The following is a 112,602-nucleotide window of genomic DNA, read 5'->3' as shown; positions in this document are numbered from 1 at the left end:
GGCACTGCGGCAGCGTGGCGTCGAGCCAGTCGGCGAAGGCGGCACCATTGCCGACGCTGCCGAAGTAGCCGGACACCAGCATGCGCGCGCGTTGCGGCAGGCCGCGTTCGCTGGCGCCGAGCAGCAGATCGGCGAACCAGTCCGACGGCAGCACCTTGCCACGCAGCGTGGCGTAGAACGGCGCATTGCTCAGCAAGGTGGTCGGGATCTCGGCCACGCGCAGGCCGAGCGCGCGCAACGGCGGCACCGCCGCGCTATTGCCGGCGTGGCCATAGACGAGTTGCGACTGCACGGAAATGACGTCGACCGGCACCGGCCCGTCGGGGCGCTGGCGGCGGCCATGAATGAGATGACTTGCAGCGGAGCTGTCGGCGGAAGCGTTCATCGCCGTAGTGTAGCGTCGGCGCAAGGCCCCCAAGAGGCGCGTGCATGCGCCGTGTTGCGGGGGCTTTCAGCAACAACGGCCTCAGCTGCGACGCTCCGACGAGAAAGCGTCGCGGCTGAAGCCGCTCCTGCAACGGGGGCATGGTGCGGGGAGAAGCCCACGCACAGCCAGCATCGAAACTCCCAATTCTCCGCTGTGCTCAGCGCGCGAAACATTCCAATGTGGGAGGGGCTTCAACCCCGACGCGTTGGCGGTAAAGCGTCGGGGCTGAAGCCCCTCCCACAAAAAGCCTGGCAGCGGCCAGGAACGTTTGGAAAATCGCGAATCCCGGCTTTTCAACAGCCGCAGGCTGTCATCCCGAATCCCGAATCACGAATCCCATGCTTTTCAAGCAGCCGAATGGCTGATCATCCCGGCCTTACGACGTCATCCGGTCCCAGAACCCCTTCACCCCGTCGATGAAGGTCGCCGACTTGGGCGAATGCTTGCGCGCGTCCTCGCCGGTGAAGGTGGATTCGAACTGCTCCAGCAGCTTGCGCTGGTCGGCGGTGAGGTTGATCGGGGTCTCCACCACCACCCGGCAGTACAGGTCGCCTTCGCTGCGGCTGCGCACCGAGCGCACGCCCTTGCCGCGCAGACGGAACAGCTTGCCGGTCTGGGTCTCGGCCGGAATGCGGATCTCCGCCTCGCCGCCGAGGGTGGCCACGCGCACGGTGTCGCCCAACGCCGCCTGCGAGATGCGGATCGGCACCTCGCAGTGCAGGTCGTCGCCGTCGCGCTGGAAGATCGGGTGCTCGCGCACGCGCACTTCCACGTACAGATCGCCGGGCGGAGTGCCGGCCGGACCGGCCTCGCCCTCGCCCGACAGGCGGATGCGGTCGCCATTGTCGACGCCGGCGGGAATCTTCACCGACAGCACCTTGGTCTCTTCCACGCGCCCGGCGCCATGGCACACGCCGCACGGGTTCTGCACGATCTGGCCGCGGCCGGCGCACTGCGGGCAGGTCTGCTGCATGGCGAAGATGCCACGCTGGATGCGCACCTGGCCGCGCCCGTGGCAGGTGCCGCAGGTCTCGACCTTGCCGTCCTCCGAGCCGCTGCCGTGGCAGTGCTCGCATTCGCTCAGGGTCGGAATCTCGATGCGGCGCTCGATGCCGGCCACCGCTTCTTCCAGGTCCAGCTCCAGCACGTAGCCGATGTCGGCGCCACGCCGTGGCGCACGCCCGCCACCGCCGGCGCCGCCAAAGATGTTGCCGAAGATGTCGCCGAAGATATCGCCCATGTCCGGGCCGCCAGGGCCCCCGCCCATCCCGCCCATGCCGTGCTCGAACGCGGCGTGGCCGTGCGCGTCGTACATGCGCCGGCGATTGCCGTCGGACAGCACCTCATAGGCTTCCTTGCATTCCTTGAACGCGGCCTCGGCGGCTTGGTCGCCGGGATTGCGGTCCGGGTGGTACTTCATCGCGCAACGGCGATAGGCCTTCTTCAGCTCGTCGTCGCTGGCGGTGCGGGCCACACCCAGCACTTCGTAATAGTCGCGTTTGCTCATGGCTGGGAATCGGCGATGGGGAATGGGGAATGGTTCAAAACGGGCATCCTGTAGCGATCGGTCATAGCGGCGATGAAACCGGGAACCTTAAAACGGCGAAGGAGCGGAGCCTGAGCACCGCTCCTTCGAAAACCGATTCCTTAAGGCTGGATCACGCCTTCTTGTCGTCCTTGACCTCGGTGAACTCGGCGTCGACCACGTCGTCGGCGTGGGCCGAGGACGCATGCGCGCCGCTGGCGTTGCCGCCCGACTGCTGCTCGCCCGCCGCCGCGGCCGCGTACAGCGACTGACCGGCCTCTTCCAGCGCCTTGGTCTTGGCCTCGATCTGACCCTTGTCGTCGCCCTTCATCGCGGTTTCCAGGTCCGCCAGCGCCGACTCGACCTTGCCGATCACGTCGCCGCCGACCTTGCTGCCGTGCTCGGTGATCGCGCTGCGGGTGGCGTGGATCAGGCCGTCGGCCTGGTTGCGCGCCTGCACCAGCTCATGGAACTTCTTGTCTTCCTCGCGGTTGGCTTCCGCGTCGGCGACCATCCGCTGGATCTCGTCGTCCGACAGACCGGAGCCGGCCTTGATCTCGACCTTCTGTTCCTTGTTGGTCTTCTTGTCCTTGGCCGACACGTGCAGGATGCCGTTGGCGTCGATGTCGAAGGACACCTCCACCTGCGGCAGGCCGCGCGGCGCCGGCTCGATGCCGGACAGGTCGAACTTGGCCAGCGACTTGTTGTAGCGGGCCTGCTCGCGCTCGCCCTGCAGCACGTGCACGGTCACCGCCGACTGGTTGTCCTCGGCGGTGGAGAACACCTGCGAGGCCTTGGTCGGGATGGTGGTGTTCTTCTCGATGATCTTGGTGAACACGCCGCCCAGGGTCTCGATGCCCAGGCTCAGCGGGGTCACGTCGAGCAGCAGCACGTCCTTGACGTCGCCGGCCAGCACGCCGCCCTGGATCGCCGCACCCAGCGCCACGGCCTCGTCGGGGTTGACGTCCTTGCGCGGCTCCTTGCCGAAGAACTCGGCCACCGCCTGCTGCACCTTCGGCATGCGGGTCTGGCCACCGACCAGGATCACCTCGGTGATGTCGCTGGCGCGCAGGCCGGCGTCGTTCAGCGCGGTGCGGCACGGGTCGATGGTGCGCTTGACCAGGTCTTCCACCAGCGCCTCGAGCTTGGCCCGGGTCAGCTTGATGTTGAGGTGCTTCGGGCCCGACGCGTCGGCGGTGACGTACGGCAGGTTGACTTCGGTCTGCTGCGAGGACGACAGCTCGATCTTGGCGCGCTCGGCGGCGTCCTTCAGGCGCTGCAGCGCCAGCGGATCCTTGCGCAGGTCGATGCCCTGGTCCTTGTTGAACTCTTCCACCAGGTAGTCGATGACGCGCTTGTCGAAGTCTTCGCCGCCCAGGAAGGTGTCGCCGTTGGTGGCCAGCACTTCGAACTGCTTCTCGCCGTCGACGTTGGCGATCTCGATGATCGACACGTCGAAGGTGCCGCCGCCCAGGTCGTACACGGCGATCTTGCGGTCGCCGCCCTGGCCCTTGTCCAGGCCATAGGCCAGCGCAGCCGCAGTCGGCTCGTTGATGATGCGCTTGACGTCCAGGCCGGCGATGCGGCCGGCGTCCTTGGTCGCCTGGCGCTGGCTGTCGTTGAAGTACGCCGGCACGGTGATGACCGCCTCGGTGACGGTCTCGCCCAGGAACGCCTCGGCGGTCTTCTTCATCTTCTCCAGCACCTGCGCGGAGATTTCCTGCGAGGCCAGCTTGCGCCCGTCGGCGGTGGCCACCCAGGCGTCGCCGTTGTCGTGCTGGACGATGCTGTACGGCACCAGGCCGATGTCCTTCTGCACTTCGGCGTCGGTGAACTTGCGGCCGATCAGGCGCTTGACCGCGTAGAAGGTGTTCTTGGGGTTGGTGACGGCCTGGCGCTTGGCCGAGGCGCCCACCAGCACTTCGCCGTCCTTGGTGTAGGCGACGATCGAAGGCGTGGTGCGGTCACCCTCGGAATTCTCGATGACGCGGGCCTTGCCGCCGTCCATGATCGCCACGCACGAATTGGTCGTGCCCAGGTCGATGCCGATGATCTTGCCCATTGCAATGACTCCTGAAAGGTCGTGTAGCCGGCCAGTGCCGGGATCTGGTTCGGATATAGGGATGGCTGCAGGTCATTCAAGCCATCGCCGCAAATTAGCGTTCCACCGCCGCCGCGCCGGGTTCAGGCGCGGGCGGCCGGCGCGCTCAGTCGTGCTTGGCCACCACCACCAGGGCGGGCCGCAGCAGGCGGTCGTTGAGCAGGTAGCCCTTCTGGAACACCTGGATCACGTGCCCCGGGGCCACGCCCTCGGCCTCAGCCTGGCTGATCGCCTGGTGATGCTCGGGATTGAACGGCTCGCCGGTCGGGTCGAGCAGGGTCAGGCCGTTGTCGGCGGCGACCTTGAGCAACTGCTTGTAGGTCAGTTCCAGGCCGTCGCGCAGCGGGCTCGGCTCGCTGCCGGCGGCGGTCAGCCCCGCGTCCAGACTGTCGAACACCGGCAGCAGGTCGCCGAGCAGGCGCTCGTTGGCGAACTTGCGCGCCTGCTCCACGTCGCGGGCGATGCGCTTGCGCTGGTTCTCCAGGTCGGCCCGCTCGCGCAGGGCGTCGGCCTTGACCAGGGCCAGTTCGCTGCGCAGCGTCTCGATCTCCGCCTGCAGCGGATCGGTCGAGGGCTGCTGCGCCTCGGTCAGGTGTTCGGAATCGAATTCGGGGTGCTCTTGCGTCATGTCCGGGTCCCTGGCGGGGTACGTCCCGCCTTACCGGACCACCTATGTGGGCGGTGCGGGCGGATTCAAGTGAGGCCGGGATGATCGGCCATTCGGCTGCTGAAAAGCGGGGATTCGGGATTGGGGATTGGGGATTCGCCCGGGCGCGGCTGGATGGCCTGCTGGCGGATGAGGCGGCGGCGCTTCGACCAGCGCTACGTGCGTTCAGCGGTCGCCCGGCGGAGATGGGTCCAGGCGGGCGCCGAGGACGTCGGCGGCGGTCTGGACCAGGGGGATGACCCGGTCGTAGTCCATGCGCTTGGGGCCGATCACGCCCAGCACGCCCAGCACCTGGCCGCCGGCCATGTACGGGGCGGTCACCAGCGACACGCTTTCCAGCGGCACCATGCCGGTCTCTTCGCCGATGAAGATGCGCACGCCCGGCGCGCGGATGGTGCGTTCGAGCAGTTGCAGGAGTTCGCGCTTGCTGGCGAAGACCTCGAACAGTTCGCGCAGCCGCTCCAGGTCCGACAGGTCCTGCACGCCCATCAGCTTGGTCTGCCCGGCCAGCACCATGTCGTCGCCGGCCGGGGCCAGCGCCTGCTCGGCCAGCTCGACGCTGTGTGCCAGCAACTGCTCCATCTCGTCGCGCGCATGGCGCAGGTCGCGCAGCAGGCTGGCGCGGATGTCGGCCAGGGCGCGCCCGGCAAAATGCCGGTTCAGATAGTTGGCCACCCGCTCCAATTCGGCCGGCTCGTAGGCCTTGCGCGGTTCGATGACCCGGTTCTGCACCTCGTTGTCGGCGAACACCAGGATCGCCAGCACCCGCCGCGCGTCCAGCGGCACGAAGTCGATGTGCCGGAACGCGAACTGCTCGCGCTTGGGCGCGCTGACCACGCCGACGAAGTGGGTCATGGCCGACAGCAGTTCCGAGGCGCTGCCCAGCAACGCCTGGGTGCCGGCGGCATTGGCCATCTCCGCGCGCAGCCGTGCCACCTCGCCTTCGGCCGGCGGGCGCATCTGCACCAGGCTGTCGACGAACACCCGGTAGCCGGTGGCGGTGGGCACGCGCCCGGCCGAAGTGTGCGGCGAGCTGAGCAGCCCGGCGTCCTCCAGGTCGGCCAGGATGTTGCGGATCGTCGCCGGGCTCACGTCCAGCCCGGCGTGGCGGGCCAGGGTCTGCGAGCCGACCGGCTCGCCGTCGCGGATATAGCGCGAGATCAGCGTGCGCAGCAGCTGCCTGGCACGCGGATCGAGGCTGGAATGGACCGGGGAAGCGCGCATGGAATCAACCCGTGAGACTGGTCCTTAGATAATGTCTGCACGCCGGCTTGGCAAGTCATTGGCCCACCTACCCGCGCATGCTAGCGTTGCGCGGCTCCGGATGCAGACCCCATGCTCAGACATCTCTCGATCAAGGATTTCGCCGTCGTACGCGGCACCGAACTGGAATTCGGCCCCGGCATGACCGTGGTGTCCGGCGAAACCGGCGCCGGCAAGTCGCTGATGGTGGACGCGCTCGGCTTCCTGTCCGGGCTGCGCGCCGACAGCGGCGTGGTCCGCCACGGCGCCGACCGCGCCGAACTGTCGGCCGAGTTCGTGCCCCCCGCCCAGGCGCGCGCCTGGCTGCGCGAGAACGAACTCGACGACGACGAACACTGCCAGCTGCGGCGGGTGATCCGCGCCGACGGCGGCTCGCGCGCCTGGATCAACGGGCGCCCGGTGACCCTGTCGCAACTGGCGGAGCTGGCCGGCCACCTGGTCGAGATCCATGGCCAGCACGAACACCAGGCCCTGCTCTCGCGCGGTAGCCAGCTCGGCCTGCTCGACGCCTACGCCCGCAACGAGGCCGAGCGGGCCGCGGTGCGCGCCGCCGCCGCCCGCTGGCAGGGCCTGCTCAGCGAGCGCGAGACCCTGCTGGCGCAGGGCGACGTCAGCGACCGCATCGGTTTCCTGCAGCACCAGCTGGCCGAGCTGCAGCGCGAGGACCTGGACCCGGCGGCGATCGCCGCCCTGGACGCCAACCACCGCCGCCAGGCCCACGCCGCCGCGCTGATCGGCGCCTGCGAGGGCGCGGCGCAGCGCCTCAACGGCGACGAGGCGCCGGCGGTGCTGGACCTGCTGCAGCAGACCCGCCACGAACTCGGCAAGGTCGGCGAGTACGACCCGCGCCTGGCCGAAGTGCAGGCACTGATCGACAGCGCCGGCATCCAGCTGGAAGAAGCGCTGGCGCTGATCGACCGGGTCCGCGACGACCTAGATGCCGACCCGGCGCAGTTCGACGAGATGGAACGCAAGCTCGGCCGCCTGCACGACCTGGCGCGCAAGCACCGGATCGGGGTGGATGCGCTGGCCGGGCACCGCGACGCCCTGCTGGCCGAAGTGGAGAGCCTGCGCGGCGCCGGCGAGCGGCTGGACGTGCTCGACGCCGAGATCGCCCAGGCCACCCAAGCCTGGCGCGACGCCGCGGCCGCCCTGACCGCCACCCGCGACCGCGGCGCGCAGGCGCTGTCGCGCGACACCACCACCCTGATCGGCGAACTGGGCATGGGCGGCGGGCGCTTCCTGATCCAGCTCGAGCCGCACGACACCGAACGCCCGGACCCGGCCGGCGCCGAGCGGGTCGAGTTCCTGGTCGCCGCCAACGCCGGGCAGCCTCCGCGCGCCCTGCGCAAGGTCGCTTCCGGCGGCGAACTGTCGCGCATCTCGCTGGCGATCGAGGTCGCCGCGCTGGGCCTGGACGCGGTGCCGACCATGGTCTTCGACGAAGTGGACTCGGGCATCGGCGGCGCCGTCGCCGACATCGTCGGCAAGAAGCTGCGCGCGCTCGGCGAGCAGCGCCAGGTGCTGTGCGTGACCCACCTGCCGCAGGTCGCCGCGCAGGGCCACGCCCACTACCGGGTCAGCAAGGCGCCGGTCGAGGGCATGACCCAGAGCTCGGTGGAACTGCTGGCGCCGCGCCAGCGCGAGGAAGAACTGGCGCGGATGCTGGGCGGGGTCGAGGTCAGCAAGGAAGCCCGCGCCGCGGCCAAGCGCCTGCTGCTCAGCGCGGGCTGAGCGGCTGGCGATCGGGCAGCGCCTGGCAGTGCAGCCCCGCCCAGGCGCCACAGGTCACTGAAAGCATCAAAGGCCCCTCTCCCACCGGGAGAGGGGTTGGAGTGAGGGTTAGGCGCAGAGCCACCCGCTGACGTAATCCACGCGGCGCCCCCCGCACCCTCATCCGCCCCTGCGGGGCACCTTCTCCCGATGGGAGAAGGGAGAATCCTTAGCCCCTCTCCCACCGGGAGAGGGGTTGGGGTGAGGGTCCGGCGCGGAGCGACCCGCCGACGTGATCCACGCGGCGACACCCGCACCCTCATCCGCCCCTGCGGGGCACCTTCTCCCGACGGGAGAAGGGAGACGCCTTAGCCCCTCTCCCACCGGGAGAGGGGTTGGGGTGAGGGTTCGGCGCGGAGCGACCCGCCGACGTGATCCACGCGGCGACACCCGCACCCTCATCCGCCCCTGCGGGGCACCTTCTCCCGACGGGAGAAGGGAGACGCCTTAGCCCCTCTCCCACCGGGAGAGGGGTTGGGGTGAGGGTCCGGCGCGGAGCGACCCGCTGACGTGATCCACGCGGCAACACCCGTACCCTCATCCGCCCCTGCGGGGCACCTTCTCCCGAGGGGAGAAGGGAGAAGCACTAGCCCCTCTCCCACCGGGAGAGGGGTTGGGGTGAGGGTCCGGCGCGGAGCGACCCGCTGACGTGATCCACGCGGCGACACCCGCACCCTCATCCGCCCCTGCGGGGCACCTTCTCCCGAGGGGAGAAGGGAGAAGCACTAGCCCCCCTCCCACCGGGAGAGGGGTTGGGGTGAGGGTACGTGGCGAAGCCCTAGCGCGCTTGCGCCGAGGGGGACACAGGCCGGTAAGGCCGAGCCGGCCGCAGAACTCAGCCCTTCTTGCCGCTCGGCCGCTTGCTGCGCACGTACAGCACCAGGGAATGCTCTTCCAGTTCGTAGCCGTGATCGGCGGCGATCTTGCGCTGCAATTCCTCGATCTCCGCGCTTTCGAACTCGATGATCTTGCCAGTGTCCACGTCCACCATGTGGTCGTGGTGGCCGCCGCGGTCCAGCTCATACACCGCCTGGCCGCCCTCGAAGTTGTGCTTGAGCACCAGCCCGGCCGCCTCGAACTGCGTCAGCACCCGGTACACGGTGGCCAGACCGATCTCGTCGCCGTGGTCCAGCAACTGCCGATAGATCTCCTCGGCGGTCATGTGGTGCCGCGCCGACTTCTGCTCCAGCAGCTCGAGGATGCGCATCCGGGGGTGCGTGACCTTCAGGCCGACTTTGCGCAGATCGTGGGATTCCATGGCGTCTCCGTTCATAGCTGGTTTATCGCCAGCTGCCTGGGAATGGGTCGCGGCGGTCGCCGGGAGTGTATCATCGACGTGATTTCATTCAGCCCTGTCCCCGATGCGCAATCTCCTGCTGGTCGCCGCTGTTGCCCTGTCCACCGCTGGCTGCGGCATCATTTACAAGCAGCCCATCTACCAGGGCAATCTGATCAAGCCGTCGGCCGTCGAACAGCTGAAGGTCGGACAGAGCAAGCAGCAGGTCAGCGCGCTGCTGGGCAGCCCCTCGATCCCGGATCCGTTCCATGCGCAGCGCTGGGACTACACCTCCACCGAGCGTGTCGATCGCGTTGGCCGTACCGAGATCAAGAACTTCGTCGTGTTCTTCGACAACGACATGGTCACCCGCTGGGAAGGCGATTACTTCCCGGATCAGGACGAAGAGCTGGCCAAGAACAGTGTGCGTCAGTTCGGCCGCAACCTGGCCAAGGACAAGAAGAAGCAGCGCCGCGGCGAATGAGCCTGCGGCCGCGTCGCGCCCCGCCGCTCAGCGCGGCTTGGCGCGGCGTCGCCTGGCGTCCTTCGGGTCGATCAGCAATGGCCTGAGCAGTTCCACCCGGTCGCCATCCTGCAACAGCCGCGTCGGTGCGGCGACCTCGCCGTAGACCGCGCATGGCATGCCGGGCGTCGCTTCGGGCAAGGCAGCGGCGGCCAGCGCATCGGCGACGGTCGCGCCTTCCGGCAGATCCAGCCGCTGCGACACGAAGCGCTCCGGCCAGGCCAGCACCACCTCGACCTGCATGGCGGCTAGGCCTGTTCCCGGTCGGCCACGCGCACGAAGTCGTTGACCATGCGGTCGGCCAGGCTCTGGAAGCCCAGCGCCAGCGCCGGCCCCAGCAGGCGCGAGGCCGGTTCGAAGTCGAGCATCAGGCTGACCTTGCTGGCATGGTCGTTGAAGCCCTGGAAGGTCCACTGCCCCTGCAGGCGCTTGAACGGACCGTCGCGCAGCTGCATATCGATGCGATCCGGGCGCTGCAGGCTGTTCTCGGTGGTGAACCAAGTGCGGAACGAGCCCAGCCCCAGGTCCAGCCGCGCCACCAGGACACGGTCGTTCTGCTCGAGGATATGGGCCGCGTCGCACCAGGCGAACCGGCGCGGATAGGCGGCGACGTCGTTGACCAGATCGAACATGCGCGTTGCGGCGTGTTCGACCAGAGCGCTGCGGCGGATGATAGGCATTCGGGACGGGAAGTGGGACCAAGACGTTCGGGAGGCCCCGAATCGGAGACAATAGCAAGATGAGCAAGAAACCCGTCAAGGATAAAGCAAACGGCGCGACGGCCAACAAGACCATCGCCCTGAACAAGCGCGCGCGCCACGAATACCACCTGGAGGACCGCTACGAGGCGGGCCTGGCCCTGCAGGGCTGGGAGGTGAAATCGATCCGCGCCGGCCGCGCCAACATCGGCGAGAGCTATGCGTTCGTGCGCCAGGGCGAGCTGTTCCTGTTCGGCGCGCAGATCACTCCGTTGATCCAGGCCTCCACCCACGTGGTGGCCGACGACCGGCGCACACGCAAACTGCTGCTGCACCGGAACGAGATCGACAAGCTGATCGGCCGCGTCGAACGCGACGGCTACACCCTCGTACCCACCGCGATGTACTGGAGCAAGAACAAGATCAAGCTCGAGATCGCGCTGGCCAAGGGCAAGCAGGACCACGACAAGCGCAACGCGGCCAAGGACCGCGACTGGGCCCGCGACAAGCAGCGCATCATGCGCCGGCACAACAAGAATGCCTGAGGGGCGGGGATGATCAGCCATTCGGCTGCTGAAAAGCCTGGGATTCGGGATTGGGGATTCGCAACAGCGGATCTCCTGCCCTCCCCAGCTGCCCTGCACGCCTCGCCTTTCCCATGGGAGCGGCTTCAGCCGCGACACGGTGAAGCCGGGATTGGGGATTGGGGAGTCGCAACCGCAGCTCCCACTCCCACAAGCTCAGCCGCAAGTGCGACGCCACAACACCGTGGCACGGCAGCCGCAAGAGCGCACCGCGGTGCATGGATGCCCTTGTGGGAGCGGCTTCAGCCGCGACGCGGTGAAGTCGGAATCTCGACGTGATTCGGTCGCACCGGCCGCAGAAGACGCGCAGCCCGTTTCATGCCCTCATCCGGAAACATCGGCAGTCACACGTTGCGGCGAAAGCAGATTCCGACATGAAAGGCGATGCGCGCTCCGAACCTGTTTCGCCCCTCGATCCCTGCCCCCAAATCCCGGCCTCACCGCGTCGCTGCTGAAGCCGCTCCCACACGGGAGACCGCGCTGCCCCAGGGAACCGCCGTTTGCGAATCCCAAATCCCGAATCCCCGGCTTTTCAGCAGCCGAATGGCTGATCATCCCAGCCCAAGCGCCTCGCGGCTGAGACCGCACTAACGAAACGCCTACGTGACGCGGGGAGCCACTGTTGCGAATCCCCACTCCCAAATCCCCGACTCTTCAGCAGCCGAATGGCTGATCATCACCGCCCCACTCACGTCCCCCCAAGCATCCGCATCAGGCTCGGCAGCCCACTGCCCTGCATGTAGCGATCGCGCTGCAGGTCCAAGCACTGCGCCAGCACCAGTTGCTTGACCCGATCCGGCGCACCGATGAACTCGCGGCGCACCGACAGAAACGCGGCGATCAACCCGGACACATGCGCCGCGGCCATGCTGGTGCCGCTCATCTCCACCATCCAGGTACCGGGATCCTCGAGCGCATAGCCGTGGTGCGCCGACAGGATCTTTTCGCCCGGCGCGACCAGATCCGGCTTGTAGCGGCCATCGGCGGTCGGGCCGCGCGAGGAGAAATACGAAATGCCATAGCTGTGCGGGCTGCTCTTGTGCACCGAACCCACCGCCAGCGATTCCTCCAGGTTGGCCGGGTCGCCGATGCTCAGGTCCAGGTTCAGCGGGTAGGCCTCGCCATCGCCCTGCATCAGCCAGGCCAGACCGTCGTTGCCGGCCGCGATCACCACCACCACGCCCTGCCGCCACAGCCGGCGCAACTCGTTGCATAGCGGGGTGAAGCCGCAGCCGTAGCTCTCGGCGTCGAAGTAGCCACCCAGGCTCAGGTTGACACCGTGCACCACCAGCTCGCCGGCGCGCTCATTGAGCTCGGCGACCTGCTGCACGCCCTTGATGATCCACGAGTCGCGGCCGTTGCCGTCGTCGTCCAGCACCTTCAGCCCGTACAGCCGCGCCAGCGGCGCCATGCCGGCGAACTGCAGTGGCGCAGTGGGCGGCAAACCGGGCAGCGGCGCCTCGCACTGCCCGGCGATGATGCCGGCCACGTGGGTGCCATGGCCATTGCCGTCGAGCGCATCGAAGCCGGCCTCGCCCGGGCGCAACGCACGCGGGCGCCCGCGCTGGGTGCAGTCCCATTGGGCGAGCACGGTTGGCGGCTGCCCGGCGGTGTGGAAATGCGGATGCGCCGCGGCGATGCCGCTGTCCAGCACCGCCCAGCCGATCCCGGTGCCGAGCGCGCGGTAGGCCACCTGCGCCGCGTCCACCTGGATCGTGCTGCGCGACTGATAGATCAGCGCGCGCTTGCCCGCATCGCGCCACAGGCGCTTGAGGTTGAGGTCGCGATAGCGCTCGCGCAGGCTCTCGATCTCGAACCGGGTCAAGCGCGCCGAGACGTAGCGCTGCAGCGTGTCCTCCAGTTCGATCTGCGCATCCAGCGCCTCGCCGTGCAGGCCGGTGGAGGCCTCGGTGAGCGCGCGCAACGCGGCGATCAGCTCATGCTTGCGCTGCGCCGGATCGCCGGCCTCGGACAACCGCTCGAGTTCGATCAGCACCTCGTGGCGATAGTCCGGCGCACGCGCTTCCAACTGGTCGGACAGGTCCTTGATCAACACCGGGTGCGCGATCGGCTGATCGAAGCCCACGCCCACCGCACGCCGCACCTCGGCCCGCACGTCGGGGATGGACAGATAGCCGGCGGCCGAATGCGGGTTGTGCTGCCAATCCGGGTTGATCTTCGACCCGGCGATGTTGTGGAAGCGCCCGCCGGCATCGGCGATGTCGTCGCTGAGATCGTCGTCCAGCGCCACCGGGTCGCGCCGCTCGGCGACGTTGACCCAGCGCGCCACGCAGGGTGGGAACGGCAGCTTCGGCGTACCGGTCCACTCCTTGAACATGCTGCGCACCACCGGCAGCCCCAGCGGCGAGCCGAGCGTGAGCAGCAGCGACACCTCGCAGTCCTGCGGCTGCAGCTCGCGCAGCACGTCGTAGGCGATCAGCGACCCCTGGCTGTGCGCGACGATCACGAATGGGCCGCCGCCGGCGCGGATGCGCTGCAGCAGGCTGTCGCGCATCTGCTCGCGTCGCGTCGGCACGAAGAAGAAATCGTGCACGTCCTGCAGCAGCGCCGCGGAGATCAGCTTGAGCAGTGCGCGGTTGAACACGTCGATCACGCCCTGCGCATGCACCTCGGCCGTCCCCGCCGCCGATGGCGGCGCCGCCGTCTCCACCTCGTCCAGCACCTGGTGCAAGCGCGCGCGCTCGGCGTCGCTGCTGGCCAGGGTGTCGGCGAGCTGGCGCAGATCGGCCAGTTGCGGGGCCACGCCGAGTGCGCTGAGCACGCGCTGCTCAGCCTGGTTCAACACCGGGCCGCGGTCCTGATCCTGGCAATCGCCTGGCTCCGGCGACGGATAGCGTTCGCGATTGACCCAGTAGGCCATGCGCGTGCGCTCGCCCATCGCGCGGCCGAACAGCGCGCGATCCCACTGGCAGCGCAACACCTCGGCCGGTGGCTTGTTGCCGATGCCATGGATGTAGACGACGGTGCGCGCCTGCCCCTGCGCCAGCGAGCCTTCGCCGGTGGCCTTGGGCCGCAGCGCGGTGCGCGCTGGCGGCGTCGCGGCACGCGTCGCCGAGGCAGGCCTGCTGGCGCCGGGAGCCGCGGCGTTGGATCTGGACGGTGCTGCCGGCCTTGCCGATGCAGGTGCCTTCGTGGATGAAGCTGCCGATGTCGGCGTCGTCGTCTTCGCCGCCTTGGCAGCCCGCGTACCACCCGCTGGCGTCTTGCGCGCTGTTGCTGTCGGCTTGGCGGCAGATCCCGCCTGCGCCTTGACCGGCGCCTTGCCCGGGGTGGACGTCGAGGACGTGACGGGTGCCTTGGGCGTACGCCCGCTGCTGCGGCCACGCGGCTGTCTGCTTGCCATTGCGCTGCTCCATGCCTGGGGGAATGCCTGGGGGACGGCGGCGTGACAGGGCCGGCGTCGCAGTGAAGCCAGCTTAAGCGGGGCCTGTCTCAAGACTTGTGACTGCCCTCCCCGATCCCTACACTGTGCAGGTCAGCGTTTGACGTTGTCCCCGGGGGTGCACTGGTTTCGACGGGGGTTGCAAAATCGCTTGGCGCATGCCGAGGGGGCAGCTTTCCTCGTAAATCCAGCCGCAAACTTATAGTTGCCAACGACGACAACTACGCACTGGCCGCTTAAGGCCTAGCCCCGAAATCGCTTGTGTCCGTGCTCGCGACGTAGGGTCATTATCACGGAATCGCCGGTGGTGGCTGCCTGTCAGCCATTGGCTAAATCAAGCAGGCTGGTCCCGGGATGCGCTTCGCACATCGTGCTGTTCCGGGGCGAGATCCAACGATGAGCTAAGCATGTAGTGCCGGGGATGGAGTGCCTTCGGACGGCGGTTCGATTCCGCCCACCTCCACCATCCAAGCGTCCACGGACGTGCAAACGAAGCTGGAATCCCGATCGCATCGAGGCTTCCGGCTTTTTTTGTGCCTGATGGTGGCCACAACCACGTGTCGTATCCAACAGGATGTCGCCGCGCTTGCCCAGGCTGGCCAGCCACATGGCGCAGCCGCGTGCCATGATCGGAAGTCTTGGTCGCAAAGGCCCACCGACCTGTCTTGCCGACAGGCACCGCGACCGCTTCACCGGGGATGATCATGAAACGCATGCTGTTCGCGCCCATGCTGTGGATGGTGCTGGCCGGTACCGCGCACGCTGGCGAACCCGAGTTCGTGCAGGTGTCGCCAGGCGTGTGGATGGTGACGGTCAAGAATCACGCAGGCGTCTTCGCCAGCGCAGCCACCACCAAGCGCAAGGCACTTCTGGCCGCCAGCGCCTTTGCCGCCGCCAAGGACATGCAGGCGGTGCCAGTGGCGATGGAATCGATGGATGCCGGCGGACCAGGCCAGTGGCCGTATGTCGAGTATCAGTTCCGCCTGGTTCCGCACGGATCGAACGAAACCGTCGGACTGCAGCCGCGGGCCGACATGCAGATCGAGGTGAACGAGCGCGTTCCCTCGCTCCCCACGACCGGTACGCCTACGCCCGCACCTAGCGCACCGCCCGATCTGTACGCCGAGCTGCTCAAGCTGGACGACCTGCGGAAGAAAGGCCTGCTCACCGAGGCCGAGTTCCAGGCGCAGAAGACCAAGCTGTTGTCGCGCTAGCCGCATCGCAGACGGCACTCACGCATTGTTTCGCACTCAAAAAAGCACCGGCAGGCCATTGGGCCTGCCGGTGCTGGATGAAAAGTGGTCCAGCCGCGGATGCCTGCATCCTTGAAGCAGCCCCAGGCATCGCCCCGGCCGCACAGCTGGTAGGCGCATCATGCGTGGGCGACCGTTACGTCGGCGTCCTTGAGGCGTTGCGAAATGATGTCGGCGGCGTCGACGGCGTGCGACGAGAACCCCTTACCCATCCAGCGATCGCCACGATCGCGTTACGGCGATGAGGGCGATTGCGCATTGCGGTAACGAACAGACATGCCCGTCACCACCAGCCTGTACGGTGAGGAGCCCTCCACGCTTCGGACATCCGCCATGCCATTGACCCAGGAACAACTGCGCATCCTGCAGGACATCCATGCCACCACCCCGGTCAGCGAAGCCGAGGCGACCTGGGCGGTGCGCGAGGACTACGCGGCGCAGGGCGAGGACGGCGATCTGGCGCTCAGCCAGAAGGGGTTGAAGGCCATCGACGGCAGCGCAGCGTAACGCGCCTCCTGGCAGGCGCATCCTGCCGATCCCTTCGTGCTGGCGACGGTAGCGGTGCTGAGATAGCCCGTCAGGTCCGCGCTGCGTCCATCTGCACACAGCGCCGCTCCGACGCGACCACAGTACGGTTCGCCGGCTAGCGCTCCCGCGTCGCCCGTCCCCTCATCCGGCGCTGCGCGCCACCACCTCCCCCAGGGAGAGGATCAGGCGCGAGCGGCCTTGCATCAGCGCCGCCCTACATGCCGCCAGACAACGTTTGCCGCGTAGCGCAGGTTGATCGGCGCGACGCCGATCCCTCCGCCAATGCGACGTCGTCGTGATGCCGTGCGTGTCGGCAATCCCGCTGCGTCGCGGTCAGCTTCGGGATATCGACCACAAAAGAATCTCAGGCATGGAACTTGCTTCTGCCACCGCAACGCCTCTTCGCCAGCCTGATGTCGCCATGCTCGTTGCCCGCCCTCGCCAGCCCGCCTGCAATGACCGCGCGCCGCTCCGGAGCCCAGCCCCGTGAGCGCCGGTTTGACCCTGCGTCGGCACTTCCGGCTCGGCATCATCAAGACACTCGGTCCATCCACGGCCGGGGTGCTGCTGCTGTTCGCGGTCTATCAGATGGCGATCGGCGCGCCATGGACCGCGCTGGCCGGCGCCGCGCTGGCCGGCCTGGCCGCGCTGGCCACCTGGCTGGCGCTGCACCGCGGCGACGGCCGCATGGATCCGCTGCTGTCGCTGAGTTGGTTGCTGGGCAGCGCCCTGGCCTGCCATGCACTGCGCCACGCCGCGGTGCCGTGGCTGTACCTGGTGATGATGAGCAATTTCTTCGTGGTGACGCGCCATGTCGCGCTGGCCTGCAATGCCACGCTGATCGCGGTGCTGCTGGTGGTGACCCCGAGCGCCCTGGGTGCCGAGCACTTCTTCTCGATGATATCGGTGTCGTTGCTGATCACCGGGCTGGGCTACATGCTGGCGTTGCGGGTGGAAGGCGATCGCGTGCAGCTGGAACAACTGGCGTCGCACGATTCGCTGACCGGGCTGCCGAACCGCCGCATGCTCGAGCGCAGCCTGTCGCAACGGGTGGCCGATCCGCGTCGTGCGACTCGCCGGCATGGGCTGATCGTGCTCGACATCGATCACTTCAAGGAGGTCAACGACCTCTACGGCCATGCCGAGGGCGACCGGGTGCTGGCCGAGCTGGCCGCGCTGCTGCGCGCGCAGGTACGTGCGCCGGACGAGGTGTTCCGGTTCGGTGGCGAGGAGTTCGTGGTGGTGGCACGGCTGCAGTCCGCGACCGAGCTCTCCGCCTTCGCCAGGCGCCTGCACGATGCCACCCGCTCCGCGCTGCGCGGCCCCAACGGCACCATCACCGTGTCGCTGGGCGCAGCCATGCTGTGCGACGAGGTGCAATGGCACGACTGGTTCTCGCGCGCCGACACCGCGCTGTACCAGGCCAAGAACAACGGTCGCGACCGTTATGTGATCGCCGAGGACGTGGCGCAGGACTGAACGACCAGCACCCGCGGCGATCTGCCGCATGCCCGGCTGGTCTTCGGTCCGGTCGCCGTCACCAGGGCCGCTCCGATGGCGGGAAGCATCCTGTGGGCATCGACTGTGATGCCGGGCGAAGTGGTGTGCGTTCCGATGGCGCAATGCGTCGGGGCTGAAGTCCCTCCCACAGTGCACCCGCAGGGCTCGCCGCAAGCCATTGTGGGAGTCGCCTGTCATGCAGCCGCGCCGGGCTTCAGCGGGAACGCCCGGCGCGGCTGACGCCGGCTCCTGCAGACAAACCAGGGACGCGGCCGGATGGCGGCGAGAGCACATGACGAGCGGTGCCGACCAGGCGCCGCGGTGCGAACGGTCGGCCCGCACCACGGCAGCTGCAGCGCTCTGCTCAGCGCGCCTGCACCGCGGACGCCGCCACCGCGGTGGTCGCGACGTCCCGGCTGCCGGCCTCCGTGCCCGCGTCCTGCCCCCAACCACCAAGCGCCTTGTACACCCGCACCACGCCGATGTTCACCGCCGCTTCGGCGTCGGCCAGGGCCGCCTCGGCGGTCAGTTGCGTGCGCTGCGCATCGAGCAGGGTCAGGAAATCCTCCGAGCCTTCGCGATAGCGGATCTGCGCCAACGCCTCGGCACGCTGCGCCGCCTGCGTCTGTTCGGCCACGATCGCCAGCCGCGCTTGTTCGTGGGCATAGGCGGTCAAGGCGTTCTCGGTGTCCTCCAGTGCGCCGAGCACGGCTTTCTCGTAGTCGGTTGCAGCGCCGTCGGCCTGCGCTTCGCTCGCGCGCAGGCGTGCGCGCACACTGCCCAGGTCGAACGCCGCCCACTGGATCGACGGGGTCAGCGACCAGGCCTTGCTGCGGCCGTGCAGCAAGGCGCCGGCATCGCCGGACAGGAAGCCGACGAAACCGGACAGACTGATCCGCGGGAACAGGTCGGCGGTGGCCACGCCGACCCGCGCGGTCGCCGCCGCCAGACGGCGTTCGGCGATGCGCACGTCCGGACGCCGGCGCAGCAACTGCGTTGTGTCGCCCAGCGGCAAGGCCCGCGCATAGGCCGGGGTCGGCTGCGGCGCCAGCAGTGCATCGAGCGCGCCCGGCGGCTTGCCCAGCAGCACCGCCAGCCGGTGCCGCGCCTGTGCGGCATCGACTTCCAGCAGCGGGATGTCGGCCTCGATCGCCTTCAGCCGCGCGCGGCTGCTCTGCACGTCCAGTTCGCTGCCGGCGCCCAGTCGCCAACGGGTCTCGGTCAGCCGCTGGGTGTCGCGCAGGTTGTCCAGCGTGGTCCGCGCCAGCGCGATGCGCTTCTGCGTGCCGCGCAGGGCGAAGTAGTTGCGTGCCACCTCCGCGGCCACGGTGACCTGGGCGTCGGCCAGGCCCGCCTGTTCGGCTTCCAGGTTCGCACGCGCCGCTTCGCTGGCGCGGCGCTGGCGCCCGAACAGGTCCAGCTCCCAGCCGGCATCGAAGCCGAGCCGGTAGCTTTCGGTGAGCACGCGCGCGCCGCCGGCGTCCGCGTCCGGGGCCTTGCCGCGGGTGTAGTCGCCGCCGGCGGTGACATGCGGCACCTGGTCCAGGCGCTGCTCGGCGAAGACCGCGCGCGCCTCGTGCACGCGCGCCAGGGCGAGGCGCAGGTCCAGGTTGGCGACCAGGCCGTCGTGCACCAGCTGTTCCAGCACCGGGTCGTCGAACTGCGCCCACCAGGATGCGACCGGCGAGTCGGTCGCGAACACCGGCGACGCGGCGCCCTGCAGGGTGACCGGCGGCTGCGCCGGTGCGCGGTAGTCGGGGCCGACGCTGGCGCAGGCGCTGAGCAGCGCCAGCGCCAGTGCGCCGAAGACGGGACGGATCACCATGGCAGCACCTGTCCGACATGGGTGTAGCTGCCGGTCGGGCCGTCGGCGTCGAGCACCGCCATCATCACGCTGCTGCGCGCGCCGTCGGCCACTTCCAGCTCGCCCTCGCCCGCGTTCATGTCGGTCTTCACGTAGCCGGGGTGGATGGTGTTGACCTTGATCGGGGTTTCGCGCAGTTCATAGGCCAACTGGATGGTCCAGGCATTCACCGCGCTCTTGGACACGTTGTAGGCCGGCACCTTGAAGTCGTAGATCGGCGACCCGGGCTGGCTGTGCAGGGCGAGCGAACCGAGCACGCTGGAGACGTTGACGATGCGCGCGGCCGGCGCCTCGCGCAGCAGCGGCAGGAACCCCTGGGTGACCGCGATCAGGCCAAACAGGTTGGTGTCGAAGGTCTCGCGCCAGGTCTCCAGGCTCTGCTGCGACACGCTCAGGCGCGGGTCGTCGCGCAGGATGCCGGCGTTGTTGACCAGGATGTCCAGCCGCCCATGGCGTGCGCGCACCGTCTCCACTGCGGCGGCGATGCTGGCGGCGTCGGTGACGTCCAGGGTCAGCGGCTCCACCGGCAGGCCCTCGCCCTGCAGTTCCAGGGCCGCGGCGCTGGCGCGGGTCGCGTCGCGCCCGGCCAGCAGGGTGTGCACGCCGGCTTCGGCCAGCTGCCGCACGGTGTGCAAGCCGATGCCGCGGGTGGCGCCGGTGACCAAAGCGATCTTGTGTGCTGCGTTCATTGCGAAACTCCTGAGAAGGATGGGAAAAGGATCAGCCGTGCGCAGGCGCGTCGGCGTGGGCCGGCGCATGCGAGACCAGCGGCCGCCCGGCCAGCTTGCGCAGGGCGACATAGAACACGGGAGTGAGGAACAGACCGAACAGGGTCACGCCCAGCATGCCGGCGAACACGGTGATGCCGGTGGCAGAGCGCACTTCCGCGCCCGCGCCATGCGAGAACACCAGCGGCACCGTGCCGGCGATGAAGGCGATGGAGGTCATCACGATCGGGCGCAGGCGCAGGCGGCAGGCCTGCAGCGCCGATTCGACGATGCCCTTGCCCTGCAGTTCCAGTTCGCGGGCGAACTCGACGATCAGGATCGCGTTCTTGCACGCCAGGCCCATCAGCACCACCAGACCCACCTGCACGAACACGTTGTTGTCGCCGCCGCTCAGCCACACCCCGAACAACGCCGACAGCAGGGTCATCGGCACGATCAGGATCACCGCCAGCGGCAGCGTCCAGCTCTCGTACAGCGCCGCCAGCACCAGGAACGCCAGCAGCACCGCCAGCGGGAACACCACCAGCGCCGCATTGCCCTGAGTCGCCTGCTGGTAGCTCAGATCGGTCCACTCGATCTCCATGCCGTTGGGCAGCACCTGCTTGGCGATCTGGGTGATCTTGGCCATCGCCTCGGCCGAGGACAGCGAGCGCGCATCCGCTTCGCCGGCCAGGTCGGCGGCCGGATAGCCGTTGTAGCGCAGCACCGGGTCCGGACCGTAGGCCTGCTTGATCGTCACCATCGAGCCGATCGGCACCATTTCGCCGTTGGCATTGCGGGTGCGCAGCCGGGCGATGTCCTCCACGCTCTCGCGGAACGGCGCATCGGCCTGGGCGATCACCTGCCAGGTGCGGCCGAACTGGTTGAAGTCGTTGACGTAGGTCGAGCCCAGGTAGGTCTGCAAGGTATCGAACAGATCGGTCAGGGCCACGCCCTGGGCCTTGGCCTTGACCCGGTCGACCTCGGCGTCGAGCTGCGGCACGTTGGCCTGATAAGTGCCGATCGGGAAGCTCATGCCCGGGGTCTGCGCCACCGCGCCCTGCATGGTGCTGACCGCGTTCTGCAGCGCGCCGTAGCCGAGGTTGGCGCGGTCCTCGATGAACAACTGGTAGCCGTTGCCGTTGCCCAGGCCGAGGATCGGCGGCGGCATGAAGGCGAACGACATGCCCTCGCCCAGTTGCGAGATGCGCTGGTTGATCTCGGCATTGATTTCCAGCGCGCTGCGGTGGCGCTCGGCGAACGGCTTCAGCGGCAGGAACACCACGCCGGTGTTGGGCGTGTTGGTGAACTGCAGCGCGTTGAGGCCCGGGAACGAGATCGCATGGGCCACGCCATCTGTCTGCATGGCGATGGTGGCGACCTTGCGCAACATCGCGTCGGTGCGCTCGATCGAGGCGCCCTCTGGCAGCTTGACGCCGGCGATCAGGTACATCTTGTCCTGGGTCGGGATGAAGCCGCCCGGCACCGCCTTGAACATCAGCCCGGTGACCAGCAGCAGCGCCACGTACACCGCGAACACCGCGCCGCGGCGGCCGAGGATGCGCGACACCGCACCCTGGTAGCGGTCGGAACTGCGGTGGAAGAAGCGGTTGAACGGACGGAACAGCCAGCCGCCGAACAGCCGCTCCATGCCGCGCGACAGGCGGTCCTTGGGCGCGTCATGGCCTTGCAGCAGGCGCGCGGCCAGCGCCGGCGACAGGGTCAGCGAGTTGATCGCCGAGATCACCGTGGAGATGGCGATGGTCACCGCGAACTGCTTGTAGAACTGCCCGGTGACCCCGGACAGGAACGCCATCGGCACGAACACCGCACACAGCACCAGCGCGATCGCGATGATCGGGCCGGACACCTCGCGCATCGCCTGGTGGGCGGCCGCCAACGGGGTCAGCCCCTCCTCGATGTTGCGCTCCACGTTCTCCACCACCACGATCGCATCGTCGACCACGATGCCGATCGCCAGCACCAGCCCGAACAGGGTCAGCGTGTTGATCGAGAAGCCCAGCAGGTACAGCGCGGCGAAGGTGCCGACCACCGACACCGGCACCGCGATCAGCGGAATGATCGAGGCGCGCCAGGTCTGCAGGAACAGGATCACCACCAGCACCACCAGCAGCACCGCCTCCAGCAGGGTGTGGACCACCGCGCTGATCGAGTCGCGCACGAAGATGGTGGTGTCGTACACCGCTTCGTACTTCACGTCGTCCGGGAACTGCTTGGTCAGCTCGTCCATCTTGGCGATGACCTGGTCGCGGATCTGCAGCGCATTGGCGCCCGGCGCCTGGAAGATGCCGATGCCGACCGCGTTCTTGCCGTCCAGCTGCGCGCGCAGGGTGTAGTCGCCGGCGCCCAGCTGCAGGCGGGCGACGTCGGACAGGCGCACGGTCTGGCCGTCGGCGCCGACCTTGAGCACGATGTCGCCGAACTCCTGTTCGGTACGCAGGCGGCCCTGCGCGTTGATCAGGGTCAGGAACTTGCTCTCCGGCATCGGCTCGGCGCCGAGCTGGCCGGCGGAGACCTGCACGTTCTGCTCGCGCATCGCCGCGACCACGTCGCTGGCGGTGAGCCCGCGTGCGGCCACCCGCTCCGGGTCCAGCCACGCGCGCATCGCGTAGTCGCCGCCGCCGAACACCTGCGCGTCGCCCACGCCCTGGATCCGTGCCAGCGCGTCCTTGACGTGCAGGCGCGCGTAGTTGCGCAGATACAGGGTGTCGTACTTGCCCTTGGGCGAGGTCAGGTGCACCACCATCAGGAAGGTCGGCGACTGCTTCTGCGTGGTCACGCCCTGCCGGCGCACGTCCTCGGGCAGGCGCGCCTGCGCCTGCGCCACGCGGTTCTGCACCTTGACCGCGGCATCGTCCGGATCGGTGCCCGGGCGGAAGGTCACGGTCATCTGCAGCACGCCGTCGGAGCCGGCGACCGACTTGATGTACATCATGTTCTCCACGCCGTTGATCGCTTCCTCCAGCGGCGTGGCGACGGTCTCGGCGATGACCTTGGGATTGGCGCCCGGATACACCGTGCGCACCACCACCGAAGGCGGCACCACGTCCGGGTATTCGCCGATGGGCAGCAGCGGGATGGCGATCAGGCCCGCGGCGAAGATGACGATCGACAGCACGGCGGCGAAGATCGGCCGGTCGATGAAGAATCTGGAAAAGTCCATGGGTGGTGGTCCTGGAAACGGTTGAAACGGGGGGCCGGGCGCGGACGCAGGCATGCCGGTGGCGGCGCCGGGCCATGGCGGGCCCGACGGGTAAGGCCGGCACTATTCGGCCGGTGCTACGTCGGCGCCCGCGACTCAGTCGAGGGCGACGGCCTGACGCGGTGCGGCCGGGGACTTGGTCTGCAGCGCGATCGGCTTGGCCTGCACCGGCATGCCGGGCATGAACACCTTCTGCACGCCGTCGACGATGACCTTGTCGCCGGCGGACAGGCCGCTTTGCACGATGCGCAGGCCCTCGGCGCTGCGGCCGAGCTGCACGTCGCGCCGCTGCGCCTTGCCGTCCTTGTCGACCACGTAGACGTACTTGCGGTCCTGGTCGGTGAGCACCGCGCGGTCGTCGATCAGCACCGCGTCGAAGCGACCGCTGCCGAGCAGCCGCACCCGCGCGAACAGGCCGGGGGTGAAGCGGCGATCGGCGTTGTCCAGCAACGCGCGCACGTGGATGGTGCCGGTGCTGCGCACCAGCTGGTTGTCGAGGAAATCGACCTTGCCGGCATGCGGATAGCCGTCCTCGCCGACCAGGCCGACCTGCACCGGCAGGCTGCCGTCGCGCTCGCTCGGGCGCTGGCCGTCGCGCGCCATCTGCGCATAGCGCAGGAAGGTGCCTTCGTCGGCGTCGAAGTACACATGCACCTTGTCCAGCGACACCAGCGTGGTCAGCACGCTGGCGCTGTCGCCGGCGCTGACCAGGTTGCCGGCGGTGACCATCGCGCGGCCGGCGCGGCCGGCGATCGGCGCGCGCACCTGGGTCCATTCCAGGTTCAAGCGTGCGCTGTCCACCGCCGCCTGCGCGGCCAGCACGTCGGCCTGTGCCTGCTCGGCCGCGGCGCGCCGCTGTTCCCAGCTTTCGGTGGAGATGGCCTGCTGTTCGGACAGGGTCTTGGCGCGCGCGGCCTCGCTGGCGCTGAGCTTGGCCTGGGTGCGTGCGCGCGCCAGATCGGCCTCGGCGCGGGCCAGGTCGGCGCGGTAGCTGCGCGCGTCGATGGTGAACAGCACATCGCCCTTCTTCACCTCCTGCCCTTCGACGTAGTTGACCTTGTCGATGTAGCCGGACACGCGCGGGCGCAGGTCGACGTGCTCCACGGCCTCGACGCGGCCGCTGAACTCGTCCCACTGACTGATCTGCTTCTGCAGCGCGGGCGCCACGCCCACGCTCGGCGGCGGCGGCGCGCCCTGTTCGTTGGCCTTGCCTCCGCAGGCGGCGAGCGTGGCGACCAGCAGCGCCACCGCCAGCGGGCGCAAGGCGCCCGGCAGCAGGCGCGACGGCATCGGAATCGGATTCATGGAGAGACCTCGTGGGTGGAGAAGGAAAACGGCAAGGGGGTGAGCAAGGCGCTGCGCGGCTGGGCAAAGTGGCGGCGGTCGATCTCGACCAGGGCGCGGTCCGGCCGCTGCGCATCGGCAAGCAGGTGAACCACGGCGCGGCCGACGCCGAGGGTGGTGAACCACTCCGGGCAGTCGCCGATGGCGTCGTCGCTGCGGCACACCGGCGCGGACAGCGACAACAGGTGCACGTGCACGCCCAGCGGCTTGGCTTCCTCGTGCAGCACCTGGGCAAGCATGCGGATCGCTGCCGCCGCCACCGAACTGTCGCCATGCCCGGACCAGGCACGCAGCGCGCAGGGACTGCCCAACAGCACGTAGCGGGCGCCGCGCTCGTGCTGCGCCAGCAGCGGCAGCAGATGCCGGGCGGCAGCCAGGTGCGGCAGCAGGTCGGCATCCAGGCGCTTGCGCAGCGCGCCCAGCGGCCGCTCCAGCAGGCGCCCGGGGCGCAGCGGACTGCCCAGGGCGGCGACCACCGCGGCCAGCGGCCGCGGCCGCTGCGCGATCTCGGCGACCAGGGCCGCGGCAGCAGCGTCTGTGCCGACCGAACCGCTCAGCACGTCCAGCCCGGGTTCGTCGCGGTGGCGATCGCGCAGCGCGGCCAGGCGGGCGCGATCGCGCGCCACTGCCAGCACCGGGCTGCCCGCCTCCAGCAACGCCTGGACCACGCCCTGCCCGACCGTGCCGCTGCCGCCGAGGACCAGGACCTCGGGGACCAACGTCCCGCTCACGGGACTTTTCCTCCCGCCGACGGGACAATCGCGATGCGTCCCAGCCGATCGGTGCCGGACGCGCCCAGGCGCAGGCTGCTGCCGCCCTGCCGCCGCGGCGGCGGCGTGAACTCGCGAAACGCCCTCGGGTAAAGGGATTGCGCCGTCGCCACCGGCGCGGAACGGCGCCGCGGCTGGCGATCGGGGCAGGCGAAAAACTGGAACAGCGTGCGCATCGACATGGGCAAAGACCGTCGGTGATGGCGAATGCGGACAAATTAGGCGCCAAAGCCGCACTTGATTAGTCCGAATTAAGGGGAATAATCGTCCCGCTATCGGTCCAATCGTCTCCACCTCAAGGAACCGCCATGAGCCACGATCTGAACGACACCCTGATCTTCGTCAAGGTGGTCGAGCAAGGCAGCTTCATCGCCGCGGCCAATGCCCTCGGCCTGCCCAAGACCACCGTCAGCCGCAAGGTGCAGGACCTGGAGGCGCGGCTGGGCGCGCGCCTGCTGCACCGGACCACGCGCCGGCTCGGGCTGACCGAGGCCGGAGCGGTCTACCACGAGCATTGCCAGCGCATCGCCCGCGAACTGGAGGAAGCCGAGAGCGCGGTGGGCCAGTTGCAGGCCGGCCCGCGCGGCTGGCTGCGCTTCAGCGTGCCCTATTCGGCCGGCATCTCCTGGGTGGCGCCGATCCTGGGCGAATTCCACCGCCAGCACCCGGAAGTGCGCCTGGAGATGATCATGACCAGCGACAAGGTCGACCCGATCGCCGAAGGCGTGGACGTGGCCCTGCACATGGGCACGCTGCCGGATTCGACCATGGTCGCGCGCAAGCTCGCCACCTTCCGCACCCAGGTCTTCGCCAGCCCGTATTACATCGAGCGCCATGGCGAACCGCTGCATCCGGACGATCTGCAGCACCACCGCACGCTGGCGCTGAGCAACGGCCGCGGCGGCGGCAACCGGCTGTGCTGGCCGCTGCGCAACGGCAAGCAGAGCGGCGAATTCCTGGTCCAGCCGATCCTGCTGGCCAACGATTCGGCGGCGCTGATCGGCGGCCTGGTCTGCGGCGAAGGCCTGGTGCTGGCCAGCGACGCGACGATCAAGCCGCTGATCGAGGCCGGCAAGGCGCGGCGCGTGCTAGGCGGCTGGGTCGGGCCGGACCTGGACTTCAACGCGGTGTTCCCGGGCGGGCGCATGCTCTCGCCGAAGGTGCGCGCCTTCGTCGACTTCCTGGTCGACAAGCTCAACTTCGACGTCAGCTACATGATGGCGCAGTGCCCGGCCAAGCTGGCCACGCAGCAGGCCGAGGACGGCGCGGAGTTCACCCTGTGCAGCGGCGTGGCGATGAACACGCAGTCGCTGGCCAGCCTGCCGCGCGTCGCAGCCACACCGGCGCCGGTGCCGGCGGCGCCGCTGGAGACGGAAGCCGAGGACGAAGAGGACGCGGCACTGGTCTGAGCCGCGCCGCGCACAACGCGTCGCAGCAGCAGCGCAGAAACGCGAACGGGCCGCAGTGCGGCCCGTTCGTCGTTGCGGTCGGCGGATCGGTCAGCCGGCCGAGGCGCGCAGCGGCACCACGCGGATCTCCACGCGGCGGTTCTGCGCGCGACCGGCCTCGGTGCTGTTGTCGGCGATCGGGTACTTCTTGCCCGCGCCCAGGGTCTGGATGCGCTCGGGCTGCACGCCCTGCGCGGTCAGGTAGGCGGCCACCGAGGACGCGCGCTGTTCGGACAGACGCTGGTTGACCGCATCGCTGCCGATGCTGTCGGTGTGGCCGACCACCTCGATCATGGTCTGGTTGTATTCGCCCAGGGTCTGGGCCACGCCGTTGAGCGCCGAATAGAACTGCGGCTTGAGCGTGGACTGGTTGAAGTCGAAGGTGATGCCGTCGGGCAGATTGAGGGTGATGTTGTCGCCGTCGCGGCGCACGTCGATACCGGTGTTGGCGGTGCGCTCGCGCAGCGCGCGTTCCTGCCGATCCTGGTAGTTGCCGATCGCCGCGCCGCTGAGCGCGCCGATGCCGGCGCCGATCATCGCGTGCTGGCGGCGCTCGGTGGCGCTGCTGCCGCTGAGCAGGCCGGCGGCCACGCCGACCGCGGTGCCGATCAGCGCGCCGCGGCCGGTGCGGTTCTGCTGCTCGGTAGGATTGCCGTACTGGTCGCGCTGCACGTAGGAGCCGCCGGTGGCGCAAGCGGACAGCACCAGCGCACTGGCCAGGGCCACGGACACGCCGCGAAGGGTGGTCGTTTTCATCATGTTCTCTCCGAACCTGGTTTGACGTGGCGGCAGCATAAACAGGGCCACGCGAGGCGCGGATGAACGCAGCCCGGCGCGCGATGCGCCCGGTTCAGGAAGACGGCAGCAGGTCTTCGGCGTCGGCCGCGCGCAGCGGCTGCTCCCAATCGCCCATCAGCGCCAGGTACAGCAGCTTTTCGAACTCGGCACCGACCCGGCGCATCACCGCGTCCGGATCGGGAATCAGCCGCGCATCGCCGATCAGGCCGAAGTGCACGCGGTGGTTGTAGCTCATGATCGACACGCCGACGCCGATCGAGCCGGTCTGCGGCACCCAGAACATCATCTCGCGCACGCGGCTGCCGGCCAGGTACAGCGGCTGCTGCGGCCCCGGCACGTTGGTCGCCACGGTGGTGGCCTTGCGGCTGAACAGGTCCAGCGCCGCCGACTGCAGCGCCGCCGGCGCCATGCCCACCGCCGCGAGCAGGCCGAACACCACCATCGCCTGCCGCGACTGCTTGAGCTGCTGCATCGACTCGGCCACGCACTGCAGGCGCCGCACCGGATTGGCCTCGCCCACCGGCAGGTCCAGGAACACCAGGCCGAAGTGGTTGCCGAGCTTGCGCGCGTGCTCCAGCGGGCGCAGGTTGACCGGCACGGTGGCGCGCAGCGTCACCCCGTCCAGGCGTTCGCCGCGCTCGAGCATGTAGTCGCGCAGGGCGCCGGCCATGGTCGCCATCAGCACGTCGTTGACCGTGCAGTCGCAGGCGCGGCCCACCGCCTTGACCTCGTCCAGGTCCAGCGGCTCGGCCCAGGCCACGCGCTTGCTGACGCCGAGGCGGCCGCGCAGCAGCGTCGGCGGATCGTCGGCCAGCAGCAGCGCATTGACCAGTTCGCGGCCGATCAGCCCGCCTTCGCGCGCCAGCATCTGCGGCAGGTTCGGGTCCTGCGCCATCGCCCGGCCCTTGTCGAGCATGCGCCCGCCGAGCTTGAGGTAGCGGTCCACCGCGCCGACCCGGCGCACCACCTCCTTGCCGTCGTCCTTGAGCCAGGCGCGCCCGAGCTGCGCCGACGGCTCAGGGGTGCGCTGGGTATCGGTCAGCGACAGCAGCACCTGCACCAGCGCGATGCCGTCGGCGTAGCTGTGGTGGATGCGCGCCACCAGCGCCGAGCCGCCTTCGTAGCGCTCGATCAGGTGGAACTGCCACAGCGGCTTGGTCTTGTCCAAGGGCGTGGAGGCCATCTGCCCGGCGAAGCGCTCCAGCGCCTTCTTCTGCCCGCGCCCGGGCAAGGCCGACAGACGCACGTGCCAGTCCAGATCGAAATCGTCGTCGCGCTGCCAGTAGGCGCCGGTGGCGGTCTCCACCGGCTTTTGCAGGAACCGCGGGAAGGCCAGGAAGCGCTTGCGCACCAGTTGCTTGAGCGCAGGCAGGGTCAGCGGCTCGTCGAACATCAGCACGCCGGTGATCATCATGGGATTGGTCGGCCGGTCCATCCGCAACCAGGCGGTGTCCACGCGCGACATCGGTTCGCGCTGCGGCTTGCGGCGAGCTGAGCTGGTGGCCATGCGGGCTCCTGTCCGAGCCCGGAGTGAATCATGGCCCCGCGAAGGGCGTCAATCGCGCCTGCGGCCGTGCTGCGCCGCGCAACACCGCGCCCGTGCTCAGCCGGCGGCGGTCTCGCGATAGGCGGCCAGCGCCGCATCGCGGCCGGCGGCCAGGTCCACGATCGGCTGCCGCGGATACTGCGGGGCGGCGTGCGCCAGCCGCTGCGGCGCCTGCCAGGGCGCAAAGCGGTCGGCCACCGGCAGCGCCGCCAGTTCCGGCACCCAGCGCGCGATGTACTCGCCCTTCGGATCGAACTTCTGCGCCTGGGTCACCGGATTGAACACCCGGAAATACGGCGCGGCGTCGGCGCCGGTCCCGGCCACCCACTGCCAGCCCAGGGTGTTGTTGGCCAGGTCGGCATCGACCAGGGTGTCCCAGAACCAGCGCGCGCCTTCGGACCAATGCACGCGCAGGTGCTTGCACAGGTAGCTGGCGACGATCATGCGCACGCGGTTGTGCATCCAGCCGGTGTGCCACAGCTCGCGCAGGCCGGCATCGACGATCGGCACGCCGGTGCGTCCGCGCTGCCAGGCGTGCAATGTCGCCGCATCGGGCTTGGCCCAGCGAAAGCGCTCGAAGCGCGGATTGAGGTTGCGCTCGGGCGTGTCCGGGAAATGGTGCAGCAGGTGGTGGGCGAAATCGCGCCAGCCCAGTTGGCGGATGTAGCCGTCGATCGCCGCGGCGGTGGCGGCGCGGCGCTGCCGTTCCAGCGTCGCGACGATACGCCATGGCGCGATCTCGCCGAAATGCAGATGCGGCGACAGCCGCGAGGTGCCGACCTGGTCGGGGCGGTCGCGGCCATCGAGATAGTCGCGTAGCGCGCCGTCGACGAACACGTCCAGCGCCTCGTGTGCGCCCGCCTCGCCCGGCTGCCAAACCTCCCAGAAGCCGCGATCCCAGTCCAGCGCCGGCGCCAGGCCGAGCCGCTCCAGCGGCAGGCTGTCCAGATCCTTGGGCGGCGCTGGCAGCGCCTTCTGCGCGGCCTGCAACGCGGGCACCTGCCAATGGCTCAAGGCGCTGCGCCAGAACGGGGTGAACACCTTGTACGGGCCGCCCTGCTGCGTCGCCAGTTGCCAGGGTTCGAACAGCAGCGCGCTGTTGTGGCTGTGCACCTCCAGGCCCTGCTCGCGCAGTTCGCGCTTGAGCCGCGCATCGCGCGGCTGCGTGGCCGGCTCGTAGCGGCGGTTCCAGTACACCGCCACCGCGCCGCAGTCGGCGATCACCTGGCGCAAGGCGGTCTCGGCCGGGCCCTGGCGCAGGATCAGGCGCGAACCGCACGCGCGCAGTTGCGCGTCCAATGCCGCCAGCGAACGTTGCAGCCAACTGCGCGAAGCCGCGCCCGCGGCCCATGCGCCCTCGTCTTCCGGGCTGTGCAGATACACCGGCACCGGCGTATGCCCGGCATCCAGAGCGGCCTGCAAGGCAGGTTGATCGTGCAGGCGCAGGTCGCGCCGGAACCAGACGATGGCGTAGCTCATGCGAGGGGACGCAGCGAAGGACGCGCCATGATACGGATCGGGTGCAGCGGCCAGGTGAGCATGCGGAACGCCCGTACCCGCTTCGACGCTGCCGATGCTGCTGCGCGAGTGCCGTGCTGACCGGATTTCGTAGACATCGCCACACGCCGCGCGTGTGCACCTCATCCTCCCTGCTATAACGCCGTGGCGGGCGCCGTCGTGTCGAAACGGCGCCGCGACCGCTGCTGATGGATGACGTTCTGGGGAAGGACGTCATCCGTGCTTTCGCTGCACGCGCACGACACGGCCACGGCCGTCTCGCGCGCACGGGGGGAACATCCGCCATCGCCTCTGCGATCTCACGGTCATCACGGCCGGCGAGCGCGGGTGCGTGCGCCCCGAACCGCCCGCGCCCGGACCTGCATCGACAGGGCCGCGACGCGCTGCGGGCAGCCAACGGCGCAGCACGGCCACGCCCATCGCCGACATCCGCAATGATTTCAGGAGAGCAAGACCCATGGACAAGCGCATCGCAAAAGCCGCCCTCACCCTCGCACTGAGCCTCGCCGCCCCGCTGGCGATGGCGTGCGAGCCCGAACCCGGGCTGCAGCAGAACGAAGTCTTGCAAGGCGACGCCGAAGCGTCGTGTGGCGGCGGTGGCGGCGGCAGCACGCCGGTCTACACGCTGCAGGGGGTGATCCAGAACCAGGGCTACGAGTCCGACGGACGTCCGGCCGGCGGCAAGCGCCTGAAGATCCGCGCGTACTCGCGCTTCGCCAACGCCAACAACGACCGCGTCGATGCCAACTACATCAACGTGCGCTGCAACGCCTACGACCAGATCGGCAACGGCTACACCACCGACTACGACGAGGAAGGCAACGGCGCGCTGGTCGACGTGCACTTCAAGTCGAACTTCGTCTACGGCATCTATCGCAAGATCACCGTGGTCTGCACCCACCACGCCGAGTACGGCGCCAACACCTACGACGCCACCAGCAACGCCGAGATCGAGATTCCCTACTGATCGCTGCGTCGCGCCCTCAAGCCGGCGCCCGGAACGTACCGGGCGCCGCACTCGCAAGATGATGTGCGCGTAGCGCGCAGGCTTACTCGAACGCGCCCACCGAGTCGTGGGCGAGATTGTCGAAGCGGGTGTATTCGCCGAAGAACTTGAGCTTGCACGACCCGGTCGGGCCGCCGCGGTGCTTGCCGATGATGATTTCGGCCAGGCCCTTGTCCGGCGAATTTTCCTTGTTGTAGTAGTCGTCGCGGTAGATGAACACGATCATGTCCGCGTCCTGCTCGATCGCGCCGGATTCGCGCAGGTCGGCCATCACCGGGCGCTTGTCGGTGCGGGTTTCCAGCGAGCGGTTGAGCTGCGACAACGCGATCACCGGCACCCCCAGCTCCTTGGCCAGGCCCTTGAGCGAGCGCGAGATCTCCGAAATCTCGGTGGCGCGGTTCTCGCTGTTGCCGGGCACCGACATCAGCTGCAGGTAGTCGATCACGATCAGGCCCAGGTCGTGCTCGCGCTTGAGCCGGCGCGCCTTGGAGCGCAGCACTTCCGGCGACACGCCCGGCGTGTCGTCGATGAAGATCTTGGTCTCCTTGAGCATCTTGATCGCACCGGTGACCCGCGCCCAGTCCTCGTCCTCGAGCTGGCCGGTGCGCAGGCGCTGCGCGTTGATGCGGCCGTTGGAGGAGATCAGGCGCATCGCCAGCTGCGAGGCCGACATTTCCATCGAGAACACCGCCACCGCCTTCTTCGACTTGATCGCCGCGTACTCGGCGATGTTCAGCGCGAAGGTGGTCTTGCCCATCGCCGGACGCGCGGCGAGGATGATCAGGTCGGTCGGCTGCAGGCCGGCGGTCATCGCGTCGAAGTCGTTGTAGCCGGTCGGCAAGCCGGTGATGTTGCCGCCGTTCTCGAAGCGGTTGCGCAGTTCCTCGAACGCGTCCTTCAACGCGCCGGGCATCGCCACGAAGTCGCTGCGTCCGCGCGCGCCGGCCTCGGCGATCTGGAACACCGCCTTTTCCGCCGACGCCAGCAGTTCCGAACTCTCGCGCCCTTCCGGCTGGAAACCGTCGTTGACGATGGTGGTGCCGACCTCGATCAACTGCCGCAGCACCGCCTTGTCGCGGACGATCTCGGCGTAGGCGACGATGTTGGCGGCCGACGGCGTGGTGCTGGCCAATTCGATCAGGTAGGCGCCATCGCCGACCATCTCCAGCTTGCCCTGCGATTCGAACCACTCGCCCAGGGTCACCGCATCGAACGGGCGTCCCTTCTCGGCCAGCTCGCGGATCGCGCGGTAGATCAACTGATGATCGCGCCGGTAGAAATCGTTCTCGGTGAGCTGGTCGTTGACACGGTCGTAGGCGTCCGGCGCGAGCATCAGGCCGCCGAGCACGGCCTGTTCGGCCTCGATCGAGTGCGGCGGCACGCGCAACTGGTCGAGACGCGGCTCGCTGCGTTCGCTGCGCTCGCTTTTGCGATCGCCGCGGTAGCCAGGACGGGCGGACATAGGCTGGGTCTTCTCTGTGGGGCGCGGGCGCCGGGCGCGGCCTCACCGCGGCCCGGGCGCCGATTTTAGTCGCCGCGCCCGGCCGGGGCTAGGGCGACGCTCAACACAGGGCGCCTGCCTGAGCGGCGGCACCTGCGTCGCCACGCCTCGCCAGAGGCTGGGGACAAGTCTGGGGACAAGCGGTTGAGAACCTCGCCGAGACCGCGTCGCACAAGGCCAGCCCTGCCCCATCCACGCACCACGGCACGCGCCGCGATGGCGCGTCAGGCCTGCAGTTCGTCGATCCAGGCGATGAACTTGTCGACGAAGCCGGCGAGGAACTTGCGGGTGCGCTCGTCGTCGATCGCGCCGTCCTCGGCGATCAGCCCCTCCTTGAACTGCAGAAAGATCTCCGGCTGCCCCAGCACCGGCATGTCCAGGTAGGCCAGCACGTTGCGCAGGTGCTGCTGCGCCATGGCGGTGCCGATCGCCCCCGGCGAGGTCCCGCACACCGCGGCCGGCTTGCCGGCGAAGGCGCTCTCGCCGTACGGCCGCGAGCCCAGGTCGATGGCGTTCTTGAGCACGCCGGGAATGGAACGGTTGTATTCGGGGGTGACGAACAGCACCGCGTCGGCGCCGCTGACCTGCGTCTTCAGGCGCCGGCCCTGCGCCGGATAGTCGTGGTCGTGATCCTGGTTGTACAGCGGCAGGTCGCCGATCTCGACGTACTCGAAACGGGCGCGGTCGCCCGCAAGTCGCTCCAGCGCGTGCGCCAGGCGCCGGTTGAACGATTCCTTGCGCAGGCTGCCGACGAACACGGCGATGCGGTACTGGCTCATGGCGTTACTCCTGACCGAATGGACCTGCAGGCTAGCCGCCGGCGCGCGGCAGTCAGGTGAACGCCACGTCTGCACCGGCATGCGCCAGGCGGGCGCGCACGTCCTCCGGCAGCGGCGGCAGCGCCACGAAACCCGGCGTCGCGCGCACCCGCTGCAGCCAGTCGCACAGCGCCGGATACTGCGCCAGCGCGATGCCGGCATCGCCGGCGCAATGCGTATAGGCGAACAACGCGATATCGGCGATGCCGTAGGCCGGGCCGGTGAACCAGGCCTGCGCCTGCAGGTGCTGCTCCATCACCGCCAGCGCCCGCGTCGCGCCCTCGCGCAGGCGTGGCAGTTCGGCGCGCCGCGGCGAGTCGGGCGGCGTCCAGCCGCAGACGAAGCGCGCCACCGCCACGTAGGGTTCGTGGCTGTACTGCTCGAAGAACAGCCAGCTCAGCGCCTGCGCGCGCTGCCAGGGATCGGCGGGCAGATACCCAGTGCCCTCGGCCAGCCAGCACAGGATGGCGTTGGATTCGGCCAGCACGCGCCCATCCTCGCGTTCCAGCAACGGCACCTTGCCGTTGGGATTCTTGGCCAGGAACGCCGGGGTGCGGGTCTGACCGTTGGCGCTGTCGACCTCGACCCAGCGGTAGCCGCAGCCGAGCTGGTCCAGCAACAGCCGCACCTTGTAGCAATTGCCGGACAGCGCCATGCCGTACACGGTCAGGGGAAAACGTTCGGATGCCATGCGCCGCTCCTGTGTCGAATGCTGCCGTCGTCGTGAGTCAGCCCCGCGCCTGCCACTGCGCGCGCGACTGCCCCCACACTTCCACCTCGAATGCCTGCAGCGGCTCGGGCAGGCGGTCCTGGCGCAGGTAGCGCGAGCCTAGCTTGGCCGCCACCGCCTTGGAGTTGGCGTTGTCCGGCACGATGGTGTGGATCACCTCGGCCCAGCCCAATTGCGCGAACGCCCAGCCGATCGACGCCGCGGCCGCCTCCGGCGCATAGCCCTGGCCCCAGAACGCGCGGGCGATGCCCCAGCCGACCTCCGGACCCGGCCAGCCGTGCGGCTGCCAGGGGCCGACCCGGCCGATCCACTGCCCGCTGCGCTTCTCGATCACCGAGAACATCGCAAAGCCCTGCAACTGCCAGCTGCCGACCAGCGAGGTCAGGCTGCGCCAGACCACCGATGGCGCCTGCACGCCGCCAAGGTGATGCATGGTCTCGGCGTCGGCGGAAAAGGCGCAGAACGCCGCGAAATCCTCGGCAGTGGGCGGGCGCAGCAACAGGCGCTCGGTTTCCACGCGCACATCGAAGACGCTCATCGTCGGTTCTCCTGTGAACAGGCCCGCAGCCGGCCGCGGGCCTTGGATTCAAAACGCATTGATGCCGGTCAGTTCGCGGCCGACCACCAGTTGGTGCACGGTCTCGGTGCCCTCGTAGGTGATCACCGATTCCAGGTTCAGCGCATGCCGGATCGCGCCGTAGTCGGTGGTGATGCCGGCGCCGCCGAGCAGGTCGCGGCACTCCCGCGCGATGTCCAGCGCCATGCGCACGTTGTTCCACTTGGCCAGCGATACCTGCGCCGGCTGCAGCGTGCCGGCGTCCTTGAGCCGGCCCAGTTGCAGCGCCAGCAACTGCGCGCTGGCGATGCGCCGTGCCATGTCGGCCAGCTTGATCTGCGCGCTCTGCGTCGCCGCCAGCGGCCGCCCGAACAGCATGCGCTCGCCGGCATAGGCCAGCGCCTCGCGCAGGCAGGCGATGGCCGCGCCGATCGCGCCCCAGCTGATGCCGTAGCGGGCCTGGGTCAGGCAGCCCAGCGGCCCCTTCAAGCCGCGCACGCCGAGCAGGCGCTGGCTGTCGGGCAGGCGCACGTCGTCGAAGAACAGCGCCGAGGTCACCGAGGCGCGCAGGCTCATCTTGTGCGCGATGTCCTGGGTGCCGAAGCCCGGGGTGCCGGCCTCGACCAGGAAACCCTGGATGCCGTCGTCGGTCTGCGCCCACACGATCGCCACGTCGGCGATGCTGCCGTTGGTGATCCACATCTTGCTGCCGCTCAGGCGCCAACCATCGCCGTCGCGCACCGCACGGGTCTGCATCGCCGCCGGGTCGGAGCCGCCCTGGGACTCGGTCAGGCCGAAGCAGCCGATCGCCGTGCCGGCGGCCATCGCCGGCAGCCAGCGCTGGCGTTGCGCGTCGCTGCCGTAGGCATGGATCGGGTACATGCACAGCGAGGACTGCACACTGACAAAACTGCGCAGGCCGCTGTCGCCGCGCTCCAGTTCCTGGCAGATCAGGCCGTAGCAGACCGCGTTGAGGCCGCCACCGCCTTGCCCGGCCGGCAGGCTGGCGCCGAGCAGCCCCAGTTGCGCCAGTTCCGGCACCAGTTCGCGCGGGAACCGCGCCTGGTCGAAGGCGTCGCCGATCACCGGCAACACCTTGGCATCGACGAAGCGCGCCACCGCCTGCTGGATCGCGCGCTCCTCCTCGCTGAGCAGCGCGGCTACGTTGAACAGGTCGTCGCAAGGCAGGGGCATGGCGGTGTCCACGGCGAAAACCGCATTGTATCGGCCCCGCCCGTGCCGCCGCCCGCAGATAGACGAAGGCCGGCGCACGCGCCGGCCTTCGGAGGTGCAACCGCGCTGCGACTCAGCGCTGGCTGACGGCGACGTCGCCGGCCGAGGCGGTCTGGGTGACCAGGCGGCCGTCCAGCACCGGCAGGCGGTCGCTGTTCGGGCGGTCGTCCATGCGCACGGTCTTTTCCTGGCCGTCGTAACGGTAGGTCACGTCATAGCCCTTGACCACGTCCTGCGTGCCCATGGCGATGCGGCTACCCGGCTTGCTGTCCATGCGCATGGTGCCGGTGGTGCCGTCGTCGTTGCGGTAGGTCACGTTGTAGCCGGTGATGGTCGAGGACTGCGCGGTGCTGTTCTCGGTGTGGCACTGGCGTTCGGTACGGTCGACCACGCGGCCGCCGACGTGGTTCTGGTCGATGCGGTTGCCGATGAAGCCACCGGCCACCGCGCCGGCCGCGGTCGCGGCCTTGCGGCCGTTGCCATGACCGATCTGGTTGCCGAGCAGGCCACCGACCACCGCGCCGACCACGGTGCCGCCGACATTGCCATCGCGCTCGGGCAGGCGCTCCTGCACCACCACGTCGTTGCACACCTGTCGTGGCGTGGTGGTGGTGGAGGTCTGGCGCAGCGGCTCGGTGCCGATCACCTCGGCGTAGCGCTGCTGCTTCTGGGTGATCGGGTCGACCCGGACCACGTCGGCGTACTCGAGCTTGCCGCCGACGCTGTTGTCCATCGCGCTGTCGCCGCGGGTATTGTCCAGGGCCGGGCGCACGTCGCCGCTGGCGACGTCCACGGGTTTGTCGCGATTGTTCATGAAGGCCGCGGTGGCGACGCCGCCGACCAGCAAGGCGCCAGCCGCGACCAGAACGGTTGTCGTAGTGCTTTTCATGTGTGCTCTCCTGCGGGCTGACCGCGTTGTCTACGGTGCTGTGATTACCATGCCGAAGCTGAACCGATCCGCTCCCTATTCAGTAACGCGGCTTACACGCAACTGGTAACGCCCCCGGAACGTCGCCATATCAAAGCTGTTAGCGTTTCCACCGCTGCCCAGGAGCACCTGACATGCCCAACCCGATCGTCTATCCGCTGCTGCGCTGGGCGGGCAAATTGCGCTACCCGACGCTGTTCAAGATCACCGCCGGGCTGTTCGTGCTGAGCGTGCTGCTGCCCGATCCCGTGCCCTTCATCGACGAGATCGTGTTCGGCCTGGGCACCCTGCTGCTGGCCAACTGGAAGACCCGCACCCCGGCGCCGGCCACCGAGCCGCTGAACTCGACCGCGCAGCGCGTGCGCCGCTGAGCGCCGATGTCGTTGATCGACAGCCACTGCCACCTGGACGCGGAAGAGTTCGATCCGGACCGCGACGCGGTGATCGCGCGCGCGCAGGCGGCGGGCGTGCAGGCGCAGGTGGTGCCGGCGGTGACCGCGGCGTCCTGGGCGAAGCTGCGTGCGGTCTGCGCGGCCGCGCCCGGCCTGTATCCGGCGTATGGCCTGCATCCGCTGTTTCTGGCCGAGCACCGGCCCGAGCACCTGCCCTTGCTCGGCGAGTGGATCGAACGCGAGCGTCCCTGCGCGATCGGCGAATGCGGCCTGGACTTCTTCGTCGAAGGCTTGGACGAAGCCGAGCAGCAGCGCTACTTCGCTGGCCAGCTGCAACTGGCACGAGAGTTCGACCTGCCGGTGATCGTGCATGCGCGGCGCGCGGTGGACGCGGTGATCCTGGCGATCCGCAAGGTCGGGCGCCTGCGTGGCGTGGTGCACAGTTTCGCCGGCAGCGCCAAGCAGGCGGCACAGTTGCAGTCGCTGGATTTCCTGATCGGCCTGGGCGGGCCGGTCACCTACGCACGGGCGCAGCGCCTGCGCCGGCTCGCCGCCACGGTGCCGTTGCAACAGCTGCTGCTGGAAACCGATGCGCCGGACCAGCCCGATGCCGCGATCCGCGGCCAGCGCAACGAACCGGCGCGGCTGCGCACGGTACTTGACACCATTGCCGCGCTGCGCGACGCACCTGCCGCCTCCATCGCCGCGCAGACCACGGCCAACGCGCAGCGCTTGTTCGGCCTGCCCGACGTGCTTCCCGACACAGCCGTGCCGGGCTGACGCAGGACTGTCCCGCAGACACAGCGCGCACCGCTCGCCGGCGTGGCGGCGCCCTGCGCAAGCGCCGCTCGGCACACAGGCACGCTGGCCAACGCGCAGCTCCACGCTGCAGCAATCCGCGCGAACGTCGCTTGCCGCGCATCTTTCGTACGAAACTGTGAACTGGGCTACCGGATCACGGTCTTTCGACAGGGTTTCCGCCTGCTGGCTTCTGCTACTGTGCACCGCGCTGAACGGCGAGCGGATCTTTTGTCCGCCAGGCACCGGAGTGTGAACCCGTTCGCTCTCAGCAAAAGGCTCGGCGGCCGGCTCGATGGCACGCGTTCTGGCAGATCGGATCATCCTGGCGTGAAACAACCGGCAAGCCGTATCCCCTACCCGCTTCTCCACAGCGCGCGGCGCACGCGTGCGATCGCCTCCTCCGCGGCCGCCCCGGCGCGAGCGGAGCCATCGCGCATGCGAGCGCCACGACGATGAAAAGCGCCGCGAGTTCGGAGAAACACGTCTCCAACGGCGAAAGCTGGGTCTCCCTGAAATTCCGCGACAGCAATCGCAGCCGCAAGATGCGCAGCACCTTGACCCTGGCCGGGGTCTCGTGCACCACGCTCGGCGCCTTGTGGACCGTGTGCTACCTGTACTACGGCCGGCCGGAACTGGCGCTCGCCTTCGTCGGGCTCACGGCGGTCGGCCTGCTCGCGCTGTGCCGCCGCCGCCATTGCGACGAGGCCTCGTTGTCGCTGGTGGCGCATGGCGTGTTCGTGGTGGTGCTGGTGATCTCGTTCATCGATGCGCCGATCGGCACGGTGCCGCGCTCGGTGCACACCTTCTTCCTGCCGCTGGCGGCCGGCGCGCTGTTCGTGTTCGACCGCAGCCGCCGCTACCGCGCGCTGGTGTTCCCGCTGGCGTGCCTGGGCGCCTTCGTCGCGTTCGGTTCGGGCGAACTGGACTGGCTGGCGCCGGCGTCCTCGCCACCGCTGGGGATGCGCCGGCTCGGCGCGATCTCCAACATGGCCTGCGCGGCCGGCCTGCTCGCGGCGATCCTGCACATCTACCGCAACGACGTGAACGCGCGCATTTCGCTGGAGCGGGAACTGGCGCGCGCAGTCGGCAACGGCGAGATCGAGGTGCTGTACCAGCCGCAGGTGAGCGCGAACGGCAGCATGCTCGGCGCCGAGGCGCTGGTGCGCTGGCGCCATCCCAGCGGCAAGCTGCTGACCCCGGACAAATTCATCCCGCTGGCCGAAGAGAGCCAGCTGATCCGGGACGTGGGACTGGAAGTGCTGCGTCAGGCCTGCAGCACGCTGCGGCGCTGGTCGCACGAGCAGGATCTGCGTGCGCTGGTGGTCGCGGTGAACGTCAGCCCGGTGCAGTTGCTCGATCCCAACTTCGTGGCGTCGGTGAAGCAGGTGATCACCAGCGAGGGGGTGGCGCCGGCGTCGCTGGAATTCGAGCTGACCGAATCGGCACTGTACGTGGATACCGCCGGGGTGCGCGCCAAGATGCACGAACTCAAGGCGTTCGGCATCGGCTGGGCGCTGGACGATTTCGGCACCGGCTTCTCGTCGCTGGCCATGCTCAGGACGCTGCCGGTCACCAAGCTCAAGATCGACCGGCAGTTCGTCAACGACGCCAAGGCCGACGAGTCCTCGCGGCGCCTGCTGGCCAAGATCGTGGAGATCTCGGAGGTGATGGGCATGGTCGCGCTGGCCGAAGGCATCGAGGATGCGCAGCAGTGCGAGATGCTTTCGGCGATGGGTTGCCGGCACTTCCAGGGCTTCCTGTTCGGCCGGCCGCAGCCGGCGCACGACCTGGAACGGCTGGCCTTCCTGCAGGCCGGCACCGAGCGCAACCTGATGAGCGGCGCGGCCACGCGCGCCCCGGACGCGCCGCCGCCGTCCAGCGCGCGCTAGGCGGCCGCCGCCTCGCGCGCCACCGCGCGCTTCAACAGCATCTCCAGCGCCTTGCCGACCGCGGCGAAGGCGAACGCACCGGTGATGTGGGTGGCCGCGCCCAGCCCGGCACCGCAGTCCAGGTTCAAGGCCGCATCCGGCCCCAGCACCGGCCGCAGTCCGCAGACGCTGCCATCGGCCTGCGGATAGCGCACGTTCTCCAGCGAGTACACCGCCGGCACGCCGAAATAGCGCTGCGGGTTCTTGGGGAAATTGAATTCGCTGCGCAGCTTCTTGCGGATCAGCGCCAGCATGGCGTCGTGCTCGGTGCGCGACACGTCGCGGATCCGCACCAGGGTCGGATCGGTGCGCCCGCCGGCCGAGCCCACGGTCAGCAGCGGCAGCTTGCGCCGCCGGCACCAGGCGATGGTCTCGACCTTGACCCGAAAGCTGTCGCAGGCATCGATCACCAGGTCGAAGCCGGCATCGAGCAAGTCGGCGATGTTGGTCGGGGTGAGGAAGGCCTCGACCGCCACCGCCTCGATCTGCGGATTGATCGCCACGCAACGCTCGGCCATCGCCACCGCCTTGTTGCGCCCGTACTGACCGGCCAGCGCCGGCAGTTGCCGGTTGGTGTTGGACACGCAGATGTCGTCGGCGTCGATCAGGGTCAGATGCCCGACGGCCGAGCGCGCCAGCGCCTCGACCACCCACGAGCCGACCCCGCCCATGCCCACCACCGCCACCCGGCAGCGCGCCAGCCGCGCGATCGTGCCTTGCCCGTAGAGCCGGTCGATGCCGGCGAAGCGTTCGCGCCATTGTTCGTTCATCCGCGCATTTTAGGGGATTGCCTGGGGAGCCGGGATTGGGGATTGGGGATTCGCGGCGTGGCTTGGCGGCCCGCGCGCGACGCGTCGCCGCAGGCGTACCATCGGCACTCCATCCCGCTGCGCATGCCTGCCATGGCCAAGCCGCCCTCGTCCCCGCCCGCCTCCACCTCACGCTATCTGTTCGTGCTGCTGGCCGGTCTGTTGCTCGGCCTGGTGCTGACGGTGATGGCGCTGCGCGCGGTGCAGGCGCGGCAGGATCCGTTCCCGCGCAGCCTGATGCAGGTGATGGGCAAGCAACTGGCGCTGCTCGAACGCGACGCCGCGCACCGGCAATGCAGCGGTGCGGGTCCGCAGGCGCGACTGCGCACGCTGCGCCTGCTCGGCGACGAGCTGGGCACGGCGTTTCCCGACCTGGCCGACGACAGCCGCTTCCGCGAGCACGCCGATGCGCTGCGCGCCGGCGTGGACGCGGCGCTGGCACAACCGCCGGCCGACTGCGCCGCGCTGGCGCAGGCGCGCCAGCAGATCGACGAACGCTGCGACGCCTGCCACCGCGATTTCCGCTGAGCGCCCGGCGAGAGCGGCGCCGAGCTTGCTGCAGGGGTTTCGCTGACGGACCGACGCAGGCCTCGCTGCGCTGGCGGCGTGGCTTCAGCGCACATGTGCCAGTGCGCGTGTCGATGAATTGCCGCTGACGCGAGCCGGCGCGAGGCTGAACGGCACCTGCCAGGGTTGGCGTTTCATTCACGCAGGGGTGGACAGGATGCGTGCGAACGCGGCGCTGCCGCCGCGCTCCATCACTGTCGAGGAGAGCACCCATGAAGATTCAACTGATGGCCACCGCTGCCGTGGCGACCCTGGCGCTGGCAGGCTGCGCCACGTCCCCGGGCTATGGCGGCGGTTACGGCGGCGGCTACAGCCAGCCGGCGCGCGGCGGTTACACCCAGACGCGCTGCGCCGACTGCGGCATCGTCACCCGCATCGATACCGTACCGTCGGGCCGCACCGCGCCGTCGGCCACGGGCGCGATCCTGGGCGGCATCGTCGGCGCGGTCGCCGGCCATGAGATTTCCGATCACACCGGCGGCAGCAAGGGCAACCAGAACGTGTCGGCGGTGGCCGGCGCGGCGGCTGGCGCACTCGCCGGCAACCAGATCCAGAAGAACGTCACCAGCGATACCTACGACGTGCATGTGCAGATGGACGACGGTCGGGTGATCGTGGTCAACCAGCGCGACCTGGCCGGGGTGCGCGAGAACACCTACGTGCGCGTGGTCAACGGGCGCGTCGTGCCGCGCTGATCGGCCTCGCCGACCTGCCCCGAAACGCAAAAAGGCCCGCAAGTGCGGGCCTTTTTGCTGCGCGCGACGCGGCGCGCGACAACGCCTCAGAGCGGCTGCACCGCGTCGGCCTGCAGGCCCTTCTGGCCCTGCACCACGGTGAAGCTGACCTTCTGGCCTTCCTTCAGGCTCTTGAAGCCCTGGGTCTGGATCGCCCGGAAGTGCACGAACACGTCCTCGCCGTTTTCGCGGCTGATGAAACCGAAACCCTTGGCATCGTTGAACCACTTCACGGTGCCGTTTTCGCGATTGCCAGTGCCGTTCATGATCGACTTACTCCTTGGAACACGTCTCAGGGGTGGGTACGCCGTGGGGTGCGGCGGCTGGTTGCAAGGAGGAAGCGAGGTATAACGATGTAGCGGATCGGTGGATCTACCGCATCAGGCCACGATTCACGGTGACCTTTGCAAACGCAGCGGCTGCAACTTACCCCGGTCAAAATGAAAATGCAATCAGCAAAAAGACCCCATCTGTCAACCCCCAAACCTCCCCCGCGGTGAGCCACGTGGACCCTGCGTTCATCTATTACGTCTGTGCCGGCCTCCTTGTTCTGGTCGGGCTGGCAGGGGTGCTGCTGCCGGCCCTGCCCGGCACCCCGCTGATGTTCGCCGGGATGCTGCTGGCGGCCTGGGCCGACGGCTTCCAGCGGCTCGGCTGGCCGACGCTGACCGTGCTGGGCGTGCTCACCGCGCTGTCGCTGCTGGTCGACCTGCTGGCCACCGCGTTCGGTGCGCAGCGCGTCGGCGCCAGCCGCAAGGCGCTGTGGGGATCGGTGCTGGGCGGGATCGCCGGCATGTTCTTCATGCCGATCGGGCTGTTCGTCGGTCCCTTCGTCGGCGCCTTGGTCGGGGAGTACTGGCACGGCCGCGAGCTGCGCCGGGCGACCCGCGTCGGCGTCGGCACCTGGCTGGGCATCGTCCTGGGCACCGCCGCCAAGCTCGGCCTGGCGCTGGCGATGCTCGCGGTGTTCGCGGTGGCCTGGCTGCTCTGACGCAGCACGCCTGAAGCCGGCGTCGCGGCGGCAGCATGAACGTGTGATGACCCTGTTGTCGTCACTTCCTGTATTTTCCCTGCCGGCCATTCACCCCGGCAGCGCACCACCCGCCCGCGCCGCCCGTTGCAGCGAGAACCGCATGTCCCATCGTCAGGTCCGTCCCCTGTTGCTGCTGTCGATCGCGGCCGTGCCGCTTGCGCACGCGCAGGAAGTCCTGCCCACCCCCGCCTCGCCGGAAGCCTGCGTGGCGATTTCCAGCGACGCCGCCCGCCTGGCCTGCTACGACCAGGCGTTGTCGCGCCGCACCGCCGATCCGCAGGCCGCCGATGCCGCGGCAAAGGCTGCCAGCGAACGCCAGAAGCAACAGCTGGACGCCAGCGTGCCGGAAGACGCCGGCGTCGCCGAGCGCACGCGCCAGCGCGCCGCCGCGATCTTCAAGCAGGACCGCTACGACAGCACCATCGCCAATGCCGGCAAGGGCTCGCTGCTGGACAGCCGCTGGGAACTGGCCAAGGACTCCAAGCTGGGCACCTTCCAGCTGCGCGCCTACAAGCCGGTGTACCTGCTGCCGGCGTTCTGGACCAGCAAGAAGAACGAGCTGCCGTCCTCGCCGAACCCGGTCAACACGGTGACCACCGCCGAGCCGCTGGACAGCGTGGAGGCGAAGTTCCAGCTGAGCTTCAAGACCAAGATCGTGGAGAACATCTTCGGCGACAACGGCGACCTGTGGGGCGCGTATACCCAGAGCTCGCGCTGGCAGGTCTACAACGCCGAGCAGTCGCGGCCGTTCCGCGAGACCAACTACGAGCCGGAACTGATGCTGGTGTTCCGCAACAACTACAGCCTGTTCGGCTGGAAGGGACGGATGACCGGCATCCAGCTGACCCACCAGTCCAACGGCCGCAGCGATCCGCTGTCGCGCAGCTGGAACCGGGCGATGCTCAACATCGGCCTGGACCGCGACAACTGGGCGCTGGTGCTGCGCCCCTGGTACCGCATCCCGGAGAGCCGCAAGCAGGACAACAATCCGGACATCGAGGACTACATGGGCCGCGGCGACGCGACCCTGATCTACAACCGCAACGGCCACGAGGTGGCGCTGATGGCACGGCATTCGCTGCGCGGCGGCGACCGCTCGCACGGCGCGGTGCAGCTGGACTGGGGCTTCCCGATCAGCAACCTGCTGCGCGGCCATGTGCAGGTGTTCGACGGCTATGGCGAGAGCATGATCGACTACAACCACCGCGCCACCTACGTCGGCGTCGGCATCTCGCTGCTGGAATGGTTCTGATCGGCCACGGCTGAGCGGCGCACGCGACGCCCGCCTGGGCGTCGCGTGCACCGATCGCTCAGAACCGGTAGTTGCCCTTCAACCAGAGATTGCGACCCGGTTCGGCGATGCGCACCGGGTCGGCCGGGAAGCCGAAATCGGCGCTGCCGGCCAGGTTGAGATGTTCGCTGTAGCGGCGGTCGAACACGTTGTCGATGCCGGCGCTCAGCCGCAGCCCCGCACTGACCCGGTAGCCGCCGCTCACCCCCAGCGTGGCGAAACCGGCGCTGCGGCCGAGGTCGCGGCCAACCACATTGCCTTGGTCCAACGCCACCCGCCCCTGCCGCGCCACCGCGCGCAGCAGCGCCCCGGCCGACCAGCGCTGCCCTTCCCACTCCAGTCGCAGCCGCGATTCCAGCGGCGGCATCTGCGGCAAGGGCGTGCCGTCGCTGCGGTTCTCGCCCCAGGCGTAGGCCAGCGTGCCGCCGAGAGTCAGGCCGTGCAGCGGCTGCCAGTCCAGTCCCGCCTCGGCGCCGGCGATGCGCGCGTCGACGTTGTCGACGCGGGTGGTGGTGCCCATCATGCCGCCGTCGGCATAGGTGAACAGGATGAAGTCCTGCACCCGCCCGGCGTAGGCGGAGACCCAACCCTGCACGGTCGCGCCGCGGTACTGCAGGCCGAGATCGAGCTGGGTGGTGCGTTCCGGGCGCAGCCCGGCGAAGGCGTTGGCCGCGCCCATCGGCCCCATGTCGGCGGAGAACAGTTCCCAGTAGTCCGGCATGCGTGCGCTGCGGCCGAGGCCGGCATACCAGACGGTGTCGGCCGAGAGGTTGCGCTCCACGCGCAGGAAGCCACTGCCCAGGTCTTCGCTGCGCGTCTGCCCGGCGGTGGGATTGGGCATGCCCATCATGCCGGTGCTGCGGCGGGTGTCCTCGACCTGCGCACGATCCAGGCGCAGGCCGGCGATCCAGCGCTGCGCGGTACCGGCACCGAAGGTCGCCTCGGCGAAAGCGCCGAGATTGTCGAACCGCGCGTCGGTGCGCCACGGCACGGTCCGGTATGCGCCCTCGCCGCTGGCGCTGCGGTCGCGGTGGCGGCTTTGCTGGGTGTCGACGCCGGCCTGGACCACGACCTGATCCCAGCGCCACTCCGATTCCACGCGCCCGCCGCGGGTGCGTCGGTCCACGTTGGCGGCCATCGGCATCGGCATCGCCGACTGCGGGTTGGGCCGGCGCAACGTGTAGTTGTCCATGACGTGGTCGGCGTCGTTGACGTAGGCGTTGGCGCGCAGCGCTTCCCAGGCGCCGGGCAGGTCGGTGCGCTCGAAGCGCGCGGCGTAGCTGGTGCGACGGAACTGGGTGCCGTCCATGCTGCGCCCGGCGTAGCGGGCCAGGCCGTCGCCGCTGCCGGCGGAGAGTTCCAGCACGGTGTCCGGGTCCGGGGTCCAGCCCACCGCGGCGTCGGCATTCCACTTGCGCCAGCGCGACGGCACCACCGCGCCGTCGCCGTCGCGGTAGTCGCCGGACTCGGAGCGGTTGGCGTCCACGCGCGCGTAACCGCTACGGTTGCCGCCGCGCAGGTCCAGGTTCTGGTCGTTGCGGTTCCAGGACCCGACCAGCGCGCTGGCCTCGCCTTCCAGCGTCGGCGCCGCGTAATGCGGCGTGTCGCGCTCGAAGCGCACGGTGCCGGCGGATGCACCGGGCCCCCAGCGCACGGTCTGCGGGCCCTTGACGATGGTGAGCCGGTCGAAGGTCTCCGGCGCGATGTAGGACAAGGCGTTGTCCATCCGCGCGGGGCACGCGCCGACCAGGGTGCCGTCGTTGCTGAGCACGTTGAGCCGCGAGCCGAACATGCCGCGCAGCACCGGATCGCCGTTGGTGCCGCCATTGCGGATCGCGGCGAAGCCCGGCACGGTCTTCAGATAGTCGGCGCCGTCGCTGGCCGGCACCGGCTGCCGCGGCAGCTTCGGATCGACCGTCCAGGTCAGCGGCGCGACCGGCGCGGTGGCGGTCACCTGCATCCGGTCGAGGGTGGTGGCATCGGGCGCCTCGGCGTGGCCGGAGGCGGGAAACAGACTGGCAAGAATGCAGCACGACAACGCCGCCCGCGCGGGCGACGGCAGGAACTGAGGCATGAGGTGAACTCCAGAAAAGAACGGCGCCGGCGCGCCTAGCTGTGATCTCTCAGTAGGTTGTTCATCCGGGGCATCTCTGGAAGATGGGGGTTACCAAGCCAACCCAGCCCCAGGAGCCCCGGATGAACCTGCATAAACATGCCCGTTTGAGCCCTCGCGGTCGAGCCCTGCTGGTGGATCGCATCCTTGTTCATGGGCTGCGCGTGGAAGAAGCGGCGCATGCGGCCGGTGTGAGCGTCCGAACGGCCTACAAATGGCTCAAGCGCTTCAAGGAAGAGGGGGCGCAAGGGCTGAGCGACCGCACCTCCCGGCCTCACGACTGCCCCCATGCCACGCCTCGGGGCGTGGTGGATCAGGTCATCGCGCTGCGCCGTTCACGCCACACGTATCGGCAGATCGCCGAGCAGCTGCCTGTGGCGCCGAGCACCATCGCCCGGTTGCTGCGCCGCGCCGGCCTGCACCGGCTGGCCGAGCTGGAACCGGCGCTGCCGGACAATCGCTATGAATACGCCCAACCCGGCCAACTGCTGCATCTGGACATCAAGAAGCTGGCCCGTTTCCGCCAGCCCGGCCACCGCGTGACCGATGATCGGACGGTCACCTCCCGTGGCATTGGCTGGGAGTACGTCCACCTAGCCATCGACGATCACTCGCGCGTGGCCTTCGGCACCATCGAGCCCGATGAGCGCGGTTTCAGTGCCTGCAGGGCCCTGATGCAGGCGGTTCGCTACTACCGCAGCCTGGGCGTGCGCTTGGAGCGCGTGTTGACCGACAACGGCGCCTGCTACAAATCACGCCGCTTTCGACGCCTTGTCCGACGGCTCGGCCTGCGCCATCTGCGAACCCGACCCTACACGCCACGCACCAATGGCAAGGCCGAGCGGCTGGTGCAGACCAGCCTGCGAGAATGGGCTTATGCGCGCTCCTATATCGACTCCACGCAACGCGCCAACGCCTTCTCGGGCTGGCTGCATCATTACAACTGGCATCGACCACACGCCAGCCTCGGCTACAAACCGCCCATCTCCCGAATTCCACTGAACAACGTGGTGGGTTTACACACCTAGCGCACCGGAAACAGGAGAGCGTTCTGGAGATTCAGCGGCGGCCCGCGTGCGGCGTGCGCGCGCCAGCGCAAGGCGGCATGGACGCGATGGCGCAGCGGCGTCGCGGCCCTTGGCGGCGGCAACACCGCTGCCAGCAGCAGGACGATCGCCAGCCACGGCAGCAGCCGTGCGGCAAGCAGGCAGTAATCGCAGGCGGCATGCGCCGGGCCATGGTCGCGCTGTGCGCCCGACGCGTCGTCATGACCGGCGTGGACGGCAGCGTGCTGCGGCAGCACGTCAGCGGCGGCCTGCAATCCGGCCGCCGTGCACATCGGCACCGGCAGGCTTGCGTCCTCCAGCAGGCGACTAGCCACCGGCGCGACCACCAGCAGCAGCGCGGCCAGCAAGGCGGGCCAGCGCATCAGGCGGCGCAATCGAGCGGGAGCACGGAGGACGGACACCACGTCATTCTAGGCGGCCGCGTTGGCAGCGGGTCGGCCGCAGTGGCGGGTGCGACAACGTGACGCAGCGCCACGACGAGGCGGCCTCTCGCCTACTAGCGGGGCGATTGCAGCACTGTTGGCTACGGCTTTATAACAATACTCTTAGCTCGCACCGACGAGCCACCACCGTTAAATCATTGAATTTAGATACTTCTCCACTCCTACGGACGACAGAATAACGCCCTAGAAATTTGAAGCCTCGCCACCTTACTATTGGCATTTTAAAGGGGGTCATCGATGCTGACCGACATCTTCGCGGCTAGGTATGCCACCGTCCCACTATGGGAAAACTTTGGCGAAGCCGAACGCCGGCTGCTAGTTCAGTCGTTTCGCATTGTTTACGAGCAAGTACACCCATACTGGACCCATGATGGGAAGGAGCGCGACGGCGCCAAGGCTACGTGGACCGGGATACATGACCAGCTGACGATGGAATTAGGTCTCGATGAACTATCGGCACGTGGTTACTTACGCAAGGTCAACATGCTGGGTAACGAGCAGAGCATATGGGAGTCGCTCCCGATTTCCTATGTATGCAGGAACTTTGTTTGCGCACCTTACCAGGCAAATGTCACCCCCGACTCTTTCATCAAAGAGCGCTTGAGCTTCATAGAGATAGCTTTTCGTGACAGGGAAGTAACCCTTGCCCGGCTCAATAAAGAGCTTCCTGCAAAGATCATACAAGCAGAACGCGACGCAATCTTGCCGCCACGCCGTAACCAAATTGTAGCAAGAGGAAACGGTAGTCCTGGCGACGGCATCCGCGCCTGGAACAGGCAACAGAACGAGGTATTCCACAATGCGGCCACAGAATTAAACGAAAGATTCCGTCAGGCCGGTGCTCGCCTACATTACCACAATGGATTCATCCAAATATCGAATGACGAACAGATACGAAAACAAATTGAGGCGCCTTTTTGGGCACTGTTAAAAGATACGAAGTGGGCGAATGTTGACACCGACTTCAAGGAAGCTATAGACAGGCGGGATTCCGGAGGTCGCGATCCTGGCTTCTACGCAGCGAAAGCCCTTGAAAGCACGATAAAAATCATCTCCGGCGAAAAAGGTTGGACACACGGTGGCGAGCGCGGCGCCCATAGCTATATCGACAACCTAGCAAGCGTTCGCAACGGCGCCTTCATTGCACGCTGGGAGCAGGCGGCATTAAAAGGATTTTTCTCAGATGTGCGAAACGAACTCGGTCATGGCCCAGGTGACGAGCCGATGCCTGAGCTCACCCCCCAACAGACGGACTGGGCAATCGAGTTCTGCATGTCATCCATAAAAAGTTTGATCAAACGAATGTAGGCCCGATTCTGCGTCAGAAAGCCACGCGTAAGAGCAGGAGACGTCAGACGCACCGCGACAATGCAGACGCCATTCGTCACGAATCAGAGAGCAAACTCTAGCCGTTGGCACCTACCTGTGCTCATGCCTCCGTTCGCGTGCCCCTTTGATCAGTTCGGGAACTGCGGGAGAAACTAAACACAAGCACATGCGACGAAGCACTAGCTGCTATTCGCTGCTGTAATTAGGCCCGTCACGCCCAATCGGTAATGCCTTCCCGCCGATAGGTCTCGTGGAACGCAGGGCGCGCCTTCATCCGCTCGGCCAGCGCCTTGAGCGCCGGCCAGCTGTCGGTGGGCCGCGGCATGTTGCGCGACCAGCGCATCAGCATGACCAGCACGAAGTCGGCGGCGCTGCAGTGCTCGCCCAGCAGATACGGGCCGCCCTGCTCCAGGTGGGTCGCCACCTCGTCCCAGGCCTTTTCCAGGAACGCGCGGGCACTGGCGCGCACGCGCTCGGCATTGTCGGCGCCGGCCGGTTCGTCGGGATAGAACCAGTCGCGGTAGGCCGGCATCAGGGTGTAGGCGCCGAACAGCATCCAGCGGTAATAGGCCGCGCGCTCATGGGTACCGGGCGGCGGCGCCAGGCCGGCGTGCGGATAGAGGTCGGCCAGGTGCATGGCGATGGCGACCGATTCGGTCAGCACCTGCCCGTCCAGCACCAGGGTCGGTACCCGCCCCTGCGGGTTGAGCGCCAGGTACTCGGGGCTTTTCTGCTCCTGGCGCTCGAAATCGAGCATGCGCAGTTCGAAATCGACCTGCAGTTCGATCAGCAACCAGTGCACGACGAACGAGGCGGTACTGGGCGAGCCGTAAAGCACGATGGACACGACGCTTTCCCCGGAGGCGGAACCAGCGCCGATTATTGCCGCGGCGCCGGCGCACCGCCAGCGCCGCGCACGACGCCGGCGACTTCGCCGGCGTTCGCGCCGCGACCGATCAGGCCTCGACCACCACCGGGATCTTGCCGATGCGCGCCTGCCACTCGCGCGGGCCGGTCTTGTGCACCGACTCGCCGCTGGAATCGACCGCCACGGTCACCGGCATGTCCTTGACCTCGAACTCGTAAATCGCCTCCATGCCCAGGTCTTCGAACGCCAGCACCTTGCTGGCCTTGATCGCCTTGGACACCAGGTAGGCCGAGCCGCCGACCGCCATCAGGTACACCGCCTTGTTGTCGCGGATCGCGGCGATCGCCGCATCGCCGCGCTCGGACTTGCCGACCATGCCCAGCAGGCCGGTCTGCTCCAGCATCTGCCGGGTGAACTTGTCCATGCGCGTGGCGGTGGTGGGGCCGGCGGGACCGACCACTTCGTCGCGCACCGGATCGACCGGGCCGACGTAGTAGATGAAGCGGTTAGTGAAGTCCACCGGCAGCGTCTCGCCGCGGTTGAGCATGTCGATCATGCGCTTGTGCGCGGCGTCGCGGCCGGTCAGCAGCTTGCCGTTGAGCAGGATCGTCTCGCCCGGCTTGAAGCTGGCCACTTCCTCGCGGGTGATGGTGTCCAGGTTCACCCGGCGCGCGTTGGTCGGGTTGTAGGTCAGCGTGGGCCAGTCTTCCAGCGAGGGCGGATCCAGCATCACCGCACCGCTGCCGTCCAGGGTGAAGTGCGCATGGCGGGTGGCCGCGCAATTGGGGATCAGCGCCACCGGCAGGTTGGCGGCGTGGGTCGGGTAGTCCTTGACCTTGATGTCCAGCACCGTGGTCAGGCCGCCCAGGCCCTGCGCGCCGATGCCCAGCGCGTTGACCTTCTCGTACAGCTCCAGGCGCAGTTCCTCGGCACGATTGGACGCGCCGCGGGCCTGCAGGTCGACGATGTCGATCGGCTCCATCAGCGCTTCCTTGGCCAGCAGCATCGCCTTCTCGGCGGTGCCGCCGATGCCGATGCCGAGCATGCCCGGCGGGCACCAGCCGGCGCCCATGGTCGGCACGGTCTTGAGCACCCAGTCGACGATGGAATCGGACGGATTGAGCATGGCGAACTTGCTCTTGGCCTCCGAGCCGCCGCCCTTGGCCGCGACGATGACGTCGACGGTGTCGCCGGGGACCACCTTCACGTTGACCACCGCCGGGGTGTTGTCCTTGGTGTTCTGGCGCTTGCCGGCCGGATCGGCCAGCACCGAGGCGCGCAGCTTGTTGTCCGGATGGTTGTAGGCGCGGCGCACGCCCTCGTTGACCATGTCTTCCACGCCCATGGTGGCGTCGTCCCAGCGCACGTTCATGCCGATCTCGAGGAACACGGTGACGATGCCGGTGTCCTGGCAGATCGGCCGGTGGCCCTCGGCGCACATGCGCGAATTGATCAGGATCTGTGCGATGGCGTCCTTGGCCGCCGGCGACTGCTCGCGCTCGTAGGCCGCGGACAGATTCTTGATGTAGTCGACCGGGTGGTAGTAGCTGATGTACTGCAGCGCGTCGGCGACGGACTGGATGAGGTCTTCCTGCTTGATCGAGGTCACGGCTGGCTCTGCGGCTGGCGGGGGGAAACCCGCCCATTTTAGGGCAAAGTGGCGGCCCCGCCCGCTGTCACGCCGGCACGCCCTGTTCCGTCCTGGTCGTCATGACCCACGATCCGACCTTCGAATCCCACCGCCCCCGGCTGTTCGGCCTGGCCTACCGCCTGCTCGGCAGCCGCGCCGACGCCGAGGACACCGTGCAGGACGCCTGGCTGCGCTGGCAGGCCAGCGACCGCAGCACAATCCGCGACCCCGAGGCCTGGCTGGTGACCACCACCACCCGGCTCGGCCTGGACCGCCTGCGCGCGGCGCGCAGCGCCCGCGTCCACTACGTCGGCCCGTGGCTGCCCGAGCCGCTGGAGATCGCCGACGACGCCGACCCGGCCGAGCGCCATGACCGCGCCGAGCAGGTGTCGCTGGCGTTCCTGGCATTGCTGGAGCGGCTGAACCCGCACGAGCGCGCGGCGTTCCTGCTTAAGGAGGCGTTCGACCACGACTACGCGCAGATCGGCCGCACCCTGGAGCGCAGCGAGGCCGGCTGCCGGCAACTGGTGCACCGGGCGCGCGAACGGCTCGGCCAGGGCCAGGCCCGCTTCGCGGTCACGCCCGAACGTCACCGCCAGTTGCTCGACCGCTTCCTGCACGCCTCGCAACGCGGCGACCGCGCCGCCATCGTCGCCTTGCTGCATGCCGACGCGCAGCTGCGCTCCGACGGCGGCGGCAAGGTCACCGCCAGCCTGCGCCCGCTGCACGGCGCCGAGCGCATCGGCCGGCTGTACTGGGCCGTGGCGCGGCGCAGCCTGGGCCTGCAGGCGCGGATCGGCACGGTCAACGGCGAACCGGCGATCCTGCGCTTCCTGGGGCCGCGGCTGCAGTCGGCGACGCTGCTGGTGATCGCCGGCGAGCGCATCGCCGAGGTGCTGACGCTGATGAACCCGGACAAGTTACCGACGCCGACGGCGCGACCTGCAGCCAGCCGCGCCTGACCTGCGCCGGTGCTGTCACGCCGGGACGCGCCGCCGCGTCCTGGAGGGGAAGGCGGCCATGGTGGCCGCCATGCTCGGACCCACCATGCCTTTCCATCGCATCGACTACACCCGCCACGAACCCGACGCATTCCGCGCCCTGCTCAGCGCCAGCCAGCAGGTCCACGACGGCACGCTCGGCAGCGCCCTCACCGAACTGGTGTTCCTGCGCGTCTCCCAGCTCAACGGCTGCGCCTACTGCATCGACATGCATGCCACCGCCCTGCGCAGGGCGGGCACCGAACCGCGCAAGCTCGACACCCTCGCCGCCTGGCGCGACAGCCGCTTCTTCGACGCCCGCGAGCGCGCCGCGCTGGACTGGGCCGAAGCGCTGACCACGCTGCCTGCCGGCGCGCCGCCGCAGGCCGCCTACGACGCATTGGCAGCGCAGTTCGACCCGGCCGGGATCAGCGCGCTGACCATGGCCGTGGCGGTGATCAACGCCTGGAACCGGTTGGGCGTGGGACTGCAGCCGGCGCTGCCGTAAGGGCGCTGCGCGCCGGGATTGGGGATTCGGAGGCAGGATCGCGTCGTCGGCAAGGATGCGTAGCATTTCAAAACTCCCGAATGCTCACCGCTGGACGCACGACCACGCATGCCAACACCAGGCAAACCCAGCGCGCGCGACTCTGCTTGCCCGAATCCCCAATCCCGAATCCCCGGCTTTTCAGCAGCCGAATGGCTGATCATCCCGCTGGCGTACGCCACCAGTCCACCGACATGTCCCCGCAACACGCCGCCGCTAGCGTGGCGCGCATCCCAGACGTGGAGCGCGCGCATGATCGAGAACGCCCTTGCTGTCGGCCTGGTCGACGAGACCGACCTGGCCCTCGCCTCCCCCGAACCGCAGTCCCGCGCCGGCGCCCGCTACCGCCATCGCCTGCTGATGTGCGCGCCGCAGCACTTCGCGGTGGACTACGTGATCAATCCGTGGATGGAAGGCAACGTCCACGCCGCCAGCCGCGAGCGCGCGCAGGCGCAATGGAACGCGCTGGTGTCCGCGGCCGAGGCGGCAGGCGCCCGCGTCGACTGCATCGCTGCCGCGCCGGGCCTGCCGGACATGGTGTTCAGCGCCAACGCCGGCCTGGTGCTCGGCGACCGTTTCGTGCCCAGCCGCTTCCGCCACGCCGAACGCCGTGGCGAGGAAGCCTTGTTCACCGCCTGGTGCCGCCAGGCCGGCCTGCGCATCTGCGAACTGCCCGAGCAGGTGTATTTCGAAGGCGCCGGCGATGCGCTGCTGGACCGCGGCGCACGCCGGCTGTGGATGGGCCACGGCCACCGCAGCGACCTGGCCGCCGCGCACGAGCTGACCGACCTGCTGGACATCGAGGTGGTGCCGCTGCGCCTGGTCGACGCGCGCTTCTACCACCTGGACACCTGCTTCTGCCCGCTGCGCGACGGCTACCTGCTGTACTACCCGGCCGCGTTCGACGCTGACGCGCAACAGGCGATCGCCCAGCACATCCCGGCCTCGCGGCGCATCGCCGTCGGCGAGGCCGACGCCCTCGCCTTCGCCTGCAACGCGGTGGACCTGGACGACACCCTGCTGCTCAACCGCGCCTCGCCCGAACTGTGCGCCGCACTGGCCGCGATCGGCTACCGCGTGGTGCAGACCCCGCTGGACGAATTCCTCAAGGCCGGCGGCGCCGCAAAGTGCCTGACCTTGCGGCTGGACGAGTAAGCCGAAAGGCTCCCGCGAGCCGCACAATCAGCCCCTCTCCCATCGGGAGAGGGGTTGGGGTGAGGGTACGGCCGCCATGGAACGCCTGGCAGTAGCAAGCATTTTCGAGGCTTCGCCCGTACCCTCATCCGCCCCTTCGGGGCACCTTCTCCCGCAGGGAGAAGGGAAGCGCTCGCCCCTCTCCCCGGGAGAGGGGTTGGGGTGAGGGTGCGGGACGCCGCATGACACATGCCGTCGCGCCGGACAGCCCGCGCCGCAACCAACACCCCATCAACACAGACCAAGAACCGCATTGAGCACCTCGCGCCAGAGCTGATCGAGGTCGATGCCACCATGACCGCCGAACAAGCGGAACAGGCTGTAGCCGATCGCGAAGACTCCATACGACAGCGTCAGCACCAGCATGGTCGCGTCGCCCCACCGCAGCAGCGCAGCGGCAAGCAGGACGAGAATCGTGCAGCCGAGCAGTTCGCGCCACGACGGCAGGTGCGCACGCAGGCGGGCGACGGCACACGAAACGGGATCGAACATGGCAACAGCCTCGGCTGGACAGCGACGAGGCTACCCCATGCCCCGCCCTTAGAAAGCGCGCGCCAGCCATCGGGTCAGCGCCGGTGCAGCCTTCGTCGCCGCGCAGCCCACACTCCCCGCCCACACCCTGCCCCGGCACAATGCGCCGATGGCCTCCACCTCCCTCTCCCATGGCGGCGCCCGCGCCGCGCCCCGCACCGGTCCGAGCCTGCGCGAGCGCTTCGACGCGATGCGCAACCTGCCGCCGTTCCTGCGCCAGATCTGGCAGACCAGCCGCTGGCTGACCCTCAGCAGCATCGGCCTGCGCGTGATCCGCGCGCTGCTGCCGGTGGCCGCGCTGTATGTCGGCAAGCTGATCATCGACGAGGCCATCCACCTGGTGGCGCAATCGCCCGGCTTCGATTCGCTGGGCCAGGCCCTGGCCAGCGGCCGCCTGAACCGGCTGCTGGAACTGCTGGGCCTGGAGCTGGCGCTGGCGATCGCCTCGGACCTGCTCGGGCGGCTGGTCAGCTATGCCGACACCCTGCTGTCGGAGCTGTTCAACAACACCACCAGCATGCAGTTGATGGAGCACGCCGCGCAGCTGGACCTGGAGGATTTCGAGGATCCGGAGCAGCAGGACCGGCTGGACCGCGCGCGGCGCCAGACCATGGGCCGCATGAACCTGATGAGCCAGTTGTTCGGCCAGGTGCAGGACGCGATCACCGTGGTCAGCTTCGCGGTCGGCCTGCTGGTCTACGCGCCGTGGCTCATCGCCCTGCTGGCGGTGGCGCTGGTGCCGGCCTTCATCGGCGAGGCGCACTTCAACGCGCTGGGCTACTCGCTCAACTTCCAGTGGACGGCCGAGCGCCGCCAGCTCGACTACCTGCGCCAGCTCGGCGCCAGCGTCGAGACCGCCAAGGAAGTGAAGATCTTCAACCTGCACAACTTCCTGATCGCGCGCTACCGCGCCCTGGCCGACCGCTACTTCCAGGCCAACCGCGCGCTGGCGCGCAAGCGCATGCTGTGGGGCACGCTGCTGGCGGCGCTGGGTACGCTGGGCTACTACGGCGCCTACGGCTACATCGCCTGGCGCACCGTGCGCGGCGACTTCAGCATCGGCGACCTGACCTTCCTGGCCGGCAGCTTCCTGCGCCTGCGGCAGTTGCTGGAAGGCCTGCTGATCGGCTTCTCGCAGGTGGCCGGGCAGGCGCTGTACCTGGACGACCTGTACTCGTTCTTCCGCATCGTCCCGGAGATCCGCACCCGCCCGGGCGCGGTACCGGTGCCGCGGCCGATCGTGCAGGGCTTCGTGTTCGAGAACGTCGGCTTCCGCTACCCGGACGCCGAACAGTGGGCGGTGCGGCACCTGGACTTCGCCCTGCGCGCGGGCGAGGTGCTGGCCCTGGTCGGCGAGAACGGCGCCGGCAAGACCACCCTGGTCAAGCTGCTGGCGCGGCTGTACGACCCGGACGAAGGCCGCATCCTGCTCGACGGCCGCGACCTGCGCGACTACGACCTGGACGACCTGCGCGCCAACCTGGGCGTGATCTTCCAGGATTTCGTGCGCTACCACTTCAGTGCGGGCGAGAACATCGGCGTCGGCCAGGTCGACGCGCTGGACGACGCGCCGCGGATCCGCGCCGCCGCGCAGCGGGCGATGGCCGCCGAGTTGATCGACGGACTGCCGCAGGGCTACGCGCAGGTGATCGGGCGCCGCTTCAAGACCGGCGTGGACCTGTCCGGCGGGCAGTGGCAGAAGATCGCCATCGCCCGCGCCTACATGCGCGACGCACAGGTGATGATCCTCGACGAACCGACCGCCGCGCTGGACGCGCGCAGCGAGTTCGAGGTGTTCCAGCGCTTCAAGGAGCTGTCCGACAACCGCACCGCGGTGCTGATCTCGCACCGCTTCTCCAGCGTGCGCATGGCCGACCGCATCCTGGTCCTGGCCGACGGGCGGATCGAAGCCAGCGGCACCCACGACGAACTCATGGCGCAGGGCGGCCGCTACGCGGAACTGTTCGAACTGCAGGCCGCTGGGTATCGTTGAGCCTGGTCCGCCCCTTCCGACACCGCCATGCTCCGCACCCTGCCCTGCCTGTTCGCCGCCGCCCTCGCCGTCCCGGCGCTCGCCGCTCCCGCCGCCGACACGCCGGCACCGTCCGACTACGCCGCGGCCAAGGCCCTGGCCGACCGCGACGAGGCCGGCCTGCCGGCGGCCATGCAGGAACGCCTGCAGACCCTGCAGCGCGCGGCGCTGGACGAGGGCGTGGCCAGTTGCGCCACGCCGCGTCCGGACACCTCGCCGTTCACCGTGGTGGTGCAGGTGCAGGCCGACGGCAGCGTCGGCGCCAGCTGGCGCAACGGCACCACGCCGCTGGCCCTGTGCCTGGAACGTTTCCTGCGCCAGCGCCCGCTGCTGGCGCCGCCGCAGGCGCCGCTGTACCTGTCCTACGAGGTCTCGTTCGAGAAGTGAGCCGGATCGCCGGGATCGGCCCGACCCTCAAATGAGAGTTGATCTCATTTGAACCGGCATGGGGTAGAATGGCCGCCGTTCCTTCCCCATCACGATCAACGGCATGTCTTCCGCTTTTGGCCCCGAAACGGTGCTCGATGTCCGCCACTGGACCGAGGACTACTTCAGCTTCACCACCACCCGCAACGACGGCTTCCGCTTCGACAACGGCCAGTTCGTGATGATCGGCCTGGAGACGGAGACGCGGCCGCTGCTGCGCGCCTATTCCATCGCCAGCGCCAACTGGGAAGAGCAACTGGAGTTCTTCAGCATCAAGGTGCCGGACGGCCCGCTGACCTCGCGCCTGCAGCACATCAAGCCGGGCGATTCGGTGCTGGTCGGCAAGAAGCCCACCGGCACCCTGCTGATCAGCGACCTGCACCCGGGCCGCCACCTTTACTTGCTGGGCACCGGCACCGGCCTGGCGCCGTGGCTGTCGGTGATCAAGGATCCGGAAACCTACGAGCGCTTCGACAAGGTGATCCTCACCCACGGCGTGCGCTTCGAGAAGGACCTGGCCTACCGCGACTATTTCGAGAAGGAACTGCCGCAGCACGAGTTCCTCGGCGAGACCATCCGCGAGAAGCTGCTGTACTACCCGGCGGTGACCCGCGAGGACTTCCGCAACCGCGGCCGCCTCACCGAGTTGCTCGAGAGCGGCGAAATGCAGCGCACCCTCGGCCTGCCGCCGCTGAACCCGGAACACGACCGCGCGATGATCTGCGGCAGCCCGCAGATGCTGGCCGACCTGCGCCACACCCTGGACGCCCGCGGCTTCGTCGCCTCGCCGCGCATCGGCTCGCCGGGGCATTACGTGTTCGAGCGCGCGTTCGTCGAGAAGTGACGGCGCTGCGCGTCTCCGATCATAGGAGCGGCTTCAGCCGGATAAGCGACACGGCAGCAGGTCAAAGCGAATAGTGACGAAACATTGTGGGAGGGACTTCAGTCCCGACGCGTTTAGCTGAAAAGCGTCGGGACTGAAGTCCCTCCCACAAGAGCCGCATCACGGCAGCCCGGGATCACGCCGGGAGTTCCCCGGCGAATCGTCACCCCAGCGCCCGCTCGATCTCGTCAGCCAGCGCTTCCGGCTTGTCGGTCGGCGCATAACGCGCCAGCACCTGGCCATCGCGGCCGACCAGGAACTTGCTGAAATTCCACTTGATCGCGGCGATGCCGAGCAGCCCGGATTTCTGCTGCTTGAGCCAGCGCCACAGTGGATGTGCGCCGTCGCCGTTGACCTGCACCTTGGCGAACATCGGGAAATCGACGTCGTAGCTCAGCGAACAGAACTGGCGGATCTCGGCGGCATCGCCCGGTTCCTGGTGGCCGAACTGGTCGCAGGGAAAGCCCAGTACCACCAGCCCGCGTTCGCGGTAGCGCTGCCACAGCGCCTGCAGTCCGGCGTACTGCGGGGTGAAACCGCACTTGGAGGCGACGTTGACGATCAACAGCACCTTGCCGGCGTAGTCGGCAAGCGGCTGCGCCTGCCCGTCGAGCGTGGTCGCGGTGAAGGCGTAGGCGGTGGTCGGCGTGTCCATGGATCCTCGTGGTGCGGCGCGCCGCAGCGGCGCTGGGTCGAGGCGATGCTACGCGGTGGCCGCACGCGTCGCCAGCCAACCGGGGCCGATACGCGAGGCGGCGTCGCAGAGGTTGGCGCGAACGCGCCAACGCATCACCGATGCGTGGCCGCACCGGCGCCGCCACGCGCGAAAGCGCACTGCATCAAGGTTCACGCCAAATGCCGCAAAGCCTTGCGAAACAAGCGTCGATGCTGCAGCGCTCCCATGGCTTTCGTCACGGGTCACGCCTGCCGGCCTGGGGTAGCCTGCCCGATCACCATGATTGCGGATACCGCTTGATGACCTCTCGCCTCGCCCTTGCCCTCGCCGCCACGCTCGGACTCGCCATGCCCGCCTACGCCGCTCCGGCCACCACGCCCACCGCCGCCACGGCGGCCACGCAGGCCAACCCGTTCTTCGCCGAAAGCCCGCTGCCGCTGCACTACCCGCAGTTCGACAAGATCAAGGACAGCGATTTCGCGCCCGCGTTCGACGCCGGCATGGCGCAGCAGCTGAAGGAAATGCAGGCCATCGCCGATCAGACCGCCAAACCGACCTTCGACAACACCATCGTGGCGATGGAGAAGAGCGGGCAGGTCCTGGACCGCGCCACCACCGTGTTCTTCAACCTGGTCGGCGCCGACACCAACGACACCCGCAAGAAGCTGCAGGCCGAGTACGCCGGCAAGCTGGCCGCGCACCGCGACGCGATCGCGCTCAATCCCAAGCTGTTCGCGCGCATCCAGACGCTGTACGACACCCGCAACCAGCTCGGCCTGGACGCGGAGGGCGTGCGCCTGATCGAGAAGTACCACAGCGACTTCGTCCGCGACGGCGCCAAGCTCAACGACGCCGACAAGGCCAAGCTCAAGGCGATGAACGCCGAACTGGCCGAACTGGGCACCAAGTTCAGCCAGAACGTCCTGGCCGAAGTGAACGCCGCCGCGGTGGTGGTGGACGACGTCAAGCAGCTCGACGGCCTGTCCGACGCGCAGATCGCCGCGGCCGCCGAAGCAGCCAAGGCGCGCAAGCTCGACGGCAAGTACGTGATCGCCCTGCTCAACACCACCGGCCAGCCGCCGCTGGCCCAGCTCAAGGATCGCGCCCTGCGGCAGAAGATCTACGAAGCCTCGGTGTCGCGCGGCAGCCACGGCGGCCCCTACGACAACACCGCGCTGGTGTCGCGGATCATGACCCTGCGCGCCGACCGCGCCAAGCTGCTCGGCTATCCGAACCACGCCGCCTATTCGCTGGAAACCCAAACGGCGAAGACGCCCGAAGCGGTCAACGCCATGCTCGGCAAGCTGGCCCCGGCCGCGGTGGCCAACGCCAAGCGCGAGGCCGCCGACCTGCAGGCGATGATCGACCAGGAGCAGAAGGCCGCCGGCAAGCCCAGCTTCAAGCTCGAGGCCTGGGACTGGGCCTACTACACCGAGAAGGTGCGCCAGGCCAAGTACGACTTCGACGAGGCCCAGCTCAAGCCCTACTTCGAACTGAAGAACGTGCTGGAAAACGGCGTGTTCTACGCCGCCAACCAGGAATACGGGCTGACCTTCAAGCAGCGCACCGACCTGCCCACCTACCGCGACGACGTGCTGGTCTACGACGTGTTCGACGCCGACGGCAGCCAGCTGGCGATCTTCATCGCCGACATGTACGCGCGCGAGTCCAAGCGCGGCGGCGCCTGGATGAGCTCCTACGTGTCGCAGTCGGCGCTGACCGGCGACAAGCCGGTGGTCGCCAACCACCTCAACATTCCCAAGCCGCCGGCCGGGCAACCGACCCTGCTGACCTGGGACGAGGTCACTACCGCCTTCCACGAGTTCGGCCATGCGCTGCACGGCATGTTCTCGAACGTGAAGTACCCGTACTTCTCCGGCACCAGCGTGCCGCGCGACTTCGTCGAGTTCCCCTCGCAGGTCAACGAGATGTGGGCCGACGATCCGGCCATCCTCAAGCACTACGCCAAGCACTACCAGAGCGGCGCGCCGATGCCGCAGGCGCTGCTGGACAAGGTGGTGGCCACCGCCAAGTTCAACCAGGGCTTCGCCACCACCGAGTACCTGGGCGCGGCGATGCTCGACCAGCGCTGGCACCAGCTGAGCGCCGGCCAGGTGCCGCCGGCATCGGGCGTGATGGACTTCGAGGCCAAGGCGCTGGCCGCCGACGGCATCGCCTATGCGCCGGTGCCGCCGCGCTACCGCACGCCGTACTTCAGCCACATCATGGGCGGCTACGCGGCCGGCTACTACGCCTACATCTGGGCCGAGGTGCTGGACGCCAACACCCAGCAGTGGTTCAAGCAGCATGGCGGGCTGAGCCGCGCCAACGGCGACCGCTTCCGCAAGACCCTGCTCTCGCGCGGCGGCAGCGTCGATGCGATGCAGTTGTTCCAGGACTTCGCCGGGCACGCGCCGCAGATCGAACCCTTGCTGGAGAAGCGCGGCCTCAACGCCACGCCGGCGGCGACGCCGAGCGCACGCTGAGGGCGCAGCGCGGCACGGCCCGTGCGGCCGTGCCGCCACGTCGCGACGAGGTCGCGGCGGAACACACCCGCGACTGACCGCAGAACGCAACACGCACGACGCCCGGCTCAGCCGGGCGTCGTGTTTTTCAGCCTGCCGTCGCGATGGCGACGCGCGGTACGCCGCGCGTGACCGTCAGCGGCTTACTGGCCGTCGCTGGAGGCGTTGATGCTGGCACCCAGCGAAGCATTGCCGCCGGCCTGCCCCTGCGCCTGACCGCTACCGGCCTGCACACCGCCCTGGCCACCCGCACCCGCCTGGCCCGACACCGACCCGCCATGGGTGCCCGCGCTGTGCGAGGCGCTGCCGCTGGCCGCACCGTTGGCACTGCCGCTGCCGGACAGCGCCGGCACCGTCGGCACCGTCGGCACCGTCGGCAGGCTGCCGCCGCTGGCGGCGCCGTTGCCGCTGCCGTTACCGGCCGCACTCGACGCAGCACCGTTACCGGTCATGCCATTGACTGCACCGGCGGCATTGCCGGCGGTCGCCAGCGCCGCGGTGGGATTGGCCGCGCTGGTCGCCGCGCCGAGCGCGCCGTCGGCCTGGCCCATCGCGCTACCGGCCGCGCTGCGTGCCGCCGCACTGCCGCTGGCGGCGGCATTGCCGGCCAGCGTGCGGCCCTGGTTCACCGCAGCGTCGGCGGTATGCGCCGCGCCGTCCGCGGTGGCCGCGCCACGCGCCGCCGCCCGCTGCGCCGCCATCCGCGCACGCTGCGACGACTGCTCGATGCCGCTGCGGGCGCGATCCAGCGGAACCCCGGCGTCCAGGCGGCCTGCGCCCATGCCGTTGCCGCCGAGGCTGCCGCCCCCCAGGCCGCCCAGGGTGCCGTTGACCGCACCGCCCACGCTGCCCGCACCGCCCAGCAACTGCGCGCCGGCCACGCCCGGGATCAGCGCCACCGACGCCACCAGCACCGCGCTCGCCAACAGAGTCTTGCCGTTCATCGCATTCTCCTCGTGTCGCCGCAGGCCATCTGCGGCTCTCATGTCTCCCTACGAATCGAGCGACGCAGAACATCCCGTGCAGGCGGGACGCAGACAGAATGCGTTCAGCCGCCCGGCGCGCGCTGCAGCGGCAGGTCCGCGCCGAGCAGCCCGGCGCCGTACACCGGATCGGTGCCGGGCGCACCGAGATCGCTCGCCTGCGCCTGCAACTGCGTGCGCACCTGCGCGGCCGCCTGCGGATTCGGCTGCGACAGTGCCTGCGCCGCCAGCCGCGCCACCAGCGGCGCCGCGAAGGAGGTGCCGCGCTGCGTCTGCCAGCGGCCTTGCGGTGCCGCGGCGATCAGTTCGCCGACCGCGGCGAAGGCCACCTGCGGCCCTCGCCCCGCCTCCGGCAAGACCCGCGCACGCGCATCCACCGCGGTGACGCCGATCACCCCGGGATAGGCCGCGGGGTACAGCGGCGGTGCCGCCGGGCCGTCGTTGCCCACGGCCGCGACCAGCACGTGGCCGCGCGCGAGCATGCGCTGCACGGCGAGTTGCAGCGCACGGTTGGGCCCGCCGATCAGGCTGATGTTGATCACCGGCACCTGCTGCTGCGCCATCCATGCCAGTGCCCCGACCAGCTCGACCACGGTGCCGCCATCGGCCTGTCCGCAATAGATGTCGGCCGCATACAGGGTCCGCGCGAATGGCCCGTGCGCCACCGCGCGTCCCGCCAGCAGCGAGGCGACCGCCGTGCCATGCGGCTGCGCGCGCACCTGCCCGTCGCAGCCCCAGGTCTGCACCTGCACGCCGGCCAGCGCCGGATGCGCGGCGTCCACGCCGCTGTCGATCAGCCCGACCACGAAGCCGCCCGTCGCGGCACCCTCGGCTGCGCGAACGGCGGACGCGCTGGCTGGCGCCGGTGGCACCGCCGCCGATCCGCTGTAGACGTGGTTGTAGTCGTACTCGCCCTGCGGATCGCGCTCGCGCAGTTGCTGCAGGGCGCGGCGCGTGGACAGGCCCGACGGCACCTGCAGCACCACCAGGCGCAGGCCGAATTCGCCGAAGCTGCGCTGCTCCAGCACCGCGAAGCCGGCCGCCTGCGCCGCTTGCAGCGCCGCCGGATCCGGCTCCAGCGCCACCACCTGCCCGCGCATCACCACCGCGCCGCCCTCGTCGCGCTCCAGCCCGCGCGGATCGCTGCGCAGCAGCGCCTGCAGGCGTTTCAGCCGCAGCCGTTCGACCTCGCCGCGCGCGTCCTGCAGCGATTCTCCCACCCGATTCATGCCGCCCTGCATGCCCTGGGTGACGTCCTGCACCAGCCCGCCGGCCGACGGCAGCGCCAGCTGCGCCAACGCTGGTGTCGCCACCGCCAGCCATGCCACGGCCATCCAGCGCATTCGCCTGCCCGTCGCCATGCCCCGCTCCGTTGTCCGCCCCTGTTGGCGTGCCACACTAATCCTGCCATCCCGACACGCGGTGAACGCCGCGCCGCGCCCATGGAAGAAAACCCCTCCGCCGAACGTATCACCGACATGCACGCCGATCCCACGGCCGCCGTCGGCGACGGCATCTGTACCCTGCTGCCGCAGTTGCGGCGCTTCGCGCGTGCCGTCGCCGGCCATCGCGAGGACGCCGACGACCTGCTGCAGATCGCGATCGAGCGCGCCCTGCGCCGCGCCGGGCAATGGCGGCCGGAGACGCCGCTGCAGTACTGGCTGTACGGCATCATCCGCCACGCCTGGATCGACGAGGTGCGGGCGCAGCGGCGACGGCGACAGGTCTTCGTGGATGCCACCGAGGGCGAACACGTCGGCGACACGCCGCTGGAGCGGCAGCAGGACTGGATGGCCGTGCAGGCCGCGATGGCCGGCCTGCCCGAGGAACAACGCCTGGCGATCGCACTGGTGCTGATCGAAGGCCTGTCCTACAAGGATGCCGCGGCGGTGCTGGAGATTCCGCTCGGCACACTCACCAGCCGGCTCGCGCGCGGACGCGAAGCCCTGCAGGCATCACTGGAGGCGACCGCATGAACACCACGATCGACGCACTCACGCTGCAGGCCTACGCCGACGGCGAACTGGATGCGGCGCAGGCCGCCCAGGTGGAAGCGGCGTTGCGCAGCGACCCGCAGCTGGCACAGGCCCTGGAACGGCTGCGCAGCCTGCAGGCGCGGCTGCGCGCCGGCTTCGCCCCGGTGCTGGACGAAGCGGTACCCGCGCGCCTGCTCGCCGCTGCGCGTGCACGGCCCACTGGCGCGCCCGGCCAGCACGCCGATGTCGCAGCGCTGCCGTCCTCGCCCGTCCCGGTAACGGCGCAAGCCAGCCGGCCGACGCCGCTGCGGCCGCGTGCGCGGCGCCGCTGGGCGCTGCCGGCGGCCTTGGCGGCGGCGCTGTTGCTGGGGCTGTGGATCGCGCAGCGGCAATTGCCGCAGGGCGATGCGCACGGCCCGACGGTCGCGGCGGCCCAGGGTGGCGTCGCCGAGGGCGCGCTGGCGCAGGCACTGACGCAGCAGTTGTCCGGCCAGTCCCAGGGAAGCGTGCGCATCGGCCTGAGCTTCCGCGATCACGACGGCCATTACTGCCGCACCTTCGCCCTGCCGAGTGCAAGCGCCGGCCTGGCCTGCCAACGCGACGGCGCATGGCGGGTGGAACTGCTGGTGCCCGCCGGCGAACGCCACGACGGCGGCGGCATGCGCATGGCGGCCAGCCCGATGCCGGCCGCCGTGCTGCAGGCGGTGGATGCACGGATCGCCGGCGAGGCGCTGGATGCCGACGGCGAACAGCGCGCGCGCGCGCGCGGCTGGCGCTAGCAACAGGCCGATGCCCCGCTTGCTTCGGGATGGACAACGCGCCTTGGCGCACCTCCGAAGCACGCCGGAACACGTTCGGTAGGAGCGGCTTCAGCCGCGACAGGCGTTACCGGGAACGCCCGTCGTGGTTGACGCCGCTCCTACAATCGAGAAAGGACATCATGCCGAGCCGCGGCAATAACGCGTTATTAGAGACGTCCTGAAGCCGCTCCTACAGCACATCGCCTCACGCTCGATGCCGCGGACGTACCTTCTTCGAGGTGCCCTCAGGGCAGCGCTGCCTGCGTCTTCGACTCGGTGGCAGCGTCGAGGCCGTCGATGCCGGCCAGCATCTTCTTCAGCAGTCTCTCCAGTTGCTGCTGCTCGCCGGCATCCAGCGCCGCGGTTTCCGTCTCCAGGAACGCACACACGTCCGGCAGCAAGCGTTCGATCAGGGCGATGCCGGCCGGCTGCAGGGTCAGCGCGACCTTGCGCCGGTCTTCCGGACTGGCCGTGCGCGACAGCAGCCCCTTGCTGCACAGGCTGTCGGTGAGACGGGTGATGTTGGCCGGCTTCTCGCTGGCGGCCTCGGCCACCTCGGTGGGGGTGATGCACTGCTCGGGCGTGCCGTACAGCATCATCAGGATCTCGTACTCCGGCGGGCTGATGCCGTACGCCTTGAGCACGCCGCTGGCGTTGGCATGCACGCGCTTGTACAGGTGCTTGACCAGCCGGACCAGGACGGCGGGCTCGCGCGGGAAGGCCGGATAGCGCGCGCAGGTGTGCGCCACGCGCCGCTCGGTCTGATCGAAACTGCCCATAAGAAATCGATTGCAAGTGGGGTAGCCGCCAATGCTACCCATTGCGCATCGTTCCGACGAGGGCACGCGTTGCGTTCCCGCATGCTGTCGACGCGGTGCACCGCACGCCGACGCGCGCTGGCGCGCCGGCCACCGCTCAGGCGGCGAACAGCGGCGCGTATTCCGGTGCCACCAGCTCGCGCAGCACGCTGGCCGGCACGTCCACCGTCTGCGTGCCATCGGCGTACGGCCCCACCTGGTACGGCGGGAACACGAAGCGCAAGGCAGTGATCTTGCCCGCCGCGTCGACCAACGGCTGGAACTGGCTGAAGTTGCCGGGCTGCGGCTCGGTGCCTTCGGCGATCATCTTGCTGGCGCTGCGCACCTGCTCGTCCTGGTCCTCCGGCGGCACCTGTTCGGCATCCACCCGCGTCTGCACCGCCTGGCGCAGTTGCGCGGCGACATAGCCGGCCACCTGCTTCCAATGCGACGCATCCGGGATCAGTGTCTCGGCGGTGAGCATGCGCTGCTGCTGCGGCAGCCACACCCAACGCGCCACCAGCGGTTCGCCGTGCGCACCGCCGGTGTAGCGGCTGCCGTCGGCGCTCAGCGCGACCAGGTCCGGACGCTCCAGCAGCATCTCGAACTGCAGCGAGAGTTCGTAGGGCGCGCGCGGGCGATCGTTGCCGAGCCCGTCGACCGCTTCCATCAGCTCGCTGCGCGCGCTCTGCGCGTAGCGGTTGGCCGCCTCGGCCAGTCCGGGATAGCGGTTGATCGACGGCGGGAAAGTGATGCCGACCACATAGCTGGGGCTGTGTTCGACGATGTCCTTCAGTTCCGGCGGCGTGGCCTGCGCCGGCTCCGGCGCCGCGGAAGCCTCGCTTTGTGCCGGTGCCGCGGCGGGCGCCGGTACGGCGGCCGGTTCCTCGCGTTTGCAGCCGGCCAGTGCCAGCGCCGCGGCGACCGCCAGTGCCGTCCATGCCATCCGCCCGTTGCCCATCGTCTCTGCCCTGCTCACGTCGACTGCCCCTGTTCCTGCAATGCCTGTAAAAGTGGCGCGCATTATCGCGCCGTTGCGGTGCCCGATGCTCAATCGAGCAGCGCCGCGTATTGCGGATGCCGCTGGATGAACACGGCCGCGTACGAACACGCCGGCACCACCTTCCACCCTTGTGCCTGCGCATGGTCCAGCGCGGCGGCGACCAGTTGCGCCGCCAGCCCGCGCCCACCGATCGGGCCAGGCACCCCGGTGTGGGCGATGACCATGCGCCCCTGCTCCAGCACGTAGTCGAGTTCGGCGCGGTGGCCGTCGACCTGCAGGCTGAAGCGGTGCTGCTGCGGATCGTGCGCGATCGGGACGTTCGGTGCGGACATGGGGAAGTGGATGTGTCGCGGAGCAGGCAGTGTCCGCTGCGGCTTGCCGCGGCGATGTGAAACACCTGCCCCAGGGCGTCACGCCGCCGACGCGGCGCGTCAGCCGTACGCCGCTCAAGTCGTGCCGCGCGCGGCCGATACCACCAGGACAGGCCGAAAACCTGGCATGGGAGTTGCAACTCCCATCACGCAGCGATCCAACAGGGAACCACGCGCATGAGCGAGACCGAGAGCAAATACGACCAGGGCGACCACAACGCCTCCTTGCTGGAAGGGCTGTTCCAACTGTCGGTCAGCGGCGACCACCAGGGCGGCGAGTTCCAGCAGCTCGACGACGAGGTCTACCAGCGCCTCAAGCGCACCTACGAGAACGCCGCCATCGGCAGCGCCAAGGTGCAGTTGCGCGGGCAGCAGACCCGCTGAACACAGAGGGCGGCCTGACGGACCGCCACCTGCCCCATGCGCGATGCGTGCCCACGACCGCATCGGCGCCACGGCGCATACCCAGCGCAGCGAATGAGAGATGCGCCGATCGCGCGGCGCCGCGCGCCCGTGCGGACGCCACCGCGTCGCGGATCAGCCGCGCCCGAAGCGCGGGTTCGCCAGCTCGCCCAGGAAGTGCTGCAGCACCGACGGCTCCATGATCAGCAGGAACATCACGCCGAACGCCGCGCCGGCCAGGTGCGCGCTGTGGTTGACGTTGTCGCCGCCGCGGCGGTCCATCCAGATGCTGTAGCCGACATAGAACACGGCATACAGGATCGCCGGGATCGGAATCGGGATGAAGAAGAAGAAGATCCCGGTCCACGGCGCCATCAGGATGAAGGCGAACAGCACCGCCGACACCGCGCCGGAGGCGCCCAGGCTCATGTAGTTGGGGTTCTTCTGGTTCTTCAGGTAGCTGGGCAGGATCGAGACCACCAACGCCGACAGGTAGAACAGCGGATACACCAGCATGTTGCCGGTCAGCCGCTCCATCAGCACCTCGATCGGGCCGCCGAAGAAGTACAGCGTGACCATGTTGAACAGCAGGTGCGGGAAATCGGCATGGATGAAGCCGTAGGTCACCAGCCGGTCGTACTGCTTGTGGCGGTCGATCGCCGGCGGCCACAGGATCAGCCGGTCGAGCAGCCGGCGGTTGTTGAACGCCGCCCACGACACCAGCACGGTGAGGACGATCAGGATCAGGTTGACGGGGGTGACGGAGGGCATGCGGGGTCTCAGGCGGGGCGGTAGTGGTCGACCATGCGGTAGCGGCGCGCGTACAGCCCGAACAGCAGTGCGGCGACGAACGCGAAGGCGGCGAAGAAGAACATCAGGAACGCGGTCTCGCTGAGCCCGGTGCTGCCGATGTGCGCGGTGACGCGGTCGTTGCGCACCGCCGCGTTGGACAGCAGCACCCACAGGTTGCCGACGGTGGTGGTGAGGTTCCAGAAACTCATCACCACGCCCTTCATCGACTGCGGCGCCTGGCTGTAGGCGAATTCCAGGCCGGTCGCCGAGACCAGCACTTCGCCGAAGGTCAGCAGCGCGTACGGCAGGATCTGCCAGGCGATGGACAGGGCGTCGCCGCCGTCCATCATCACCTGCAGCGTGCCGACCACGATCCACGCCAGGCCGCTGAAGGCGATGCCGGCGGTCATCCGCCGCAGCGCGGTCGGCTCGTAGCCGCGCCGGCGCAGCAGCGGATACAGCACCAGGTTGTTGAACGGGATCAGCAGCATCACCAGCGCCGGGTTCAGCGCCTGCATCTGCGAAGCGCTGAACCACGCCGGCATCTGCATCTGCTGGCCCTGCAGCACCCAGGTCGAGGCCTTCTGGTCGAACAGCGAGAAGAACGGGGTGACCAGCGCGAACACCACCAGCACCCGCAGCACCGCGCGCACGCCGTCCACCGCCGCGTCCGGATGCAGCGCGCGGGCGCGCTCCAGTTGCCACCAGGTGCCGCCGCCGATGCCGGCCAGCAGCAGCACCAGCGCCAGGCACAGGCAGATCACCAGGCCCAGGGTCGGCACGAGGGCGAACGTCGCCAGCGCCAGCAGCACCGCCACGCCGGCCAGGGCCAGGCCGGGACGCCCCTGCCCCGGCGCCTGCCGCAGCAGCGCGGTGCGCACCACCTGGGCGAAACCGTGCGGATCCTTGGGCGGCAGCGGCACGCGCACGTAGCGGTGACGCCCGGCCCAGAACACCAGGGTCGCCACCAGCATCAGGATGCCGGGGATGCCGAACGCCCACGCCGGCCCCAGGTTCTTCAGCGCCAGCGGGATCAGCAGCGAGGCGAACAGCGAGCCGAAGTTGATGATCCAGTAGAAGGCGTCGAACACCACCTTGGCCAGGTGCTTGTTGCCCTGGTCGAACTGGTCGCCCATGAACGAGGCCACCAGCGGCTTGATCCCGCCCGCGCCCAGCGCGATCAGGCCCAGGCCGAGGAAGAAGCCGTTGCGATGCCCCTCGAACAGCGCCAGGCACAGGTGGCCCACGCAGTAGATCAGGCTGAACCAGAGGATGGTGCTGTACTTGCCGAAGAAGCGGTCGGCCAGCCAGCCGCCGAGCAGCGGGAAGAAGTACACGCCGATCATGAAGCTGTGCATGATGTGCTTGGCTTCGGCCTCGCGGCCGGGCGCCGTCACCTCCTGCAGCAGCAGCGAGGTGATCAGGAACTGCACCAGGATGTTGCGCATCCCGTAGAAGCTGAAGCGCTCGCAGGCCTCGTTGCCGATGATGTACGGAATCTGCCGCGGCATGCGCGCCGTGGCGCGCTCTTGCGCCGCGCTCATGCGGCGTGTCTCGTGGTGGCTTGGCTGCTCACGGGCCCTCGTCCAGGCAAAATTTTCAGAAGGTTACCCGATCGTTCCGGCGAATCGAACCGCTAGGACACGCCCTAGGTGCTTTCGCAATCGGCGCGCTGCCCGCATCATGGTGGCCTGTCCCGAGACGGTGCCGAGATGATCCGACCCTGGCTGGCCACCCTGTTGCTGCCGATGCTGCTCTGCAGCATGCCGTCGCTGGCCAGCGAGGCGGGCCTGTCCACCGAAGCCGAGCGCAGCGGATTCGCGCGCACCGGCCGCTACGCCGAAACCATCGCGCTGTGCGATGCCTTCGCGCAGCGCTATCCACAGGCGGTGCGCTGTTTCGACTTCGGCACCACCCCGGAAGGCCGGCCGATGAAGGCGCTGGCGGTATCCACCTCCGGCGCGCTGGATCCGGCGGCCGCACAGGCGCGCAAGCTGCCGGTGGTGCTGATCCAGGGCGGCATCCACGCCGGCGAGATCGACGGCAAGGACGCTGGCTTCCTGGCGCTGCGCCAACTGCTCGACGGCCAGGCCGCGCGCGGCGCGCTGGACAAGCAAGTGTGGCTGTTCGTACCGGTGTTCAACGTCGACGGGCACGAGCGCTTCGGCGCCTGGAACCGGCCCAACCAGCGTGGTCCGGAACAGATGGGCTGGCGCACCACCGCGCAGAACCTCAACCTCAACCGCGACTACGTCAAGGCCGACGCGCCGGAGATGCAGGCGATGCTGCGCCTGGTCGAGCAGTGGGACCCGCTCGTGTATGTGGACCTGCACGTCACCGACGGCGCGCAGTTCGAGCACGACGTGTCGATCCAGGTGGAACCGCTGCACGCCGGCGATACCGCGCTGCGCGGCGACGGCCTGCGCCTGCGCGACAGCGTGCTGGCCGATCTGAAGCGGCAGGGCTCGCTGCCGCTGCCCTACTACCCCTCCTTCGTGGTCAACGACGACCCCGCCTCCGGCTTCGAGGACGGGGTGCCGACGCCGCGCTTCTCGCACGGCTATTTCCAGCTGCGCAACCGCTTCGGCATGCTGGTGGAAACGCATTCCTGGAAGCGCTACCCCGAGCGCGTGCGCATCACCCGCAACACCATCGTCTCGGTGCTGCAGCAGGTGGCGCGGCACGGTGCGCAGTGGCGCGCCGACGCGCTGGCGGCCGACACCCGTGCGCAAGCCCTGGGCGGGAAGACCGTGGCGCTGGACTACCGCACCACCGACGCCTCGCATCTGGTGGATTTCCGCGGCTATGCCTACACGCGCACGCCCTCGCCGGTGTCCGGCGCGCTGATGACTCGCTACGACGAGCGCACCCCACAACTCTGGCGCGTGCCGCTGCGCGACCAGATCGTGCCCAGCGTGGAAGTCGCGGCGCCGCGCGCCGGCTACCTGGTGCCTGCGGCGCAGGCCGCCCTGGTCGGCACCAAGCTGCGCCAGCACGGCATCGCCTTCCGCACGCTGGAGCACGACGCCACCCTGCCGGTGCAGACCTTCCGCGCCGACACCGCCAGCTTCGCCGCCCGCTCGTCCGAAGGCCACCAGCGGCTCAGCGTCGCCGGCGCCTGGAAGCCGGAGACCCGCGCCGTCGGCGCCGGCGCGCTGTTCGTGCCGATCGCCCAACCCAAGGCGCGGCTGTTGATGGCGCTGCTGGAACCGCAGGCGCCGGACTCGCTGCTGCAATGGGGCGAGTTCAACAGCGCGTTCGAGCGCGCCGAGTACATGGAGGACTACGTCGCCGAGGACGTGGCGCGGCAGATGCTGGCCAGCGACCCGGCGCTCAAGGCCGAGTTCGAGGACAAGCTCGAACACGACGCGGCCTTCGCCAAGGATCCGCAGGCGCGGCTGGAGTTCTTCTACCGCCGCCACAGTTCCTGGGACGAGCGCTACCGCCTGTACCCGGTCATGCGCGGCGACGAAGCACCGTCCTGACGCGCGGTTCCACCCTCCCCCCGACTCCCCCGATGCGCCTTCCCGTCATCTGCTGAAGAGGCTGTTCGCCCCGATATGAAAACGTTTACAGGATCCCTTTGCCTGACCCTCGCGCTGGCCTCGCCTGCCGTCGCCGCGCCGCCGGCGGCGGCCGCGGGCACGGCGTCCACGCCGAACGCCGCCGCTGCGCAGCGCCCGTGGAACGATCGCAACCTGTCGCCGGACCGGCGCGCCGCGCTGCTGGTGCAGGCGATGACCCCGGACGAGAAGTTCCAGATGCTGCACAGCTACTTCGGCCTGGGCAAGGACGGCGGCCCGAAGCCGGCCGGTGCGCTCGGCTCGGCCGGCTACGTGCCGGCGATCGAACGCCTGGGCATCCCGTCGCAGCAACTGGCCGATGCCGGCCTCGGCGTGACCAACCCCGGCAACATCCGCCCCGGCGACCACGCCACTGCGCTGCCCTCCGGCCCGGCCACCGCCGCCACCTGGAACCGCGCACTGGCCTTCGCCGGCGGCGCCACCATGGGCCGCGAGGCCTGGCAGCAGGGTTTCAACGTGCTGCTGGCCGGCAGCGTCAACCTGCAGCGCGACCCGCGCAACGGCCGCAACTTCGAGTACGCCGGCGAAGATCCGCTGCTGGCCGGCACGATGGTCGGCGAATCGATCCGCGGCGTGCAGAGCCAGCACGTGGTCTCGACCATGAAGCACTTCGCGATGAACGACCTGGAGACCGGGCGCAACACCCACAGCGCCGACATCGGCGAGCAGGCCATGCACGAGTCGGACCTGCTGGCCTTCGAGCTGGCGCTGAAGATCGGCCAGCCCGGCTCGGTGATGTGCTCCTACAACCGCATCAACGGCGTGTACGGCTGCGAGAACGACTACCTGCTCAACCAGGTGCTGAAGCAGGAATGGAAGTTCCCCGGCTACGTGATGTCCGACTGGGGCGGCGTGCACAGCGGCTCCAAGGCGGCGCTGGCCGGCCTGGACCAGCAGTCGGCCGGCGAAGTGTTCGACAAGGCGGTGTACTTCGACCAGCCGCTGCGCATGGCGGTGGCCGCCGGCACCGTGCCGCAGGCGCGCCTGGACGACATGGTCAAGCGCATCCTGCGCGCCTTCATCGCCACCGGCAGCTTCGACAACCCGCCGCAGCACCAGCCGATCGACGACGCCGCCGGCGGCCTGGCCGTGCAGCGCGTGGTCGAGGAAGGCACGGTGCTGTTGCGCAACGAGGGCAAGCTGCTGCCGCTGTCGCGCAACGTGCGCCGCATCGCGGTGATCGGCGGCCATGCCGACAAGGGCGTGATCGGCGGCGGTGGTTCCTCGATGGTCGGCATCACCGTCAACGGCGGCAACGCGGTGCCGGGGATCGCCCCGACCACCTGGCCGGGCCCGGTGATGTTCCATCCGTCCTCGCCGCTGCAGGCGCTGCGCAAGGCCCTGCCCGACGCGCAGATCGACTACGCCAGCGGCGACGACCCGGCGGCGGCGGCCAAGCTCGCGCGCGAGGCCGACGTGGCCATCGTGTTCGCCACGCAATGGTCGGCCGAGTCGGTGGACCTGCCGGACATCGCCCTGCCCGACAAGCAGGACGCGCTGATCGCCGGCGTGGCCAAGGCCAACCCGAAGACCGTGGTGGTACTGGAGACCAACGGCCCGGTCGCCATGCCGTGGCTGCAGCAGGTGCCGGCGGTGCTGGAAGCCTGGTATCCGGGCATCCGCGGTGGCGAAGGCCTGGCGCGGCTGCTGCTGGGCGAGGTGAACCCGTCCGGCCGCCTGCCGGTGACCTGGCTGCGCGACGTGTCGCAACTGCCGCGGCCGTCGATTCCCGGCCTGGGCTTCAAGCCGGCGCAACCGGCCGGCAGCAACGTCGACTACAGCATCGAAGGCGCCAATGTCGGCTATCGCTGGTTCGCCGCACGCGGTCTGGAGCCGGTGTATCCGTTCGGCTACGGCCTGTCCTACACCACGTTCGCCTACAGCAACTTCAAGGTGCAGGCGGACGGTCACCGTGTCGTCGCCAGCTTCGACGTGCGCAACACCGGCGATCGTGAAGGGGCCGACGTGCCGCAGCTGTACCTGCGCCTGCCGCAGGGCCATCACACCCCGATCCGCCTGGTCGGCTGGGACAAGGTGCTGCTCAAGCCGGGCGAGAGCCGCCACGTCAGCATCGTCGCCGAGCCCAAGACCCTGGCCGACTATGACCCGAAGCAGCGCCACTGGCACATCGTCGCCGGCGACTACGAACTGCTGCTGGGCCGTTCGGCGACGCAGGTGGAGGCGCGCGCGCCGCTGCACCTGAAGGACGGCGTGCTGCAGCATTGACCGAGGCGCGCGGCGCACGCGCGCCGTGTGTACCGGTCCCCGCCCCGCCTCCGCGCCTGTGCGCGCCGGAGGTGGGGCGATGTTCGTCATTGCCACCTGCGCGCCACCGATTGTGTGGCGGACGCCGCAGCACCATCGGCTGTATACGCAACCCTGAGACGCTGCGCCGTAGCATCGCCCGCATGACTCCCCGCGTCTTCCAATGGCATCGCACCGGCTGGCTGTTGCTGGCCGTGGCGGCATTGGCGCAGGCGCACGTGGCGGCGGACGCGGTGCCGACGGCCTCGGCCACGGCAGACACCGCCCTCACCGTGGTCACGCTCACGCTCGCCCCGGATCCGCGCGCCACGCAGGACGGCGACGACTGGATCGCGCGCCGCGAGCGCATTGCCGTGGCCCTGCAGCGCCTGCATCCCGACGCCATCGCCCTGCAGGAGGTGCTGCAGACGCCGGAAATGCCGAACCAGGCGCAATGGCTGGCCGCGCGCCTGGGCTACCACTGCCACTTCATCAGCCCCGATCCGCCCAGCCGGCCGCAACGCCGCGGCAATGCGCTGCTGACCCGCCTGCCGGTGCTGGAAGAGGCCGAGACCTTGCTGCATCCGCTGGAGGACTACAGCGTCGCCGGCCTGGTGCGGGTGGACCTGCACGGGCAGCCGGTGAACCTGTACTTCACCCGCCTGCACGCGACGCGCGACGGCGGCGCCAGCCGCCGCGAACAGGCCGAGGACCTGATGGCCTGGATCGATGCCACCGCCGAGGGCGTGCCCTCGCTGCTGGCCGGTGGCTTCTTTGCGGCGGCGCGCGCGCCCGAGCTGGCGCCGTTGGCGGTGCGCTTCGAGGACGCCGGCGTGCGCGGCGAATCGGCGCGCAACCGGATCGACGTGCGTGCGCCCGGCACGGCGGCGTCCGCCGACCACGTGTTCTTCGAACGCGGCCACTTCCGCCCGCTGCACGGCGCACGCCTGCTCGCGCCGGCGCCCGACCTGCCCGTGGCCGGCACGCGCGGCCTGCTGATGGCACTTCAGCCGCTGGACCCGATACCGACATCGCTGCAACCGGCGCCATAGCGGACGGCAGGCTGGGCACGTTCGCGCGCCGTGCGATCAGCGCCTTGCGATGCGGCGCCTGGGGGTGGATCGGCATCGGCATGCCATCGGACCGGAACGATCGGGCATCGCCGATTCCCTGCTTTCGTCACGCACAGCGTCATCTGCAGGAGCGTCTTCGGCCGCGACAAGGCATTCCCGGTAACGCCCATCGCGGCTGAAGCCGCTGCTGCCAGTTGTCTTTCGTCGTTGGCAGAGCTGCCCTGAAGCCGCTCCTGCGCCTGCACGCCAAAGGTTTAGCGCGCCCTGGCGACGCAGCGGCGCAAGCGGCGGCCAATGCGGCATAGGCCGCCATCGCTGCCGAAGCACGCTGGTCACGCGCGAGATGGCAGCGTACGTACCAACCTGGCAGCCACGCCCCACCCGCACTTCCAGCGCTTATGGCGGGCATCCACACGAAAAAAAGGCCGGGCGAACCCGGCCTTCTTCATGGTGCAGCGCTGGCGCGCGATCAGCCGATCGCGGCGTGGTAGCGGCGCTCCACTTCCTTCCAGTCGACCACGTTGAAGAACGCGCCGATGTAGTCCGGACGGCGGTTCTGGTACTTCAGGTAGTAGGCGTGTTCCCACACGTCCAGGCCCAGGATCGGGGTGTTGCCCTCGAACAGCGGGCTGTCCTGGTTGGCGGTGCTCTCGACCACCAGCTTCTTGTCCGGGGTGACGCTCAGCCAGGCCCAGCCGCTGCCGAAGCGGGTCAGCGCAGCCTTGGTGAAGGCCTCCTTGAACTTGTCGAAGCCACCCAGCTCGCTGTCGATCGCCTTGCCGACGTCGCCGCTGGGGGTGCCGCCGGCGTTGGGCGCCATCACCGTCCAGAACAGCGAGTGGTTGGCATGGCCGCCGCCGTTGTTGCGCACCGGGCCCTGCAGGTTCTCCGGCAGCGACTTCAGCTTGGACACCAGCGCCTCGATCGGCAGGTCGGCGTACTCGGTGCCTTCCAGCGCGGCGTTGACGTTGTTGATGTAGGTCTGGTGATGCTTGGTGTGATGGATCTCCATCGTCTGCGCATCGATGTGCGGTTCCAGCGCGTCGTAGGCGTAGGGCAACTTGGGGAGGGTGTAGGCCATGCGGTTCTCCTGGACTTTCGCCGTCGAAAGGACGAGCGTTGCGTGAGCAATGGTAGGGACGGTCGGCGACCTTACCAAGGGCGCGGCTGGGGAAAATCGTCCCATCCCGCGGCGGCGGTGCCGGCCGGCCTGCGAATCGGCGCCTACCATGCCCCACGCCCCGGTTAGTCGGATGTGAATCGCACGCGTCACCACCGTGACCGGCGGCGTTTAGAGCGCGAACAGGCAGGCCGGCCCATACTGTGCGCGATGGCGCCACGCCGCGCGCCGACGCCGTTCCTGCAGGAGAGTCCATGCGCAAGCCCGTGCTGTTGATCGCCGCCATCGTGTTGCTGGTGGGCGGGCTGTGGGGCATCCGCGGACTGCAGCATCCGCCGCACCAGCAATTCGCGCCCTCGCTCGACGCGGCCGCGCAGGCGCCGTACACCGCGCCCGGCAAGGCAGCCGCGGCATCGGAAGCCGCGGCGCCGGAGCTGCCCGCGTTCCTGCCGCCAGAAGCGCGCGCCACGGTGGCATTGATCCAGCGCGGCGGCCCGTTCCCGCACCGCCAGGACGGCAGCGTGTTCGGCAACCGCGAGAACCGGCTGCCCGCGCAACCGCGCGGCTACTACCGCGAGTACACCGTCGAGACGCCCGGACTGTCGCATCGCGGCACGCGCCGCATCGTCACCGGCGGCACGCCGCCGCAAGTCTGGTATTACAGCGACGACCACTACGACAGTTTCCGCAGCTTCCAGGTCGGTGGCGCGGGGCCGGCGCGATGAGCGGCTTCCCGTTCGCGCTGAACCTGGCCGAGCCGGCCGCCTCCGGCGTCTACCGCGTCGCCAACCGCGACCTGGACAGCGTCGCCGCCCTGGCCCGCGACGCCGGCCTGCGGCTGTGCCGGATCGACCTGCACGGCTGCACCGGCAAGGCCATGCTGCTGATGCGGCTGGCCGCGCAACTGGACTTCCCGCCCGGCTTCGGCCGCAACTGGGACGCGCTGACCGACGGCCTGCGCGACCTGTCCTGGCTGCCCTCGCCGCGCGGCTACGCCTTGCTGCTGGAGGATGCCGGGCAGTTGCAGGCGGTGGCGCAGCCGGCCTTCGACGTGCTGCTGGAGATCCTCGACGACGTCGCCCGCGAGTGGGCGCAGGACGGCGTCAGCTTCGTCGCGTTCGTGGGCGGCAGCGAGGAAGCGGAAGCACCCGCCGAGTCGGATTGACCTGACCGCGCTGCGCCGAGAACCGCTCGCACAACAGGCCACCGCACATGCCCCCTGTGGGAGGGGCTTCAGCCCCGACGCGATCCCCCCAACGCCCACGCATCCGGTCTTCGATCTCGGCAAAGCGGCCGCCGTGTTCGTTGCCGCCGCAGGCCCAGGGTGTTTGTCCCGAGCCCCGGCTCTTCAACCGTCCAGCTCGCTCCACCGCGCATACGCCGCATCGAGGTCCGCCTGCGCCTGGCTCAGCGCCTGCGTGTGCGCGGTCACCGCCGCCGCGTCGCGCTGGTAGAACGCCGGGTCGGCCATCGCCTCGGTCAGCGCCGCGACCTGCTGTTCCAGCGCTTCGATCCGCGCCGGCAACTGCTCCAGTTCGCGCGCGTCCTTGTAGCTGAGCTTGCGCTTGGCCGGCGCGGGCGCCGGCGCCGCTGCAGCGGACGCCACCGGCGTGGTCGCCGCCGCGGTGGCCGAGGCCTTGGCCACCGCCATCGCGCTGGCCGGCGTCGCCGGGCGCTGGCGTACCCAGTCGCTGTAGCCGCCGACGTATTCGCCGATGCGGCCGTCGCCTTCCATGACCATGGTCGAGGTGACCACGTTGTCGATGAAGTCGCGGTCGTGGCTGACCAGCAACAGCGTGCCGCTGTAGTCGCCGAGCAGTTCTTCCAGCAGCTCCAGGGTTTCCACGTCCAGGTCGTTGGTCGGTTCGTCCATCACCAGCAGGTTGGACGGCTGCGCGAACAGCCGCGCCAGCAGCAGGCGGTTGCGCTCGCCGCCGGACAGGCGGGTGATCGGCGCGCGCGCACGCTCCGGGGTGAACAGGAAGTCCTGCAGGTAGGCGTGCACGTGCTTGCGCTTGCCGTTGATCTCGATGAAGTCGCGGCCCTCGGCCACGTTCTCGATCGCGCTCCAGTCCTCGCGCAGGGTGGCGCGGTACTGGTCGAAATACGCTACCTGCAGATTGGTGCCGGCGCGCACTTCGCCACCGTCCGGCGTCAGTTCGCCCAGCAACAGCTTCAGCAGCGTGGTCTTGCCGCTGCCGTTGGGGCCGATCAGGCCGATACGGTCGCCGCGCAGGATGGTGGTGGAGAAGTCGCGCACCATGCTGCGCGCGCCGAAGGCGAAGCTCAGCTCCTTGGCCTCGATCACCTTCTTGCCGGAGGACTCGCCCTGCGCGGCCTCCATGCGCACGTTGCCGCCGAGTTCGCGGCGCTGGGTGCGCTCGCGGCGCATCGCTTCCAGCCGCCGCACCCGGCCCTCGTCGCGGGTGCGCCGGGCCTTGATGCCCTGGCGGATCCACACTTCCTCCTGCGCCAGCAGCTTGTCGAAGCGCGCGTTCTCCTGCGCCTGCGCATTGAGCCGCTCCTCGCGGCGGCGCTCGTAGTTGGCCCAGTCGCCCGGCCAACTGCTGACCTGGCCGCGGTCGATCTCGACGATGCGCGTGGCCAGGGCACGCAGGAACCGCCGGTCGTGGGTCACGAATACCACGCTGCCGTTCCAGCCCTTGAGGAAGCCTTCCAGCCAGTCGATGGCCTCGATGTCGAGGTGGTTGGTGGGTTCGTCCAGCAACAACAGGTCCGGCGCCGAGACCAGCGCGCGCGCCAGCAGCACGCGGCGCTTCATGCCGCCGGACAGCCGCGCGAATTCGGCGTCGCCGTCCAGTTCAAGCCGCGTCAGGGTCTCGTTGACCCGCTGGTCCAGGGCCCAGCCATTGGCGCCATCGATCTTGGACTGCACCGCGCCCAGCGCATCGCCGTCGAACTCGGCGGCATGGCTGAGCCGATGGAACTCGGCCAGCCAATGGCCGAGTTCGCCCAGGCCGTCGGCGACCACGTCGAACACGCTGCCGGCAGCGCCATGCGGCACCTCCTGCTCCAACCGGGCGATGCGCACGCCCTGCTGCACGCGGACCTCGCCGTCGTCGGGCTTGAGCTCGCCGGCGATCAGTTTCATCAGGGTGGATTTGCCGGCGCCGTTGCGGCCGATCAGGGCGATGCGTTCGCCCGGCTCGATCGACAGGTCGGTCTTTTCCAGCAGCAAGGGGCCGCCGACGCTGTAGTCGAGGTTCTGCAGAGTGATAAGAGGCATGCCGTATTGTACGGGACCCGGGACCCGGGACCCGGTACCCGGAAAGCAAAAAGCGGCGCGTCGTGCGAGTCGAAATGCCCTTTTGCTGTTGACGTTCCGGGTCCCGGGTCCCGAGTCCCGGCCCCACCAGCTAAAATGCCGCATGAACGATTTCGCCACCCTCTCCCTTTCCCAGGCGCTCGCGCCCGGCATCGACGCGCTCGGCTACACCCGCATGACCCCGGTGCAGGCGCAGAGCCTGCCGCCGATCCTGGCCGGCCAGGACGTCATCGTGCAGGCGCCCACCGGCAGCGGCAAGACCGCGGCGTTCGGCCTGGGCCTGCTGCACAAGCTGGATCCGGCGATGAGCCGTGCGCAGGCGCTGGTGCTGTGCCCGACCCGCGAACTGGCCGACCAGGTCGGCAAGCAGTTGCGCAAGCTGGCCACCGGCATTCCCAACATGAAGCTGGTGGTGCTGACCGGCGGCATGCCGCTGGCGCCGCAACTGGCCTCGCTGGAGGCGCACGACCCGCAGGTGGTGGTCGGCACGCCCGGCCGCATCCAGGAACTGGCGCGCAAACGCGCGCTGCACCTGGGCGGGGTGCGCACGCTGGTGCTGGACGAGGCCGACCGCATGCTCGACATGGGCTTCGAGGAGCCGATCCGCGAGATCGCCAGCCGCTGCGACAAGCATCGGCAGAGCCTGCTGTTCTCGGCCACCTTTCCCGAGGAAATCCGCGCGTTGGCGCGCGACCTGCTCAAGGAACCGGCGGAAATCACCGTCGAGGGCGCCGACAGCGCGCCGGAGATCGACCAGCAGTTCTTCGAGGTCGACCCCACCTACCGACAGAAGGCGGTGGCCGGCCTGCTGCTGCGCTTCACCCCCGAGTCCAGCGTGGTGTTCTGCAACACCCGCAAGGAGGTCGACGAGGTCGCCGGCTCGCTGCAGCAGTTCGGCTTCTCCGCGCTGGCGCTGCATGGCGACATGGAACAGCGCGACCGCGACGAGGTGCTGGTGCGCTTCGTCAACCGCAGCTGCAACGTGCTGGTCGCCAGCGACGTGGCCGCGCGCGGGCTGGACGTGGAAGACCTGGCGGCGGTGATCAACTACGAACTGCCGACCGACACCGAGACCTACCGCCACCGCATCGGCCGCACCGCGCGCGCCGGCAAGCACGGCCTGGCCCTGAGCCTGGTGGCGCCGCGCGAGACCGCGCGCGCGCAGGCGCTGGAAACCGAGCAGGGCCAGCCGCTGCGCTGGTCGCGCGCGCCGCTGGCCACCGCACGGCCGGCGCAGTTGCCGCAGGCGGCAATGGTCACCCTGCGCATCGACGGCGGCAAGACCGACAAGCTGCGCCCCGGCGACATCCTCGGCGCACTGACCGGCGATGCCGGGCTGTCCGGCGCGGCGATCGGCAAGATCGCGATTTACGCCACCCGCTCCTACGTCGCCATCGCCCGCGCCCATGCCGGCAAGGCGCTGGCGCAGCTGCAGGCCGGCAAGATCAAGGGCCGCCGGTTCCGGGTCGCCAAGCTGTGAGCGCGACGCAGCAGGTCCTGGCGTCGCTGCAACCGGACGAGGACGGCAACCTGTGGAGCGAGGCGGTGCCGGTCCCGTGGATGCGCGACAGTTGCTGCTTCGTGCTGGTGGGCTGCGAGGCTGGCGACGTTCCGGTCGACGCGGCGCCCGCCATCGAGACCTTCCTGCAACTCGATGCCGCGGTCTTCGACGCGGCGGCGCCGCACGTGTTCGCCTACTACCGGCACACGCAGGCGCTGTGCGCCAAATACGGATGGCCTTCGCCGGACATCGCCGACCCCGCCGAGGTGTGGGCGCACGTGCAGTTCGGCAGCGAGGCGTATCTACGCCGCTACCGCGACGGCCGCCTGCGCATCAGCCTGGAATGCAACTGCGACTGGGAAGCCGAACACGGACTGCAGCTGGTGTTCGCCGACGACGGCCGGATCTGCAAGGTCGGTCCGTTCGATGGCCACCTAAGCCATGCCGCCGCGCATGCGGACCCCAGCCTGGAAACGGTGATCTACCCGACCTGACACGGCGCCTGCGGTTGCGGCGTCAGGCGTCGCCCGCGCCATGCGCGATCGCCACGACGCATGTGCGCCGCGGCCGCGCCCAATGCGTCGATCCCCGGCCGCGCCACCTGCGCTGCCAGGAGCAGTGGCCTTGCTCAGTACGTCAGCGTCGCCAGCAGCGGCAAGGTCTCGCTCCAGCGATCGCGTCCACGCAGCGCCTGCAGTTCCACCAGTACCGCGGCGCCGACCACTTCCAGTTCCAGTTGCTGCGCCAACGCCAGGGCCGCGCGCAAGGTACCGCCGGTGGCGAGCACGTCATCGACCAGCAGCACGCGCGAACCGGCCGGCAGCGCATCGGCGTGCATTTCGATGCGGTCGCTGCCGTACTCCAGCGCGTACTCCTGGGTCACCGTCCTGCCCGGCAGCTTGCCTGGCTTGCGCACCGGCACGAAGCCCGTACGCAGTTCGTGCGCCAGCGCCGCGCCCAGGATGAAGCCGCGCGACTCGATGCCCAGCACCGCCTGCAGCGGCGTGGTGCGCCACGGACGCGCCATCTCGTCCAGCGCCGAGGCGAAATCCGGGCCGTCGGCCAGCAGCGGCGTGATGTCCTTGAACACGATGCCCGGCTTCGGGAAATCGGCGATATCGCGAATGCGGCCGGACCAGTGGGCCGGTGCGTCGCTGGGCGCGCCGCAGCAGGAGGAATCGTTCATCGCACAGTCGTATGCCGTGGGGGAACGCAAAGTCTAGTCGCAAGGCGGCACCGCGTCGCGGAGCCGCCTCGTCGGTCTACGACTTACGCCGCCGCTGCGCTGGCGTCCTGCCGCGCGGGCCCGCGAAACAGGCCGCGCACCAGCACGAAGAACAACGGCACCAGCAACACTGCCAGCACGGTGCCGGTGACCATGCCGCCGATCACGCACACGCCGATCTCGCGGCGGCTGGAGGCGCCGGCGCCGGTGGACAGCGCCAGCGGCAACACACCGGCGACGAACGCCAGCGAGGTCATCACGATCGGCCGCAGGCGCAGCCGCGCGCCTTCCAGTGTTGCTTCCAGCAACGGTCGCCCGGCACGCTGCCGCGCCTCGGCGAATTCGACGATCAGGATCGCGTTCTTCGCCGACAGGCCGATCGTGGTCAGCAGGCCGACCTGGAAGTAGATGTCGTTGACGAACCCGGCCAGGGTGGTCGCCAGCACGGTGCCGACCACACCCAGCGGAATCACCAGCAGCACCGCCACCGGGATCGACCAGCTTTCGTACAGCGCCGCCAGGCACAGGAAAATGAACAGGATCGAGGCGGTGTACAGCCACAGCGTCTGGTTGCTGGACAACTGCTCCTGGTAGGACAGCCCGCTCCATTGCAGATCGAAGCCCTCCTGCTTGGCCACCAGCGCCTGCATCCGCTGCATCGCCTCGCCGGAACTGCTGCCGGCCGCCGCGCCGCCCTGGATCTGCGATGCCGGCAGGCCGTTGAAGCGCTGCTGCAACTGCGGGCCGCGGGTCCAGTGGGTGCTGGCGAAACTGGCGAACGGCGCCATCTGCCCGCCGCTGCCGCGCACGTACCACTGCGCGATGTCCTCCGGCAGCGCGCGGTACGGCGCATCGCCCTGCACGTACACGCGCTTGACCCGGCCGCGGTCGATGAAGTCGTTGACGTAGCTGCCGCCCCAGGCGGTGGCCAGGGTCGCGTTGATGTCGCTCTGCGCCAGGCCCAGCGCGCTGGCCTGGGCGTGGTCGATGTCCACCTGCAGTTGCGCCTTGTCGCCCAGGCCGTTGAGCCGCACCGCGGTCAGCTGCGGATCGTCGCCGGCCTCCTTGAGCACCTGCTGCTGCGCCTTCAGCAGCGCCGCGCGGCCGGCGCCGTCGCTGTCGCGGATCCACAGCTCGAAGCCGCTGGACTGGCCCAGGCCGCGCACCGCCGGCGGCGACAGCACGCTGATCTTGGCATCGCTGACCCCGCGGAAATGCGCGTTGGCGCGGTCGATGATGGCCTGTGCGGTGTTGTCGCGGTTGCGCTCGCCCCACGGCGTGAGCGCCACGAAGGCCTGGCCGGCGTTCTGCCCGGTGCCGGCGTTGTTGCGGCCGACCACCATGAAGATCGCGGTGAGATTGGCCTTCTCGTGGGTCATGAAGTAATCGCTGATGCGCTTGCCCAGCGCCTGGGTCTTGGCCAGCGGCGTGCCTTCCGGGGTGGTGAACTGGATCTGCACCTGGCCCTGGTCCTCCACCGGCAGGAAGCCGGTCGGCATGCGCATGTACAGCACCACCATCGCCAGCGCTACCAGCGCATACAGCGCCATCCAGCGCCGCGGCCGCTGCAGCACCGTGCCGAGGCGGCGCTGGTAGGCCTGCTGGCCGCGCTCGACGCTGCGGTTGAACCACTGGAAGAAACGGCCGAGCTTGCGCTCCTGCTCCACCGGCTTGAGCAGGGTCGCGCACAGCGCCGGGGTCAGGGTCAGCGCGACCAGCGCCGACAGCGCCATCGCCGAGGCGATGGTGATGGAGAACTGCCGGTAGATGATGCCGGTGGAGCCGCCGAAGAACGCCATCGGCAGGAACACCGCGCCCAGCACCACGGTGATGCCGATCAGCGCACCGGTGATCTCGCCCATCGAGCGCTCGGTGGCCTCGCGCGGCGGCAGGTGTTCCTCATGCATGATCCGCTCGACGTTCTCCACCACCACGATGGCGTCGTCGACCAGCAGGCCGATCGCCAGCACCATCGCGAACAGGGTCAGCGTGTTGATGGTGAAGCCTGCCGCGGCGAGGATGCCGAAGGTGCCCAGCAGCACCACCGGCACGGTGATCGCGGGGATCAGCGTGGCGCGCGCGTTCTGCAGGAACAGGAACATCACCACCACCACCAGCACGATGGCCTCGGCCAGTGTGTGCACCACGTTCTCGATCGAAATGCGCACGAACGGCGTGCTGTCGCGCGGATAGGCCACGTCCAGGCCCGGCGGGAAGGTCGGCTTGAGCCGTTCGATGGTGGCGTGGATCGCGTCGGAGGTGGCGATCGCATTGGCGCCGGCGGACAGCGTCACCGAGAAGCCGGACGCCGGGTGACCGTTGAGCGTGGCGTTGTTCTGGTAGTTCTCCGCGCCGATCTCCACCCGCGCCACATCGCCCAGGCGCACGCTGGAACCGTCCGCGCGCGTGGCCAGGATGATCTGCCGGAACTGCTCGGGCGTCTGCAGCCGCGACTGCGCGGTGACCGTGGCGTTGAGTTCCTGCTCGGCGCCGGTGGGCAGCGCGCCGAGTTCGCCGGCGGTGACCTGGGTGTTCTGCGCCAGGATCGCGCTGCGCACGTCGCCGGGCATCAGTTGGTAGGCGTTGAGCTTGTGCGGGTCCAGCCAGACCCGCATCGCGTACTGCGCGCCGAACACGTTGATCTCTCCGACGCCGTTGATGCGGCTGATCGGGTCCTGCAGGGTGCTGACCAAGTAGTCGGAGATGTCGACGTTGTCCATGCGGTCGGTGCGGTCGTAGATCGCCACCGCCATCAGGCTGTCGCCCTGCGACTTGGCCACGGTCACGCCCTGCTGCTGCACTTCCTGCGGCAGCCGGTTGAGCGCCTGGTTGACCGCGTTCTGCACCTGCACCTGGGCGATGTCCGGGTTGGCCGCCTGGTCGAAGGTGATGCTGATCCGCGCCTGCCCCGACGAGGAACTGGTCGAGGAGAAGTACAGCAGGTGGTCGATGCCCTTGATCTGCTGTTCGATCACCTGGGTGACGCTGTCCTCCACGGTCTGCGCCGAGGCGCCGTTGTAGGTGGCGGTGACGTTGACCGAGGGCGGCGCGATGTCCGGGTACTGCTCGATCGGCAGGGTGAACACGGCGATGGCGCCGGCGGCCATGATGCAGATGGCCAGGACCCAGGCGAAGATCGGGCGGTGGATGAAGAAACGCGGCAGCATGCCGGCTCAGCCCTGGCCGGCGGCAGGCGCGGCCGCGGCGGCGGCGGTCTTCACCGTCACCTTGGCACCGTCGCTGAGGCCTTGCCGGCCCGCCACCACCACCCGCTCGCCGGGCTTGAGGCCATCGCCGACCAGCCAGCGGTCGCCGACCGCGCGCAGCGTGGTGAACTCGCGCTGGCGCACCACGTCGTCGGCGCCCACCACCCAGGCCACCGCCTCGCCGCGCGGGGTGCGGTCCACCGCCGCCTGCGGCACCAGCAGCGCCTGCTGGCGCACGCCCTGCCCGACCAGCGCGCGCACATACATGCCCGGCAACAGTTGCGCATCGGGATTGGGGAAACGCGCGCGCAGGGTCACCGCACCAGTGGTCTCCTCCACGTCGAGGTCGGCGAACTCCAGCGTGCCCGGCAGCGGATACGCAGTACCGTCGGACAGGGTCAGCCGTACCTGCGTGCTGGCCGGCTGCACGCCGCCGGCGGCAATCGCCCGACGCAGCGCCAGGAACTGATTGCCGGACTGGGTGATGTCCACGTTCATCGGATCCAGTTGCTGGATCTTGGCGATGGCATCGGTCTGATTGGCGGTGACCAGCGCGCCGGGGGTCACCCGCGCGCGGCCGATGCGCCCGCCGATCGGCGCCAGCACCGTGGCGAAGCGCAGCTGCGTGCGCGCGGTGTCCAGCGCCGCGCGTTGCGCGTCGCGGCTGGCCAGCGCCTGCTTGTAGGCGGCCTGCGCATCGTCCACGTCCTGCTGCGCGGCCAGCCGGGTCTTGCCCAGGGTGCGGTAACGCTCGGCGCGCAGCGTGGCGGCGGCGAGCGTGGCCTCGGCGGTGGCCAGGTTGGCCTGCGCCTGGTTGGCCGCGGCCTGGTACAGGGTCGGCTCGATCTGGAACAGCGGCTGCCCGGCCCGCACCGTGGCGCCCTCCTCGAACAGCCGCTGGCGCAGGATGCCGCTGACCTGCGGCCGCACCTCCGATTCTTCCGAGGCCACGGTACGCCCGGCCAGTTCCACGCTCAGCGGCACGCTCTGCGGCTGCAGGGTCACCACCTCCACCGTCTTCGCTGCCGGCGCCGGGGCCTTGCCTCCCCCCTTGCAGCCGGCGAACGCGAGCACGACGACGGACAGCAGCAACGGCAGCGCGCGGCGGCGCTGGACGAAAGGCGCGGGCATGCGCTTGATCCTGGGGACGGCGGGGAGGATCATTTAATTTACTCAAAGACAAAAAAACAATCATGAAGGGAAGCACAACCCTTCGCCGCCAGGATGCGCAAACTGCGACGGCGACGGCCGAGCCGGCGACAACGGGCGTCCCCGCGCGCCCGCGTGGACGGCCGGCACTGGCGCGGCCACGCCTGCTGGCAGCGGCACGCACCCTGCTGCTGGAACACGGGCTGGACGTGTCGCTGGAACAGATCGCCAGCCAGGCCGGACTCACCCGGCAGAGCCTGTACAACCATTTTTCCAGCAAGGCCGAGCTGCTGATGCAGGTGTTCGAGGCCTTGAACGAGGAACTGCAGGCGCGCTTCGAAAACATCGGCAGCGCCACCGCGCAGGACCTGCCCGCGACCCTGCGGCAGATCGCGCTGACCGTGCCGGCGCACCTGTACGCGCCCGACGCCTTGCGCCTGCATCGCCTGCTGGTGCAGGCCAGCGCGCAGATGCCGGACCTGCTGCAGTCGCTGCACCAGCGCCGCGCCGGCCGCCTGCGCGAGCGCCTGAGCGCCTTGCTGCAGACCCTGCACGCGCGCGGCGACGTGCAGGTCGCACGCCCCACCCTCGCCGCCACCGCGTTCATCGGCGCCACCTTCGGCTATGCCTATCCCGGCGCGATGCTCAACGGACAGGCGCCGGACGCGGCCGCGCAGCAGGCGCTGGCGGAGGAAGTGGTGGCGACCTTCCTGGCCGCCTGGCGCTATCGCGGCGCGACCGCGCCCTGAGCGCACGCGCCGGCCCCGCTCAGGAACTGCACGACAGCATCGAACAGCCAGCCCGGCTGCGCGCCCAGTCCGGACGCTTCGCCGCGAAGGCCTCGCGCCCGGGCTGCTCGTCGTACGGATGCCGCATCACCTCCAGCAGCTCGTCGATGCCGCCGGTGTCGCCCTGCTCGGCGCGGTCGATCGCCTGTTGCGCCAGGTAGTTGCGCAGCACGTAGCGCGGATTGGCCGCGCGCATCTGCTCCGCACGCACGGCGGCGGGCAGCGGATCCTGCCGCAGGCGCTGCGCATAGCGGGCCAGCCAGGCCTCGAACGTCGGCGCCTGCGCCGCCAGCTTGTCCGGGTCGTAGAACGCGTCGGCCAGCGCCGTCAGCGCCTGCGCCGGCGTCCACGGCGGCAGCGGCAATGCGCTCAAGCCACGGAACCACTGGGTCATGTCGACCTCGCCCTGCTGCAGCAGATCCAGCAGGTCGCGCATCAGCGCCACATCGGCGTCGCCGCAGGCCGCCAGGCCGAGCTTGGCCGCGATGTTGTCGCGCTCGGCCTGCGCATACTCCGCACGGAACCGCTCCAGGCCGTCGTGCAGTGGCGCGACGTCGTCGAACAGCGGCGCCAGCGCCTGCGCCAGCCGACCCAGGTTCCAGTACGCGACCTGCGGCTGCGTACCGAAGCGGTAGCGGCGCCCCTGCGCATCGGTGGTGTTGGGCGTCCAGTCCGGGTCGTAGTCGTCGACCCAGCCGTAGGGGCCGTAGTCGATGGTCAGGCCCAGGATCGACATGTTGTCGGTGTTCATCACCCCGTGCACGAAGCCGACCCGCATCCAGTGCGCCACCATGCGTGCGGTGCGCGCACAGATCTCGGCGAACCAGGCCGCATCGCGTGCGCCACCGGTGCCGGACAGCGCCGGGAAATCGCGTGCGATCACCAGATCGGCCAGGCGCCGCAGCAAGGCGGTGTCGCCGCGCGCGGCCGGCAGTTCGAAACTGCCGAAGCGCACGAACGACGGCGCCACCCGGCACACCACCGCGCCCGGTTCGGCGCGCGGGTGGCCGTCGTAGAACATGTCGCGCACCACCGTCTCGCCGGTGCCGACCAGGCTCAGCGCACGTGTGGTCGGCACGCCCAGGTGATGCATGGCCTCGCTGCACAGGAACTCGCGGATCGACGAGCGCAGCACGGCGCGGCCATCGGCACCGCGCGAATACGGCGTGGGCCCGGCGCCCTTGAGCTGCAGCTCCCAGCGCCGCCCGTCCACCCCCAATGCCTCGCCCAGCGAGATCGCGCGGCCGTCGCCGAGTTGTCCGGCCCAATGCCCGAACTGATGCCCCCCATAGTTCGCAGCATAGGGCTGCATGCCCGGATAGCGCGCATTGCCGGCGAACACCGCGGCGAACTCCGGCGCCCGCACCTCCTGCTCGGACAGCCCGAGCAAGGCGGCCACCTCCGGCGAATACGCCAGCAGCCGCGGCGCCGCGACCGGCGTCGGCTCGACCGGCGACCACAGCGCGCCCAGCACCTCGCGGCGCCGCGGACCGGTTTCCGGGTCGCCAGGCAGCTCGGCGACGAAGCGATTGTCGAAACGCAAGGAAGGCATGGGCAAGAGCGTAGAAGTCGCGGGCTTCATTGGAAAGTCCGCGAGGTGAGCATCCAGTGCACGCCAGGTATCGCGAGAGCCCGAAAAGCCCCTCTCCCCCCGGGAGAGGGGTTGGGGTGAGGGTCCGACCACCGCGAACCCAGCGTACGCGCAGTAACCCCCGCTTTGACCAATCCCCACTCCCCGCCCCACCTCCACTCGCCGCCGACATGGGCATCCGGCATGCTCCGCGCTCCTCTCAGGGATCGCCCATGTCCGACCGACCGTCTTCGCCCCGCTGGCCCCGCAACGCCCTGATCGCCCTCTCCTCGCTGCTGGTCTCGGCCTGCAGCAGCCTGTTCTTCGGCGGCCTCAACGCCAGTTCCTCGCGGCATGGCCTCCACGAGCAACGTGGGATCGTCTACGACGCGGCGCATGGCCTGGCACTGGACGTGTACCGCCCCGCCGGGGTGGAGCACGCGCCGGTGGTGGTGTTCTTCCACGGCGGTACCTGGAAGACCGGCGACCGCCAGAACTACCGCTGGGCCGGCGAAGCGCTGGCGCGGCACGGCGTGGTCGCGATCGTGCCGGACTACCGCAAGTATCCGCAGGTGACCCTGGACGGCTTCATGCGCGATGCCGCCACGGCGGTGGCCTGGAGCCGGCGCCATGCCGCCGACTACGGCGGCGATCCGCAACGGCTGGTGCTGATGGGCCACTCCGCCGGTGCGCACATCGCCGCGCTGCTGGCCACCGACGGTCATTGGCTGCAGGCGCAGGGCCTGTCGCCGCGGCAACTGTGCGGCCTGGTCGGGCTGGCCGGCCCCTACGACTTCCTGCCGCTGACCGATCCGGACCTGATCGGCATGTTCGGCCAGGACCCGGCGCAACAGCGGCGCTCGCAGCCGGTGAACTTCGTCGACGGCGACGAGCCGCCGGCGCTGCTGCTGCACGGCGACGCCGACACCGTGGTGGAGCCGCACAACAGCCAGTCGCTGCAGGCCGCGCTGCAGCGCGCCGGGGTACCGGCCGAACTGAAGACCTATCCCGGCGTCGGCCACATGCGCCTGGTGCTGGCGCTGCGCAAGGACGACCCGGCGCTGCCGGTCATGGCCGACAGCATCGCCTTCGTGCGTGCCTGCCGGGCACGTCCCGCCGCCCGTTGACCCGGATGACGCGGACGGAACTCAGCCGTCCGCGCTGCCGAGCAGTTCGAATGGACCACCCTGCTGCAGCGCGCGCTGATAGGCGGGGCGCTGCTCGATCCGCTGCACGAACCCGGCCAGGTTCGGATGCGTCTGCAGGCCGATGCGCGCCGCGGCGGCCTGCACCGGGAAGCTCATCTGCACGTCCGCGGCGGTGAAGCGGTCGCCGGCGAACCAGCCGGTCTCGGCCAGTTCGCGCTCCATCCAGTCCAGGTGCAGACGCACCTGCGGACCGACGAAACCATGCATCGCCTTGTCGACGATGGCCTTGGCGATCGGCCGCGCGAAGAACGGCATCTTCGCCGAGCGGATCCGCCCGAATACCAGGCTCATCAGCAGCGGCGGCATCGCCGACCCCTCGGCGTAGTGCATCCAGTAGCGGTAGCGCAGGCGCTCGGGCGAATCCAGCGGCTGCGGCGCCGGCGACAGCGTGCTGCCGGTGTCGTAGCGGTCCACCAGATAGTCGAGGATGGCCCCGGACTCGGCGAGGACGTGACCGTCGTCCACCAGCACCGGCGACTTGCCCAGCGGATGGATCGCGCGCAGCTCCGGCGGCGCCAGCATGGTCTTGGAATCGCGCTGGTACTTGATCACCTGGTACGGCAGCGCCAGTTCCTCCAGCAACCACAGCACGCGCTGCGACCGGGACTGGTTGAGGTGATGCACGGTGATCATGGCGACGGCTCCGGAGCTCGGGGGCCGCCATGGTAGCCGGATGCAGGTGTGAACCCGCGCATGCAGGGCATGGTCGCTGCATCTGGCGCCATGGCGACGGCGCCGCGATCAGCGGAAGTTCGCTGCCCGAAAAAAGAAACACCCAAACAAAAACGCCGGAAGCTTGCGCTCCCGGCGTTCGGCACCTTGCGGTGGCAGACGTCCTTAGACGGCCTGCACCTGGTCAGCCTGCATACCCTTCTGGCCCTGCACGGCGACGAAGGTCACCTTCTGGCCTTCCTGCAGCGACTTGAAGCCGGTGCCCTGGATCGCGCGGAAATGCACGAACAGGTCCGGGCCGCTTTCCGGGGTGATGAAGCCGAAGCCCTTGGCATCGTTGAACCACTTCACGGTACCGTTCTGACGCTCAGACATTTGCTAACTCCTGAAACATTGAATTGAAGAAATCGCAGCCATCGGAAATCGAGGCCGAGACTGAGTTGCAGGCGTTAGTAAAGCGAGCGGAACGATGAAGTGGATCGTGAGATCTACTGCACCAAGCCACGATTCACGGTGACTCTAGCAAACACAGTGGGGCCACCATACGCGGGTCGTGATCAAAAAGCGACATGTTTGTGTAGACAAACCGGGATCCACCACAAGGAAGCTGAACCCCACCCTAAAGTTAACGCCAGCGCTGCCGATCCGCCTGCCGATCCGCGGAAACTGCGCAAATCCGCCCAGGATCCGGACAACGGCGACTGAGCCTGCGACCACGCCGGAGGTGGCCGTGGCTCCCCCCTGCCCCCGCCAGGCCCCCGGGTCGGACACGCGCCCCCGGCCTCGATTCTCCCGCTCCCCCACAAGTCCCCGGCCAGCGGCGGCCCCACACCGTATCCTAGTGCGCCCTCGATCCCGGTAGCCGCATGGCCCTCACCGCCACCCTCCGCAAGGCGGAGCTGCAGATTTCCGACATGGACCGCGGCTACTACGCCGCCCATTCGCTGACCCTGGCGCAACACCCGTCCGAAACCGATCAGCGGCTGATGGCGCGCCTGCTGACCTTCGCCCTGTACGCCGAGGAGCGCCTGCTGTTCGGCAAGGGCCTGAGCAGCGACGACGAACCCGACCTGTGGCGGATGGACTACACCGGCGCGATCGAGCAATGGATCGAGGTCGGCCAGCCCGACGAATCGCGGGTACGCAAGGCCTGCGGCCGGGCGCGCTCGGTGGTGGTGGCCAACTACGGCGGCCGCGCCGCGGACATCTGGTGGGACAAGAACGCGTCCGCGCTGATCAAGCTCAAGCCGGTACAGGTGATCGACTTGCCGGCCGACGCCGTCGCTGCGGCGGCCGAGCTGATCCAGCGCAGCATGCGCTTCGACGTGGTGATCCAGGACGGCGAGGTGCAGTGGCTGGGCGACAGCGGCAGCTTCGCCTTCACCCCCACGGTGCGCAAAGCCGCGGCATGAGCGCCGGGACCGCTCCCCTCCGCACTGATGTCGTGGTACTCGGCGCCGGCGCCGCCGGGCTGATGTGCGCGATCGCCGCCGGCCAGCGCGGGCGCCGGGTGCGGGTGATCGACCATGCCAACAAGGTCGGCAAGAAGATCCTGATGTCCGGCGGCGGCCGCTGCAACTTCACCAATACCGGCACCGGGCCTGGCAACTTCCTGTCCGCCAATCCGCACTTCTGCAAATCGGCGCTGGCCCGCTACCGCCCCAACGACTTCATCGACCTGGTCGAGCGCCACGGCATCGCCTATCACGAGAAGGAACTGGGCCAGCTGTTCTGCGACATCTCCTCCAAGCAGATCGTGCGCATGCTGGTGGACGAGTGCGCCGCGGCGGGGGTGACGGTGCGCACCGACTGCAGCGTGCGCGCGGTGGAACGCGGCAGCGAGGGGTTCCGCCTGGACACCGACGATGGCCCGGTGCATGCGGCCTCGCTGGTGGTGGCGACCGGCGGCCTGTCGATCCCCAGCCTCGGCGCCAGCGGCTTCGGCTACGAGCTGGCGCGGCAGTTCGGCCACGCGGTGTTGCCGACCCGCGCCGGGCTGGTGCCGCTGACCCTGAGCGGCAAGCACCAGGAACGCCTGCACGACCTGTCCGGCCTGGCGCTGCCGGTGGAGGCCAGCTGCAACGGTGCGCGCTTCCGCAACTTCATGCTGATCACCCACCGCGGCGTCAGCGGCCCGGCGATCCTGCAGATCTCCTCGTACTGGCAACCGGGCGACGACCTGCGCCTGGACCTGTTGGCGGGGCAGGACGCGGCGACCTGGCTGCGCGAACAGAAACGCCTGCGCGGCGCCGCCGAGTTGCGCACGGTACTCGGCGAGGCACTGCCGCGCCGCTTCGCACAACGCCTGTGCGAGGTGTGGCTGCCGGACAAGCCGGTGCGCCAGCTGGACGAGCCACAGCTGCGCGCCGCCGCCGAGCTGCTCGGCGCCTGGCCGCTGGTGGCCAGCGGCACCGAGGGCTACCGCACCGCCGAAGTCACCCTGGGCGGCGTGGACACCGACCAGGTGTCGTCCTCGACCATGGAATCGCGGCGCGTGCCCGGCCTGTACTTCGTCGGCGAAGTGCTCGACGTCACCGGCTGGCTGGGCGGCTACAACTTCCAGTGGGCCTGGGCCTCGGGCCATGCGGCTGGTTTGGCGGCCTAGCGGCGGGGAATGGGGAATGGGGAATGGGGAATCGGGAATCGGGAATCGGGACTCGAAACACCGCTTGTTGCGCGCGCGTCCCGGTCCGAGCGCGAACGTTCAGACACGACAGCCCGCTCTTGCGACTCCCCATTCCCGATTCCCCATTCCCGAACAACATGGACGCGACAGCGGCCATCGTGTATTAAACCCCGTCCCCGGGAGGCTTCATGCACACAGGCAAAGACATCACCCTCCGCCTGATGATCGTCGACGACAGCGGCGAAGACGCCGAGGCGATCGTCAGCAGCCTGCGCAACAGCGGCATCGCGGTGCGCCCGTCGCGGCCGCAGCACGCCGAGGAGTTGTCGGCGATGCTGACCGCACAGCCGATCGACCTGGTGCTCAGCGCGCAGGCGCAGTCGATCCCGCTGCCGCAGGTGCTGCAACGGGTCGCCGCCAGCGGCAAGGACATCCCGGTCATCGTGCTGGCCGAGCGCATCGACGAACAGGAATGGCTGGAGGCCGTGGCCGGCGGCGCGCGCGCGATCGCGCTGCGGCAGCGGCCCGAGCACTTGCTGGCCGTGGTCCGCACCACCTGGGCCGACCTGCAGGCGCGGCGCGGCCTGCGCCGGATCGAGGCGCAGATGCGCGAGACCGAGCGCCGCTGCGACGCGCTGATCGCCTCCTCGCGCGATCCGATCGCCTACATCCACGAGGGCATGCACATCCGCGCCAACGACGCCTACATGGAGATGTTCGGGTTCGAGTCGTTCGACGACGTCGAAGGCGTGTCGCTGCTGGACATGGTCGCCCCGCAACACGTGGAAGGTTTCAAGCAGTTGCTGAAGTCGCTAAGCAAGGGCGAGCCGCCGCCGGCGCAGTACCAGGTGGACGCGCGCACCCTGGAAGGCGACAGCTTTCCGGCGACGATGGAATTCGCCACCGCCAGCTACGAGGGCGAGGCCTGCGTGCAGGTGGTGTTCCGCCGCCGCGAGGAGTTCGACCCGGAACTGGCGCGCGAGGTCGAGGACCTGCGCCAGCGCGACCAGGTCACCGGTCTGCTCAACCGCCCGACCTTCATGCTGGCGCTGGAAACCGCGGTGGCCCAGGTCGGCCGCGGCGAGGGCCAGTACGGCTTCCTGCTGGTCGAGCCGGATCATTACGCGCGCCTGTTGGCCGACATCGGCCTGGATTCGGCCGATGCGCTGGTCGCCGCATTGGCCCAGCACCTGGCCGCGGCCATCGACGGCGACGTGCAGGCGGCGCGCTTCGGCGAGCACAACTTCGCGCTGCTGCTGGAAGGCGACTACGCACGCACCGCGGCGCTGGCCGAGCGCCTGCTGCAGGCCTACGCCAGCCAGGTGTTCAGCGTCGGCGAGCGCTCGGCCACGGTCACCGTCAGCATCGGCGGCGTGCAGATCGGCGAGAAGATCGCCAGCGTCGGCCAGGTCCTGGCCCGCGCCAGCGAGAACGTGCAGGCGACCGTCGAACTGGGCGGTAACGCCTGCAAGATCTTCGACCCGGGCGCGGCCGACCGACTCGAGGAAGAGCGCGTGCAGCGCTGGGTGCAGCACCTGCGCGAGGCCCTGGCCGGCGACGGCTTCCTGCTGCACTACCAGCCGGTGCTGAACCTGCAGGGCGACCAGCACGAGCTGTACGAGGCCTACCTGCGCCTGGAGCGCAACGACGAACTGATCGGCCCGTCGACCTTCCTCGGCATCGCCGCCGAGCATGGCCTGACTGCCGAGATCGACCGTTGGGTGGTCGCGCGTGCGATCGCCGTCATCGGCGAACGCCAGCGCGCCGGCCACGCCACCAGCCTGCTGGTCAAGGTCAGCCCGGAAGCCTTCGCCGACACGCAGATGGTCGACCTGATCCGGCGCGAACTGGAGACGCACGGCGTGCCCGGCGACCGCCTGTGGCTGCAGACGCCGGAGGCCAAGGTGTTCACCCACCTGCGCAACGCGCAGCAGTTCCTGGCCGACGCCACCGCCCTGGGCTGCAAGGTCGGGCTGGAACAGTTCGGCTCCGGCCTGGACTCGTTCCAGTTGCTGGCGCACTTCCAGCCCTCGTTCCTGAAGCTGGACCGCGGCTTCACCCAGGACCTGACCCAGACCCGCGAACACCAGGACAAGATCCGCGAGATCACTGGGCGCGCGCAGTCTGCCGGCATCCGCACCATCGCCGAGTTCGTCTCCGACGCCACCTCGATGAGCCTGCTGTTCAGTGCCGGCGTCGATTACGTGCAGGGCGAGTTCGTCGGCCTGGCGGCGCCGGGGATGACGTTCGATTTTGCCTGAGGGGCCGCGATTCGGGATTGGGGATTGGGGAGTCGCAAAAGCAACGGCCGGCGGAGCCTGCGCTCCGCCGGCCGGCATGTCGATCTAGCGAACTATCAGCTCACCGTCGCGTTGACGTGCGAGGCGCGCAGGGTGGCGATGCGCTCGGACAGCGGCGGGTGGCTCATGAACAGCTTGCGCAGGCCCTGGCCCAGGCCACCGGCGATGCCGAAGGCCTGCACCTGCGACGGCAAGGTGCTCTGGCCATGGTTGAGTTCCAGCCGCTGCAGCGCCGCGATCATCTTGGCGCGGCCGGCCAGGCTGGCGCCGCCGGCGTCGGCGCGGAACTCGCGGTAGCGCGAGAACCACATCGCGATCATCGTCGCGAACAGGCCGAACACCAGCTCCAGCACCATCACGATCGCGTAGTAGGCCAGGCCGCGGCGGCCGTCGCGGTTGCCGGACAGGTAGCTGTCGACCACGCCGCCGACCACGCGCGCCAATACGATCACGAAGGTGTTGAGCACGCCCTGCAGCAATGCCATGGTCACCATGTCGCCATTGGCGATGTGGCTGATCTCATGGCCCAGCACCGCCTCGGCCTCGTCCTCGGTCATGTTCTGCAGCAGGCCGGTGGAAACGGCGACCAGCGCATTGTTGCGGTTGGCGCCGGTGGCGAAGGCGTTGATTTCCGGACCGTCGTACACGGCAACCTCGGGCATGCCGATGCCGGCGGCCTGCGCCTGGCGCTGCACGGTCTGCAGCAGCCAGCGCTCGGTGTGGTTGCGCGGCTCGGTGATCACCTGCGCACCGGTGGCGCGCTTGGCCATGAACTTGGACAGCAGCAGCGACACCAGCGAGCCGCCGAAGCCGAAGATCGCGGCCATCACCAGCAGGCCGCCCATCTGGTTGGGGTTGACCCCGAACACGGACATGACAATGCCGGCCAGCACCAGCACCGCCAGGTTGGTGATGAGGAACAGGACGATACGATTGAACATGTGAGCGTGGGCTCCGCACAGATCAAATGGAAGGATTGGCTCGAATCTGCGGTGTCGGCCGCTTGAATTCAAGCGCGCACCTGACCGAGGATTCAGCTTGTCCATGTCCCCGCCTCCCTACCGCGGCCGCTTCGCGCCCTCGCCCACCGGCCCGCTGCACCTGGGTTCGCTGCTCGCCGCCTTCGGCAGTTGGTTGCTCGCCCGCCACGCCGGCGGCCAGTGGCTGCTGCGCATCGAGGACGTGGACCGCCCGCGCAGCGTGCCCGGCGCCGCCGAGCGGCAACTGGCGAGCCTGCGCGCCTGCGGCCTGGAGGCCGACGGACCGGTGCTGCGGCAGCGCGAGCGCGACCCGGTCTACCGCGACGCCCTGCAGCGGCTGCTGCAGGCCGGCCTCGCCTTCCCCTGCAGTTGCAGCCGCAGCGCCCTGGCGGCGCAGGGCGGCGTGCACCACGCTTGCGTCACCGATGCGCCACGCGCACAGCCGGCCATCCGTCTGCGCGTGCCGCCCGGTACGGCCAGCGTGGTGGCCTTCGACGACGCGGTGCGCGGCCGGCTGGCCCAGGACGTCCATGCCGAGGTCGGCGATGTGGTGCTGCTGCGCGCCGACGGCTGCTGGGCCTACCAACTGGCCGTGGTGGTCGACGATGCCGCGCAAGGCATCACCGACGTGGTGCGCGGCGCGGACCTGCTGGACTCCACGCCACGGCAGATCCTGCTGCAGCGTGCGCTGGGCCTGCCCACGCCGCGCTACCTGCACCTGCCGCTGCTGCTCGACGCCGATGGCCGCAAGCTGTCCAAGTCGCACGCGGCGCTGCCGCTGGACGATGCCGACCCGCTGCCGGCGCTGCGCCTGGCCTGGGCGACGCTGGGCCAGCCGCCGGCAGCGTTGGCCGGCGCCGGGTCGGTGCCGGCGCTGCTGGCCGCCGCGCTGCGCGCCTTCGACCCGGCGCGGTTGCCGGCGCAGGACCGACGCGTGGACGATGCGGCGCCGGTCGCACCAGCTATCCCCAGCGACATCAAGGCTGACTAGAATCGGACCCTGGGCCGCGCCGCGGCCGTCCTTTCCCACCATTTCTATCCGGAGCGACATCCATGACATCACGCGTTGCGCTGGTCACCGGCGGCACCGGCGGCATCGGCACCGCAATCTGCGAGCGGCTGGCCGCGCAGGGCCACCGCGTGGCCAGCAACTACCGCGACCAGGCCAAGGCCCTGGCCTGGCAGCAGCGCATGCGCGAACGTGGCCACGACGTCGCCATCGTCCCCGGCGACGTCGCCTCGCCCGAACACGCGCAGACCCTGGTGCGTGAGGTCGAACGCCAACTCGGCCCGGTCGAGATCCTGGTCAACAACGCCGGCATCACCCGCGACACCACCTTCCACAAGATGACCGCCGAGCAATGGCACGAAGTCATCAACACCAACCTCAACTCGGTGTTCAACGTCACCCGCCCGGTGATCGAGGGCATGCGCCAGAAGCGTTGGGGGCGGGTCATCCAGATCAGTTCGATCAACGGCCTCAAGGGCCAGTACGGCCAGGCCAACTACGCTGCGGCCAAGGCCGGCATGCACGGCTTCACCATTTCCCTGGCGCGCGAGAACGCCAGCTACGGCATCACCGTCAACACGGTCTCGCCCGGCTATGTCGCCACCGACATGGTGATGGCGGTGCCGGAGGAAGTGCGCGCCAAGATCGCCGCCGACATCCCCACCGGGCGCCTCGGCAAGCCGGAGGAGATCGCCTACGCCGTGGCGTTCCTGGTCGCCGAAGAGGCCGCGTGGATCACCGGCTCGAACCTGGACATCAACGGCGGCCACCACATGGGGTGGTGAGCGGCTGAATCGCTCAGGCGGCGGCATTCGCGCGAGGTAACGCTATCCCGCATTGGCCGCCACGGCGGCCTGTGGACTTTTGCTGCGGTGCGAATGCTGCGCAGCATGATTTTTTTGCTGCACCCGCGTGTTCAGGTACTTTCGGCGGTTGCAAGCCCTGCTGCGCTGCGCCATGCTGCGCGCCTACCGTCACAGAGCGATCGCTTCATGGCTGAGATTCGCATCATCAAGAAGTATCCCAATCGCCGCCTCTACGACACCGAGATCTCCAGTTACATCACCATCGAAGACGTCCGCCAGCTGATCATCGACGGCGAGGAATTCGAAGTCCGCGACGCCAAGACCGGCGAAGACCTCAGCCGCGCAGTGCTGCTGCAGATCATCGCCGACCAGGAACAGGACGGCGAACCGATGCTGTCCACGCAGTTGCTCAGCCAGATCATCCGCTTCTACGGCGACTCGCTGCAGGGCTTCATGGGCAACTATCTGGAGCGCAGCATGCAGGTGTTCCTCGACCAGCAGCAGCAGTTCCGCCAGCAGATGGGCAATCTGCTGGGGCAGACCCCGTGGACCATGATGAACCAGCTCACCGAGCGCAACCTGGAGCTGTGGCAGGAATTCCAGCGCAACCTCGGCGCCGGCTTCGGCCGCCCGGCCGCTGGCGCGGGCACCGGCAAGCCTGGCGAACCGCCGGCGGGCGCCGCACCGAAGTCGCGTCCGCGCTGAGGATTGCGGCCGGGTGAGGTTCGGCGGGGCGCTTCGCGCCCCTACCCTCACCCCAACCCCTCTCCCGATGGGAGAGGGGCTCCAGCTTCTCCCTTCTCCCGTTGGGAGAAGGTGCCCCGAAGGGGCGGATGAGGGTACGGGCGAAGCCTCGCGGATTTGATTCGACGGAGCGCTTCGCGCCCTTACCCTCACCCCAACCCCTCTCCCGGCGGGAGAGGGGCTCCAACCTCTCCCTTCTCCCATTGGGACCACGGCCCCCTTTTGGGGGGAAGGTGCCCCGAAGGGGCGGATGAGGGTACGGGCGAAGCCTCGCAGGCGTGTGTCAGCGCGACTTCGCCGGCTTGCAATTCCCGCAGATCCGCTCGACCTTGTAACCACGCGCACGCAGGCCATCGACCACGCCGTCCGGCCCGAGCAGGTGCAGCGCACCCACCACCACCAGGGTGTCGCCGCCGCCGTCCTTCAGGCGCTGCTCCAGGCGCGGCAGCCAGGCCTGGTTGCGCTCCACGTCGATGCGCTGGTACAGCCGCGGGTAGTCGCGCTTCATCTGCGCGCCGATCTCCTGCCACAGCTGGCGCTCGTCGCCGCGGCGCCAGGCATCGTGCAGGCGCAGGGTCTGCGCCGCGCCCTGCTCGGCGTCGTCCAGCGCCTCGGTCAGCATCTGCTTCTGCTCCACCGGGTCCATGCCGTCGAGCAGGTCGATCTGCGCCTGCGCGGTCTCCAGGCCCTCGGCACTCTTGCCGTCCTGCAAGGCCAGTGTCATGAAATGACGATCCAGCCCGGCATCGGCCTCCAGGCCCTGCGCCTTCATGTCGGCGATGCTGATGCTGAGGCCGACGAACCACGGCTCGAAGCCGCTCATCTGCGCCAGCGGCAGGCCGTGGCCGGCGGCATAGCGGCGCAGCCGCTCCCAGGTCGCCGGGTCCAGATCGTCCTGCAGCCGCTTGCCGTCGTGGCGTTGCGCCGCCTGCAGCATCTGCGCACCCAGCTGCGGCGCATCCACGTCCTTCGGCGCCAGTTCGAACAGCAACCGCGGCGACGCCGCGTAGGCCGCATCGACTTCGCGCGCCAGCGGATAGTCGTCGGCCTTGAGCATGTGGAACGAGCCCAGCAGGTACAGCGTGCCGCGCGGGCCGCTGACCTTCCACAACAGCGGCGTGGGCGGCACCACCGTGGGCGCTGCGGCGACGGGCGCGACAGGCGTCGCGGCCACCGGCGGCGGCGTGCGGGCCAGTGCCGGCAGCACCAGGCACAGCGACAGGCCCAGCAGCAGGCGGCGCAACAGGCGCGGGAACGGGGTCATCGGCATCCTCGGGTCAATGGGCGGCGGCGTAGGCCTTCTCGCCGGCATCCACCGCCAGGTCGAGGCGGTTCTCCGGCGGCGGCAACGGACAGGTGGCAAACGGGGTGAACGCGCACGGCGGGTCGTAGGCGCGGTTGAAATCCAGCACCACGCTGCCGTCGGCCGCGGGCGGGTCCACGTCCAGGAAGCGCCCGGCGGGGTAGCTGCCGTGACCGCTGGTGCGGTCGGCGAACACCACGAACAGCGGCTGGCCGGGTTCGCCGATCGCCTGCAGGCGGTAGCGCTTGCCGCCGCGCTCGAACTCCAGCGCACCGGGATTCGGCGATGGCGTGGTGACGCCGATGATGTCGACGATGGGCAGGGTCGTGCCCGGTGGATTGGGCACGAAACGCCCGCGCACGCGCCAGGATTCGGCCAGCGGCCAGTACGGCACGCCTGCGAAACCGAGCCGGGTCGGCGCATCGGCGTGCTTGACCCGCAGCGCATAACGACCGCCACGTTCGATCAGGCTGAGCTTGCCCTTGCCGTCGTCGAAGTCGATCACCGTTGGCTGCGGATCGTGGTCGCTGTACACGCGGATCCGCCCCTGCACCGGCGCGCCGGCGACGCTGAGGGCGGCGCCGCGCTCGGGGGTCAGGTACACCTCGCGCTGCGCCTGCGACACCAGCGCCATCCTCGCCGGCCCCACCGCCAGGCGGATGCCGCTGTCCGGGCCGCTGCCGATGTAGTGCTCCTTCAATTCCAGCCAGTGCAGGCCGACCAGGCTGGTCCAGCCGTCCGGCGCCTGCAGTTCGCGCTGGCGCTGCGCACGCCAGGCTTGTTCGTCCGCAACGAACCGTGCGTCCATCGCCTTCGGCGCGGCCGGTGCCGGCGCCTGCTTGCCGCAACCACCCAAGGCGACGAGCGCCGCCAGCAGCGCTGCCGTCCACATCCGCTTGTCCATCACCGCCCCCGCAGGAACCAACGATCGATCTCGCCCAGGGTGAACCGTGCCCAGGTCGGACGCCCATGATTGCATTGTCCGGAGCGCTCGGTGGCTTCCATGTCGCGCAGCAGTGCGTTCATTTCCGGAATGGTGAGGCGGCGGTTGGCGCGCACCGCGCCGTGGCAGGCCATGGTCGACAGCAGCGCATCGCGCGCGCCGGCGACACGACCGCTGTGGCCGTGTTCGCGCAGGTCGGTCAGCACGTCGCGCAGCAAGGCCTCCGGCTCGGCCTGCGCCAGCAGTGCGGGAATGCTGCGCACGTGCAGCGATTGCGGTCCGCTGCGGGTGATCTCGAACCCGAGCGCGGCCAGCGTCTCCGCCTCGCGCTCGGCGGTGTCGGCATCGCGTTCGCCGACTGCCAGGGTGATCGGCACCAGCAACGGCTGCGCATGCAGGCCGATGCCATCGTGCGCGGTCTTCAAACGCTCGTAGCCGATGCGCTCGTGCGCGGCGTGCATGTCGACCACGATCAGGCCGTCGGCGTTCTCGGCCAGGATGTAGATGCCGTGCAATTGCGCGATCGCGTAGCCGAGCGGCGGCACGCCGCTGTCGGCGGCAGTCGGCGGCAGGCCGCCCGCCAGGTCCTGGGTCTGCCGCGGCAGGCCGGCGGCGCTTCCCGCGTCGGCGGTGGGCGCGTACAGCGCCGCGTACGCTGCAGGCGCCTCTTCCACGCGCAAACCCAACGGCGATTGCGCCGGGCGCCACTGCGCGCCGTAACCATAACCCTGCCCGCCGCCGCCCGCGCCACTGCCGCCGCTCGGCAGGCCGGCGGGCGCCCAGGCTGCGGTGCCCGCGGCAGGCACCGCGGTCGTCGCTTCGGCACCGAGCGTGCCCGGCAGGCTGCCGGCACGGGTCTGCGCCAGCGCGTCCTGCAGCGTGCGATAGACGAAATCGTGGATCAGCCGCGCGTCGCGGAAGCGCACCTCGTGCTTGGCCGGATGCACGTTGACGTCGACCCGCGCCGGCTCCAGTTCCAGGAACAGCACATAGGCCGGCTGGCGGCCATGGAACAGCACGTCGCCGTAGGCCATCTTCACCGCGTGGGCGACGCTGCGATCGCGCACCGAGCGGCCGTTGACGTAGAGGTATTGCTGGTCGGCACTGGCGCGCGAGTAATGCGGCTGCGCGATCCAGCCATGCAGGCGCAGGCCGGCACCGCTGTGGTCCACGCGCAGTGCCTGCTTTGCGAAGTCTTCGCCCAGGGTCTCGCCCAGGCGCGCGTCCGAGTACAGATCGCCCGGCTTGTAGCGCCGCGACGGCTTGCCGTTGTGCGAGACGCGCAGCTCCACGTCCGGGCGCGCCAGCGCCAGCGAGCGCAGCCACTCCTCGATGTGGCCCAGTTCGGTGCGTTCGGCGCGCAGGAACTTGCGCCGCGCCGGCACGTTGTAGAACAGCTCGCGGACCTCGACCAGGGTGCCCGGCGGCAACGCACGCGGCTGCACCTCGCCGACCTTGCCGCCGTCGACCTGCAGGGCAGCGCCGTGTTCGTCTCCGGATCGGCGCGAGGCCAGGGTGAAGCGGCTGACCGAGGCGATCGACGGCAACGCCTCGCCGCGGAACCCCAGCGTGCCCACCGATTCCAGGTCGTCCAGCGAGGCGATCTTGCTGGTCGCGTGCCGCGAGATGGCTAGCGGCAGTTCCTCGGGCGCGATGCCGCCACCGTCGTCGCGGATGCGGATCAGGCGCACGCCGCCTTCTTCCAGATCGATGTCGACGCGGTGCGCACCGGCGTCCAGCGCGTTCTCCACCAGTTCCTTGACGACAGAGGCCGGACGCTCGACCACTTCGCCGGCGGCGATCTGGTTGATCAGGATCTCGGGCAGCTGACGGATGCTCATGCCGTCCTCGCTCCATGCGCGCACAGACGCGCGTCGGTCGTGGCGACAGGACGAAAACGACAGCAGGCAAAGGACATCGGCACGGCTCGCGGCGCGGACGCCGTCATCGAGGATCAGCCGTTAATGATAGCGCCTCAGCGGCTGCCGCCGGCCACCGTGCTGGCCGCTTCCGCCTCGGCCTGCGCGCGCGCGGCGAACAACGTGCCCGGCGGCGGCTGCCGGGTGAAGAAGGTGCTGACGCCATCGAGCACGGCACCGGCGATGCGGCGCTGGTAGGCCGGATCGGTCAGCCGGCGTTCTTCGTCCGGGTTGGAGATGAAGGCGGTCTCGACCAGCATCGCCGGCATGTCCGAGGTGCGCAGCACCGCGAAGTTCGCGCGCTCGATCTCGGGCTTGTGGTTGTTGCCGATCCGCTTGAGTCCGCCCAGCACTTGCTCGGCCGCATCTTCGGAGGACTTCATGTGGCCGCTCTGGGCCAGGTCCAGCAAGACGTTGGCAAGCGTACTGTCGGTTTTCTGCAGGCGCACGCCGCCGATCAGGTCGGCGGCGTTTTCCTTGTCCGCCAGCCAGCGCGCGCGCTGCGAGGACGCGCCCTTGGTCGACAGCACATAGACCGAGGAACCGGTCGCGCTGCGGTTCTCGGCCGCGTCGGCGTGGATCGAGATGAAGATGTCGGCCTTGGCCGCACGCGCCTTCTGCGCGCGCATCGGCAGAGGAATGAACACGTCTGTGGTGCGGGTCATGTAGGCCTTCATGCCCGGCGTGGCGTTGATCTGGCGCGCCAGTTCGCGGCCGATCGCCAGGGTCACGTCCTTCTCGTGCTTGCCGGTCGGACCGCTGGCACCGGGATCCTGGCCGCCATGGCCGGGATCGATGGCCACGATCAGCGGACGCATGCCGGGCGCCATCTTCACCCGCGAGGCCGCGCTCGGCATCACCGGCCGTGCTTCGGCGGCAGCAACCACCGCCGCATCGTCGTCCGCGTCGTCACGCTCGGACGGCGCGTTCGCCGGCGGCGCGACTGTCGCAGGCGCCGGCGTCGGCACAACGCCGGGCACAGGACGGCCGGCCACCGCGGCAGCAACGCTCGGCGCAGAGGCAACGACGGTCGGGGCTGGCGTGGGCGCGGCGGGCGGCGGCACCGGGGTCGGCGCTGGCTGGCTGGCACGCTGCACCACCGACGAGGTCAGCGCCGCGGTCGCGCGTGCGGCTTCGGCGCGCGCATCCACTACCGGCTTGGGCGCTGCAACAGGCGTGGCCTGCGGCAGCGGGGCCACGGCTGCCGGCGCGTCGGCGGCGACCGCCTTGCCCGCCGGGGCCTCGCCCGGCCACTCGATCACCAGCACCGAACTGCCGCCGATGGTCTGCATCTGCGGCTTGAACGCCACCACCGAACTGCTCAGGTCGAACACGATGCGCAAGGTGCCCGGCACCGGATGCCCGGTGCGCACTGCGCTGACAACGCCGCCGCCGGCCGGCAGCTTCAGGCCCTTGGCAGCGGAGGAATCGGGAAGATCGACGACCAGGCGATTCGGATTGGCCAGCGACAGCGTGCTGAAGCCACCGCTGCCCTGCAGGCGGATCTCGGCGCGGGTGCCGGTGGCGCCGTTGTCGAGCGAGACCGACTGCACCTGCCCGGCAAACGCCGTCTGCGCCGCCAGGCACCAGCCTGCGGCAGCGGCGAAACTGGCGAAAAAACGGGTCCCCGGGCGCATAACGCGATTCAAACATCGCCGGGAGTCAAAGGCAAGCGGTTTTCCCTTAATAATCCATAACCTGCCTTCACTTTCTAGCGTCAGCCGGCAAAAAGTCCCTGCAAGTCGGCCTGCTGGGCCAGCTGCGCCAGCCAGGCGGTCCCCACATCGGTACGCGCCTGCAGGGCGACACGACGCCCGTCGCCGTGCACCGCCAGGCGCACGTCCAGATCGGCGGGCGCCAGCACGTCGCCGCCGCGTTCGGGCCATTCCACCAGCCACAGCGTGGCCCCGCCCTCGTCCAGCCCGAGGAAATCCAGCTCGCCCGCCGCGCCGATGCGGTACAGATCCAGGTGCCAGGCCTCGCCATCGGCCAGCGGGTAACGCTCCACCAGGGTGTAGGTAGGGCTGCGGATCGCGCCCTGCACCCCGAGCGCGCGCAGCAGCGCCCGTGCCAGGGTCGATTTGCCGGCACCCAGATCCCCGTGCAGATGCACCGCGGCCTGCGTCGGGCGGGTCGCGGCCAGCGCGCGACCGAGCCGTTCGGTGGCCTGGCTGTCGGGCAGGAACAAGCTGAGGCTCATGGTTCGGATTCCGGATTGGACAGGCGCCGCAGCGCCGGCAACAGGTCGGTGGGCAGCAGGCCGCGCTGGCCGTCGGCGGCCGCGCGATCGCCGGCGCCGGCATGCAGCAGCGCGCCGACGCTGGCCGCCTCGAACGCCGGCAACCCTTGCGCGCGCAGCGCAGCGACCACCCCGGTCAACAGGTCGCCCATGCCGCCAACCGCCATGCCCGGATTGCCGGCGGCGATCACCCGCGGCACCTGCCCGGGCGCGGCGACCAGGCTGCCGGCCCCCTTCAGCACAATCGTCGCCTGGTAGCGTTCGGCCAAGGCCGCAGCGGCCGCGAAGCGATCGCGCTGCACCTCGGCGGTGGCGATGCCGAGCAGGCGCCCGGCCTCGCCCGGATGCGGCGTCAGTACCGCCTGCGGGACGGGCCGCGGCGCCTGCGCAAGCAGGTTCAATGCATCGGCGTCCAGGATCAGCGCGCGGTCCGAATCGGCCAGGACCGTCTGCCACAGCGCCTGCGCCCAATCGTCCTGGCCAAGCCCGGGCCCGAGCGCGACCACACTGGCCTTGCGCAGCAACGGCGCCAGTGCCGCCGCCTCGTCGACCGCATGCGCCATCGCTTCCGGGCAGCGCGCCAGCAGCGGCGCCACGTGCGCGCTGCGGGTCGCCACGCTGACCAGGCCGACCCCGCTGCGCAGGGCCGATTCGGCACTGAGCATCACCGCTCCGCCGCTGCCGAGGTTGCCGCCGACGCACAGCACATGCCCGGAATCGCCCTTGTGGCTGTCCTGCCGGCGCGGCGCCAGATGGCGGCGCAAGGCGCCGACGGTCCAGGCCTGTGCGCGCGGCGCGCAGTTGGCGAATGCGGCGGGCGGCACCTCCAGCGTGGCCAGCGCGCGCTCGCCGACATGGTTCAAGGCCGCACCGGTATGCAAACCGGCGTGGGCCACGATGAACTGCAAGGTCAGCGTCGCCGGCAACACCGCGCCGGGCACGCTGCCGGTTTCGGCGTCCACGCCGCTGGGCACATCCAGCGCCAGTACCGGCGCGCCAAGTCCACCCAGCGCGCCGAGCAGCGCCGCCAGTTCGGCGTCCGGCGCGCGATTGAGGCCGATGCCCAGCAACGCATCGACCACCACGTCGGCCGGCGCCAGTGCCGCGTCGAACTCCTCGATGCGACCGCCGACGCCGATGTAGTCGGTGCAGGCACGCTGCGCCAGCGGCGATTGCGGACCGCGCCCGGGCAACTGCAGCACGCGCACCTGGCGCCCGGCGCGATGCGCCAGCCGCGCCAGCACGTAGCCATCGCCACCGTTGTTGCCGCTGCCGCAGGACACCAGGATGCGCTGCGCCTGCGGCCAGCGCTGCAGCAGCGTCTGCCACGCGGCCTGGCCGGCGCGCTGCATCAGCGCATAGCCGTCGCCGCCCAGCAGCGCGGTGGCCTGCGCATCGATGCGGCGCGCGTCCGCGGTGGCATAGAGATCGAAGCCGTCGTACATGCACGGGATTCTATACTTGCGCGATGTCCGCCCGTCTCGACATCGCCGATCCCCACGCCGCCGCCGCGCGCATCCGCGCGCTGGCGCGCACGTTCGGCTTCCAGCGCTGCGGTATCGCCGGCATCGAACTGCAGCAGGACGAGGCGCATCTGCGCGACTGGCTGGAACAGGGCCTGTACGGGACGATGCACTGGATGGTCCAGCATGGCGACAAGCGTTCCCGCCCGGCCGAACTCATTCCCGGCACATTGCGGGTCATCTCGGTGGGCCTGGACTACGGCCGCAACGACGACGATTCGGCCTGGGACACGCTGCGCGACGGCGCGCGCGCCTACGTCGCGCGCTATGCGCTGGGCCGCGACTACCACAAGCTGATGCGCAACCGTCTGCAGAAGCTGGCCGAGCGCATCCAGGACGAGATCGGCCCGTTCGGCCACCGCGTGTTCGTCGATTCGGCGCCGGTGCTCGAACGCGCCCTGGCGCGCGACGCCGGCCTGGGCTGGATCGGCAAGCACACCTGCCTGATCGACCGCAACGGCGGCTCCTGGTTCTTCCTCGGCGAGATCTACGTCGATCTGCCGCTGCCGATCGACCCGCCGGCCAGCGCCCACTGCGGCACCTGCACGCGCTGCATCGACGTCTGCCCGACCCAGGCGATCGTCGCGCCGTACCGGCTCGATGCGCGCCGCTGCATCGCCTACCTCACCATCGAACACGACGGCGCGATTCCCGAGGAACTGCGCGCGGCGATCGGCAACCGCATCTTCGGCTGCGACGACTGCCAGCTGATCTGCCCCTGGAACAAATTCGCCAAGCGCAGCGACGAACCGGACTTCCGTGCGCGCAACGACCTGGACAAGGCCACGCTGGCGCAGCTGTTCGCCTGGGAGGAAGACGAGTTCCTGCGCCGCACCGAAGGCAGCGCGATCCGCCGCAGCGGTCACGAGCGCTGGCTGCGCAATCTGGCAGTGGCGCTGGGCAACGCGCCGACCACGCCGCAGGTACTGGCTGCGCTCGGCGCGCGCGCGCAGCATCCGTCGCCGCTGGTGCGCGAGCACGTGCAGTGGGCGCTGGCCAGGCATACGCAAGCACCGGCCGACGTGGCAGCGCCGGCATCACCGGCGCCGAAAGCCGACGTGCGAGGATAGGCGCCCGTACGCCCTGCACTGCCCGCATGCCCGATCGCACCGACCAGATCCTCAGCCCCAGCCAGCTCAACACGCTGGCCCGCGACCTGCTGGAGAGCACGTTCTCGGTGGCCTGGGTGGAGGGCGAACTGGGCAACGTCACCCGCCCCTCGTCCGGCCACCTCTACTTCACCCTGAAGGATGCGCGCGCGCAGGTGCGCTGCGCGATGTTCAAGCCCAAGAGCCAATGGCTGCGGTTCGTGCCGCGCGAAGGCCTGCGCGTACTGGCGCGCGGGCGCCTGACCCTGTACGAAGCGCGCGGCGACTACCAGTTGGTGCTGGATCATCTGGAGGAAGCCGGCGAAGGCGCGCTGCGCCGCGCGTTCGAGGAGCTCAAGGCGCGGCTCGCCGCCGAGGGTCTGTTCGCCAGCGAGCGCAAGCGCGCCCTGCCCGGCTTCGTGCGGCGCCTGGCGGTCATCACCTCGCCCAGCGGCGCCGCCGTGCGCGATGTGCTGAGCGTGCTCGGCCGGCGCATGCCGCTGCTGCAGGTGGACATCCTGCCGAGCCTGGTCCAGGGCGACAGCGCCGCGGCGCAGATTGCCGCCTTGCTGCGCCAGGCCGACGCCAGCGGCCGCTACGACGCGATCCTGCTGACCCGCGGCGGCGGCTCGCTGGAGGACCTGTGGGCATTCAACGACGAACACCTGGCACGCACCATCGCCGCGGCAGTCACCCCGGTGGTGTCGGCCGTCGGCCACGAGACCGACGTGACCCTGGCCGATTTCGCCGCCGACCTGCGCGCGCCCACCCCGTCGGTCGCCGCCGAATTGCTGGTCCCCGACCAGCGCGATCTCGGCGCGCGCCTGCGTTCCCAGCATGCCGCGTTGCTGCGCTGGCAGCAGCACCGGCTGCGGCAAGCGCAGCAACGCGCCGACCGCGCCCTGCTGCGCCTGCAGGCGCAGAGCCCGCAGGTGCGCCTGCAGTTGCTGCAGCGCCGCCAGCACGAGATCGGACGGCGGCTGGCGGCGGTGTGGCGGCAACAGCAGGAACGCCGGCATGCCCAGTTGCGCCATGCCGCCGCGGTGCTGCGCGCCGCGCAGCCGCAACGGCGGCTGGCGATGCTGCGGGTGCGCCTGCTGGCGCTGGGCCGACGTCCGCAGGCGGCGATGGCGCGGCAACTGCAGACCGATGCGCAGCGCCTGCGCGCACTGGCGCGCGCCCTGGAGACGGTCAGCCCGCTGGCCACCGTGGCGCGCGGCTACAGCATCCTGACCCGCGTCGACGACGGCAGCGTGGTGCGCTCGGCCGCCCAGGTGGCGCCCGGCGATCGGCTGCGCGCACGCCTGGCCGACGGCGAACTGCAACTGCGCGCCGAGCGCGCAGAGTGACCCATCCACCCGCATCGCCTCGCCACCCATGACCGACAGCATTCACGAAGGAAGGATCAAGGCGATCCTGCACGGCATGCGTCGCGCCGAACGGCGCCGGGCCGAGCGGCGCGCCGACAGCAGCGACCTGCTGTCGCTGATCGACGGCGCCGCCTATGGCGCACCGGAGGATGCGCAACGCGCACTCGCCTGGCTGGCGCATGACGGCACCCTGGAGCATCTGAACCACGCCGACCTGCACAATGTCGGCGACACCATCTGCGTGGCCTGGAACGGCTGCGGCAGCGATCTGGCGACGCTGTCGCAATGGCTGCGGGAGGTGCGCCTGGCCGATGGCCGCAACGCCCTGCAGGCGCTGCGCGACGGCGACAGCGCAGACCTGCTGGCCGCGGCCCTGACGGCATTTCCCGGCTGACGCCGAGCGGTTGCAGCGTCCATCACACACGGTGACCAGCGACGCGCCACCCCGGCATGCACGATGCGCTGCCAGACAGCCGGCGCCAATGCGCATTTTCCAGGGCAACCGCCACCGCCGACAGAAGCAGCCGGCCACAGCGAACTGCAAGTCGCTGCCCCACGCTGCCGTACAGCGCGCGGCAAAGTCCCAGCGATGGCCCGGTCTTCAGCGCCTGTGGCCCATGTGGCACCGATCCGCCCGCAACGACGCGCCGGCAGCGCCCACTCAGTCCAGCGGCGCGACCACCAGCAGCGGGTCGAGGTCGTACCCCATCGCCACCGCCTTGGCCTTGATGCCCTCGAACACGCTGCGCTGCATGCGCGGCGAGCGCGACAGCACCCACAAATACTTGTGTCCGGGTTCGCCGATCAGCGCCCATTGATAATCCGGGTCGAGCGCGATCACCCAGTAGTCGGCCCACACCATCGGCAGCCAGGCCAGCCAATCCGGCGCGAAGCGCACCTGCAGCCGCCCGGGATGGCCCTCCACCCGCCGGGCCACACCGTCGGCCGCCAGCATGTCGCCGCTGGCGGTGCGGCAGGCGTTGCGCACGCCGACCTGACCGTCGTCGCGCAGCACATAGGCCGCGGTGACGTCGCCGACGCATTTCTTCTGGAAAGAAACCGGCAGATGCGCGATCTCGTGCCATTGCCCGGCATAACGGCCGAGATCGAACGCGGCGACCGAGCTCACCGGCTGCGCGGCGCGCAGCGGCGGTGCGAGGCACAACAGGCACGCCAGCAACAGCAGCGCGATCGGCGAAAGGCGCATGCGCAGGTTCCGATGGACGGGAAGCAGCAGCTTATGCAGGAGCGGCGCAGCGATGTAAAGCGCGGCGCAAGGCGCCGGCCGTCATGGCGCGGCGGTCAGTTGCTCAGATCGGCCATGGAGTGCTGGTCCGGACGGCTGGCGCACTGCACCGGCTCGCGCAGCACCACGCGCTCGACCACCCCGTCGCGCCGCTGCAGGTAGGTATTGACCATCACGCACTCGGAACCGACCTGCTCGATGTAGGGCGCATCGGCACCGTGACCGCCCTGCTCGCCCGCATGCTCGGTCCGGTCGGAAGGGGCTGCCACGGCGTTGCCGGCCATGGCCAACAGCAGGGCCACGCCGCCACATCTCCGTCCGAATCCGCTGGTCATTGGCAGGTTCCCCCGATTGCCCGTGCCTATGATTACGACAGCCAGCGCCGTTGATTGAGCGGAAGATCCCGAAAAACCGTGAACTGGGTGCAGTTGTCTACGAACGTTGAC

At 69.4% G+C, this 112,602-nt stretch carries 102 protein-coding genes and 1 other RNA gene (1 of these 103 only partly in view); 47 read left to right on the top strand and 56 right to left on the bottom strand.

The genetic code is table 11. The features are described from left to right. The 5 genes from pdxY to hrcA form a co-directional block, all read right to left on the bottom strand. Positions 1–385, bottom strand: the 5' end (the start) of a protein-coding gene (gene pdxY, locus RAB70_RS12290; RefSeq protein WP_148829317.1) for a pyridoxal kinase. The gene continues 536 nt to the left of window position 1, outside the view; the window shows 385 of its 921 coding nt (coding positions 1–385); it begins with the start codon at positions 383–385; its stop codon lies beyond the left edge, outside the window. 418 nt (positions 386–803) lie between these two features. Further along, positions 804–1,934: a molecular chaperone DnaJ gene (gene dnaJ / locus RAB70_RS12285; protein ID WP_017908540.1), complete on the bottom strand. Its 1,131-nt coding sequence runs from the start codon at positions 1,932–1,934 to the stop codon at positions 804–806. Positions 1,935–2,085: 151 nt separating this feature from the next. Beyond that, a complete protein-coding gene (dnaK, locus tag RAB70_RS12280) occupies positions 2,086–4,014 on the bottom strand; it encodes a molecular chaperone DnaK (RefSeq protein ID WP_148830077.1) in 1,929 nt (642 codons plus the stop codon). A 145-nt stretch (positions 4,015–4,159) separates the two neighbouring features. After that, positions 4,160–4,681: a nucleotide exchange factor GrpE gene (grpE, locus tag RAB70_RS12275; RefSeq protein WP_017913573.1), complete on the bottom strand. Its 522-nt coding sequence runs from the start codon at positions 4,679–4,681 to the stop codon at positions 4,160–4,162. Positions 4,682–4,885: 204 nt separating this feature from the next. Then, the gene (hrcA, locus tag RAB70_RS12270) at positions 4,886–5,944 is read right to left on the bottom strand and encodes a heat-inducible transcriptional repressor HrcA (protein WP_017908542.1); all 1,059 of its coding nucleotides are present in this window, start codon (positions 5,942–5,944) and stop codon (positions 4,886–4,888) included. Between the two features lie 111 nt (positions 5,945–6,055). Between hrcA and recN the strand changes: the two genes are divergently transcribed. After that, complete coding sequence (gene recN / locus RAB70_RS12265) at positions 6,056–7,717, top strand: DNA repair protein RecN (protein ID WP_148830076.1); 1,662 nt, start codon at positions 6,056–6,058, stop codon at positions 7,715–7,717. A gap of 874 nt (positions 7,718–8,591) precedes the next feature. Here the strand turns inward: recN and fur are convergent. Then, entirely contained in the window at positions 8,592–9,014 is a 423-nt protein-coding gene (gene fur / locus RAB70_RS12260; RefSeq protein WP_026143876.1) for a ferric iron uptake transcriptional regulator, read from the bottom strand. Positions 9,015–9,117: 103 nt separating this feature from the next. Here fur and RAB70_RS12255 point away from each other — a divergent pair, with 103 nt between their 5' ends. Then, positions 9,118–9,516 (top strand): outer membrane protein assembly factor BamE, encoded by a 399-nt coding sequence (locus RAB70_RS12255; protein WP_017908545.1) that lies wholly within the window; start codon positions 9,118–9,120, stop codon positions 9,514–9,516. Between the two features lie 27 nt (positions 9,517–9,543). On the opposite strand, the gene RAB70_RS12250 is transcribed toward RAB70_RS12255, so the two are convergent. Continuing rightward, a complete protein-coding gene (locus RAB70_RS12250; protein WP_148828115.1) occupies positions 9,544–9,798 on the bottom strand; it encodes an RnfH family protein in 255 nt (84 codons plus the stop codon). 5 nt (positions 9,799–9,803) lie between these two features. Continuing rightward, the gene (locus RAB70_RS12245; RefSeq protein ID WP_148828116.1) at positions 9,804–10,235 is read right to left on the bottom strand and encodes a type II toxin-antitoxin system RatA family toxin; all 432 of its coding nucleotides are present in this window, start codon (positions 10,233–10,235) and stop codon (positions 9,804–9,806) included. 59 nt (positions 10,236–10,294) lie between these two features. Here RAB70_RS12245 and smpB point away from each other — a divergent pair, with 59 nt between their 5' ends. Beyond that, complete coding sequence (gene smpB, locus RAB70_RS12240; protein WP_017908548.1) at positions 10,295–10,798, top strand: SsrA-binding protein SmpB; 504 nt, start codon at positions 10,295–10,297, stop codon at positions 10,796–10,798. Between the two features lie 727 nt (positions 10,799–11,525). Here the strand turns inward: smpB and RAB70_RS12235 are convergent. Beyond that, the gene (locus RAB70_RS12235; RefSeq protein ID WP_148828132.1) at positions 11,526–13,775 is read right to left on the bottom strand and encodes a S8 family peptidase; all 2,250 of its coding nucleotides are present in this window, start codon (positions 13,773–13,775) and stop codon (positions 11,526–11,528) included. A 46-nt stretch (positions 13,776–13,821) separates the two neighbouring features. Between RAB70_RS12235 and RAB70_RS12230 the strand changes: the two genes are divergently transcribed. The 5 genes from RAB70_RS12230 (at position 13,822) to RAB70_RS12210 (ending at position 17,500) form a co-directional block, all read left to right on the top strand. Next, the gene (locus RAB70_RS12230; RefSeq protein WP_148828117.1) at positions 13,822–14,247 is read left to right on the top strand and encodes a hypothetical protein; all 426 of its coding nucleotides are present in this window, start codon (positions 13,822–13,824) and stop codon (positions 14,245–14,247) included. Positions 14,248–14,354: 107 nt separating this feature from the next. Beyond that, positions 14,355–14,706: a transfer-messenger RNA gene (gene ssrA / locus RAB70_RS12225) on the top strand. Positions 14,707–14,944: 238 nt separating this feature from the next. Continuing rightward, positions 14,945–15,454: an SHOCT domain-containing protein gene (locus tag RAB70_RS12220; RefSeq protein WP_211352197.1), complete on the top strand. Its 510-nt coding sequence runs from the start codon at positions 14,945–14,947 to the stop codon at positions 15,452–15,454. A gap of 315 nt (positions 15,455–15,769) precedes the next feature. Continuing rightward, positions 15,770–16,000: a hypothetical protein gene (locus tag RAB70_RS12215; RefSeq protein ID WP_265531667.1), complete on the top strand. Its 231-nt coding sequence runs from the start codon at positions 15,770–15,772 to the stop codon at positions 15,998–16,000. A 507-nt stretch (positions 16,001–16,507) separates the two neighbouring features. Next, positions 16,508–17,500, top strand: coding sequence for a GGDEF domain-containing protein (locus tag RAB70_RS12210; protein ID WP_148828118.1), 993 nt, complete (start codon positions 16,508–16,510; stop codon positions 17,498–17,500). 385 nt (positions 17,501–17,885) lie between these two features. Here RAB70_RS12210 and RAB70_RS12205 read toward each other — a convergent pair whose 3' ends face one another. From RAB70_RS12205 to RAB70_RS12180, 6 genes are all read right to left on the bottom strand, one after another. Then, on the bottom strand, positions 17,886–19,346 hold the full coding sequence (locus RAB70_RS12205) for an efflux transporter outer membrane subunit (RefSeq protein ID WP_148828119.1): 1,461 nt from the start codon (positions 19,344–19,346) through the stop codon (positions 17,886–17,888). Next, positions 19,340–20,074, bottom strand: coding sequence for an SDR family oxidoreductase (locus RAB70_RS12200; protein ID WP_148828120.1), 735 nt, complete (start codon positions 20,072–20,074; stop codon positions 19,340–19,342). Before RAB70_RS12200 ends, RAB70_RS12205 begins: the two co-directional genes overlap by 7 nt. 31 nt (positions 20,075–20,105) lie before the next feature. Next, complete coding sequence (locus RAB70_RS12195; RefSeq protein WP_148828121.1) at positions 20,106–23,276, bottom strand: efflux RND transporter permease subunit; 3,171 nt, start codon at positions 23,274–23,276, stop codon at positions 20,106–20,108. A gap of 135 nt (positions 23,277–23,411) precedes the next feature. Beyond that, the gene (locus tag RAB70_RS12190; protein WP_408068876.1) at positions 23,412–24,605 is read right to left on the bottom strand and encodes an efflux RND transporter periplasmic adaptor subunit; all 1,194 of its coding nucleotides are present in this window, start codon (positions 24,603–24,605) and stop codon (positions 23,412–23,414) included. 11 nt (positions 24,606–24,616) lie between these two features. Next, the gene (locus RAB70_RS12185) at positions 24,617–25,390 is read right to left on the bottom strand and encodes an SDR family oxidoreductase (protein WP_148828122.1); all 774 of its coding nucleotides are present in this window, start codon (positions 25,388–25,390) and stop codon (positions 24,617–24,619) included. Then, positions 25,387–25,611, bottom strand: a complete 225-nt coding sequence (locus tag RAB70_RS12180) for a hypothetical protein (protein ID WP_148828123.1) — start codon at positions 25,609–25,611, stop codon at positions 25,387–25,389. The genes RAB70_RS12185 and RAB70_RS12180 overlap by 4 nt, the downstream gene beginning before the upstream one ends. 126 nt (positions 25,612–25,737) lie before the next feature. On the opposite strand from RAB70_RS12180, the gene RAB70_RS12175 reads away from it, so the two are divergent. Beyond that, the gene (locus RAB70_RS12175) at positions 25,738–26,838 is read left to right on the top strand and encodes a LysR family transcriptional regulator (protein ID WP_017909013.1); all 1,101 of its coding nucleotides are present in this window, start codon (positions 25,738–25,740) and stop codon (positions 26,836–26,838) included. Positions 26,839–26,928: 90 nt separating this feature from the next. Here the strand turns inward: RAB70_RS12175 and RAB70_RS12170 are convergent, their stop codons facing one another. The 3 genes from RAB70_RS12170 to RAB70_RS12160 all read right to left on the bottom strand — a co-directional run bounded on the left by RAB70_RS12170 (position 26,929) and on the right by RAB70_RS12160 (position 30,700). Then, positions 26,929–27,633, bottom strand: a complete 705-nt coding sequence (locus RAB70_RS12170; RefSeq protein ID WP_026143200.1) for an OmpA family protein — start codon at positions 27,631–27,633, stop codon at positions 26,929–26,931. A gap of 94 nt (positions 27,634–27,727) precedes the next feature. Continuing rightward, the gene (locus tag RAB70_RS12165; protein ID WP_017909015.1) at positions 27,728–29,182 is read right to left on the bottom strand and encodes a wax ester/triacylglycerol synthase family O-acyltransferase; all 1,455 of its coding nucleotides are present in this window, start codon (positions 29,180–29,182) and stop codon (positions 27,728–27,730) included. A 96-nt stretch (positions 29,183–29,278) separates the two neighbouring features. Next, on the bottom strand, positions 29,279–30,700 hold the full coding sequence (locus RAB70_RS12160; RefSeq protein ID WP_148828124.1) for a deoxyribodipyrimidine photo-lyase: 1,422 nt from the start codon (positions 30,698–30,700) through the stop codon (positions 29,279–29,281). Between the two features lie 496 nt (positions 30,701–31,196). On the opposite strand from RAB70_RS12160, the gene RAB70_RS12155 reads away from it, so the two are divergent. Beyond that, complete coding sequence (locus RAB70_RS12155) at positions 31,197–31,706, top strand: hypothetical protein (RefSeq protein WP_148828125.1); 510 nt, start codon at positions 31,197–31,199, stop codon at positions 31,704–31,706. Positions 31,707–31,788: 82 nt separating this feature from the next. On the opposite strand, the gene RAB70_RS12150 is transcribed toward RAB70_RS12155, so the two are convergent. The 6 genes from RAB70_RS12150 to RAB70_RS12125 all read right to left on the bottom strand — a co-directional run bounded on the left by RAB70_RS12150 (position 31,789) and on the right by RAB70_RS12125 (position 37,472). Next, the gene (locus RAB70_RS12150; protein ID WP_017909018.1) at positions 31,789–33,207 is read right to left on the bottom strand and encodes a replicative DNA helicase; all 1,419 of its coding nucleotides are present in this window, start codon (positions 33,205–33,207) and stop codon (positions 31,789–31,791) included. Between the two features lie 263 nt (positions 33,208–33,470). Continuing rightward, positions 33,471–34,025 (bottom strand): NADPH-dependent FMN reductase, encoded by a 555-nt coding sequence (locus RAB70_RS12145; RefSeq protein WP_017912795.1) that lies wholly within the window; start codon positions 34,023–34,025, stop codon positions 33,471–33,473. Between the two features lie 52 nt (positions 34,026–34,077). Further along, the gene (locus tag RAB70_RS12140) at positions 34,078–34,755 is read right to left on the bottom strand and encodes a glutathione S-transferase family protein (protein ID WP_148828126.1); all 678 of its coding nucleotides are present in this window, start codon (positions 34,753–34,755) and stop codon (positions 34,078–34,080) included. Positions 34,756–34,792: 37 nt separating this feature from the next. After that, positions 34,793–35,332 carry a GNAT family N-acetyltransferase gene (locus RAB70_RS12135; RefSeq protein WP_148828127.1) on the bottom strand — a complete coding sequence of 180 codons (540 nt, stop codon included), beginning with the start codon at positions 35,330–35,332 and terminating at the stop codon, positions 34,793–34,795. Between the two features lie 48 nt (positions 35,333–35,380). Further along, complete coding sequence (locus RAB70_RS12130) at positions 35,381–36,544, bottom strand: acyl-CoA dehydrogenase family protein (RefSeq protein ID WP_148828128.1); 1,164 nt, start codon at positions 36,542–36,544, stop codon at positions 35,381–35,383. A 112-nt stretch (positions 36,545–36,656) separates the two neighbouring features. After that, positions 36,657–37,472, bottom strand: a complete 816-nt coding sequence (locus tag RAB70_RS12125) for a glycine zipper 2TM domain-containing protein (protein ID WP_026143201.1) — start codon at positions 37,470–37,472, stop codon at positions 36,657–36,659. 173 nt (positions 37,473–37,645) lie between these two features. Between RAB70_RS12125 and RAB70_RS12120 the strand changes: the two genes are divergently transcribed. The 3 genes from RAB70_RS12120 (at position 37,646) to RAB70_RS12110 (ending at position 40,593) form a co-directional block, all read left to right on the top strand. Further along, positions 37,646–37,882, top strand: a complete 237-nt coding sequence (locus tag RAB70_RS12120) for a DUF6116 family protein (protein ID WP_017912800.1) — start codon at positions 37,646–37,648, stop codon at positions 37,880–37,882. Positions 37,883–37,888: 6 nt separating this feature from the next. Beyond that, positions 37,889–38,683, top strand: coding sequence for a TatD family hydrolase (locus RAB70_RS12115; RefSeq protein ID WP_148828129.1), 795 nt, complete (start codon positions 37,889–37,891; stop codon positions 38,681–38,683). 473 nt (positions 38,684–39,156) lie between these two features. Beyond that, positions 39,157–40,593, top strand: coding sequence for a bifunctional diguanylate cyclase/phosphodiesterase (locus tag RAB70_RS12110; RefSeq protein ID WP_017909026.1), 1,437 nt, complete (start codon positions 39,157–39,159; stop codon positions 40,591–40,593). Here RAB70_RS12110 and RAB70_RS12105 read toward each other — a convergent pair. Then, the gene (locus tag RAB70_RS12105) at positions 40,590–41,402 is read right to left on the bottom strand and encodes a ThiF family adenylyltransferase (RefSeq protein ID WP_017909027.1); all 813 of its coding nucleotides are present in this window, start codon (positions 41,400–41,402) and stop codon (positions 40,590–40,592) included. The two genes, RAB70_RS12110 and RAB70_RS12105, sit on opposite strands and share 4 nt — an antisense overlap. Positions 41,403–41,534: 132 nt before the next feature. Between RAB70_RS12105 and RAB70_RS12100 the strand changes: the two genes are divergently transcribed. Together RAB70_RS12100 and RAB70_RS12095 are read left to right on the top strand one after the other, a co-directional pair. Then, entirely contained in the window at positions 41,535–41,969 is a 435-nt protein-coding gene (locus RAB70_RS12100; RefSeq protein ID WP_017909028.1) for a hypothetical protein, read from the top strand. A 251-nt stretch (positions 41,970–42,220) separates the two neighbouring features. Beyond that, entirely contained in the window at positions 42,221–42,703 is a 483-nt protein-coding gene (locus RAB70_RS12095) for a glycine zipper 2TM domain-containing protein (protein WP_017912805.1), read from the top strand. Positions 42,704–42,789: 86 nt separating this feature from the next. On the opposite strand, the gene RAB70_RS12090 is transcribed toward RAB70_RS12095, so the two are convergent. Continuing rightward, positions 42,790–43,008, bottom strand: a complete 219-nt coding sequence (locus RAB70_RS12090; protein WP_017909030.1) for a cold-shock protein — start codon at positions 43,006–43,008, stop codon at positions 42,790–42,792. Positions 43,009–43,247: 239 nt separating this feature from the next. Here RAB70_RS12090 and RAB70_RS12085 point away from each other — a divergent pair, with 239 nt between their 5' ends. Then, on the top strand, positions 43,248–43,733 hold the full coding sequence (locus RAB70_RS12085; protein ID WP_170268226.1) for a DUF456 domain-containing protein: 486 nt from the start codon (positions 43,248–43,250) through the stop codon (positions 43,731–43,733). A 142-nt stretch (positions 43,734–43,875) separates the two neighbouring features. Then, the gene (locus tag RAB70_RS12080) at positions 43,876–45,027 is read left to right on the top strand and encodes a phospholipase A (RefSeq protein ID WP_026143478.1); all 1,152 of its coding nucleotides are present in this window, start codon (positions 43,876–43,878) and stop codon (positions 45,025–45,027) included. A gap of 58 nt (positions 45,028–45,085) precedes the next feature. Here RAB70_RS12080 and RAB70_RS12075 read toward each other — a convergent pair whose 3' ends face one another. Next, complete coding sequence (locus tag RAB70_RS12075; RefSeq protein WP_148828131.1) at positions 45,086–47,140, bottom strand: TonB-dependent copper receptor; 2,055 nt, start codon at positions 47,138–47,140, stop codon at positions 45,086–45,088. 122 nt (positions 47,141–47,262) lie between these two features. Between RAB70_RS12075 and RAB70_RS12070 the strand changes: the two genes are divergently transcribed. Then, a complete protein-coding gene (locus RAB70_RS12070) occupies positions 47,263–48,207 on the top strand; it encodes an IS481 family transposase (RefSeq protein ID WP_265531489.1) in 945 nt (314 codons plus the stop codon). Here RAB70_RS12070 and RAB70_RS12065 read toward each other — a convergent pair. Then, complete coding sequence (locus RAB70_RS12065) at positions 48,204–48,647, bottom strand: DUF2946 family protein (RefSeq protein ID WP_353949531.1); 444 nt, start codon at positions 48,645–48,647, stop codon at positions 48,204–48,206. The two genes, RAB70_RS12070 and RAB70_RS12065, sit on opposite strands and share 4 nt — an antisense overlap. Before the next feature lie 279 nt (positions 48,648–48,926). Here RAB70_RS12065 and RAB70_RS12060 point away from each other — a divergent pair, with 279 nt between their 5' ends. Continuing rightward, positions 48,927–49,997: an AbiJ-NTD4 domain-containing protein gene (locus tag RAB70_RS12060; protein WP_170268228.1), complete on the top strand. Its 1,071-nt coding sequence runs from the start codon at positions 48,927–48,929 to the stop codon at positions 49,995–49,997. A gap of 232 nt (positions 49,998–50,229) precedes the next feature. On the opposite strand, the gene RAB70_RS12055 is transcribed toward RAB70_RS12060, so the two are convergent. Next, a complete protein-coding gene (locus RAB70_RS12055) occupies positions 50,230–50,865 on the bottom strand; it encodes a glutathione S-transferase family protein (RefSeq protein WP_017915531.1) in 636 nt (211 codons plus the stop codon). A gap of 109 nt (positions 50,866–50,974) precedes the next feature. After that, positions 50,975–52,495, bottom strand: coding sequence for a fumarate hydratase (locus RAB70_RS12050; protein ID WP_148829715.1), 1,521 nt, complete (start codon positions 52,493–52,495; stop codon positions 50,975–50,977). A gap of 101 nt (positions 52,496–52,596) precedes the next feature. Between RAB70_RS12050 and RAB70_RS12045 the strand changes: the two genes are divergently transcribed. From RAB70_RS12045 to RAB70_RS12035, 3 genes are all read left to right on the top strand, one after another. Beyond that, positions 52,597–53,478 carry an RNA polymerase sigma-70 factor gene (locus RAB70_RS12045; RefSeq protein ID WP_148829716.1) on the top strand — a complete coding sequence of 294 codons (882 nt, stop codon included), beginning with the start codon at positions 52,597–52,599 and terminating at the stop codon, positions 53,476–53,478. Between the two features lie 85 nt (positions 53,479–53,563). Then, positions 53,564–54,004 carry a carboxymuconolactone decarboxylase family protein gene (locus tag RAB70_RS12040; RefSeq protein WP_148829717.1) on the top strand — a complete coding sequence of 147 codons (441 nt, stop codon included), beginning with the start codon at positions 53,564–53,566 and terminating at the stop codon, positions 54,002–54,004. Between the two features lie 291 nt (positions 54,005–54,295). Next, the gene (locus RAB70_RS12035) at positions 54,296–55,198 is read left to right on the top strand and encodes a dimethylarginine dimethylaminohydrolase family protein (protein ID WP_148829718.1); all 903 of its coding nucleotides are present in this window, start codon (positions 54,296–54,298) and stop codon (positions 55,196–55,198) included. Between the two features lie 270 nt (positions 55,199–55,468). On the opposite strand, the gene RAB70_RS12030 is transcribed toward RAB70_RS12035, so the two are convergent. Next, positions 55,469–55,729: a hypothetical protein gene (locus RAB70_RS12030; RefSeq protein WP_148829719.1), complete on the bottom strand. Its 261-nt coding sequence runs from the start codon at positions 55,727–55,729 to the stop codon at positions 55,469–55,471. A gap of 148 nt (positions 55,730–55,877) precedes the next feature. Between RAB70_RS12030 and RAB70_RS12025 the strand changes: the two genes are divergently transcribed. The 3 genes from RAB70_RS12025 to RAB70_RS12015 all read left to right on the top strand — a co-directional run bounded on the left by RAB70_RS12025 (position 55,878) and on the right by RAB70_RS12015 (position 59,070). Beyond that, entirely contained in the window at positions 55,878–57,761 is a 1,884-nt protein-coding gene (locus tag RAB70_RS12025; RefSeq protein WP_148829720.1) for an ABC transporter ATP-binding protein, read from the top strand. A gap of 27 nt (positions 57,762–57,788) precedes the next feature. Further along, positions 57,789–58,187 carry a hypothetical protein gene (locus tag RAB70_RS12020; RefSeq protein WP_017909042.1) on the top strand — a complete coding sequence of 133 codons (399 nt, stop codon included), beginning with the start codon at positions 57,789–57,791 and terminating at the stop codon, positions 58,185–58,187. A 103-nt stretch (positions 58,188–58,290) separates the two neighbouring features. Beyond that, positions 58,291–59,070: a ferredoxin--NADP reductase gene (locus RAB70_RS12015; RefSeq protein WP_026143480.1), complete on the top strand. Its 780-nt coding sequence runs from the start codon at positions 58,291–58,293 to the stop codon at positions 59,068–59,070. A gap of 202 nt (positions 59,071–59,272) precedes the next feature. Here the strand turns inward: RAB70_RS12015 and RAB70_RS12010 are convergent, their stop codons facing one another. Then, positions 59,273–59,764, bottom strand: coding sequence for a glutathione peroxidase (locus RAB70_RS12010; RefSeq protein ID WP_017915538.1), 492 nt, complete (start codon positions 59,762–59,764; stop codon positions 59,273–59,275). Positions 59,765–60,084: 320 nt separating this feature from the next. Here RAB70_RS12010 and RAB70_RS12005 point away from each other — a divergent pair, with 320 nt between their 5' ends. After that, entirely contained in the window at positions 60,085–62,271 is a 2,187-nt protein-coding gene (locus tag RAB70_RS12005) for a M3 family metallopeptidase (protein WP_192578978.1), read from the top strand. A gap of 182 nt (positions 62,272–62,453) precedes the next feature. On the opposite strand, the gene RAB70_RS12000 is transcribed toward RAB70_RS12005, so the two are convergent. After that, a complete protein-coding gene (locus tag RAB70_RS12000; protein WP_148829721.1) occupies positions 62,454–63,254 on the bottom strand; it encodes a hypothetical protein in 801 nt (266 codons plus the stop codon). 104 nt (positions 63,255–63,358) lie between these two features. Then, positions 63,359–64,627 (bottom strand): S8 family serine peptidase, encoded by a 1,269-nt coding sequence (locus RAB70_RS11995; RefSeq protein ID WP_225851700.1) that lies wholly within the window; start codon positions 64,625–64,627, stop codon positions 63,359–63,361. Positions 64,628–64,735: 108 nt separating this feature from the next. Here RAB70_RS11995 and RAB70_RS11990 point away from each other — a divergent pair, with 108 nt between their 5' ends. After that, positions 64,736–65,269 (top strand): RNA polymerase sigma factor, encoded by a 534-nt coding sequence (locus tag RAB70_RS11990; protein ID WP_017916986.1) that lies wholly within the window; start codon positions 64,736–64,738, stop codon positions 65,267–65,269. Beyond that, the gene (locus RAB70_RS11985) at positions 65,266–66,048 is read left to right on the top strand and encodes a hypothetical protein (protein ID WP_148829722.1); all 783 of its coding nucleotides are present in this window, start codon (positions 65,266–65,268) and stop codon (positions 66,046–66,048) included. The genes RAB70_RS11990 and RAB70_RS11985 overlap by 4 nt, the downstream gene beginning before the upstream one ends. Positions 66,049–66,314: 266 nt before the next feature. Here RAB70_RS11985 and RAB70_RS11980 read toward each other — a convergent pair whose 3' ends face one another. The 3 genes from RAB70_RS11980 to RAB70_RS11970 form a co-directional block, all read right to left on the bottom strand. Further along, positions 66,315–66,848 carry a MarR family winged helix-turn-helix transcriptional regulator gene (locus RAB70_RS11980; RefSeq protein WP_148829723.1) on the bottom strand — a complete coding sequence of 178 codons (534 nt, stop codon included), beginning with the start codon at positions 66,846–66,848 and terminating at the stop codon, positions 66,315–66,317. 136 nt (positions 66,849–66,984) lie between these two features. Then, positions 66,985–67,812 carry a DUF3298 and DUF4163 domain-containing protein gene (locus RAB70_RS11975; RefSeq protein ID WP_148829724.1) on the bottom strand — a complete coding sequence of 276 codons (828 nt, stop codon included), beginning with the start codon at positions 67,810–67,812 and terminating at the stop codon, positions 66,985–66,987. A 104-nt stretch (positions 67,813–67,916) separates the two neighbouring features. Next, positions 67,917–68,201, bottom strand: coding sequence for a GNAT family N-acetyltransferase (locus RAB70_RS11970; protein ID WP_148829725.1), 285 nt, complete (start codon positions 68,199–68,201; stop codon positions 67,917–67,919). A gap of 216 nt (positions 68,202–68,417) precedes the next feature. Here RAB70_RS11970 and RAB70_RS11965 point away from each other — a divergent pair, with 216 nt between their 5' ends. Beyond that, complete coding sequence (locus RAB70_RS11965) at positions 68,418–68,624, top strand: hypothetical protein (RefSeq protein ID WP_017909505.1); 207 nt, start codon at positions 68,418–68,420, stop codon at positions 68,622–68,624. Positions 68,625–68,777: 153 nt separating this feature from the next. Here the strand turns inward: RAB70_RS11965 and RAB70_RS11960 are convergent, their stop codons facing one another. Both RAB70_RS11960 and RAB70_RS11955 read right to left on the bottom strand, forming a co-directional pair. After that, complete coding sequence (locus RAB70_RS11960) at positions 68,778–69,413, bottom strand: rhomboid family intramembrane serine protease (protein WP_017912452.1); 636 nt, start codon at positions 69,411–69,413, stop codon at positions 68,778–68,780. A gap of 8 nt (positions 69,414–69,421) precedes the next feature. Then, positions 69,422–70,978 carry an oligopeptide:H+ symporter gene (locus tag RAB70_RS11955; protein WP_148829726.1) on the bottom strand — a complete coding sequence of 519 codons (1,557 nt, stop codon included), beginning with the start codon at positions 70,976–70,978 and terminating at the stop codon, positions 69,422–69,424. 168 nt (positions 70,979–71,146) lie between these two features. Between RAB70_RS11955 and RAB70_RS11950 the strand changes: the two genes are divergently transcribed. From RAB70_RS11950 to RAB70_RS11940, 3 genes are all read left to right on the top strand, one after another. Further along, on the top strand, positions 71,147–72,919 hold the full coding sequence (locus RAB70_RS11950; RefSeq protein ID WP_148829727.1) for a M14 family metallopeptidase: 1,773 nt from the start codon (positions 71,147–71,149) through the stop codon (positions 72,917–72,919). Between the two features lie 75 nt (positions 72,920–72,994). Further along, complete coding sequence (locus RAB70_RS11945; RefSeq protein WP_148829728.1) at positions 72,995–75,244, top strand: beta-glucosidase; 2,250 nt, start codon at positions 72,995–72,997, stop codon at positions 75,242–75,244. A 182-nt stretch (positions 75,245–75,426) separates the two neighbouring features. Beyond that, positions 75,427–76,314 (top strand): endonuclease/exonuclease/phosphatase family protein, encoded by an 888-nt coding sequence (locus RAB70_RS11940; protein WP_148829729.1) that lies wholly within the window; start codon positions 75,427–75,429, stop codon positions 76,312–76,314. Positions 76,315–76,804: 490 nt separating this feature from the next. On the opposite strand, the gene RAB70_RS11935 is transcribed toward RAB70_RS11940, so the two are convergent. Further along, entirely contained in the window at positions 76,805–77,416 is a 612-nt protein-coding gene (locus tag RAB70_RS11935; protein ID WP_048492197.1) for a superoxide dismutase, read from the bottom strand. A 293-nt stretch (positions 77,417–77,709) separates the two neighbouring features. Between RAB70_RS11935 and RAB70_RS11930 the strand changes: the two genes are divergently transcribed. Together RAB70_RS11930 and RAB70_RS11925 are read left to right on the top strand one after the other, a co-directional pair. After that, positions 77,710–78,180 (top strand): ribonuclease domain-containing protein, encoded by a 471-nt coding sequence (locus tag RAB70_RS11930; protein ID WP_017915070.1) that lies wholly within the window; start codon positions 77,710–77,712, stop codon positions 78,178–78,180. Beyond that, positions 78,177–78,620 (top strand): barstar family protein, encoded by a 444-nt coding sequence (locus tag RAB70_RS11925; protein WP_017909315.1) that lies wholly within the window; start codon positions 78,177–78,179, stop codon positions 78,618–78,620. Before RAB70_RS11930 ends, RAB70_RS11925 begins: the two co-directional genes overlap by 4 nt. A 183-nt stretch (positions 78,621–78,803) precedes the next feature. Here RAB70_RS11925 and RAB70_RS11920 read toward each other — a convergent pair whose 3' ends face one another. After that, positions 78,804–80,702 carry an ATP-binding cassette domain-containing protein gene (locus tag RAB70_RS11920; protein WP_148829730.1) on the bottom strand — a complete coding sequence of 633 codons (1,899 nt, stop codon included), beginning with the start codon at positions 80,700–80,702 and terminating at the stop codon, positions 78,804–78,806. A gap of 142 nt (positions 80,703–80,844) precedes the next feature. Between RAB70_RS11920 and dbpA the strand changes: the two genes are divergently transcribed. Beyond that, on the top strand, positions 80,845–82,221 hold the full coding sequence (dbpA, locus tag RAB70_RS11915) for an ATP-dependent RNA helicase DbpA (RefSeq protein ID WP_148829731.1): 1,377 nt from the start codon (positions 80,845–80,847) through the stop codon (positions 82,219–82,221). Continuing rightward, complete coding sequence (locus tag RAB70_RS11910) at positions 82,218–82,736, top strand: DUF6985 domain-containing protein (protein ID WP_148829732.1); 519 nt, start codon at positions 82,218–82,220, stop codon at positions 82,734–82,736. Before dbpA ends, RAB70_RS11910 begins: the two co-directional genes overlap by 4 nt. A gap of 134 nt (positions 82,737–82,870) precedes the next feature. On the opposite strand, the gene RAB70_RS11905 is transcribed toward RAB70_RS11910, so the two are convergent. The 3 genes from RAB70_RS11905 to RAB70_RS11895 all read right to left on the bottom strand — a co-directional run bounded on the left by RAB70_RS11905 (position 82,871) and on the right by RAB70_RS11895 (position 87,804). Then, entirely contained in the window at positions 82,871–83,428 is a 558-nt protein-coding gene (locus RAB70_RS11905; RefSeq protein WP_017909319.1) for an adenine phosphoribosyltransferase, read from the bottom strand. Positions 83,429–83,511: 83 nt separating this feature from the next. Further along, positions 83,512–86,634, bottom strand: coding sequence for an efflux RND transporter permease subunit (locus RAB70_RS11900; protein WP_148829733.1), 3,123 nt, complete (start codon positions 86,632–86,634; stop codon positions 83,512–83,514). Positions 86,635–86,640: 6 nt separating this feature from the next. Further along, positions 86,641–87,804: an efflux RND transporter periplasmic adaptor subunit gene (locus RAB70_RS11895; RefSeq protein WP_148829734.1), complete on the bottom strand. Its 1,164-nt coding sequence runs from the start codon at positions 87,802–87,804 to the stop codon at positions 86,641–86,643. A 62-nt stretch (positions 87,805–87,866) separates the two neighbouring features. On the opposite strand from RAB70_RS11895, the gene RAB70_RS11890 reads away from it, so the two are divergent. After that, positions 87,867–88,571: a TetR/AcrR family transcriptional regulator gene (locus RAB70_RS11890; RefSeq protein WP_225851702.1), complete on the top strand. Its 705-nt coding sequence runs from the start codon at positions 87,867–87,869 to the stop codon at positions 88,569–88,571. A gap of 19 nt (positions 88,572–88,590) precedes the next feature. On the opposite strand, the gene RAB70_RS11885 is transcribed toward RAB70_RS11890, so the two are convergent. Continuing rightward, positions 88,591–90,162, bottom strand: a complete 1,572-nt coding sequence (locus tag RAB70_RS11885; RefSeq protein WP_148829735.1) for a YdiU family protein — start codon at positions 90,160–90,162, stop codon at positions 88,591–88,593. A gap of 251 nt (positions 90,163–90,413) precedes the next feature. On the opposite strand from RAB70_RS11885, the gene RAB70_RS11880 reads away from it, so the two are divergent. Next, positions 90,414–91,307 (top strand): alpha/beta hydrolase, encoded by an 894-nt coding sequence (locus RAB70_RS11880; RefSeq protein ID WP_148830622.1) that lies wholly within the window; start codon positions 90,414–90,416, stop codon positions 91,305–91,307. Positions 91,308–91,328: 21 nt separating this feature from the next. Here the strand turns inward: RAB70_RS11880 and RAB70_RS11875 are convergent, their stop codons facing one another. Next, positions 91,329–92,021: a glutathione S-transferase family protein gene (locus RAB70_RS11875; protein ID WP_148830098.1), complete on the bottom strand. Its 693-nt coding sequence runs from the start codon at positions 92,019–92,021 to the stop codon at positions 91,329–91,331. Positions 92,022–92,225: 204 nt separating this feature from the next. Beyond that, entirely contained in the window at positions 92,226–92,435 is a 210-nt protein-coding gene (locus RAB70_RS11870; RefSeq protein WP_017909327.1) for a cold-shock protein, read from the bottom strand. Positions 92,436–92,926: 491 nt separating this feature from the next. Here RAB70_RS11870 and RAB70_RS11865 point away from each other — a divergent pair, with 491 nt between their 5' ends. The 3 genes from RAB70_RS11865 to RAB70_RS11855 all read left to right on the top strand — a co-directional run bounded on the left by RAB70_RS11865 (position 92,927) and on the right by RAB70_RS11855 (position 96,947). Then, complete coding sequence (locus RAB70_RS11865; RefSeq protein WP_017909328.1) at positions 92,927–93,472, top strand: YaeQ family protein; 546 nt, start codon at positions 92,927–92,929, stop codon at positions 93,470–93,472. Further along, positions 93,469–94,665, top strand: a complete 1,197-nt coding sequence (locus RAB70_RS11860; protein ID WP_148830097.1) for an NAD(P)/FAD-dependent oxidoreductase — start codon at positions 93,469–93,471, stop codon at positions 94,663–94,665. The genes RAB70_RS11865 and RAB70_RS11860 overlap by 4 nt, the downstream gene beginning before the upstream one ends. A gap of 209 nt (positions 94,666–94,874) precedes the next feature. After that, positions 94,875–96,947, top strand: a complete 2,073-nt coding sequence (locus RAB70_RS11855) for an EAL domain-containing protein (RefSeq protein WP_148830079.1) — start codon at positions 94,875–94,877, stop codon at positions 96,945–96,947. A 95-nt stretch (positions 96,948–97,042) separates the two neighbouring features. Here the strand turns inward: RAB70_RS11855 and htpX are convergent, their stop codons facing one another. After that, positions 97,043–97,927 (bottom strand): protease HtpX, encoded by an 885-nt coding sequence (gene htpX / locus RAB70_RS11850; RefSeq protein ID WP_017909331.1) that lies wholly within the window; start codon positions 97,925–97,927, stop codon positions 97,043–97,045. 103 nt (positions 97,928–98,030) lie between these two features. Between htpX and gluQRS the strand changes: the two genes are divergently transcribed. The 3 genes from gluQRS to phaR all read left to right on the top strand — a co-directional run bounded on the left by gluQRS (position 98,031) and on the right by phaR (position 100,486). Then, entirely contained in the window at positions 98,031–98,957 is a 927-nt protein-coding gene (gluQRS, locus tag RAB70_RS11845) for a tRNA glutamyl-Q(34) synthetase GluQRS (protein WP_148830080.1), read from the top strand. Positions 98,958–99,019: 62 nt separating this feature from the next. Beyond that, a complete protein-coding gene (locus RAB70_RS11840; protein WP_017909333.1) occupies positions 99,020–99,760 on the top strand; it encodes a beta-ketoacyl-ACP reductase in 741 nt (246 codons plus the stop codon). A 207-nt stretch (positions 99,761–99,967) separates the two neighbouring features. Further along, positions 99,968–100,486 carry a polyhydroxyalkanoate synthesis repressor PhaR gene (gene phaR / locus RAB70_RS11835; protein WP_017909334.1) on the top strand — a complete coding sequence of 173 codons (519 nt, stop codon included), beginning with the start codon at positions 99,968–99,970 and terminating at the stop codon, positions 100,484–100,486. Positions 100,487–100,808: 322 nt separating this feature from the next. Here the strand turns inward: phaR and RAB70_RS11830 are convergent, their stop codons facing one another. From RAB70_RS11830 to RAB70_RS11805, 6 genes are all read right to left on the bottom strand, one after another. Next, complete coding sequence (locus tag RAB70_RS11830) at positions 100,809–101,789, bottom strand: TraB/GumN family protein (protein WP_148829166.1); 981 nt, start codon at positions 101,787–101,789, stop codon at positions 100,809–100,811. A 13-nt stretch (positions 101,790–101,802) separates the two neighbouring features. Beyond that, positions 101,803–102,732 carry a DUF1684 domain-containing protein gene (locus tag RAB70_RS11825; RefSeq protein ID WP_148829165.1) on the bottom strand — a complete coding sequence of 310 codons (930 nt, stop codon included), beginning with the start codon at positions 102,730–102,732 and terminating at the stop codon, positions 101,803–101,805. Further along, complete coding sequence (gene mutL, locus RAB70_RS11820) at positions 102,732–104,612, bottom strand: DNA mismatch repair endonuclease MutL (protein WP_148829164.1); 1,881 nt, start codon at positions 104,610–104,612, stop codon at positions 102,732–102,734. Before mutL ends, RAB70_RS11825 begins: the two co-directional genes overlap by 1 nt. A gap of 134 nt (positions 104,613–104,746) precedes the next feature. After that, a complete protein-coding gene (locus tag RAB70_RS11815; protein WP_148829163.1) occupies positions 104,747–106,327 on the bottom strand; it encodes an N-acetylmuramoyl-L-alanine amidase in 1,581 nt (526 codons plus the stop codon). An 80-nt stretch (positions 106,328–106,407) separates the two neighbouring features. Next, on the bottom strand, positions 106,408–106,890 hold the full coding sequence (gene tsaE, locus RAB70_RS11810) for a tRNA (adenosine(37)-N6)-threonylcarbamoyltransferase complex ATPase subunit type 1 TsaE (RefSeq protein WP_148829162.1): 483 nt from the start codon (positions 106,888–106,890) through the stop codon (positions 106,408–106,410). Next, the gene (locus tag RAB70_RS11805) at positions 106,887–108,374 is read right to left on the bottom strand and encodes an NAD(P)H-hydrate dehydratase (RefSeq protein WP_148829161.1); all 1,488 of its coding nucleotides are present in this window, start codon (positions 108,372–108,374) and stop codon (positions 106,887–106,889) included. Before RAB70_RS11805 ends, tsaE begins: the two co-directional genes overlap by 4 nt. Positions 108,375–108,397: 23 nt before the next feature. Between RAB70_RS11805 and queG the strand changes: the two genes are divergently transcribed. The 3 genes from queG to RAB70_RS11790 are packed head-to-tail and all read left to right on the top strand — an operon-like array spanning position 108,398 to position 111,304. Continuing rightward, on the top strand, positions 108,398–109,522 hold the full coding sequence (queG, locus tag RAB70_RS11800) for a tRNA epoxyqueuosine(34) reductase QueG (RefSeq protein WP_148829160.1): 1,125 nt from the start codon (positions 108,398–108,400) through the stop codon (positions 109,520–109,522). Between the two features lie 26 nt (positions 109,523–109,548). Further along, on the top strand, positions 109,549–110,889 hold the full coding sequence (gene xseA / locus RAB70_RS11795) for an exodeoxyribonuclease VII large subunit (protein WP_148829159.1): 1,341 nt from the start codon (positions 109,549–109,551) through the stop codon (positions 110,887–110,889). A gap of 28 nt (positions 110,890–110,917) precedes the next feature. Continuing rightward, on the top strand, positions 110,918–111,304 hold the full coding sequence (locus RAB70_RS11790; RefSeq protein WP_148829158.1) for a hypothetical protein: 387 nt from the start codon (positions 110,918–110,920) through the stop codon (positions 111,302–111,304). 267 nt (positions 111,305–111,571) lie between these two features. Here the strand turns inward: RAB70_RS11790 and RAB70_RS11785 are convergent, their stop codons facing one another. After that, positions 111,572–112,117 carry a lipocalin family protein gene (locus RAB70_RS11785; RefSeq protein ID WP_148829157.1) on the bottom strand — a complete coding sequence of 182 codons (546 nt, stop codon included), beginning with the start codon at positions 112,115–112,117 and terminating at the stop codon, positions 111,572–111,574. 95 nt (positions 112,118–112,212) lie between these two features. Then, positions 112,213–112,458: a hypothetical protein gene (locus tag RAB70_RS11780; RefSeq protein WP_148829156.1), complete on the bottom strand. Its 246-nt coding sequence runs from the start codon at positions 112,456–112,458 to the stop codon at positions 112,213–112,215. Positions 112,459–112,602: the final 144 nt, after the last annotated feature.

The organism is Xanthomonas sontii (genome assembly GCF_040529055.1).
Taxonomy (GTDB): domain Bacteria; phylum Pseudomonadota; class Gammaproteobacteria; order Xanthomonadales; family Xanthomonadaceae; genus Xanthomonas_A; species Xanthomonas_A sontii.
This window is presented reverse-complemented; position numbering and strand designations above follow the sequence as displayed.

Coding starts and splice junctions, on each gene's coding strand:
- dnaJ (WP_017908540.1), bottom strand. CDS start 1,934: ATGAGCAAACGCGACTATTACGAAGTGCTGGGTGTGGCCCGCACCGCC.
- dnaK (WP_148830077.1), bottom strand. CDS start 4,014: ATGGGCAAGATCATCGGCATCGACCTGGGCACGACCAATTCGTGCGTG.
- grpE (WP_017913573.1), bottom strand. CDS start 4,681: ATGACGCAAGAGCACCCCGAATTCGATTCCGAACACCTGACCGAGGCG.
- hrcA (WP_017908542.1), bottom strand. CDS start 5,944: ATGCGCGCTTCCCCGGTCCATTCCAGCCTCGATCCGCGTGCCAGGCAG.
- recN (WP_148830076.1), top strand. CDS start 6,056: ATGCTCAGACATCTCTCGATCAAGGATTTCGCCGTCGTACGCGGCACC.
- fur (WP_026143876.1), bottom strand. CDS start 9,014: ATGGAATCCCACGATCTGCGCAAAGTCGGCCTGAAGGTCACGCACCCC.
- RAB70_RS12255 (WP_017908545.1), top strand. CDS start 9,118: ATGCGCAATCTCCTGCTGGTCGCCGCTGTTGCCCTGTCCACCGCTGGC.
- RAB70_RS12250 (WP_148828115.1), bottom strand. CDS start 9,798: ATGCAGGTCGAGGTGGTGCTGGCCTGGCCGGAGCGCTTCGTGTCGCAG.
- RAB70_RS12245 (WP_148828116.1), bottom strand. CDS start 10,235: ATGCCTATCATCCGCCGCAGCGCTCTGGTCGAACACGCCGCAACGCGC.
- smpB (WP_017908548.1), top strand. CDS start 10,295: ATGAGCAAGAAACCCGTCAAGGATAAAGCAAACGGCGCGACGGCCAAC.
- RAB70_RS12220 (WP_211352197.1), top strand. CDS start 14,945: ATGAAACGCATGCTGTTCGCGCCCATGCTGTGGATGGTGCTGGCCGGT.
- RAB70_RS12215 (WP_265531667.1), top strand. CDS start 15,770: ATGCCCGTCACCACCAGCCTGTACGGTGAGGAGCCCTCCACGCTTCGG.
- RAB70_RS12205 (WP_148828119.1), bottom strand. CDS start 19,346: ATGGTGATCCGTCCCGTCTTCGGCGCACTGGCGCTGGCGCTGCTCAGC.
- RAB70_RS12200 (WP_148828120.1), bottom strand. CDS start 20,074: ATGAACGCAGCACACAAGATCGCTTTGGTCACCGGCGCCACCCGCGGC.
- RAB70_RS12195 (WP_148828121.1), bottom strand. CDS start 23,276: ATGGACTTTTCCAGATTCTTCATCGACCGGCCGATCTTCGCCGCCGTG.
- RAB70_RS12190 (WP_408068876.1), bottom strand. CDS start 24,605: ATGCCGTCGCGCCTGCTGCCGGGCGCCTTGCGCCCGCTGGCGGTGGCG.
- RAB70_RS12180 (WP_148828123.1), bottom strand. CDS start 25,611: ATGTCGATGCGCACGCTGTTCCAGTTTTTCGCCTGCCCCGATCGCCAG.
- RAB70_RS12175 (WP_017909013.1), top strand. CDS start 25,738: ATGAGCCACGATCTGAACGACACCCTGATCTTCGTCAAGGTGGTCGAG.
- RAB70_RS12170 (WP_026143200.1), bottom strand. CDS start 27,633: ATGAAAACGACCACCCTTCGCGGCGTGTCCGTGGCCCTGGCCAGTGCG.
- RAB70_RS12165 (WP_017909015.1), bottom strand. CDS start 29,182: ATGGCCACCAGCTCAGCTCGCCGCAAGCCGCAGCGCGAACCGATGTCG.
- RAB70_RS12160 (WP_148828124.1), bottom strand. CDS start 30,700: ATGAGCTACGCCATCGTCTGGTTCCGGCGCGACCTGCGCCTGCACGAT.
- RAB70_RS12155 (WP_148828125.1), top strand. CDS start 31,197: ATGGACAAGCGCATCGCAAAAGCCGCCCTCACCCTCGCACTGAGCCTC.
- RAB70_RS12150 (WP_017909018.1), bottom strand. CDS start 33,207: ATGTCCGCCCGTCCTGGCTACCGCGGCGATCGCAAAAGCGAGCGCAGC.
- RAB70_RS12145 (WP_017912795.1), bottom strand. CDS start 34,025: ATGAGCCAGTACCGCATCGCCGTGTTCGTCGGCAGCCTGCGCAAGGAA.
- RAB70_RS12140 (WP_148828126.1), bottom strand. CDS start 34,755: ATGGCATCCGAACGTTTTCCCCTGACCGTGTACGGCATGGCGCTGTCC.
- RAB70_RS12135 (WP_148828127.1), bottom strand. CDS start 35,332: ATGAGCGTCTTCGATGTGCGCGTGGAAACCGAGCGCCTGTTGCTGCGC.
- RAB70_RS12130 (WP_148828128.1), bottom strand. CDS start 36,544: ATGCCCCTGCCTTGCGACGACCTGTTCAACGTAGCCGCGCTGCTCAGC.
- RAB70_RS12125 (WP_026143201.1), bottom strand. CDS start 37,472: ATGAAAAGCACTACGACAACCGTTCTGGTCGCGGCTGGCGCCTTGCTG.
- RAB70_RS12120 (WP_017912800.1), top strand. CDS start 37,646: ATGCCCAACCCGATCGTCTATCCGCTGCTGCGCTGGGCGGGCAAATTG.
- RAB70_RS12115 (WP_148828129.1), top strand. CDS start 37,889: ATGTCGTTGATCGACAGCCACTGCCACCTGGACGCGGAAGAGTTCGAT.
- RAB70_RS12110 (WP_017909026.1), top strand. CDS start 39,157: ATGAAAAGCGCCGCGAGTTCGGAGAAACACGTCTCCAACGGCGAAAGC.
- RAB70_RS12105 (WP_017909027.1), bottom strand. CDS start 41,402: ATGAACGAACAATGGCGCGAACGCTTCGCCGGCATCGACCGGCTCTAC.
- RAB70_RS12100 (WP_017909028.1), top strand. CDS start 41,535: ATGGCCAAGCCGCCCTCGTCCCCGCCCGCCTCCACCTCACGCTATCTG.
- RAB70_RS12095 (WP_017912805.1), top strand. CDS start 42,221: ATGAAGATTCAACTGATGGCCACCGCTGCCGTGGCGACCCTGGCGCTG.
- RAB70_RS12090 (WP_017909030.1), bottom strand. CDS start 43,008: ATGAACGGCACTGGCAATCGCGAAAACGGCACCGTGAAGTGGTTCAAC.
- RAB70_RS12080 (WP_026143478.1), top strand. CDS start 43,876: ATGTCCCATCGTCAGGTCCGTCCCCTGTTGCTGCTGTCGATCGCGGCC.
- RAB70_RS12075 (WP_148828131.1), bottom strand. CDS start 47,140: ATGCCTCAGTTCCTGCCGTCGCCCGCGCGGGCGGCGTTGTCGTGCTGC.
- RAB70_RS12070 (WP_265531489.1), top strand. CDS start 47,263: ATGAACCTGCATAAACATGCCCGTTTGAGCCCTCGCGGTCGAGCCCTG.
- RAB70_RS12060 (WP_170268228.1), top strand. CDS start 48,927: ATGCTGACCGACATCTTCGCGGCTAGGTATGCCACCGTCCCACTATGG.
- RAB70_RS12045 (WP_148829716.1), top strand. CDS start 52,597: ATGACCCACGATCCGACCTTCGAATCCCACCGCCCCCGGCTGTTCGGC.
- RAB70_RS12040 (WP_148829717.1), top strand. CDS start 53,564: ATGCCTTTCCATCGCATCGACTACACCCGCCACGAACCCGACGCATTC.
- RAB70_RS12035 (WP_148829718.1), top strand. CDS start 54,296: ATGATCGAGAACGCCCTTGCTGTCGGCCTGGTCGACGAGACCGACCTG.
- RAB70_RS12030 (WP_148829719.1), bottom strand. CDS start 55,729: ATGTTCGATCCCGTTTCGTGTGCCGTCGCCCGCCTGCGTGCGCACCTG.
- RAB70_RS12025 (WP_148829720.1), top strand. CDS start 55,878: ATGGCCTCCACCTCCCTCTCCCATGGCGGCGCCCGCGCCGCGCCCCGC.
- RAB70_RS12020 (WP_017909042.1), top strand. CDS start 57,789: ATGCTCCGCACCCTGCCCTGCCTGTTCGCCGCCGCCCTCGCCGTCCCG.
- RAB70_RS12015 (WP_026143480.1), top strand. CDS start 58,291: ATGTCTTCCGCTTTTGGCCCCGAAACGGTGCTCGATGTCCGCCACTGG.
- RAB70_RS12010 (WP_017915538.1), bottom strand. CDS start 59,764: ATGGACACGCCGACCACCGCCTACGCCTTCACCGCGACCACGCTCGAC.
- RAB70_RS12005 (WP_192578978.1), top strand. CDS start 60,085: ATGACCTCTCGCCTCGCCCTTGCCCTCGCCGCCACGCTCGGACTCGCC.
- RAB70_RS12000 (WP_148829721.1), bottom strand. CDS start 63,254: ATGAACGGCAAGACTCTGTTGGCGAGCGCGGTGCTGGTGGCGTCGGTG.
- RAB70_RS11995 (WP_225851700.1), bottom strand. CDS start 64,627: ATGGCCGTGGCATGGCTGGCGGTGGCGACACCAGCGTTGGCGCAGCTG.
- RAB70_RS11990 (WP_017916986.1), top strand. CDS start 64,736: ATGGAAGAAAACCCCTCCGCCGAACGTATCACCGACATGCACGCCGAT.
- RAB70_RS11985 (WP_148829722.1), top strand. CDS start 65,266: ATGAACACCACGATCGACGCACTCACGCTGCAGGCCTACGCCGACGGC.
- RAB70_RS11980 (WP_148829723.1), bottom strand. CDS start 66,848: ATGGGCAGTTTCGATCAGACCGAGCGGCGCGTGGCGCACACCTGCGCG.
- RAB70_RS11975 (WP_148829724.1), bottom strand. CDS start 67,812: ATGGCATGGACGGCACTGGCGGTCGCCGCGGCGCTGGCACTGGCCGGC.
- RAB70_RS11970 (WP_148829725.1), bottom strand. CDS start 68,201: ATGTCCGCACCGAACGTCCCGATCGCGCACGATCCGCAGCAGCACCGC.
- RAB70_RS11965 (WP_017909505.1), top strand. CDS start 68,418: ATGAGCGAGACCGAGAGCAAATACGACCAGGGCGACCACAACGCCTCC.
- RAB70_RS11960 (WP_017912452.1), bottom strand. CDS start 69,413: ATGCCCTCCGTCACCCCCGTCAACCTGATCCTGATCGTCCTCACCGTG.
- RAB70_RS11955 (WP_148829726.1), bottom strand. CDS start 70,978: ATGAGCGCGGCGCAAGAGCGCGCCACGGCGCGCATGCCGCGGCAGATT.
- RAB70_RS11950 (WP_148829727.1), top strand. CDS start 71,147: ATGATCCGACCCTGGCTGGCCACCCTGTTGCTGCCGATGCTGCTCTGC.
- RAB70_RS11945 (WP_148829728.1), top strand. CDS start 72,995: ATGAAAACGTTTACAGGATCCCTTTGCCTGACCCTCGCGCTGGCCTCG.
- RAB70_RS11940 (WP_148829729.1), top strand. CDS start 75,427: ATGACTCCCCGCGTCTTCCAATGGCATCGCACCGGCTGGCTGTTGCTG.
- RAB70_RS11935 (WP_048492197.1), bottom strand. CDS start 77,416: ATGGCCTACACCCTCCCCAAGTTGCCCTACGCCTACGACGCGCTGGAA.
- RAB70_RS11930 (WP_017915070.1), top strand. CDS start 77,710: ATGCGCAAGCCCGTGCTGTTGATCGCCGCCATCGTGTTGCTGGTGGGC.
- RAB70_RS11925 (WP_017909315.1), top strand. CDS start 78,177: ATGAGCGGCTTCCCGTTCGCGCTGAACCTGGCCGAGCCGGCCGCCTCC.
- RAB70_RS11920 (WP_148829730.1), bottom strand. CDS start 80,702: ATGCCTCTTATCACTCTGCAGAACCTCGACTACAGCGTCGGCGGCCCC.
- dbpA (WP_148829731.1), top strand. CDS start 80,845: ATGAACGATTTCGCCACCCTCTCCCTTTCCCAGGCGCTCGCGCCCGGC.
- RAB70_RS11905 (WP_017909319.1), bottom strand. CDS start 83,428: ATGAACGATTCCTCCTGCTGCGGCGCGCCCAGCGACGCACCGGCCCAC.
- RAB70_RS11900 (WP_148829733.1), bottom strand. CDS start 86,634: ATGCTGCCGCGTTTCTTCATCCACCGCCCGATCTTCGCCTGGGTCCTG.
- RAB70_RS11895 (WP_148829734.1), bottom strand. CDS start 87,804: ATGCCCGCGCCTTTCGTCCAGCGCCGCCGCGCGCTGCCGTTGCTGCTG.
- RAB70_RS11890 (WP_225851702.1), top strand. CDS start 87,867: ATGAAGGGAAGCACAACCCTTCGCCGCCAGGATGCGCAAACTGCGACG.
- RAB70_RS11885 (WP_148829735.1), bottom strand. CDS start 90,162: ATGCCTTCCTTGCGTTTCGACAATCGCTTCGTCGCCGAGCTGCCTGGC.
- RAB70_RS11880 (WP_148830622.1), top strand. CDS start 90,414: ATGTCCGACCGACCGTCTTCGCCCCGCTGGCCCCGCAACGCCCTGATC.
- RAB70_RS11875 (WP_148830098.1), bottom strand. CDS start 92,021: ATGATCACCGTGCATCACCTCAACCAGTCCCGGTCGCAGCGCGTGCTG.
- RAB70_RS11870 (WP_017909327.1), bottom strand. CDS start 92,435: ATGTCTGAGCGTCAGAACGGTACCGTGAAGTGGTTCAACGATGCCAAG.
- RAB70_RS11865 (WP_017909328.1), top strand. CDS start 92,927: ATGGCCCTCACCGCCACCCTCCGCAAGGCGGAGCTGCAGATTTCCGAC.
- RAB70_RS11860 (WP_148830097.1), top strand. CDS start 93,469: ATGAGCGCCGGGACCGCTCCCCTCCGCACTGATGTCGTGGTACTCGGC.
- RAB70_RS11855 (WP_148830079.1), top strand. CDS start 94,875: ATGCACACAGGCAAAGACATCACCCTCCGCCTGATGATCGTCGACGAC.
- htpX (WP_017909331.1), bottom strand. CDS start 97,927: ATGTTCAATCGTATCGTCCTGTTCCTCATCACCAACCTGGCGGTGCTG.
- gluQRS (WP_148830080.1), top strand. CDS start 98,031: ATGTCCCCGCCTCCCTACCGCGGCCGCTTCGCGCCCTCGCCCACCGGC.
- RAB70_RS11840 (WP_017909333.1), top strand. CDS start 99,020: ATGACATCACGCGTTGCGCTGGTCACCGGCGGCACCGGCGGCATCGGC.
- phaR (WP_017909334.1), top strand. CDS start 99,968: ATGGCTGAGATTCGCATCATCAAGAAGTATCCCAATCGCCGCCTCTAC.
- RAB70_RS11830 (WP_148829166.1), bottom strand. CDS start 101,789: ATGACCCCGTTCCCGCGCCTGTTGCGCCGCCTGCTGCTGGGCCTGTCG.
- RAB70_RS11825 (WP_148829165.1), bottom strand. CDS start 102,732: ATGGACAAGCGGATGTGGACGGCAGCGCTGCTGGCGGCGCTCGTCGCC.
- mutL (WP_148829164.1), bottom strand. CDS start 104,612: ATGAGCATCCGTCAGCTGCCCGAGATCCTGATCAACCAGATCGCCGCC.
- RAB70_RS11815 (WP_148829163.1), bottom strand. CDS start 106,327: ATGCGCCCGGGGACCCGTTTTTTCGCCAGTTTCGCCGCTGCCGCAGGC.
- tsaE (WP_148829162.1), bottom strand. CDS start 106,890: ATGAGCCTCAGCTTGTTCCTGCCCGACAGCCAGGCCACCGAACGGCTC.
- RAB70_RS11805 (WP_148829161.1), bottom strand. CDS start 108,374: ATGTACGACGGCTTCGATCTCTATGCCACCGCGGACGCGCGCCGCATC.
- queG (WP_148829160.1), top strand. CDS start 108,398: ATGTCCGCCCGTCTCGACATCGCCGATCCCCACGCCGCCGCCGCGCGC.
- xseA (WP_148829159.1), top strand. CDS start 109,549: ATGCCCGATCGCACCGACCAGATCCTCAGCCCCAGCCAGCTCAACACG.
- RAB70_RS11790 (WP_148829158.1), top strand. CDS start 110,918: ATGACCGACAGCATTCACGAAGGAAGGATCAAGGCGATCCTGCACGGC.
- RAB70_RS11785 (WP_148829157.1), bottom strand. CDS start 112,117: ATGCGCCTTTCGCCGATCGCGCTGCTGTTGCTGGCGTGCCTGTTGTGC.